The organism is Rhizobium sp. SU303 (assembly GCF_021052345.1).
Taxonomy (GTDB): domain Bacteria; phylum Pseudomonadota; class Alphaproteobacteria; order Rhizobiales; family Rhizobiaceae; genus Rhizobium; species Rhizobium laguerreae.
In genome coordinates this window covers 2,572,188-2,683,491 of record NZ_CP088095.1, presented here as the reverse complement: position 1 = coordinate 2,683,491, position 111,304 = coordinate 2,572,188, and the positions used below count along the sequence as shown (strand labels likewise).

Genomic DNA, 111,304 nt, shown 5'->3' with positions numbered 1-111,304 from the left:
CTCGACGAGGTCGCGGATGGCTGTGGGCTGGTCGCCGGCCGGCTCGTAATCCGACTGCATGCGGATGGCGATGCCGCCTTCGGATTTGTCCGGCCGGGCAGGGCGGTGCGGCGTCCAGATCTTGCCGTTCTTGTGCAGTGGATTGCCGCTCTCGATCAGCGCCGACAGCGCCTCGACCGTGGCGGTGACGGCGGTGCCGGCCTGCAGCGACGAGGCCTCCTCCAGCGTCGTATCCATGCCGGAGACGGGATTGAGGCCGGCGGCCGCACGCGTCTTTGGGTCGGTCGAACCGCCCATGGAGGTGCCGCGTGCCGATTTCGACGCGCTGACGTCGCCGTCGCTGGTTTTCGTCCTGGCGGCGATTTCCACCTTCTTGCGGTGCTTGCCGGCCTTGGAGGCGATCTGGCGCTGAGTCTCGACGCCCGAGGCTTCGGCATCGGCCTCCAGCTGCTTCACCCAGTCGGCAACCGAGCCTGAGAGGGGGGCTCCCTCAAAAGACGATTGAGGGGCTTCCTCGAAGCCATTCGGGGCGGGGGATTTCTTCGGAGATCTGGCCATGGCGGGAATATGGAGAGAGTCAGCGCGAAAGTGAAGAGGGAAAGAGTACAAAAGGGAAACGAATGAATCGTTCGGATTTTTGAATAGTTCCCAAGCGTATGGCGCTGCGAAGCCGGCGCACCCGCCCCGGTCCTTCGAGGCCCCTACGGGGCACCTCAGGGGTGAGGCTCTCTTGAGCGTTGGCGCGGTATTCTTCCAGCACCGGCTATTCGGCTACGGCATTCTCCAACGCCCCTCATGCTGAGGTGCGCAGCCCGCAGGACGAAGCCTCGAAGCACGCGCCGCAGCGTGGCTGCTGGCGCCATTGTTTCCTCGCATGGATTACCGGCGACCGTCGAATGCCGGGCAGCGATGGTCCGGCTCCGCACTGGAACCGAGATCGGCCTTCGGCAGTTAGTTTCCTGTCACTTCAGCTTCAGGTGCAACTGCCATTAGCGACCATTCCGCCTTCTGGAAAAAAACGATCTCGATCGACCTCGATACCGGCGAACGCCTGGTTCTCCGCTCACCGCAGGATGCGCTTTATGCACTCGTCTCGGACTGGCCGGTCAATGGCGGCGTCCATCAGCAAAGGGCGATCGATTTCTGCCGCGCCTGGCTTGCCGGACGAATGCCGGCCGAGACGGTGCGGCAGGCTTTCATCCTGGCCGCGCTGGAAGCCGGTGTGCCGCTCCATGATGATGGAGACGGGGCCGAAGCCGCTGTTGTGAATCCTCCAGTATAGGAGGAGCGACGCCGGCTACATTCAGGCTTCACGCGGCCCGGTATTCCCCAGCATCAACAATATTCCGTTGATGTATTGCAAATAAGAGGCGAGGCGCCTGGCGGCCTCGCGATCACTTTCCGGCGGCGGTCCTGCTCAAACCGTGAGAACCATTCCCACGCTCGCCAGCACACCATTTTCAAAAGACCGACGACCTGGAGTGATCCGCAGCCGGCGCTCTGCAATACCACACGATGACGGCAATCGTTCCAATGGGAAACAGAATCCCGAGAAGCTGGTGCCATCCGCTTCGGTTGAGGTCGTGAAAACGCCGAGCGGCCATGGCGATTGAGGGAAGAAACGTCGCCAGCGACCATATCCCGTTCAATGTTACTGTTCGATCAACAAGGTATAAGGCGATGCTGACGAGAACGACGAAGAGCGTCGAAAACCAGAATTCCGATCGGCTGGCTCTGCCGGTGAAATCCACATATCTCTTGAAGTAGCTGCTGATCGCTTGGCCGAAACCCATTGCCTGCGGCAGGCCGCCGAAGCGGTTCGGGCCGGCGGGTGGTTTTCTGAAAATGAAGAACAATGGCACTGTTAGCGGGATCAAGACGACCAGCCAGTGAAAGAGAGAAAAACTACCCATGAGATACCCCAACGATTTGAATGGCATAGAGATAAGCAATGTTCGTTGCCGGAAGATTAATTGGCTTGCAATCTGACGCGTTCGGCAATCACAGCGTGAGAAACGGCGGCTGCCACGTTGAGGACAGTATAGACGCTTGGAAGAGGTTTGCAGCGCAGCTGGCAGCTCAGGGCTTGGCCAGCACCCGCGCCTGCACCGGCTGCTCGATGCCCTTGAGCACAAGCATGCGGGTCTCGGCGCCTGCGGCGAGATCGGCAGCCTTCGCCGCCGTTTCGGAGGAGATCAGGATCTCGCCGGCGGCGGCCTGGGATTCGAGCCTTGCGGCCTGATTGACGACACCGCCGATCGCGGTGAAATCGCTGCGAAAGCTTGAGAATTCGCCGATCTGGACCTCACCGGAATGGATGCCGACGCCGACACCGAGGGTGCGGCCGGGCAATGCCTCGAGCGCCAGACCGTTCAGCGCGGCGGCGCATTTTCGCTGGATCTCCTGCGCGGCCAGGATCGCGGCGCCGGCGTGATCGTTCCTGACGATCGGAAAATTGAAGATCGCCATCAGGCCGTCGCCCATCTGCTTGTTGACGATGCCATCATGCGCCCAGATTGCCTGCGCGCAGCGATCCTGAAACAGGCTGACGATCTCGCTCAGCTGTACAGCCTCGATGCGCTCCGAAAGATCCGTGAAGCCCCTGATATCGGCAAACAGGATGGTGGCGTCGACGGTGATCTGGCGCTGTTTCTTGACATATTGGAAGGAGCGTTCGCAGATCGTGCAGATATCGGGATTCATCTTGCTGCGGGTGATGCCGAAGGCGCGGAAGGGCAAGGCGAGAGGGCCGCCGATCGGAATCGGCATATGCATCTGGTCCCAGCAGCCGCGACAGATTCGGGCGCTGCCGTGCCTGGCCGGCTCTGTGGAAGAGGCTGTCGTCATATCTCGCAATCCATCGCCTGATAGGAAAAAATGAGCTTCCGACACTCGCCTGCTTTTGGCAACTCTCCCGACCTTCGAGGGCGACGATGGCTCGAACTATTTCGTCCGGCCCCATTCTTCTGGGACACGTCGCCACTAAGTTGAATATCGCGCGGTCCGGCGATAGCATCGTGCTGGGACCTACTGTAGAATATTGTTAGTAATACATTCGCTCTCCAGGAAAGACCGGGGATGGAGCGCCGTCTTGCAGCAATCCTGATCGCTGATGTCGTCGGTTACAGTCGATTGAGCCAGATCGACGAAGAGGGCACCCGCGTGCGTTTTCAGGCGGATCAGAACGATGTCTTCGAGCCGGCGATCGAACGTCACCACGGGCGGCTGGTCAAAACCATGGGCGATGGGCTGCTGGTCGAATTCCAGAGTGTCGTCGATGCCTTGCGCTGCGCGGTGGAGGTTCAGCAACTGAAAGCCACGCAGAGTGCCGCGGCGCTGCCGGAGCATCGGCTCGAATTCCGGATCGGCATCAATCTCGGCGATATCATCGTCGAGGGCGAAGACATCCAGGGCGACGGCGTCAATATCGCCGATCGAATACAGGCGCTGGCCGAACCGGGCGGCATCGCCATATCGGGCACGACATACGACCAGGTGAAATCGAAAGTCCCGGTCGGTTTCGCTTCGCTCGGCGAACAGCGATTGAAGAGCATCACCGAACCGATCCGGGTCTATCGCGTCCTGCTTGACCCGACTGCCGCCGGCAAAACCCTCAAGACCCGCAGGCGCCTGCCGAGACGCCGCCTGGTTGCGGGCATAGCAGCGGCCGTTATTCTCGCTCTCGCGGGCGCAGCACTCTGGTGGCAGCCATGGATGCCGGCAAAACCACCGGGGCCTGGCGAACGTTTCGCCTATCCTCTGCCGGACAGGCCCTCTGTCGCGGTTCTGCCCTTCATCAATGTCAGCGGCGACACCGAGCACGACCATCTTGCAGCGGGGTTGACGGACGATCTGATCACCGAGTTGTCCAAAGTATCGGGTCTTTTCGTCATCGCCCGCCACTCGGTCTTTGCCATCCGGGACTCCGTCGGCAAGATCCAGGACGTGGCCGCCGAACTCGGCGTCAAATATGTGCTCGAAGGGACCCTGCAGCGGGCCGGGCCGCGGCTGCGGATCAATGTCAAACTGATCGATGCGGTCACCGGCCTGTCGCTCTGGGCCGAGCGCTACGACCGCCAGTATGCCGACCTCTTTGCGGTGCAGGACGATGTGATCGGCAAGATCATCTCGGCCCTGTCGGTCAAGCTCAGCGCGCGCGAGCGCGACCAACTGGCCCGAATCCCGACCGAAAACCTCGAAGCCTACGATTATTACATGCGGGCCGAGCAGGAGGGCTTCATCTTGAGGGATGTCGACACTTATCGTCGGACGCTGTCCTTCTACCAGAAAGCGATCGATCTCGATCCGGGCTTTGCCAATGCCCATGCGGGAATCGCGCGCGTGGCCGTCGATGTCTGGCGCAACGACTATAATTACCTCTGGTCGGCTGCCGTCGCCCGCAAGATCGCCTATGACGCCGCCGGACAGGCCCTCAAGCTCGATCCCAACAATGCCAGGGCGCACACGGTGCTTGCCCTGCTGCAATGGGTGGATGGACGGGAGACGGAGGCCAAAAATTCCGCCAACATGGCGGTTGCGATGGAGCCGAACGATGCGGAGGCCGCCGCCAACCTCGCTCTCATTCTGGTCCATACCGGAAGCAGCGGGCAGGCGATCACGGAGATGGAAAAGGCTTTGCGGCTTGATCCTTCGCCGGCGTCGAGCTTTCAACTGCTGGCGGGGATCGTCTTTTATACCGCGGGCGATGATCAGCGCGCGATCTCGCTGATAGAGCCAACGCTCGACAGCCTGCCGAAGGTCGAGCCGGCACGCGAATACCTGGCGGCCGCTTATGCCGACCAGGGCAATGAAACCAAGGCTGCAGCGGAGACGGCAAAGCTGCTGGAGCTCTTCCCCGAAAGCAATCTCACCTATTACGGCTATCTCTATGATTACTGGCGGGACGGCGATCTGCAACGCCATCTCGCCGCATTGCGAAAGGCCGGCATTCCCGAATGGCCCTTCGGTTTCACAGGCAGTCAAGCCGACAGGCTCGGCGAGGCAGACCTGCGCAATCTTGTCGATGGCAAGAGCTGGACCGGCAAGCACAAGAACGGCACGGATTTCACCCAATATTTCGACAAGGCTGGAAACACTGCCTATCGCAGCGCGAATACCAATATCACCGGTATCGTCGAGGTGCGAGGCGACAGTCTCTGCGAAAAATTCGACGGCTATTTCCTCGACCGGATGGTGTGCGGATATGTTTACCGCAACACGTCAGGTGAACAGCGCGACAGGCCATACGTCCATGTCACGCCGCGCGCCTTGACGTTCTTTTCACCCACATCCTGACGGGTCGGGCGTTGCGGCTTCATTTCGTATCCGGTTGCTGCCAGACGGTATGCATCTTCTCCGAAATCAGCGTCTGCTGAACTTCGGACCAATGCTTCTTCGAGTCGGTCACCTTGGTCGGATTTTTCTCCATGCCTTCGGCTGCCCCTGGATCATAGCTCAGGTACAGTTTGCCATCGATGATCCGCCAGGCTTTCGGATCGATATTGGTGGTCACCGTCCCGAAAGACACGCCATCGGCACAATAGCCGCCATATTGCGGTGCATATTTGGATGGATCGCCCTTGAAGAGATCGCGATTTTCGGCGCTGGCGAAATACCAGGTCGCGCCAAGCCAGTGGTGGGAATATGTCTCGGATCCTTCGACGGCCTGGTTTTCAGTGAAGTAGGCGACCGGGTCATAACCCTTGATCGCGACATCGCCGAAATAGCCGGTATTGACGAGTTCCTCGGCCGCCATAACCTGAATGAAGGGGGGCTGAAGGAAGGAAAGCAGCATGACCGCAGCGCCAACAGCCACGCCCATCCGCTTTCCGGATTTTCGCACATGATAAGACATAACAAGCTCCGTTCCCGGACGCGGTCCGTTACTCCAGCGAAATGCTATTGCCGTTTGGTGCATTCCTTGTAGAGCGGTTCGCCCACAAGCTCGGCTTTCTGGCAAACAGCACCGGCTTCCATGAGTAATTTGGCCGTATCCCAATGCGCCCGCCACCCGGCTTGAGTGAGAGGCGTGTACCCGTTTCTTTCCGTCGCTTCGACATCCGCGCTCTTCGTCAGCAGAAAAGCGACCACGTCGGTGCGGCCCTCTTCGGCGGCGCCGTGCAGCGGCGACATCTGATAGAAATTCTTCCTGTCGTTGACATCAGCTCCCTCGGCGACAAGCCGTTTCACCACCTCCAGATTTCCTCCATAGGCTGCTGCATGTAGTGCCGTCAGCCCACCCTTGTTGCGAATTTCGATGTCGGCGCCGCGATCTAGCAAAAGAACGACGACATCGGCATGGCCCGCCAATGACGCGATAATCAACGCCGGCTCGCCCGCCTCATCGAGCTCCGACAGATCGGAGCCCTGGTCCAGCAACTGTGTGACGCGGGCGATATCGCCGTCCTTGGCCGCCTGATGCAAAGGACCTGCCCATGCCGGGAGGACGCCAATGACAAGGGTAGCAACAGTCGCGATAAAGATATTCACGGGCACGATCTCGGTTTGATCAGGGTTCGTATGCGCCGTTTTGTTGCGTTTTAGCACGTGTGCAATTCGTAAACAAGATTACGCTAATGGACGCGCTCCCGGCCAACACCACTCGCGCGCCAAGGCCGCGACCGACGGTTCCAAGGAATGCGGTCACACTTGTTACTCCCCCTGTTCGATTTCCGATGCGAAACTATCTCAGACCAATGCGCGATGAACCGGGCGTCCAAGCCGGGAATTCGCCCCAACGAGGAGACTGAAAGCCATGACTGCTTCAGCCGAGAATGGAAAAAGCGGACAAGCCATGCACAAGCCACCGGTCGTGTCGCCGCAGGCCTGGGAGGCGGCCCGCGCGCAACTGCTCGTGAAGGAAAAGGCTGAGACCCGCGCCCGCGACGCGCTGGCCGCCGAGCGCCGGCGCATGCCGTGGATGGCGGTCGAGAAGGCCTATGCGTTTGAGGGGCCTCAGGGCAAAGTCAGCCTGCTCGACCTGTTCGAAGGCAGACACCAGCTCATCCTCTACCGCGCCTTCTACGAGCCCGGCGTGTTCGGATGGCCCGAGCATGCCTGCCGCGGCTGCTCGATGGTGGCCGATCAGGTTGCCCATGTCGCCCATCTCAACGCCCGCGACACGACGTTGGTCTTCGCCTCCCGCGCCCCGCAGGCCGACATTACGCGGCTGAAGGCGCGGATGGGCTGGACGATGCCGTGGGTCACGATCACCGACAGCTTCGACAAGGACTTCGGCGTCGACGAGTGGCACGGCACCAATGTGTTCTACCGCGACGGCGAGCGCATCTTCCGCACCTATTTCATCAACAATCGCGGCGACGAGCAGATGGGCGGCACTTGGAACTACCTCGACATCACGCCGCTCGGCCGCCAGGAAGTCTGGGAGGATTCGCCCGAGGGCTATCCGCAGACCCCGACCTACAAGTGGTGGAACTGGCACGACAGCTATGTGCCGGACGCCGAGCCCGACAAGAAATGGGTCGAGGTCTCCGACGCCGGCGAGGCGGCGTTCAGGGCCGAGAGTGCAAACGAGAAACCGTAGGGTCGGTCCGGCCGTATCCTCCGTCCCGGCAGGAGGGTACGGCGGTCGTCTGAAAGTCTGGCGAACCGCAAATCTCCTTTCATGACGACGCATCAACTGGGCAGGTCGGGGCGCCGCTGGCGCTTGCTCCGTACCGTCGCCTCCCTGCACCTTCTGCGCGCAAAATTTCACCGACATATCTCCTTACTGTCACGGAACCATGCTAGATTTCGCCCGATTTCCAGGGGAGGCGGGCATGGATACGGATTTTCGTGTGACCGGCAGGAATGCGGCAGCGCTTTTTGCGCTGACCATCCATCGCGGCGACGGCATGGTGCTGCTCGGCATGGACTGGAAGAATGGCCGGCCGCCGATCGATTTCGTCGGTTTCGCCATCCAGTATCGCGAGCCGGGTACTGACTTCTTCAAGAACGTGCGCAACCGTATCGGCTTTCCCGGCCAGCCGGTTCCAGACGACGGCATCCGCACGACAGAGGCGCCGATCCAGAAATTCCGCTGGGTGCATTTTCCCTTCAATGCCGATCTGCCCGGCAAGTTCACCTACCGCGTCACGCCAAAGTTCATGGATGCGGCGGGCGCGCTGACATCGGGTGAGGCGCAGGAGGCGGAGCTGGCGCTGATGCGCGAGACCATTCCCGGCAAGCTCAACGTCGCCTTCACCCGCGGCTTCGTCTCATCGCAGGCCTTCGTGCGCAATTTTGCCCCCGACGCGCCGACGATCATCACGCTGGTGCCGCCGGTTGGCGATGAGGGGCTGGACTTCGTGCCGACGCACGCCGATGCCGAGCGGGCGCTCGCCTGGATGGGCTTCGAGGCGCGGGCCGAAACGCTTGCGCTGCTCGATAAAGCGCGCGACGCCGGCGCCGAGGTGCGCGTCATCGCCTATGATCTCAACCTGCCCGAGGTGGTCACCCGGCTGGAGGCGCTGGGGCCGAAGCTGAAGATCATCATCGACGACAGCGACCGCACCAAGGGCCATGGCCGCCCGAATTCGCCGGAGACGAGGGCGGCGGAGCGGCTGATCGCCTCGGCGGGTGTTGCCAATGTCAAGCGCCAGCATATGGCCAACCTCCAGCACCAGAAGTCGATTGCGGTCCGCGGCGGCGGCATCTCGACCGTGCTTTATGGCTCGACCAATCTCAGCTGGCGCGGGCTCTATGTGCAGTCGAACAATAGCCTCGCCGTCCACAGCGAAAAGGCGATCGACGATTATTTCACCGCCTTCGAGAGTTATTTCACCGCCAAACGCGCCGAAGACTTCCGCGACTCGCCAAGTTCCGCCGGCTGGATCGATCTCGGCCTTGACGGCGTCGACGCCAAGGTCGCTTTCTCGCCGCACAGCGATGCCAATGGCCGGCTCGACGAGATCGGCGCCGATATCGATACGGCAGAGTCTAGCGTGCTCTTTTCGCTCGCCTTCCTCGGCCAGATGACCAGGGGGGCGATCGGCCCGGCGCTGGGCCGCGCGCTCGAACGCCCCGAGGTGCATGTCATGGGTATTGCCGATGCCGAGGTGCGCGCCGGCAATCTCGGCCTCAACGTGCTGACCCCGGACAATCGCCGCAGGGTGGTGCGGGCGGCGGCCCTGACGGGTAACGTGCCGCCGCCGTTTCTGACCGAGCCCTCGGGCCTTGCCGGCGTCGATGGCAACCAGCGCGGCACGCGCATGCACCATAAATTCGTCGTGCTCGATTTCGACAAGCCGACGGCGCGCGTTTATCTCGGCTCCTACAATTTCTCGAACCCCGCCGATGACGAGAACGGCGAAAACCTCGTCGTCGTGCGCGACCGGACGGTTGCGACCAGCTACATGATCGAGGCGCTGAGGATGTACGACCACTACATCTTCCGCGTCGCCTCCGGAGCGAGCGACGGCCCGGCCCGTCCGCTGGAGCTCAAACGCCCGCCTCAGCCTGGCGGCACGCCCTGGTTCGAACGCGACTGGACCGACCCCATCCGCGCCCGGGACCGGGCGTTGTTTGCCCGGGCGGAGTAATGTCGCTGGTGACGACGGGTGCGGCATAGGCCGGGGAGCGACCTCGCCATCGGCTGGTTCCTCCACAAGGACCGGTAGCGGGACGATAAGGCAGCGCTGCCCGTCCATCGCCAACACACTCTTCTCAAAGTGGAAACATTCCGGGGACGGTTGCGTTTTACCGCTACCGGCAGTGCGACCGACATCCCGTCTAGGAGGAGGCTTATTCATGAAGGTAATGATCGTCGAAGATGAGAATTTTATCGCTCTGGAGCTCGAACGCATTGCGCAAGAGGCAGGACACCAGACTATCGGGCCGGTATCGACGGTGGAGCAGGCTCTCGCCCACGCAAAAAGAAGCGATGTCGCGCTCGTCGATCTCAGTCTCTCCGATGGGCTGAGCGGCGCCCAGCTCGCGCGGCGGCTGATCGACCGCCATGGGGTTGACGTGATCTTCGTGACCGGCAGTCCCGAGAATGTCGGCCACGGTATCGAAGGCGCGCTCGATGTGATCTCCAAGCCCTTCACCGATGAGAGGATCGCCAGCGCGCTCTCGCGGGCGGAAGAGCGACGCAAAAACTTCGACAGCAGCAAGGCTGCGTTCTGAACAGCATCAAGGCTGCGTGTTAGAAGTCGACGTCGCTCAGGCCGCTGCGCCTGCCCGAGGAGAAGTCCGAATGAAATACGCGCTCATTGGCGTTCTCTTCGCTCTCTCGGCCTGCGCTAGCGCAGGGGATCCGCAGCCTCTTCCCGGCAGCCTCACCTATGGAGGAAAGGTTCTCCGTTCGCCTTACCGTCCGGGAACGGTGGTCAAGAATACCTTTCTTGGCGATTTCGGTTACCGTGTGTTCGAGACCTATGTCGTCCAGCCGGACGGGACGCTGAAGCTGACCTCACAGAGCACCGGGCCGGACTTCCTCTGGCAGTGAGGACTTCCGGTTCCTCGGCGTCCAAGCGAAGGGGTGAGCAGAGCGGCGTCCGGTGAGAGGATGACGGCTCGCGTTTTCGCTTTCGTCCTTGGCAATTGAATGTTGCGCTGCAGTAAAGATCTCGTCTATACCGCAGGCATTCACCACGGACCCGGTGAGATCCCGGGTGGCTCTTCTGGCCGCCGATCCGCCAGACAACGCAAAACCTGCATGCCATTACGCGACCGCTCGACAGAGTGGGTCCGGCCATGCTTTGCGAGAATCCATTCTATGCTGCTTTCCTCCATCCGTCGTGATTGGTCCGCCAATCCCATGCGCGAAATGCTTGCCGGAGCGGTGGCGACCTTCGCCCTGATCCCCGAGGTGATCGCCTTTTCCTTCGTGGCGGGGGTCGATCCCGAGGTTGGTCTGTTCGCCTCTTTCGTGATCAGCATCGTCATTGCTTTTACCGGCGGGCGCCCGGCGATGATTTCGGCGGCGGCCGGATCGGTGGCGCTCGTTGCGGCGCCGCTGGTGCATGCCCACGGCTTGCCCTATCTCTTCGCGGCCGGGCTGCTGGCGGGGATGATGCAGATCGTGTTCGGCCTGCTGCGGCTTGGCGTGCTGATGCGCTTCGTGTCGAAATCCGTCCGCACCGGCTTCGTCAATGCGCTTGCCATCCTGATCTTTGCCGCGCAGATGCCGCACATCATTGGCGCCGGCTGGATGGAATATGCCGTGCTGATCGCCGGGCTCGTCATCATTTACCTCACGCCGCTGATCACCACCGCGATCCCGTCGCCGCTGATCTGCATCCTGATCCTGACCGTCGCCTCGATAGCGCTCGGGCTTCCCGTTCTCACTGTCGCCGATCTCGGCAAGCTGCCGGATTCGCTACCGGTGTTCGGCTGGCCGGCAGTGCCGCTGACGCTGGAAACGCTTCGAATCATTGCAGCCCCCGCGCTTGCCATTGCCATGGTCGGGCTGCTGGAATCGATGATGACGGCGAGCGTCGTCGATGATCTCACGGATACGCCGAGTTCGAAGAACCGCGAATGCACCGGTCTCGGCCTCGCCAACGCCGCCGCCAGCCTGTTCGGCGGCATCGCCGGCTGCGGCATGATCGGCCAGACGGTGAGCAACGTGAAATATGGCGGCCGCGGCCGGCTCTCGACGCTGTTTGCCGGCGCGTTTCTGCTGATCCTGATGGTGCTCCTGAAGCCGTGGGTCTCCGAGGTTCCGGTCGCCGCACTGGTGGCGATCATGGTCATGGTATCGATCGACACGTTCGACTGGTCGTCGCTTCGAGCTGTCATCACTCATCCCAGGATGTCGAGCGCCGTCATGGTGGCAACCGTCCTCGTCACCGTCTTCACCGCCAATCTGGCGCTCGGGGTGACGGTCGGCGTGCTGCTCAGTGGTGTGTTCTTCACCTTCAAGGTTGCCCGCCTGCTGCGCGTCGACGTGGTGCCCGACCGAGCCGCCGGGCGGCTGACCTATCGCGTGTCCGGCCAGGTGTTCTTTGCCTCCGCCGACGTCTTCGTCGAAGCCTTCGACGTTCAGGACGCGGTCGGCAAGTCCGTGTTGATCGACGTGTCCGGAGCGCATTTCTGGGACATCACCGCCGTTGCCGCCCTCGACAAGGTCGTGCATCGGTTCGGAGCGCACGGCATTGCCGTGGAGGTCGCGGGCCTCAACCAGGCGAGCGCGACATTGATCGGAAGCCTCGACAGCAAGGTGGTGCTGAAAGAGGTGTGACGGCGCGAGCGCGGGCGGATTTTCTAGAGCATGATGCCGAAAAGTGTGAGCGGTTTTCGAACGACATCCTGTTCTAGCGCGAGACGATTGCGAAATCATCGCCCCCGCCGATTCCTGTGGCGTTCAGCCGTCTGACGGCCAGTTCAATGAATGCCTTGACCAAAGGCGGCAGGTGTCGGCTGCTGGGATAGACGACATGCAAGCCGCCGGCCGGGGTCGTATAGCCGTCGAGAACCCGGCGCAACCGCCCGTCCTTGATGCAGGCATCGGCGACGCCGTGCGGCAATTGCGCAATGCCGTAGCCGGCGATCGCGGCGGCCATCACCGCCTGCATCTCGTTAGCGGCGAAGCGCCCCGAAACCGCGATCATTTCCTGACCGTGCGGACCTTCCAGCAGCCATTGCGCCTGGGCGGATTGGCCGGCGATGACGCAGTCATGGCGGGCGAGATCTTCAGGCACATCAGGTGTGCTGCAACGGGCGAGATAATCCGGGCTTGCGCAGAGAAGGCGGTGCGTCGAGCCGAGCTTGCGGGCGATCAAGGTGGAATCCTCGAGGATGCCGGTGCGGAAGGCGAGATCTATACCGCTTTCAACGAGGTTCAGCCTGTCGTCGGTCAGGCGCAGCTCGACGCTCGTCTTCGGGTAAGTCGAAAGAAATTCGAAGATCGCATCCTGGAGGAAGTGGCCGCCGAAGCCGACCGGCGCCGATATGCGGATCGTGCCGGCAGGCTCAGCACGCGCTTCCGCAAGCCGCAGGTTGGCACCTTCGATGGTGCGCAGCGCCTGGCTGCTTTCTTCGTAGTAGAGACGCCCTGAAGCCGTCAGGTTGAGGCTGCGGGTCGTGCGCTGCAGCAGCCGCACGCCGAGTTCGCGCTCGAGCGCGGCGATACGGCGGCTGACCGTCGTCTTCGGCATTCCGAGCAAGCGTGCGGCGGCGGTGAAGCTGCCCGCTTCGGTGACGCGGGCGAAGATCATGATATCGTTGAGATCGATCATTGTATCCTGTGATGGTACGATGTTTCCCAACTATAGGCCATTATGGTTCAATACGACAGGCCTTACCTTTGCTGCATCAGTCACAACAAGGAGCAGACAGATGAGCAATACACGAAGCGTTCTGGTCACCGGCGCCACAGGCCAGCAAGGCGGCGCGGTCGTCCGGGCATTGATCGCGCGGGGACATCGGGTCAAGGCGATCTCACGCAAGCCTGATAGTGACGGCGCCAAGCGGCTGGCCGCGGCAGGGGTCGAAGTCGTCGCCGGCGATCTTAATGACGGCGCTTCCGTGGCGAAGGCCGCAAGCGGCGGCGACACGATGTTTCTGATGGGCAACAGCTATGAGGCCGGAATGGAAGCGGAGACCCGCCAGGGCATCATCGCCGCCGATGCGGCGAAGACCGCCGGCATCGGCCACCTGATCTATTCCTCCGTCGCCGACGCCGACAAGAACACCGGCATTCCGCATTTCGACAGCAAGTATCTGGTCGAGAAGCATATCGCAGGCCTCGGCATCCCCTATACGATCAGCGCACCCGTCGCCTTCATGGAGAACACCGTGGCGCCCTGGGCGATCGACGGCCTGCGCCAGGGCGTTTATGCCGCCGCACTGCCGCCCGCACGTGTGCTGCACCAGGTCACCATCGATGACATCGGCGCTTTCGTCGCGACATTGGCCGAGCGGCGTGAGCAGGTGTTCGGCAAGCGTTTCGACATCGCGGGCGACGAGTTGTCGGGTGAGCAGCAGGCGAAGATCCTGTCCGAGGTTCTCGGCCGCCCAATAACTTACCGGGTATTGCCGATCGCAGCGATACGGCAGCAGAGCGAGGATACGGCGCTGATGTTCGAATGGTTCGACCGAACCGGCTACGACGCCGATATCTCCGCCCTGCGCCGCGATTTTCCCGATGTCGGCTGGCACAGCTATGCCGACTGGGCGAAGGGGTTCGATTGGAGTGTGCTCGGCAAGGCGGCCGGATGAGTTCGCCATTGCCTCGGCGATGTGATTGACGTCTCCGGCTGGTGATATTTCGCGGAAGGGGACCGGCCGGCGCTCGCTCACTGCCACATCGGAAGAGAGGCAGCGATAGCCAACCTGTCGGGATCCTCGGCCGCGAGCCGAGGATCCACGCCATGGCGTCCCGCTTGCACAGTCGCCGGCGAACGCTAGTATTCAATCGAAGACCTGTGTCCTTGAGGGAGGAGGCTTCGATGCCGTCGAGTTTCAATGTCGAAAGTGCCGATGGTTATGAACGGCTGATGGGGCGCTGGAGCAGGAAGCTGGCGCCGATGCTCATCGATTTCGCCGGTCTCGCGGATGGCGACCGGGTGCTCGATGTCGGCTGCGGCACCGGTAGTCTGGCGTTCACGCTGGCGGAAACGCCGGGCCTGCAGGAGATCGTTGCCGTCGACTATTCGCCCGTCTTCGTCGAGGCGGCAACGCGGCGCAACACCGATCCTCGCGTATCGATCCGGCAGGCCGATGCCGGTGCGCTTCCCTTCGAGGATAACCGCTTCGACAGGGCGATGTCGCTGCTCGTGCTGCATTTCGTGCCGGAGGCGGGAAAGGCGGTATCCGAGATGCGCCGTGTGGTGCGCCCGGGCGGCGTGGTCGCGGCCGCCGTCTGGGACCATTATGGCGGCATGTCCGGCATGCGGATGATGTGGGATACGGTGGCAATGCTGGATGAAAATGCGCTGGCCCTGCGACGCAGATATTGTTTCCAGCCGATGATGCGGCCGGGGGAAATGAAGGAAAGCTTCATCGCGCAGGGGCTTGCCGACGTCGAGGAAACCTCGCTGCTGATCCGGATGGAATACCTCTCCTTCGAAGACTACTGGGACCCGATCGCCGCCGGCGAGGGACCGCTCGGCAAATATGTCGCGGGGCTGGATCTGGCGAAGCGAACGGCTGTGGATGCCGCCGTCAGGGCCGCTTACGAGGCTGGCGAGCCGAATGGGCCGCGATCGTTCGCATCGGTGGCGTGGGCGTGCCTGGGCAGGGTGCCCGGATAGATTAGCGGGAGCGCCACCTCCTCTAAAGGGAGAATCGTGCTGCTCCCTCTTCTCCCCAGCGGGGAGAAGGTGGCCCGAAGGGTCGGATGAGGGGGCGGCACGGTACACCTTTGCTTGCCTTCGCTTACGCTCAGTGCATTCGCGGCTTTGCCGCTCGCCCCCTCATCGCCTCGCTATTGCTCCGGCACTTCTCCCCGCTGGGGAGAAGAGGCAGGCAGCGGCCCGCATGCACCAACGTGAAAGCCAGGGTGCTGGAAGGAAGGGGCACGCCTTCAATATGGCGCTGAGGTGCCACCCGATCACGGCAATCGTGATGGAACACGGGCAGCATTGCTGACGTTATTGCCCGCTGTCTCCGACTGCAAACGCTGCCGCAACAGCATCACCCGCCCGGTTCGGGCACCCCTTCCGACGGCATCCGGAATTGCCCGCCTCGCCGCCGCTTTCGGACGGAGGAATATCAGATGTCCGCTTTGGAAAGCCTGCGCCGGCTGACGCCGCAGCAGCGCAACACCGTCATCGCCAGCTATCTCGGCTGGACGCTCGACGCTTTCGATTTCTTCATTCTCGTCTTCGTTCTCAAATATATAGCCGAGGAATTCCACACCGACGTTCCCGCCGTTTCGGCGGCGATCTTCCTGACGCTTGTCATGCGGGCGCTCGGCGCGCTGGTCTTCGGGCTGGCGGCCGACCGTTACGGGCGTCGCATCACGCTGATGGCTGACGTGCTGCTCTATTCGCTGTTCGAGTTCCTGACCGGCTTCTCCACCGGGCTCACCATGTTCCTTGTGCTCAGGGCGCTCTACGGTATCGCCATGGGTGGCGAATGGGGCGTCGGCGCCTCGCTGGTCATGGAGACGGTACCGGAGGAGAGCCGCGGCATCGTCTCGGGCATCCTGCAGGCCGGCTATCCCTCCGGCTATCTGATCGCCTCGATCGTGTTCTTCCTGCTCTTTCCTGTCATCGGCTGGCGCGGCATGTTCTTTGTCGGCGCGGTACCGGCGCTGCTGGTGCTCTACGTCAGGCGCAATGTCGAGGAGAGCCCGGCCTTCCTGAAGCGGCAGACCGAAGGGCGCCGGCCGTTCCTGACGGTGCTGCGCGAGAATATTCCGCTGTTCATCTGGGCGGTGCTTCTGATGACGGCGTTCAACTTCTTCAGCCACGGCACGCAGGATATCTATCCGACCTTCCTCGAGACGCAGCGCAACTATTCGAGCTATACGGTTGGCGCGATCGCCATCGTCTACAATATCGGAGCGATCTGCGGCGGGTTGTTCTTCGGAGCGCTGTCGCAGCGGATCGGCCGGAAGAAGGCCATCGTCACCGCCGCATTGATCGCGGTACCCGTCGCGCCGCTCTGGGTCTATGCGCCGGGGCCGTTGCTGCTCGCCATCGGCGCCTTCCTGATGCAGTTCTTCGTGCAGGGCGCCTGGGGCATCGTGCCGGTGCATCTGAACGAGCTGTCGCCGGACGAGGTGCGCGGCACCTTCCCGGGCTTCGCCTACCAGCTCGGCAACCTGCTGGCGTCAGGCAATGCGACGCTGCAGGCGGGGCTGGCTGCCGGTTGGGATGGCGACTATGCCTATGCGCTCCTGATCGTTGCGGCAGTCGTGGCGCTCGTCGTCGCGGCCCTTGCCGGCTTCGGCTACGAGAAGAAGGATGTCCGCTTCGGCGCGGAGGAGGCCGAGGAACCGCATGGCGCGATGCGAATCTAGCGCTGCCTGCGGTTATGAGGGCCGGCGGCGACAGCTGCCGGCCTTTCAGTTCTTGAGCACATTGCAACCGCAGATGCGATCGTCAAACGCCGGCCGCAGCAGGGTGATGCCGGAAGGCAAGCGCTGTGTGAGCTGCCGGCGACCCGCATCGGTGGCATGAGACGATTGGTCCGAGCCTTACAGGACTTGCCGTCGAATGGCGGCGTGCTAGGTAAGGCCCGCCGGCATCTCGCCGGATCCATCGTTCCCTCCAAAGCCCCCGAGTTACCCATGCTATTTTCTCCCGCCGCCGTCTGGCCCGTCGTCATGCTGTTTGCCTCCAACATTTTCATGACATTCGCCTGGTACGGGCATCTCAAGCACAAGAGCAGCGCGATCTTCCTCGCCATCATCGTCAGCTGGGGCATTGCCTTCTTCGAATATTGCCTGGCGGTGCCGGCCAACCGGATCGGTTCGGCGGTCTATACGACGGCGCAGCTGAAGACGATGCAAGAGGTGATCACGCTGATCGTCTTTGCCGGCTTCTCGATCTTCTGGCTCGGCGAGAACCTGACCTGGAACCATGCGATCGGCTTCGCCCTGATTGCAATCGGGGCATCCTTCATCTTCCGTGCATAAACTTTAGCTTTTTCAATAGATTACAAATTGTTCATGTCTGAATATCGCCGTATTTCCTACAGATTGCGGTCGCAATCAGCTGGCAGCCTGTCACCTTCTAGTGAATAGGAGGTGAGCGGTCATGAGCCTGTCTTTCCCGACGATGGCGGCGATCCGGTTCGGCTATGGTTTCCGGCCGGGCGAGGCGCCGCCGGATAGCAAAGACGATCTCATCGGCCAGCTGCGCATGGGGGTGGCGGCAACGCCGGATTTTCCCCTCGGCGGGCCTGACATGCGCCACCAGGCAATTCTCAGCCTGCAGGCGCAGTTGAAGCAGATCCGGCAGGACGCGAAGACGGTGACCGACGATACGACGCAGCGCGAGATGCGCAAAGGCGTGCAACAGCAAGTGCAGCAGCAGTTCCAGCACGATGCGAACCTGCGGCTGATGCAGGCGGTGCTATCGCCGTACGGCTTCTACGAGAGGCTTTCGACCTTCTGGACCGATCATTTCTCCACCAGCGCCAATAAGAGCCTGCCGATGCGTCTCATCGTGCCGCTCTACGAGGCCGAGGCTATCCGGCCGTTCATATCAGGCAGGTTCGGCGATCTGCTGCGCAATGCCACGGCCCATCCGGCCATGCTGATCTATCTCGACCAGGCGGATTCGCTCGGGCCGGATTCGGCCGGCGGCATGAAGCGCAACAAAGGGCTGAACGAAAATCTCGGCCGCGAACTGCTGGAGCTGCACACGCTCGGCGCCGGCAGCGGCTATAGCCAGGCGGATGTGACCGCGGCGGCCATGGTGCTGACGGGGCTCACCATCGACCGCAAGGAGATGGACATCGCATTCCGGCCGAATATTTCGGAGCCCGGGACACATGAGGTGCTCGGCGTCAGTTATGGCAGGCGCCGGCGCTCGCGCGACGATTATCTCGATATGCTCGACGATCTGGCGCTGCATCCGAAGACGGCGGCGCATATCAGCCGCAAGCTCGCGGTGCATTTCGTTTCCGACCAGCCTGACGAGGGGATGGTGTCCGATATGGCCGAAACGTGGAAGAAAACGGATGGCGATTTGACTGCCGTCTACACCACCATGCTCGACCATCCCGCCGCCTGGCGCGACGAGGGCGCCAAGGCGCGCCAGCCCTTCGACTATATCGTCACCGGCCTGAGGGCGCTGAATGCGGGGCCGGTCAACGGCGTCGTCGGCAGCTTCCTGGTGGCAAACCAGCAGGGCACGGACGAGGGTGACATGGCGGCGAATACGCCTGGCATGGCCGGATCGCCGGTGACGACCGATCCCGCCGGCGAGGCAAGGGAGAAGCGCCTCAAAGCCTTCCGGACGGCGCGGGCGCTGGGGCAGGGAGCGCTCAGGCGCATGGGGCAACCGACCTGGCTGCCGCCGAGCCCGGCCGGTTTCGAGGAAGGCTTCTCCGCCTGGATCACCGGCAGCCAGCTCGCCGAGCGGTTGGCCTGGGCAAGGCGGGCCGCAGCCCAGTTCGGCCGGGACGAGGATCCGCGCGAATTCCTGAAATCGACACTTGCCGATGCCGCCCGCGATGAGACGATCCGCGTGGTATCGCAGGCGCCGAACAAGATCAGCGGGCTGACGCTGGTGCTGGCATCGCCCGAATTCAATCGCCGCTAAACAGACTTTCGTTGGCAAGCCAACGCTTCGTCTGCTTAGCTCCTTTGTTTTGTCGCTGGTTCTGGCCGGAAAACCGTTGGACACTTTTCCGGAACCTGCCTAGGAGGCCCCGCCCATGACGCTGCCCATGAACCAGATTTCGCTGTCGCGCCGCGGTTTTCTGACCTCTGCCTGCTGTCTTGCCGCTGCCCCCGTCTTCACGCCGGTCACCTTCGCGGCGATGCCGGGTGACAACCGTTTCGTCACCATCGTGCTGCGCGGCGCGATGGACGGGCTGGATCTGGTGCAGCCCTATGGCGATGCCGGCTTTGCGGCGCTCAGGCCGACACTGGCGCTGACCCCCGATACCGGCCTTCTCGATCTCGACGGGCATTTCGGCCTCAATCCGGCGGCCGCCGAGCTGCTGCCGCTCTGGAAAAGCCGCGAGCTCGCCTTCGTGCATGCGGTCTCGACGCCCTATCGCGACCAGCGCAGTCATTTCGATGGACAGGACATGCTGGAATCCGGCGGCGAACGTGTCGCCGAGGAAAAGACCGGCTGGCTGAACCGGGCGCTCGCTGTCATTCCGCGCTCGGATGCGCGCAAGGCAATCGACATCAACACTTCGACGGAGCTGATCCTCTCCGGACCCAACAATGTCGATGTCTGGGCGTCGGATTCCAATCTGGCGCCGGCGCGCGACGAGATGCAGTTCCTGGCGCGGCTGTATGCCGGCGATCCGCCGTTCGCCGAGGCGCTTGCCGAGGCGACGCGGGCCAATAGCGCCTCGATGATGGTTGAGCCGGAGGGCCAGCGCGGCGCAAAGATCGCCGATGTGGCGGCGCTTGCGGCCAACATGCTGAAGGGCGATTACCGCATCGCCAGCTTCTCGATCAGCGGCTGGGACACGCATATCGGCCAGGCCGGCCAGTTCAAGCGGCCGGTGCAGGACCTTTCGCAGGCGATCAATACGCTGAAGACCACACTCGGGACCGAGATCTGGGCAAAGACGGTGGTGCTTGCCATGACCGAGTTCGGCCGCACCGTGCGCCAGAACGGCTCAGCCGGCACCGACCACGGCACCGGCGGCTGCGCGCTGCTATCAGGTGGCGCCATCAACGGCGGCCGCATCCTCGGCCGTTGGCCGGGCATCGGCGACGGCCAGCTGCTCGACGACCGCGACCTGATGCCGACCGCCGACGTGCGCGAGCTCGCCGCGGCGATGCTCTACCGGCAATTCGATGTGAGTGCGGATGATTTGACCGGGAAGATCTTTCCGGGACTGGGGTTTGATAAAGGGTCGCAGTTTCTTAGGGTGTGAGCGGCGGGGCCGCGAATGCACGGAGCGTAAGCGAAGGGCAAGAATAAGGTCCTTTCCTGGCTGACCAAGGAGCTTGCCGCTTCCCGGCCCCTCGCATGGCTCAGGGCGTTCGACGTTTGCAATCGATTCACCGGATCGATTGCTCCCGCTTCGCGGGACCACCTCTCACCCCAGCACATCATAAAGCCTGAAGATGAAGCTGACTTGGTAGATCAGATTGGAGATGATGAAGGCTGCGTGGAAGCGCCGATTGGGGGTCCAGGCAGCGATGGCGCAGAGGAGGATGTAGACGATGTTGCGGGCCGGGTATTCCCAGCCGAGCGAGAGGATGCGCTCATGGCCCTTGATCGCCGTGTCGAGGATATCGACCGCGTAGGTCAGGCCGAGGATGCCGAAGAACCATTTGCGCCGGGAAATGAAATATTCCTCGTAGCCGCCATATTCGTCGAGCGAGGCCGGGAAGAGCAGGGCGCAGAGCAGGAAGAACAGGCTGCAGAAGCAGATCAGGAAGAGATAGATGCCGAAGCCGATGGCCGGCACCGCCTGCAGGCGATATTCCCACCACCAGATATGGATGATGAAGAGGAACATCGACAGCGCCCAGCCGAGATGGATGGGATAGACCTTGGCCTTGGCGGGATGCTGGACGATGCCGGCAAGGCCGGTGAGCACTCTCGCGAGCGAAAGGCTGATGACCATGCCCATCACCACCTTGATGTGAAGGAAGACCTCCGGCGAGCTGACCGTTTCCATGCTTTCGATCCTTGGGCTGTCACTCCTCGGGGACTTGCTTCGGTTTGCCCTCTTCGTCGAGCGCCACCATGATGAAGGTGCCAGCTGTGACCTTTTCCATCTTGGCGTAACGTGCGCGGTGCGCCCAGGCTTCGACGCAGAGCGTGATCGAGGTGCGGCCGACACGATCGATATCGGTATAGACGGACAACGTGTCGCCGATCTTGACCGGCAGCTCGAAGGCCATCTCCTTGACGGCGGCGGTGACGACGCGGCCCTTGGCGCGCTCGGCCGCACGGATGCCGGAGGCAAGGTCCATCTGCGCCATAACCCAGCCGCCGAAGATATCGCCGGCCGGATTGGCGTCACCGGGCATGGCAAGCGTCCTCAGCGTCAATTCGCCTCTCGGCTTGGCGGCATCGGTCATCAAGTCTTCTCCATCTGGTGCGGCGTCGGGCCGGCGATTCACTGCGAAGCACCCTAGTGCAAAGGCCGAGGGCTGTAAAAGACGGCAAGGCCAAGCGCTACAGACGGCCGACGGGAAAATGTTGCTGTCGTTGTCGATTGAAATTTCGTTTTATTTCAAATGGTTGAATTTTGCAGTTCTCTCCTGACCTTACGTTATTTAATCTTCTTCTAATTAAGCTTTACGCTCCAGTAATTCCGGCAATTCAGAATGCGGTCGATCTCAAATACAAGAATCGCTGGGAACCTCATGCGCAACGTCAAGATTTCCACCCGACTTTACTGCCTCGTCGCATTCACGCTTGCCGTGCTCGCGGCGACGATGGTCTTCTTTCTGAACTATTCTTACTCCGAGCTGGAAGACGAGCGGAAGGCAGGGCTGGCGCAGTTGGATGCGACGGCGCTCGGCATCTTCGAAAAATATTACAAGATGGAGCAGGCGGGCACGATGACCCGCGAACAGGCGCAGGCGGCGGCCAAGGACGTGATCGGCGCGATGCGCTACGGCGCCGACGGCTATTTCTGGATCAACGACATGCATCCCAAAATGGTGATGCACCCGATCAAGCCGGCGCTTGATGGTACCGATATCTCGCAGATGAAGGACCCGACCGGCAAATTCCTGTTCGTCGAGTTCGTCAACAAGGTGAAGAAGGACGGCAAGGGTTTCGTCGACTATCTCTGGCCGAAGCCGGGCGCCGATGAGCCGGTGCTGAAATACTCCTATGTCGCCGGTTTCGAGCCCTGGGGCTGGATCGTCGGCACCGGCGTCTATGCCGACGACCTTGCCGCGCTTTATCGCCAGAATTTGCTCTGGGCCACGATGGCCTGCCTGATCGGCGCTGCGGCGACGATCGCGATCGCCTTTGCCATCGTGCGCAGCGTGACGGCGCCGATTGCCCGGCTGAGGAAAGCGATGAATGCGATTGCTGCCGAAGAAGCGTCGGTAGAGATCGCCGGCAGCGAGTATCGCGACGAGGTCGGCCAGATGGCCAAGGTGCTGCTGGTGCTGCGCGACTCCGTCGATGAGCGCAGCGCGCTGCGCGGCCGGGAAGACGAGAGGCAGCGGCAGATCGAAGAAGAGCGCCGTGGCAACGAGGCGAGCCTGCGCTCTGCCTCCGAACGGCAGACCCATGCGATGCAGGCGCTCGGCGTCGGCCTCGAAAAGCTTGCGAGCGGCGATCTGACGGTCGCGATCGGCGATATCGGCGACGATTACGCCAAGCTCAGGAACGACTTCAATGCGGCGGTCGACGCGCTGAACGGCGTCATCCACGCGATCGCCGAATCGAGCCGTGTGGTCAACGACAGCGCTTCCGACATCAGCGAGGCGACCGGCAATCTGTCGAAGCGCACGGAACAGCAGGCAGCCGCACTCGAAGAAACGGCGGCAGCGCTCGACGAGATCACCGCGACGGTCAAGACGGCATCCGAGCGGGCGAACGAGGCACGCGAGATGGTGGCCGAGACCAAGGCGAGTGCCGGAAAATCCGGCGAGATCGTCCGCAATGCGGTGACGGCGATGGGCCGGATTGAGGATTCGTCCAACCGCATCGGTCAGATCATCTCGGTCATCGACGAAATCGCCTTCCAGACGAACCTGCTCGCGCTGAATGCCGGCGTCGAGGCTGCGCGGGCGGGCGAGGCGGGCCGCGGCTTTGCCGTCGTCGCCCAGGAAGTGCGTGAACTTGCCCAGCGCTCCGCCAACGCGGCCAAGGAGATCAAGGAACTGATCAGCCGGTCAGCGACTGAGGTCCAGGGCGGGGTGGCGCTGGTGCGCTCGACGGGCGAGGCGTTGCTGGAAATCGAGGCACTGGTCAACCAGGTCAACGATCACGTCGCCTCGATCGCGACGGCGGCGCGCGAGCAGTCGACCGGGTTGAACGAGATCAACGGTTCCGTCAATCACATGGACCAGATGACGCAGCAGAATGCCGCGATGGTGGAGGAGACGACGGCGGCAAGCCGCACGCTCGCCGACGAGAGCACCCAGCTGAAGACGCTGCTTTCGAATTTCCGCCTGCGCGGGGCGGAGCAAAGAGCCGGGGCTAGATACACACGGGCAGCGTGAGTTAAGCCACTGAACAAAGGCCGGGAAACCGGCCTTTTTCATTTCCGTCGCGTGCAGATTGTGCCGGTAAGTTTTCATTCACCGTTTTTAATTAAAATTGGAGTGAGTTTTTTCGGTCACTGCCCGGCCAGCCTGCGGAAGCGATAAGAGTATGGCGTTTGTTTCCTTTCCTCGGCGATCCCTTTTGCCCTTGCTGCTTTCGGCGGCGCTGACGACCTGTTCGATCAGCGACGGGCTGGTGCCGCCGGCCAATGTCGACAACGGCACCAGGGTCAGCTCGATCTCGCCGTCGCGGGGGGCAGCGCGCATGGCCCCTGCCGTGCGCATGGCGCCGGTGGAGAGCCAGGCCTCCTATCCGGTTTCCAGTGCGCCCGTCAGCAATAGCCAGGGCTCCGTCGACTATCTCGATACGCCAAACCTTGCCGGCACCGGCCACGCGGCACCGGGGGCGCGAGGAGGTAAGCTGCCGATGATCGACAGCGACGAGGCGCTGGCGGCAGGCCAACCGAGCGGCAACTGGGGCGGCACGCAGGCGCTTGCGATCCCGTCGGGCGGCGTCAACATGGATGACGATCTCGGGGCGGAGCCGGTCGTCGGGCTGGCGCAGGAACAAAACCAGCAGATCGCCGAGGGCAACGCCACCGAGCCGGTTGTCGACGGCATCGGCACCGATAATCCAACGCAGCTCAACCAGTCCATGCGCCAGCCCCCGCAGCAGCCAATGCCGCAGCCGGCGGCCGAGGCACAAATGAGCCGGGCGCCCGCCTGGAACGACGGCAGCCCTGTGGTGGCTCCATCACGTGTTCCCGAAGAGGACGAGAGCGAAGAGGTCGCGATGCTGCGGCCGAACAATCCGATGATGAGCGAACCGGCAGCACCCGTCGATCCCAGCGTCATGCCGTCCTCCGAGCTTGCCTGCCGGCGCGAGCTGAAACGCATGGGCGTACTCTTCGACAACAAGCCGCCGATTTCGAACGGGCCGGCCTGCCAGGTGCCTTATCCGGTGTCGCTGAAGGGACTTTCCGGCAATATCGGCGTCCGCCCCGCCGTGACGCTGAACTGCCAGGTGACGCTTGCCTTCGCCAAATGGGTGAAGAACGAACTGGCGCCGTCTGCCCGCTACCGTTACTGGTCCGGCATCAAGACGATCCAGCCGCTCGGCGGCTATTCGTGCCGACGCATGAACAATAGCCGGCAGAAATACAATCCGATGTCGGAACACGCCCGCGGCAACGCTATCGACGTCGGCAAGTTCGTGCTGAAGAACGGCCACGAGATCGACGTCCGCAAGAAGGGCCTGTTCTCGCTGCGCGAGGGGCGGCTGCTGAAGGCGGTGCGCAGCGACAGCTGCCGTTATTTCAACACCGTGCTCGGCCCCGGCAGCAACCCGGAGCACTGGAACCACTTCCACTTCGATCTTCGCTCCCGCAAGAGCGGCAAGGCCTATTGCGACTGATGCCTGTCCTCCTACACCATGCGGCGGGTGCCGATGTTGCGGCCGCAATTGGGCCGGGCTGGCAGAAAACGGTTCATCCCCGCCGCAGGGCACGCTATAGATCGGCCAAGCGGATTGCCGTTTCGAGAGTTTGATCCATGAGCTATGATTTCCATGTCGGCCAGAAGGTCGTCTGCATCAACGACACCTTCAAGCATGTCAGCATCGACCAGCTGATCCGCAAGGGCGAGATCTATACGATCCGCTGGGTGGGTGAATATACCCATTATATCGACGGCACCTTCATCGGGGTGAAGCTCGCGGAGATCAACCGCGGCAATGACGACGGGCCGGAAGGTTATGGTGCGGCCGACATGCCCTATCGCGCCACGCGGTTCCGGCCGCTGGTGAAGGACAAGATCTCGTCACTGCGCAAGCTGTTGGCGCCGACGCCCGATGCACCGGTAGAACCGAAGGAAAAAACTAGAAAAAAAGAAAAGGTCTGAGTTCTGGCGCGCCGGGATCTCCTGGTGATCCGCCATTGCTGACCGATACATCCGTAGCAGCGGCTGCACGGCGGCTTCGGCACAACCCATCTTGGCCTGCGCGAGGACGTGTTGGAGCGTTTCAGCGATTGGCATCCCTCGCTCGTGGACCCCATCGCCAGAAGCGAGGCGCCGTTGATCGCTAGGCCGCTTTATGCCTTGCCAGTCGGCCACCGCTGGAAGCGCCTGCCAGGCCTCATGCTGATCGGCGATGCCGCGCATCTGATATCGCCCTTTGCCGGCGAAGGAGCCAATCTGGCGATGCTCGACGGCGCGGAACTGGCACAGGCGATCATCGCTGACGGGGACGATATCGAGGCAGCACTCGCCTCCTACGAAGCAGCGATGCTTCCCCGCAGCGAACGTGCCGCCTCGCAATCGGCTGCGGGCCTTGATATGTGCTTTAACGACCAGGCGCCGCGGCGGCTTGTCGACTTCTTCCAGAGCATGCGTTCGGGCGTGGAGGCATGAATGGATGGTGGCGTCTAGATTGTCTGCCGGCCGACTGGCACGCCGGGCTCGCCGAGATCCCAATAGAGGCCTGCCATCAATGCGAGGCCCTCGCGAGCGATGGAGAGGGGAAGATGCTCGTTCGGCGCATGCTGGGAGCATCCCGGATAAGAATGCGGGACCCAGATCGTCGGCAGGTCCAGGGTCTCGGAGAAGGTGTCGTTCGGCAGCGATGCGCCGAGGTTCGGCAGGATGGCCGGCGTCTTGCCGGTGGTGCGGCTGATCGAGGCGACCGCCCAACCGACCCAGGGATGCTTGGGATCGAGACGTGTCGCGTAGAAAATCTCGTCGCTTGCCTGGGCAATCTGCACCTGCGGAAAACCATGGCTGTCGAAGTGCCGTCGTAGCGCCGGCAGTATATCCTTCACATCGACTCCGACGACGAAGCGTAGCTGGCAACGCGCCCAGGCGCGCGGCGGGATCGCGCCGACGGGTGTCTTGGGGTTGCCGGCTTCGAAAGCCAGGATCGCGAAGGAGCTCCAGGCAAACAGTTTTTCGGCTGGCGTCAGCCCAGGTTCGCCCCAGTTCGGATCGATTTTCGCATCGCCGTTGCCATCCTCTGGGACGCAGTCGGCAAGCACATGCCGGACATTGTCGGGGATCTCTTTCGGACACCATTCCGGGATGCGAATTTCGCCCGACGGGCCGGTGATGCTGGCAAGCGCATGGGCGAGTTGGATTGCAGGATCGGAGAGTAGGCCGCCCCAGTTCCCGGAGTGGTGCCCGCCCTTGCGCGCGTCGATCAATATATCGAAGCTGACGGCGCCGCGGGAACCCAAGAAGATAGTCGGCCGTTCGGCAGTGAGCCGCGGGCCGTCTGAGGCGATCAGCACGTCGGCGCGAAACAATTCCCTGTGCGTGACGGCGAGTTCACGCAGGCCGGGCGATATCCGCTCCTCACCCATCTCGATCAGATATTTGGCGTTGAACCCGAGCTTGCCGCGCGTTTCCAGCACGGCCTGGATGGCGCCGATATTGACGGTGTGCTGCCCCTTGTTGTCGGCGACGCCGCGGCCGTACCATCTGCCGTCACGTTCGGTCATCCGCCAGGGCGACAGGCCGTCGTCCCAGTCATCGTCAAGTCCGCGGATCACGTCGCCATGGCCATAACCAAGGACGGTCGGTCGTTCGTGATCCTCGATGCGCTCGGCAAAGAGAAAGGGCCAACCGGTCTCCGTCAATGTGCGGCAGGTGAAACCGAGAGCCTCGAAGGTCGGCCTGATTTCGGTTTCGATATAGTCGAGCAACACCTGCCTGCGATCGGGGTTCTGGCTCTCCGTCGGCATGCCGACACGGCGCGTAAGATCGGTTCGGAACGATCCGGAATCGAAATAGGCCTCTGCTCTTGCTATGGCCGCGTCACGTGTCATGAACCGGAGCATAACATCAGGACAGGCGCATCGAAATGCCCAATCGAATTTCGCCGCTGCCGCTGAGGGTTGCCCGGATAAGGCGCGTTTCCGTATTTTGAAATAAATCGCATCCGATTAAATCGGAATGGTGTTGACATCGGTTTTGGCTGGGCGTATTAGAGCGCATCCGATTTAATCGGATACGAATAAAACCTAAACCGAAGGGATATAACCATGACCGAGAAGCTTCTCTTTACCGGCAAAACCCACATCTCCGGCGGCCGCGACGGCTCTGCACGCAGCAGCGACGGCACGATCGACATCAAGCTGCCGCAGCCGCATCCGGCCGCTGAAAACCTGTTCGGCATCGCCTGGTCGGCCTGCTACATCGGCGCCATCGAACTTGCTGCTGCCCAGAGAAAGATCACGCTGCCTGATGGTCCCGAGGTCGACGCGGAGATTACTCTCAACGCCGACAACGGCTCCTTCTTCCTGAGGGCGCGCCTCAATGTCAGCCTGTCCGGCATCGATCGCGACATCGCGCAGGAGCTGATCGAGGCAGCCCATGACATTTGCCCTTATTCCAAGGCGACACACGGCAATATCGACGTCGAGACCAAGCTTGTCTGAGCGGGCGAGGGCAGACCTCATCGTCGGAGGACTTGATGCGGAGGGCCTGCCGGTCGGCCGGCAGACCTCTTTCTGAGCTAGCAGGCACGGGAAACCTTGCCGATCTGGAGAGCAACCGATGATCAATAGCCACGGCCAGTCGCACCAGGCCTTTGACGAGTTTTCACATGTGCTCGACCCTGATGTCTATGAGCCGTTGCCCGATGACTGGCTGATCGGCATCACTGATGTCGTCAACTCGACCACGGCGATCCGGTCGGGGCGCTATGAAGACGTCAACTATGCTGGCGCATCTGTTATCGCCGCCCTCGGCAATGCCTGGGGATCGTTCGATTTCGCATTCGTGTTTCGCGGAGACGGGGCAGCATTCGCCTTGCCGCCACAGGGCATGATGGCGGCGACATCGGCATTGCGGCAGGTGGCGAGCTTTGCAAGAGCCGATCTCGATCTTACCCTTCGTATCGGGCTGCTGACCGTACGCGAAATCCGCACCAGTGGGCGCGACGTTAGAATTGCCCGCTATGCCGCCTCCGAGAACGCCACCTATGCGATGTTTACAGGGGGCGGGCTCAAATGGGCGGAGCAGCAGATCAAGAACGGCCGGTATCTGGTCAAGCCGGGCCGCTACGCGACGAAGCCAGACCTGACCGGCCTCAGCTGTGACTGGACCCCGTTCCCAAGCCAGCGGGGCGAGATCCTGTCGCTGTTGGTCGAGCCTCGCGATCATATCAGTCCCGAGGTCTTTGCCGCGCTGGCGAAACGCGTCCTTGCGGTTTTCGATGCCGGACCGCGCCAATCTCACCCGCTTCCCGGCGATATTCCTATTCCCGGAGACCGCGGCAGGCAGGTCGATGCGAAAGGCTGGTCGGCGGTCGCTTCCAATTCGGATTTCCGCAAGTTCGATGATGGTTTGCGTTTGACGCTGGACTGCACGCATGAACAGATCGACAAGGTCGAAGCGATCCTCGTTCCGGCGAGGGCGCGCGGTGAGATCAACTTCGGAATGCACCGCCAGTCGCATGCCCTGATGACCTGTCTCGTGCCATCGGACAGGCCGGATTCGCACCTGCATTTCCTCGATGGAATGGGCGGCGGCTATGCCAGGGCCGCCGAGAAGATGGAGGAAGGCGCGCTTGGCGATGTCGTCCGGCATCATGCGCCGTAGCTCAAGACCCAGCCGGCGCGGGATCATGGCCGCCAAGAGATCTAAGCGGGCTTCCCCGTTTCCCGGCTGACCAGGTTTGCGAGCATTTCGCCGAGCTGAGGCGGCGCCAGCTCGGCTTCACCTTCTATCGCGGCGAGGTTAAACCATCTAAGCTCGGTGTGTTCGTCATCGACCAGCCGCGGATACCCGTGCCACTGATCGATGCGATAGACATGGAAGGTGACGGATGCCTCAGGCGGGCCTTCCGATACGAGCTTTCCGGCAAACTGCCAGCGCTGCGGGGTCACGCCTATTTCTTCCATCAATTCCCGGCGCATTGCCGTCTCGGCGTCTTCGCCGTCTTCGATATGGCCGCCCGGCAGGCTCCAGCGATCCGGGTTCGCCTTGCGCATGGAATTGCGTCTGGCCAGAAGAACGGTTCCGTTCTGGCTCAGGGCGCCCATCGCGATCTCGGGCATGTCGTCTTCTCCGTTATGTCAGCAACTGCCGACTGATGCCGCGATCACGATTTCCCCGGTTCGCCCTGCGTTGACCGCAGGAGGTTGTCGCGCAGCGTCGTCACCGATTTCTGCACGACGGGAAAGTCGTCGCCGAGGCCGGTGGCGCCAAGCAGCGCGTCGCCGGGATCAGTTTCAACGAGTTGGCGCCCTGCCGGCGTCAGGCTGACCCGCACCTGCCGCTCGTCGGCGGGATCGCGGTGACGGGTGATATAACCATTCGACTCCAGCTTCTTAAGGATGGGCGTCAGCGTGTTGGATTCGAGAAACATCTTTTCCCCCAACACCCCGACGGTCTGGTCGTCCTCTTCGGAGAGGGCCACCATGGCGATATATTGCGTATAGGTCAGGCCAAGTTCGTCCAGGATCGGCTTATAGGCGCGGCCGAAGGCGAGATTGGCCGAATAGACCGCGAAGCAGAGGAAATTGGAAAGCTTGCGACCGCCCTTGCCCGCCTGCGGAGAGGTGGGTGCAAGTGTGTCAGGCTGTCTGGTTTTAGATGCGGGCATGATTTCATCCTATCCAAGCTCTGAATGCTAGGACTTATATATCGTATCCGATTAAATCGCAACCGCATCGGCGGTTGTTTTCGAATAACCTCTCCCGGCCGTCGCCCCCAGCTTCAGGAGCGCCGGCCCGCTGGCGCCTTGCCGCCTAACCGAACTTCTCTGTCGTATCGGCCTTGCCGAACACCCAGTAGCCGGATGCCTTGATCCAGCTGAGCGGGCAACCTCGTTCCAGCAGATAGGCGCGGATTTCGCGTGTCACCGAGGCTTCCGCCGCGACCCAGATGAATGTTTCCGGCTGGATATCGACCGTACTCAACAGTTTCAGCAGTGCAGTGGCATCGGTTGCCTGAGAGAGAGGCCGGTGCACCCAGTGGAGGTGCAGCTCGGCTGATGTCTCGAAGACTTGCTCTTCCAACGGGCCGGTGACGGCTGCGATTGTGGTGATGACGGTTCCGGCGCTGCTCTCCTGGATCCGGCGGCCGATCGCCGGCAGTGCCGTTTCGTCGCCGATCAGCAGCCATCGTTTTACGGTCTCCGAGACTACGGCGGAGCCCCTTGGACCGCCGATCTCGAGCCTGTCGCCGGGTTGTGCATTGATCGCCCATTGGGTTACCGGGCCTGCCTCATGCAAGGCGAAGTCGATGGTCAGTTTTCGTTCGGCATTGTCGTAGCGGCGCGGCGTGTAGTCACGGCGTTCTTCGCCGCCATCGGCGGCCGGTACGAAAATCTTGATGTGGTCGTCGGGCGCAAGGCTGATGAAATCGCCAAGATCGCCGCCGGACAATGTGATGCGGCGCATGCCGGGGGTGATGTCGACAATGCTTTCGACCGCCAGGGTGCGCCGTCGCGTGTCGTGACGGACCCGTTCGATGCCGGGGGGCGGTGAAATCTGATCTGTGAGTTGATTGTTATCCATGTGTCCTTCCGGGGCTTCTGAAGCTCGATCCGCAGGACACAGTCGCGCAGATCGAAGCCGCAAAGCCGTTCGATCATACGCGTTGAGTGACGTTAACGCTTACGTGGCCGGGTGACCCGGTCATTGATGGCATGATGTAGCCGACGGCGGCCGCATGTGCAACGGCAAGGGAGCCAGCAATGGGGATGATTGCCAAAGTTTAACTTTTCGGCGCCGTTCCGATTGGGCAATGATCGGCCGATCAGCGGTTACAGAGAGGACGATGGACCGCAGAATCCAGGACGTGCTCAACATCTATCACGCGATGAGCCTTCCCAGGGCATCGACTCCGTGCTGTTGGATCTCTGGAAGGATCTCTACCTCCCCTGCCTCGAAGCCTTCTACCCTAAGCTCAATCCGGGCGCGATCATTGTCGCCGACAACATGCTGCGCCCGGGAGGCGATGATCTCAAACGCTACGGCGAAGCTGTCCGCGCCAGGCCCGGGATATCAACCGTGCTGCTGCCGGTCGGCAGCGGGCTTGAGGTCAGTCGGTTCGATTGAGGCTGAGGTGAGATCAGCGGCCATTTTGTTTTTAGTTGCAGAAAAAAAGATGACACGTTTGAAGCTAATTTCCGACACTTTCCCGATCGAAGCTCCGCCATCGCGAGCTTTGGAGATGTGATGTCGGGCATTCTTATCGCCACCCTATTGGCAACGGTTTCAGCAAAGATTCCCGCCGTATTTTCACCGAAGTCGTTCCTGCGCCGAAAGCAATGGTGAAGTCGGCGTATTTTGCCAACTCTGTTGGGGTAAACGTCTGTGTGCCAGTTGGAACGACCGCGGAAGCAATCGGCAATACGTTGGGTACATTCCTGGAAGAAAATCCCGGCATCGCGAGGCCACCGGCGACGAGCTGATGACGACGTTGATCGCCGATAAATACCGCTGCCCCGTGCCGTAAGAACGTCAGGCTCCCCCCGGCTTGTTGGTTTCGATGAAGCGGCTGAGCGAGGTGGCGGCGTTCAGCATGTGGGCGCGCATGCGCCGGGATGCCATCTCACCGTCGCCTTCAGCGATCGCCTGCATGATTGCCTCGTGTTCGTCCCGGGATCGGCGGAGCCGTTCGCCCTGACGCAACTGCGTGCGCCGGAAGGCATTCAGGCGGTTGCGCACGGCGATCGCCTGTTCGGCAAGGAAGCTATTGTGGGTGGCGTGATAGATGGCTTCATGGAATTGGCGGTTGAAGCTGTCATAGGCATCGAAATTTCCGGCTTCGACAGTCGGCTCTGAGAGATCGTGCAGTTCGATCAGATGGCTGCGCTCCAGCGGTGTCATACGGTAGGTGGCGAGCCTGACGCATACGGCCTCGATTTCGGCCACCGTTTCGAACATCTCCATGATGCGCTCCGGCGTCATGCGGGCGACGACACCGCCGCGTCGGGCGCGAAGCTCGACGAGACCGCCCGCCGCCAGCTGACGCAAAGCTTCCCGAACCGGCGTGCGGGAGGCGCCGAAACGATCGGCAAGCTGCTGTTCGTCCAATGCTGCGCCGGCCGCTAGCGTGCCGGTGGCGATCTCGTCCGTCAGGGCGTTGCGGATGCGGTCGGAGAGCAACCCGCGATCATCGCCGTCATCCTCGGTTTCGAAACCACTCGCCATTCCGTTATCTCCGATCTGTTTCAACATCGACGGCTCGATCGATTGTGTATACAAATGCGCTTGACCTGCCCGCTCAGCGTATACACTTATGGCATCACGAAGGTGTTACGTATTCAATAATTGACTTTATATCGGATGGGAATACATAAATCTCCAGCAAGCAGGCTTCTGCATACACCAAGCCGCTTCAAATACCGAATTTGAATAGGACGGGAGCCGCAACGCGGCGAAGGCCAACGCCTCGCGCCGGGCAAAGCAAACCGTGCCGACATGGCATCACAGACCAACCGATTTTGACTTGGCTTCGGTTCTTCGGTCCCGATCCAGCATGCTTTCGATCCTTCAATTCCTGGACGCACAAGGAACCAGATCATGATGATGAACAGACGGACTTTCTCGGCTGCCCTTGTTGCCGGCGCCGCCGCTTCTCTGCTTGCTACCCGCGGTATGGCCGCGACATCCGCTCCCGTTAAGGCGCGCAACGTCGTGCTGGCGCACGGGCTGTTTGCCGACGGCTCGTGCTGGACCGAGGTGATCGCGCGCCTGCAGGAGGCCGGGCTCAATGCCACAGCGGTGCAAAACCCGCTGACGACGCTGCCCGAGGCCGTCGCTGCCGTGAAGCGGGTGCTCGACCGGCAGGATGGCCCGACGGTTCTGGTCGGGCATTCGTTTTCCGGCATGATGGTCACCGAGGCCGGCGTGCACCCTGATGTTTCGGCGCTCGTCTACGTCGCGGCGCGGGCGCCGGATGCAGGTGAGGATTATACCGCTCTCGCCAAAACCTTCCCGACGCCGCCGGCGTCCGCCGGCATCGTCTTCGACGGCGACGAGGGACGCCTCAGCGAGGAAGCCTTCCTGCGTGATTTCGCCGGTGACCTGCCGGAGGCGAAGGCGAAAGTGCTCTATGCCGTGCAGCAACCGTTCCAGAAGGTGCTGCTGACCGGCAAGACGACGCAGGCGGCGTGGCGCTCGAAGCCAAGCTGGTATGCCGTTTCCACCGAGGACAGGACGATCAACCCGGATCTCGAACGCTTCATGGCCAAGCGCATGGGGGCCAAGACGATAGAGGTGAAGGCCAGCCATCTGTCGCTGATCTCCCACCCTGACGAGATTGCCCGGCTGATCATCGAGGCGGCGGGGCAGAACACGAACTGATCTCAGCGGCCGGCAAAGCGGCGATGCCGTTTGCCGGCTTGCTTTGGCGATGCCATGATGCCGCGAGGGGTCGTGTCTCGACCCGTTTCCGTCATTCGGGTTTCAGCAGGTCGACGCTTCTTCGTCTCGCTACAGCCACCGCCTGATGCGGGCCTTGTAGGCGAGATAAGCGTCACCGAATTTCCGCTCGAGATAGGCCTCCTCGCGGGCGACCACGCCGTAGCGGATGACGAGGTAGAACGGCGCCAACAGGATGATGAGCCACAGGCTGTCGAAGGCGACGGCGAGGCCGATGAGGCCGAGGAACATACCGATGTAGATTGGGTTGCGCGTGAAGCGATAGGGGCCTTCGTCGACGATCGTCGTCGTCGGCCGGCTGAGCTGGACCTGTGTCCCCGCCCGGCGGAAGGTTGCTGCCGCCCAGATCAGCAGCGCCAGGCCGGCGAGGAACACGATGCTACCGAGCCCACCGGCAGGCATGGCCGCCGGCAGGAACGGCAGCGCATAAAGCCAGTCGAGCGCAAGCCCTGCGACGACCGTCAGCGCCCAGGCGATCGGCGGCCGCACCGCCGCGCCCGAACTGTCGCGCAAATTACCGTTCGCCTCGTTGATGCCGCCACCCATCCGGTCTCCCCGGTCCCTGGGATTCCAGCGTATGGGGCGCGTGTTTCGTGCCATTTGTCGCGGCTCCTCCACCGGTGAGTCTACCTCGTTTCGAAAGAGATTTGAAGGCGGAGAGGCGCGGTCGAAGTTCGGAACAAGAGGCGGCCGCGGGTGTTAACCGGCAAAGCTTCCATCGAGCTTGCAGCTCCTCGTTTGCGAGACGCCACCATGCCCATCCACTTCAATCATACCATCCTGTCGGCTCGCGACAGCAAGGCCTCGGCAGATTTTCTGGCCGACATGTTGGGGCTACCGGCGCCGCGGCGCTGGGGGCCGTTCTACATGGTCACGACCGACAACGACGCCAATCTCGATTATATGGATACGGAAGGCGAAATCGTCCGCCAACACTACGCCTTCCTGGTCGGAGACGCTGAATTCGAGGCGATATTCAATCGAATTCGTGAGCGGAACCTGCGCTACTGGGCTGACCCCGGCCAGCGGAAGCCGGGCGAGACCAACGACCACGACAGCGGGCGCGGGGTCTATTTCGAAGATCCGAACGGCCATCTGATTGAAATCATCACGCGCCGCTATGGCAGCGGCGGCTGGAATCCGTGAGCTTGGCGCCAAGGGAGGCGATCCCGGTGCCGATCATGGACAATCATACCAGGCGGCAGCATCCCTGAGCGGCGAGGGGCCGCCGCTCCTCTCATATCGGTCGGCGCAGCGGCCTGAACGCTGCTCGAAGCTCGGCGGAGAAGAGCTCCGGCTGCTCCCAGGCAGCGAAATGGCCGCCCTTGTCGACCTTGTGGAAATAGATAAGGTTGCGATAGGCGCGACGGGCCCATGTCTCCGGGGCCTGATAGCTCTCCCCAGGAAAGACGGTGATGGCGACCGGAAGCGCGATCTTGGAGGTCTTCTCCCCGGCCGCAAGGACGGGACTGCGCCCGCCGCCATATTCCCAGTAAATCCGGGCCGAGGAAGCGGCGCTGTTGGTCAACCAGTAAAGCGTGATGTCGTCGAGCACCTCGTCGGGAGACTTTTCGGGATCGCTGCTGTCGTAGGTCCAGTGCGTGAAGCCCGGATGACCGAGCGTCCATGCCGCAAGGCCGGCCGGGGAATCCGATATGGCGTAGCCGATCGTCTGCGGCCTCGTACCCATCATCGTGGCATAGGACCTGTTCCCCATCTTGGCTGCGGCGCTGAGGGCATCGAACGCCGCGCGTTCCTCGGTGGAGAGTCGCTGCGGCGCCGGCCCGCCCGCGGCGAGCACCGCGGCAACTTCGGGCGGCACGACAGCCGGCAGGTTGATGTGGATGCCGAGCAGACCTTGTGGCGCGAGCCGTGCCATCGCGCCGGAGACCGGCGAGCCCCAGTCGCCGCCCTGGGCGACGTAGCTGCTGTAAGCGAGGCGCTTCATCAGTTCCGCCCAGGCCCCCGCGATGCGGTCCGGTCCCCAGCCGGTGCCGGTCGGCTTGCCGGAGAAGCCGTAGCCCGGCATCGACGGAATGACCACGTCGAACGCATCTTCGGCGCGTCCGCCATGAGCGGTCGGATCGGTGAGCGGGCCGATGATCTTGAGGTTCTCGAATACCGATCCCGGCCATCCATGGGTGATGATGACGGGCAGGGCATTCGGATGTTTCGAGTGGACGTGAATGAAGTGGATGTCTAGGCCGTCGATCTCGGTGATGAATTGCGGCAGCGCGTTCAGCTTCGCTTCCGCCTTTCGCCAATCGTAGCCGGTGCCCCAATAATCGACGAGCGGCTTGATCTTTTCGAGCTGTATGCCCTGCGACTGGTCGTCGACCGTCTCGCGTTCGGGCCAGCGTGTTGCCAGCACGCGCCGGCGAAGGTCGAGGAGGTCCGCCTCGGGAGTGTCGACGCGAAACGGGCGGATCGCATCTCCCGTGGCAGCCGATGTCGGATAGGACGGAAACAGGCTGGTCGCGCTCGCGGCGGCGATCCCGATCGCCGCGGTGGTCAGGAACCTGCGCCGGTCGCGGTTCAGGGATTCCGAGCCGGCACTTGTGAGCATTTTGAAGAGCATGGTCATGGCATTGTCTCCTTTGAAGCAGACGCCTTGGGCAAGACTTCGATGAGTTCGGCCGTCGTCAGAATAGCATGGGCGTAGGTCGGGCCGTTCAGCTTGTGCGCAGCATGCATCATTAGGTGCGAGAAGGCGGCCGTCGCGTCGCTCACCAGGGTCGCCGCCGGATCATCTCGATGCGAGGCCGGCCGTATTGCGCAGGTGATCGGGATGCGTGCCGCCGCCCATACTTCTCGCCACCATCGCGACGATGGTTTCGAAGAGTTCGTTCTTTGCCTCGACGGCGGTGATGTCGCCCGACGCGGCGGCATAGGAGAGGGCTTCGGCGGCGCCGAGCATGGCCCAGAGGCCGGCTGCGGCGATCGTGCCGGCACCGGCAAAGGGCGAAAGCGCGATGCGGCATTTCTCGATGAAGGCCGCTTCGTATTCGCGCTTGATCCTTTCGAGTTCCGGCGAGCCGGCAAGTGCTGCGATCACACCGGGGATTTCGCGACCCTGAAGAAGCACGCAGTCGACATAGGAGGTGGCGATGACTGTGGCCCGGTCGGCGAGCGACGGCTGGCTTGCCGCAAGGGCTGCGTCCATCACAGCCGTCTGGCGGGCGTCGAATTCACGGTAGAGCGCTGCGAGCAGGCCGGGGCGGGTTTCGAAATGATCATAGACCACGGGTTTCGTTACGCCCGCCAGCTCGGAAAGCCGGCCGAGGGTCAGCGCTTCCGTTCCCTCGTCACGGGCGATCTGCCAAGCGACGTCGAGCAACTGGCGATGCCGATCCTGTCGCGACAGGCGGCGGCGCGGTTGCGGATCGGTCGGCTGACCCGTCGTTTCGGCGCTTGACATCACTATATACCAAAAGTAACTTACTGAAAGTAGCTTACCAAAGGTATACAGCCCGCGACTTCCGTCCGCAATCATTCAACAGGAGTTTTCTGCATGCACGCGCTCATCGTCGTCGCGCATCCCGATCCCCAGTCGCTCACCCACGGCGTCGCCGCCCATCTTGCCGAAGGTGTCACACTGTCCGATGCCGGTCATTCCGTCGAGTTTGCCGATGTCGCGGCCGAGGGCTTCGATCCCCGGTTCACCGCGGCCGATATCGCTCTGCATCTGAGGAAAGGGGTGCTGCCCGCCGACGTTGCCGCCGAGCAGGCAAGGATCAACCGCGCCGATGCGCTGGTGCTCGTCTATCCCGTCTACTGGTGGTCGATGCCGGGGCTGCTCAAGGGATGGATCGACCGGGTGTTCACGAATGGCTGGGCTTACGACGATCGCGCGGATGCCGGGCTGGTGAAGCTGCTTGGCCGCCTGCCGGTGCATCTGGTCGGCCTCGGCGGCGCCGATGCGGGGACCTATACGCGGCACGGCTATTTCGGCGCGATGAAGACGCAGATCGATCACGGGATCTTCGACTATTGCGGCGCCCGCGTCGTGACATCCGAGTTCATGCTCGAAACCGGACCGGACCATGCGAACGCCCATCTGGAGACTGCGCACGCCGTTGGCCGCAGGCTCTTCGTCACATCCGGGCGATACGAGGCGACTGACGCCGCGTAAAGGTGTCCGGTATTCAAGCAGGGTTTATCGGCTGGCGCGGGCGAAGCCTTGCGCCGCCGGCTTTTTCACGAGACAAGCCTTGGATGAGCTTTCCCAAGACACATCCCTTCGCCTTCGATCCGACCTACGGCATGAAGCTCGACGAGCTTCTCGCGATCGAGCCGCCGGATGAGCCCGAGGGTTTCGACGATTTCTGGCAGGCGCGTTATCTCAAGGCGCTGACGGTCGATCCGCAGCCGGTGCTTTCCCGCAGCCGGATCACTCATCCCGACTGGCATGTGCTCGACCTCGTCTATCTCTCGACCGGCGAGTTCCGAATCGGCGGCTGGCTGCTCCTGCCGCGTGCGGGGCAGGTGCGGCGCGGCCTCGTCGTCGGGCACGGTTATGGCGGACGGGATCGTCCTGATTTCGACCTACCGGTCGAGGAAACGGCGCTCATCTTTCCCTGCTGCCGCGGGCTGTCGCTCAGTGCCCATCCGCCGATCTCCGAGAACCCATCCTGGCACGTGCTGCACGACATCGACAGACCGGAGGCCTATATCATTGGCGGCTGCGTCGAGGATATCTGGCTCGCCGTTTCGACGCTTACGGCACTTTATCCCTGGCTTTCAGGGCATGTCGGCTATAGCGGCATCAGCTTCGGCGGCGGCATCGGGGCGATGGCGATCGCCTATGACGAGCGCATCGATCGTGGCCATCTGGCGCTGCCGAGCTTCGGGCATCAACCGCTGCGGCTGATGCTGCCGAGCGTCGGCAGCGCACAATCGGTGCAGGAATATCATAAGAAACACCCGGATGTGCTTGGGACGCTTCGCCTTTACGATGCGGCTAACGCTGCTTCCCGGATCAAGGTGCCGATGCTGACGGCGGTTGCGCTGTTCGATCCTGCGGTGGCACCGCCCTGCCAGTTTGCTGTCGCGAATGCGATACCAAAATTTAATGAAATCTTCATCCTGGATGCGGGGCATTTCGACTATCCTGGCAGCGCTGAGCAAGAGGCGGTTCTCTGCGACAAGGTGGGACAGTTTTTCAGGGTGCCATGAACCGCGAATATCTGCGCTGGTACAGTCAGCGGCTGCATCGAGACATGCAGATGCTGGTGTTCGGCCATGCCGGCGCCAAGGTGTTGGTCTTTCCGACGCGCGACGGGCGCTTCTTCGAATATGAGCAGCTCGGCCTGGTCGGAAGCCTTGCCGACAAGCTGCAAGCCGGACAACTTCAGTTCTATTGCATCGAGGGACTGGCGGCCGAGACCTTCTATGCCTTCCACCACCACCCGGCCGAGCGCATCCGCCGGCATGGCGCCTTCGAGGATTATATCCTGCACGAAGTGCTGCCGCTGATGGCGGCGAAGAACCCGCATGTCTGCACCATCGTGCACGGCTGCAGCCTCGGCGCCTTCCAGGCGGCAAGCCTGTTCTTTCGTCATCCGCATCTCTTCCACAAGCTCGTCGCCTTTTCCGGCCGCTATGATCTGACGATGAAGGTGGTATCCTTCGGCGACCTGTTCGACGGCTATTACGATGACAGCGTCTATTTCCACACGCCGGCGCATTTTCTTCCAGGGCTCGGCAGCGACTGGCGGCTCGACAGGCTGCGTGAGCGCGATATCGTTCTCACCATTGGCGACGCCGACCCTTTCCTTGACAACAACCGCTATCTCAGCCGGCTGCTCGCGGACAAGAATGTCGGCCATCAGCTGCATGTCTGGGATGGACGCGCCCACCGCGCCGGCGCCTGGAGGAAGATGGCAGCGCTTTACATCTGACGGACGTGGTCATGGCCAACGCAAAGCCGCCGTTGCCACCGGCGCGTCCCAGAGGGCGATCTCCTCGTCGGTCAGCAAAGCAAGGGTGACGGACAGCCCCTGCATGTCGAGCGAGGTGACGTAGGTTCCCACAAGCGAGCGCTCGATCGGGATACCTCTCTCCTCGATGAAGCGGCGGGCGCCGTTATAGGCGAGGTAGAGTTCGGCTGGCGGCGTGCCGCCGAGGCCGTTGACGAAGAGCAACGCCTTGGTATCAGACGCTGCCGCGACGTCGCTGGCGATGGTCTGGCAGAGATGGCCGATGATGGCGTCGGAGGCGGCGAAGGGCTGCCTGGCATGGCCGGGCTCGCCATGGATGCCGACGCCCACTTCCATTTCGTCAGGCCCCAGCGAAAACGTCGTACGCTCGGTCTGTGGCACCGTCACGCCGTTCAGCGCCACGCCCATCGAGCGGATGCGTGTGTTCAATCCCTCGCCGAGCTGCTTCAACTCGGCCAGCGACATGCCGCGTTCAGCCGCAGCACCGAGGAGCTTTTCGACGATGAGCGTTCCGGCGACGCCGCGCCGGCCGCGGCCTTCGGCTGTTCTCGACGTTTCGATATCGTCGCTGACGACGACCGTGTCGAGGCTGTGGCGGTCGCCGACCATCTCGATCGCCATTTCGAAATTCATCAGATCGCCGTCGTAATTCTTGACCACCAGCAGGCAGCCGGCGCCGGTATCGGCCTCCTCGATGGCGGCAATGATCTGGCTCGGCGTCGGCGAGGTGAAGATGTGGCCGACGCAGGCGGCATCCAGCATACCGTGGCCGACGAAGCCGATATGCATCGGCTCATGGCCGGCGCCGCCGCCTGATATAAGCGCCACCTTTTCAGGCGTGAGATGGCGACGGCGGATGAACCTGCGCTCGGGGCCGAACACTACCAAGGCCTCATGGGCGCGCACGAAGCCTTCGACGCTTTCGGCGACCATGGTTTCCGCAGTGTTCATGAACTTCTTCATCAAGCCCCTCCCAAGGCCAAAAGCATTACGTTACGTCAATCAGCTCACTCGTCATTCCGCACCCGATATCGCGACGATCTTCTGCACCAGATCGGAGATCGCCTCTTCCAGCAGCCGGTTTTTCCTGTCGTCGCCGAAGTCGGGCACCATCAGCGACAGGTGCCGCAATTTCTCGGAATGGCCGAGGTCCGGCAGCTTGCCGGGATGGGCGGCTTGATAGGCTTCGAGAAAGCGCTCCTGTTCGGCGGCGCTGAAATGGCAGACGCGGACGATCGTCGCGAGATGGCGCGCCGGCAGCGGCGTTGCATAGGTCGGGCTGGTGATCTGCGTGACGAAGCTGCGATGTTTTCCAAGCGCCGTCGCCAGGCGCTGGCGCGTGCCCGATGGCCTGTTGTCGATGATCTGCGCCAGAATGGACTTGTAGGCGATAATGGCGTCTTCGGTGTCTTCGCGCGCCATTCTACTCTCCGGCTGCCCTTGTGCCATCGGCGTTGAGGCCGATGATCGCCGATCTTATCGCGGGACGCCGGGCCGGCGCCACGGAAAAATGCCGGAGGCCGGCGGCGAGCAGCCCGGGCAGATCGTGCGGATTGCCGGCCATGTCGCCGCAGATGCTAACCGGCTTACCGGCGGTCAGCTTCACCGCCTGGGCAAGCAGCCGGAGCACGGCGGGTGCAGCCTTGCCGGCATCGGCGTCGATATCGTCGCGGGCAGAGGCGGCAAGATATTGGGTGAGGTCGTTGGTTCCGAAGGAGAAGAAGGCCGCTGTCCCGAAGGTGTCGAGCATCAATGCGGCTGATGGTACTTCCACCATCATGCCGATCGGCGGCATCCGGTGGGGCAGGGCACGGCGGCCGAGCTTTTCGGCTTCCTCGCGGAACAGCTCGCGCATCCTGTCGATTTCGTCGGGAAAGGTCACCATCGGCAGCATCACCGACAGCCTGCCGAAGACGGCGGCGCGCAGCAGGGCGCGGGCCTGGACGCGGGCGATTTCCGGCCGGGCAAGCAGCAGCCGGATGCCGCGCAGGCCAGAAGTGGAGAGAGCCGGCAGGTCTTGGAGGCCGGCGAGCGGCTTGTCGCCGCCGATATCGAGCATTCTTATGATCACTGGCCTGTCGCCCGCCTGTTCCAGCACCCGGCGATAGATCGCCAACTGCCGTTCCTCGTTGGCGGCATCGGCGACCGAAGCGACTGAAAATTCCGAGCGCATCAGGCCGACGCCTGCCGTTGCCGGATCGAGCGCATCGATCTCGGCGGGATCGTTGATGTTGATCGAGAGCAGGATCGGCACGCCGTCCGCAGTGCGCAGCTCGCCGCCGGTAGTTTGCGTGTCGCCGGCGGGTTCTTGTGCAGGCACCAGGGGCGGGATCAGCATGCTGCCCGCCTGCAGGATGACCGCACCGGCGTTGCCATCCACGCTGACAGGATCTCCGTCTGCGACTGAAAAGCGGCCTGTGCCGACCACCATCGGCACCGATTTCGCCCGGGCGAGCAGGGCGACATGACCGGCAGTGCTGCCTGCGAACAGTGCGATACCGCCGCCTTTTGACCAGTCATGGGCGAGAAAGCGGCTCGGCTCCATATCCTTGCCGACGAAGACCGAACCGGGCGGGAAATCGGCGATCGGGGTGCCGGCGAGCGCGCCGAGCACACGGTTCTTGATGTCGAGAATATCGACGGCGCGTGCCCGCATCTGCTCTTCATCGGCCGCTTCGAGTTCGCCGATATAGGCATCGAGGGTAGCGACCCAGGCAAAGACGACGTTCTCGTCGGCTTCGATGCGCGCGCCGGTCGCTTCCGCGATCGACGGATCGCGCAGCACCTCGATCTGGAAATCGATGATATCCCGGCTTTCGGCATCGGCTCCCTCGGCAAGGTGCTCGAGTTCACCGATCGAGATGTCGATCGCCTTCTCCAGCGCGCCGTATCCACCAACGGCTCGGGACGCAGGGGCAGCGTCCTGCCACTCGGCAGCGGAAGGAGCCTTCGGCTCCTCCGCGAGAAAGGCCGGGCCGGATGCGATGCCCGGGGATGCGCTCTTTGCTTTCAGTCTAAGCGGTTCGGCCATGTTTCTTTTCCTCATCGAAGTTGCGCTCGATGAGTTCCTTCAGCGCGCGGATCGCCTCTTCGGCGAGGATGCCGTCGGCGCGGATCCGGAGGATCGACCCTTTTCGGATTTTCGCGCCCATGATCTTGATGATGCTCTTGCCGTTCAGCCAGACGTCGCTGCCGTTGACGGCGATCTCGATCGAACAGGGGAAGGACTTGGCAAGCCGCGTGAAGGTGACGGAGGGGCGGGCATGCAGCCCGACGCCGTGCTTGACTTCCACCTCCGTCTGGCAATTCACGTGCAATGGATGGGGCTCCTGTTTTTCACTACGCAATCCGCTCGTCATCAGGGGGACAGTTCCTCGGCCGTGGCGACGACCTTGGCCAGCGACGCGCCCCCCGACGCCTCGGCGGCGGCGATGACGGCGCCTTCGACGAGCGGCGCATTGCAGATGGAGACGAGCGCCGACCGGGGAAGCCCCAACATTTCGATCGCCATTTCGCTGTTGGTTTCGGCGCCGCCGAGATCGACGAAGACGGCGACGCCGGCATCGGACCAAGCGGCCTCGATTGCCCTCAGGATGCCGCCGGCATTGGTGCCGAGTTCGCCATGGGCATTGCCGCCCGACCAGGCGAGCGGCACACAGTCGCCCACCATCTGCCTGATCATGTCGGCGATCCCCCTTGCCACCAGCGGCGAGTGGGAGACGATCACGATACCCACATTTGCGGTCTTTCCAATCATTGCGGACGGTGCTCCCCGAGATAGCGGCAGATCGCCGTGGTCAGCAGCGCGCAGCTCGACGCGCCGGGATCGACATGACCGATGGAGCGGTCGCCGAGATAGGCGGCGCGCCCGCGCATCGCCTTCATGTCAGCGGTGCGGTTGGCAGAACGCTCGGCCCTGCGGGCGATTGCGCCGAGCGGAGAGCGGCTGGCGAGTGCTGCATGCACGGGATAGAGCACGTCAAGCAGGGTTTTGTCGCCGGCATGCGCCCGACCGCGTCTCGCGACGGCATCGATCGCCTGTTTCAGCACCTGCGAAAAATCGGGCTTTTCGTTGCTCTTGCGAAGCTCGCGGCCGATCTCCATCAGCAGCGTGCCGTAGAGCGGCCCGGCCGCACCGCCGACATTCATCACCAGCGTCAGGCCGATCTTTTCCATGGCGTCGGGGAAGGGCAGGCTGGACAGGCTCTCGCCTTCGGCGCTCACCGCCTCGCAGCCGCGCCGCATATTGGTTCCGTGATCGCCATCGCCGATGGCGCGATCGAGCGCACAGAGGTGATCGCTGTTTTCCGCGATCGTCGCGCGGCACACCTCGATCAATCCTGCCACAAGCACCGGTTCCGCCTGCACTGCCATCCTCCCTGTCGCCGCGCCTCCCGCGGGCTTTTGAATTTCACGCCAGTCAGGCGAGGCTTGCCACCACGCCGAACGCGCCGGCAACCGCGACGGCGCCGGGATCGGCAACGCCCGCCAGATCCCTTTCGCCGACATAGGAGGCGCGTCCGGCTCTCGCCTTCATCATCGTCTTCGTCGACTCGGCACCCGCTGCCGCTGCCTTTGCCGCAGCGACGACATCGCCGGATGCGAGCGCCTGCAGGGCAGGCGACAGCGCATCGACCATCGTCCGATCGCCGACTGCGGCTCCACCATAGAACGTCATCCTGTCGAGCCCGGCAAGAAGGGCTGCTGATATATCGACTTTGTCAGCCATCGCCTTTGCTGCGGCGGTGAAGAAGATCGACAGCAGCACGCCGCTCGATCCGCCCATGCTGGTGCCGAGGATATCGCCGAGCGAGGCAAGCGTTGCCGCCGGCCGGTCGAGCGGCAGTGTGTCGAGGCGGGCCAGCACGCTGCGGGCGCCTGAGGCCACCGTCGAGCCGGTATCACCATCGCCGACGCGGCCGTCCAGGCGGTTGAGTTCGCTTTCCTGCGAGATCAGATGCTCACAGAGCGCTGTGATCAGGCGCCGGTTATGGTCATTCTCCCCGGCCGTGCCATTGGCGCCGTTCAAGCCGGCTGATGTTCTCGGTGCGGCGATGACCTCGATCTCGTGGCGTTCGACGGCCGGCATCCAGGCATGTGGCTCGACCGCTGCCGTCAGCGCTGCCTCACGCACGGCGTCGAGCCGGATCAGCGACAGCGAGAAGCCGTTCATGTTGAGCGCCGTCATCATCGGCGCCGGGCCGATGATCAGCCGGACGCGGCGGCCAAGCGGCGAGGATAGCACGACGTTGGCGATGACGGTCATTTCGAGCGGCGGCACGGCGCCGAGATTGTTGATGAGGAGGCAGTGGCTTGCCCCTTCGCGCAGCGCAGGCGATAGGCGCGCCACCATGGTGGAGACGATATCGGCGACCGGCTGCAGCGCGATGCGCTCGACGCCGGGCTCGCCATGGATGCCGAGGCCGAGTTCGCCTTCGTTCTCGCCGAGACGGTCCTCATGGGCTTGGCCGGGCACACTGCAGGTGGAAAGCGACATGCCGAGCGAGACGATATCGCCGGCCGCAGCCGCGGCATGGGCTGCGACCGTCTTCAGGTCCTCGCCCCTTTCGGCGTGATAGCCAGCGATCTTGTGGACGAACAGCGTGCCGGCGACGCCGCGCGGCTGGTTGATGCCGGGGATGGCGATATCGTCGGCGACGATGACCATTTCGACGTCGAAGCCCTCGGCGCGCGCCTTCTCGGCGGCGAGGCCGAAATTCAGCCGGTCGCCGGTATAGTTCTTGACGATCAGCAGGGCGCCCTTTTCGCCGGCGACGGCGCGGATCGCCGTCAGCACGGCATCGACGGTCGGCGAGGCGAAAATCTCGCCGGATACGGCAGCCGTCAGCATGCCCTTACCGACGAAGCCGGCATGGGAGGGCTCATGACCGGCGCCGCCGCCGGAGATGATCGCCACCTTCGACTTGTCCCAGTCCGCGCGCAGGATCACCTTGATGTCGGGAAAGCTGTCGAGGCGGGCAAGACGACCCTTGCTGCTCGTCAGAAGCAGACCGTCCAAGGCTTCGGTGACGATGTTTTCCCTGCGGTTGAAGAAGTGTTTCATCGATTGAGACCCGTCTGTTTGTTTTTCATGCCATCATCACGCTGTTTGCCGGTCAGGACAGGCGCTGTCCAGCCGCATCGAAATAAAGCGGATCGCGCAGCGTCAGGCTGATCCGGTCGCCCGGCGCGATCGCCAGATATGGATCTGCAAGTGTGACGAGCTTGTGATTGCCAGCCTTGATGTGCAGATGGTTCTGGTCGCCCAGATGCTCGATCCAGTCGATCTCGGCATTGGCTTCCTTGCCGACAATGATGTCGAGATGTTCGGTGCGCGCGCCAACGGTTTTCGTGCCAGCCGGCGGCTGACCGCCGGGAAGCAGGTCGGCCGGCAACAGGTTGATATGCGGCTGGCCGAGGCGGGCGGCGACATGCAGGTTGGCGGGATTGCCGTAGATCTCGCGCGGCGTTCCCACTTGCATCAGCCGTCCCTCGGCAACAATGCCGATACGGTCGGCCATGGTCATAGCTTCCACCTGGTCATGAGTGACATAGAGCAGCGTCGAGCCGAGTTCCTTCTGGATACGCTTCAGCTCCAGACGCAGTTCTGCGCGCAGCTTGGCGTCGAGCGAGGACAAAGGTTCATCCATCAGATAGATCGCCGGCCGGCGCACCAATGCCCGGCCGATCGCGACACGCTGCATCTCGCCGCCGGAAAGCCTGGTCGAGCGGTTCTCCAGCTTGTGGTCGATCCTGACCATGCGCGCGACCTCGCGGACGCGGCGGTCGATTTCTTCGGCGCTCGGTTTGCGGACCGGCGCCTTCAGCGGGAAGGCGAGATTCTCGTAAACCGTCATATGCGGATAGAGCGAATATTGCTGGAAGACGAAGGCGACGTCGCGTTCGGCGGGGGCTTCGGCGGCGACATTGCGGCCGCCGATTTCGATGCGGCCGCTATCGGGCTTTTCGAGACCGGCGATCAGCCGCAGCGTCGTGGTCTTGCCGGCGCCGGTGGGACCGAGCAGCACGACGAACTCGCCGTCGCGGATCGAAAGATCGAGGTTGGACAGAGCCTCGGTGTCGCCGAAGCGCTTGGTGAGGTTCCTGAGGGTGACATCAGCCATGCCGGGTCTCCTGATAGAGCGAGGATGGCACCGCGCGGCCGGACGTGCAGTCGAAGAGCGCGAGTTTCGCCGGATTGAATTCCAGGCCGACCCTCTCGCCGATCTGGAAGCTGCGATTGGCGGGAACGCGGGCCTTGATCAGTCCACCAGGGGTTTCCACAGCAACGACCTGGTTGGTGCCGAGATATTCGCTGCCATAGACGGCGCCGCGGAGTGCCGAGGCGTCACTGAAGCGGATATGCTCCGGCCGCACGCCGAGCGCCAGCTCGCTTTCGGGCATGTCCTGGTGGATCTCGGGAACGGCGACGTCGACGCCGTCGAGCAGGATGGAGCGGTCGCCGCTCTTCAGGCCCGAGGTGAAGCGCATGAAGTTCATCGGCGGCGAACCGATGAAATCGGCGACATACATGGTCGCCGGCTTGGCATAGATTTCCTGCGGCGTGCCGAACTGCTCGATGACGCCATGGTTCATGACGGCGATCTTGTCGGCCATCGCCATCGCCTCGTGCTGGTCATGGGTGACGTAGACGGTGGTCGCGTGGATGCGGTTGTGCAGTTCGCGCAATTCGTGGACCATGATCTCGCGGAACTCGGCGTCGAGTGTGCCGAGTGGCTCGTCCATCAGAAAGCATTTCGGACGCCGGACGATGGCGCGGCCGAGCGCCACGCGCTGCCGGTCGCCGCCGGCAAGGCCCGAGACCGAGCGGTTTAGAATATGGTCGATCTGCAGAAGGCGGGCGGTCTCTTCGACGCGCTGGCGAATTTCGGCCTTGGGCATTCCCTGCGACAGCAAGGGAAAGCCGATATTCTTGCGCACGTTCATATGCGGGTAGAGAGCGAAGAGCTGAAAGACGAAGGCGATGTCGCGGGCGCTGGCGCGGTTGAAAGTGACGTCTTCGCCGTCGAGATAGATCTTGCCGCTGCTCGGCAGCTCGAGGCCGGCGATCATGCGCAGCGTCGTCGTCTTGCCGCAGCCGGAGGGGCCTAGAAGCGCCAGGAACTCGCCGTCATGGACGGTGAAGCTCGAATCCTGAACGGCGACGAAGCTGCCGAATTCCTTGCGGAGATTTTCAATCCGGATGTCCGCCATGGTTCACTCCGGGAATTTCGAGACGATGATGAACATGACGGTGCCCATGAGCAGGGTGACCAGCGAATAGGTGTAGAGCACCAGCAGGAAGGGCTGGAACAGCATCAGGAAGCCGAGCCCGATCAGCACGGTGGCGATGGTCTCCATCGGGCCGCGGCGCAGGAAGAACGGCCGTTTCGGACGATGAGGGGCTGATGTTTCGATCAGATGGCTCATTTGCGGACGGCTCCGAAGGTGATGCCGCGCAGCAGCTGCTTGCGCAGGAGAATGGTGAAGACGAGGATCGGGATCAGGAAGATCGTCGTGCCGGCGGCGACGGCCGGCCAATCCTGTCCGCCTTCACCGATGATCGTCGGGATGAAGGGCGGCGCGGTCTGGGCCTCGCCCGAGGTCAGAAGCGCGGCGAAGGCATATTCGTTCCAGGCAAAGATCAGGCAGAAGATCGCGGTCGCGGCAATGCCGGTCGTTGCCTGCGGCAGCACGACCTTGCGGAAGGCCTGCAGTCTCGTATAGCCGTCGATCATCGCCGCTTCCTCGTATTCGCGCGGGATTTCGTCGATGAAGCCCTTGAGCAGCCAGACGGCGAGCGAGACGTTGACGGCGGTGTAGAGCAGGATCATCCCCAAGGCCGTGTCCGACAGCCCGAGCTCGCGATACATCAGGTAGATCGGGATGGCGACGGCGATCGGCGGCATCATGCGCGTCGACAGGATGAAGAACATCAGGTCGTCGGCGAGCGGTATCTTGAAGCGGGAAAAACCATAGGCGGCGAGCGTGCCGAGGAAGACCGCGAGGAAGGTGGAGCCGAAGGCGATTACCAGCGAATTGACGAAGCGCGGCAGGAAATTCGACGGGCCGGCGATCACCATGTTGCGCTTGCGCGTCACCTCATCGCAGGTGCCGACCGGCGCCGGCAGCGAGGCGATATAATCAGGCGTCTGCCGCGTGCGTGTCGTGAACAGATTGCAATAGCCCTCGAGCGACGGCGTGAAGACGATCTTCGGGGGGTAGCTGATCGAATCCGGCGGCGACTTGATGCTGGTCAGGAAGATCCAGACGAGCGGGATGAGGGTGATCAGCGCATAGAGAACGACGATGGTGCCGGCGATGCGTTTGCTGGACAAGCTCGGTTCGACGACCGAATGGGCGGAGTTGGCGGCGCTCATCGTTGTTTCACCTTGTTCAATGCCTTGACGTAGATGTTGGCGAGGCCGAACACCGCGACGAACAGGATGATGGCGAAGGCTGAGGCCCGGCCGGTCGCCCAGCTTTCGAAGGCAGCGCGTTTCAGCGTGATCGAAGCGACCTCGGTGACCGAGCCCGGCCCGCCGCCGGTGAGCAGCGTCACCATGTCGAACATCTTGAAATTCTCGATGCCGCGGAAGAGCACCGCGAGCATGATGAAGGGCAGGGCCATCGGCACGGTGATCCACCAGAACTGACGCCACGGGGAAGCGCGGTCGACCTCGGCCGCCTCATAGATATAGTCGGGGATCGAGCGCAGGCCGGCCAGGCAGATCAGCATCACATAGGGCGTCCACATCCAGGTATCGACGATGATGATCGCCCAGGGCGCCAGTGTCACGTTGCCGAGCATCTGGATATCCGATGTCGGAATGCCTGTGACCAGCGACACGGCATAGGCGAAGAGGCCGATCTGCGGCTCGTAGAGAAAGCGCCAGAAATTGCCGACGACGGCCGGCGACAGCATCATCGGGATGAGGATGATCGTCGTCCAGAAGGCATGGCCGCGAAACTTGCGGTCGATCAGATAGGCAAGCGTAAAGCCGATCACTGTCTGCAGCACGATTGTCCAGAAAACGAAATGCGCGGTGGTCTGCATCGCCTGCCAGATATCGGGATCGTTGAGGACGCGCTGGTAATTTCCGAAGCCGACACCCAGGACCGGCGCATTCGGCCGGTTGGCGCGGTAATTGGTAAAGGAGAGATAGACCGCCCAAAGCAGCGGGAAGATGTTGATCGCTAACAACAGAGTGATGGCAGGTGCAATGAACAGCCAGGCGATCGCCCTGTCGGAGAGGCCGCGGACGCGCCGGGCGACCGAGACCGGCGTTGCCCTTGCAGTCGCGTCGGCGGCCTTCTCGACGATGGAAGAATGAGACATAGTCAAGTTTCACCCGGTCTTTTGGGATATGGGGATCTGGCGGCCCGGCTCGTCTGCCGATCCGGGCCGCCATCCAGAGAAGGATGGCGCGTGTCAGAGTGCCACGTGTCTGCCTTCGCACTGGGTCTGGCCGGACATTAGATCTTTCCATCGTCCTTGAAGACGTCACCCCAGTCTTTTACCAACCCGTCGAGCGCTTCCTTGGCGGTGCCATTGCCGGCGACCACGTAGTTGTGGACGCGCTTCTGCATGGCCTGCAGCAGCGAGGCGTAGCTCGGCTCGGCCCAGAAGTCCTTGACGATCGCCATCGAGTCCAGGAAGGCCTGGGCATAGGGCTGGCTCTTGGCAAAGCTTGGCGCGTTGACGACGGAATTCAGGCAGGAAAAACCGCCGAGTTCCCACCACTTGGCCTGCACATCGGGCTGTGCGAACCACTTGATGTATTGCAGGGCGGCGTCGCGCTTGTCGGAATAGGAGACGACCGAGATGCCCTGGCCGCCGAGTTGGGCGAAATGGGCCTTTTCAGCCGGATTGGGGAAGAAGCCGATCCTCTCGCCGCCGACCTTCTCGTCCTTGTAGAGGCCGGGCCAGGTGAAGGCGAAGTTCATCTGCATGGCGACCTGGCCGGATTTGAAGGCGTCGGCGGATTCGACCATGTAGACGTTGGAGCTGCCGGGCGGGGTGCAGCAATCATAGAGGGATTTGTAGAATTCGAGGCCCTTGACCGCATCGGCCGAGTTGACGAAGCCCTCCATGTCATAGGGCTTCTTCGGGTTCTCGTACTGGAATCCCCAGTCGTAGAGCACGTTGGTCACGCCCATGGTGATGCCTTCGGAGCCGCGCTCGGTATAGATCGAGGCGCCATAGACGGTCTTGCCATCAATCTCGCGTTTCTGGAAGAACTCGGCGATCTGCTTCAGCTCGTCGTAGGTCTTCGGCGCGGCGAGGTCCCGTCCGTATTTCTCCTTGAATTCCTTCTGCAGTTCCGGTTTCTCGAACCAGTCCTTGCGGTAGGTCCAGCCGACGACGTCGCCCATGGCGGGCAGCGCCCAGTAGTTCGGGGTGTTCTTCGGCCATTCCGAGTAGCCGACGACCGTCGCCGGCACGAAGTCATCCATCTTGATGCCTTCCTTGTCGAAGAAGTCGTTGAGCTTGACGTAGTGGCCATTCTCGGCCGAGCCGCCGATCCACTGGCTGTCGCCGATGATGAGATCGCAGAGCTTGCCGTGCGAATTCAGCTCGTTGAGGAAGCGGTCGGCATAACTCGTCCAGGGAACGAATTCGAACTTCATCTGCGTGCCGGTCTTGGCGGTGAAATCCTTCGACAGCTCGACCAGCGCATTGGCGGGGTCCCATGCGGCCCAGCACAGCGTCAGTTCATCGGCTTTGGCGAGATTGGGCAATGCCGACGACATGACGAATGCCGTGGCCAGCCCGAAAAGGGCTTTCGATGTTTTCTGCATAAGTTCCTCCCAGAACCAAGGGCCGGCTCCCCGCCGGCGTCGCATGTTCACCCACTTCAGAGAATGCTCACATGAACTCCTCAATCATCATGTTTAGCAATATGTTTAGTGATATCTGTTTTTATAAACATTGCAAGCGCCAATCGTTGCTGCAACGCGACAGGTGTCGCGTCCCATAGGCGGATACTTCGAGAGCCGATATTTTCGCAGATCGCGAAAAATTCTTGGCGAGCGTACCGATGCAGCGACATCTGGCCTCGCTGCGACATCGATCGCACGGTATGGACTGCACGCCGCTCCTGTTTTTCCCCGGAGCGGTTCAAGCTTGGCCTCGCTTCGGTGGGGCCTTTTTCTTGAATCCTTTCTTGGGTCGATGCCGCGACGTATCGGGCCGCATCGGGAATATTCCCGCGCAGTGCGAGATTTAGCCTTTCCGGCCGGCTGCAACGGGCGTATTCAGCCAGTGTGCGGCTTCCATATCCGCGCTCCTCCGCGCGGCAGATCTCCGATCGGCTTCCTTCCCGTTTGCCTGCCGCGTCATCCGGAATTTTTATTGGCAGATCGATGACGACGGCAGAGACGAGCGAGAATGGGCAAGAGGCCGCGAGCGGCCGCCAGGCGAAGATCGTGGCGCTGGTCGTTGCCGTTTCCTTCTTCATGCAGATCCTCGACGGCACGATCGTCACCACCTCGCTGCCGCAGATGGCGGCGAGCTTCGGCGTGCAGCCGGTGTCGATGAGCATCGGCATCACCGTTTACATGCTGACGATGGCCGCCTTCATTCCGCTGTCGGGCTGGCTCGGCGATCGGTTCGGCGCGCGCCGCATCTTCCTAATGTCGATCGCCGTCTTCACCGGCGCCTCCTTGTTCTGCGGGCTGTCCGGCAGTCTTGCGGAATTCGTGCTGTGGCGCGCCGTCCAAGGGGCGGGCAGTGCACTGATGACGCCGGTCGGGCGCATCATCGTGCTGAAGAACGCCCGCAAGTCGGAACTCGTCCAGGCGATCGCGCTCATCACCTGGCCGGCGCTGACGGCGCCGGTGATCGGCCCGGTGCTCGGCGGCTTCATTACCACCTATGCCAGCTGGCACTGGAACTTCCTCATCAATATCCCGATCGGCATTCTCGGCATCGCGCTGGTGCTGCGTTTCGTGCCGGAGCAGCGCGAGACCAATCCCGGCCGGCTGGATCTCGTGGGCTTTGTGCTGAGCGCCGCCGGGCTGACCTTCCTGCTCGCCGCCCTCGAACTTTCGGTCAAATGGGACGGCGGGCTTTTACCCATCATATCAATGCTGGCGGCGGGCATCGTGCTGTCAGTCATGGCGACGCGGCATTTCCTCGCCGTCGACAATCCGCTGCTCGATCTTTCGGCCTTCCGCATCCAGACCTTCTCGATGTCGACTCTGTCGGCGGGCACGGCCTGCCGGATGGCGATCAATGCGACGCCGTTCCTGCTGCCTCTGCTGTTCCAGCTCGGCTTCGGCCTGAGCTCGATTGCCGCCGGCACCTATCTGCTCGTCTATTTCCTTGGCAATTTCAGCATGAAGGCGGTGACGACGCCGCTGCTGCGCTTCTTCGGCTTTCGCACAGTGCTTGGGGTCAACGGGCTGATCGCCGCTCTTTCGATTGTCGGCTGCGGTTTCCTCTCGCCGGAGACGCCGCCCTTTTTCATCCACGCGCTGCTTTTCCTCGCCGGCCTGTCGCGGTCGATGGAATTCACCGCTTTGAACACGCTCGCCTTCGCCGATATCGGCCCGGCGCAGCGAAGCTCGGCCTCAACGCTGTCGAGCATGCTGCAGCAGGTATCGATGCTGCTTGGCGTGGCAGTGGCGGCGGCCGTGCTCAACATCGCCTCGGCTTTCAGGGGCGCCGACAATCCCGTCCTTGCCGATTTCCGCTGGGCTTTCGTCGTGGTCGGCGTGATCGGCGTCGTCTCGTCGCTGCGCTTTCTGCAATTGCCGGCGGAGGCAGGGGCCGAAGTATCCGGCCATCGGAAATTCCAGAAAAATTAGCTTATCCGCGGAACCAATCGGGCCGCTCGGCGTTCATGCATCTCATTTCAGGTTTTTCGTTTCCCATCTCCTTCAACGCCTTCCACAAGGATCCTCCCCAGCCCAGGGTCATGTTCTGAAAATGCCGGCTTCCCGACATCCTCCTTCCGCGCCGCCTGCGACAAGAGCGAGGGATAACCGCTGTTTACCCCAGGCGGCCGATGCAATACGACATTGCCATGCGGACGACTCGGACGCTTGCGGGCGGTCGTCGCTGCAAGAGAACGCCGGGAGACCGAATGAGCAATGCTAGCGGCGATGCGGATGCCCTGATCCACATCCTCTATATCGACGACGACGAGGGGCTCGCCCTCCTGATGCAGAAAAACCTGCGCCGGCGCGGCTTTTCGGTCGAGTGGGCCGAGAGCGGTACTGCCGGCCTTGCGAGACTGGGCGAAGGCGGTATCGACGCCATCGTGCTCGATCATCTCGTGGCTGACGAGACCGGCCTCGACATTTTGCCCAGCATCACGGCGATGCCGGATCACCCACCGGTCATCTATGCGACAGGTTCGGACGATACCAGCATCGCGGTCGCGGCGCTGAAGGCCGGCGCCGACGATTACATGCTGAAGGGGATTTCAGCCGATTATTTCGACCTGCTCGCCGCCGCCCTTGAACAGGCGCTGGAACGGGCGCGTTTTCGCCGCGAGACGGCGCATGCGCAGGAGGTGATCCGCCAGCAGCGCGACCTTGCCGAAATGCTGCTCACCGAAGTCAATCACCGCATCGCCAACAGCCTCGGCCTCGTCGGCGCGCTGATCCGCATGCAATCCTCGATGACCACGGATCAGGTTGCGATCGACGCGCTGCACGAAACGCAGATGCGGATTAACGCCATCGCCAGCGTGCACCGCCGGCTCTATACCAACCGGCAGGTCGGCTCGGTACAGGTCGATGAATATCTGAACAGCCTGCTCACCGAACTCGAAACCTCAATGCGTGACGACAAGCGGCCGCACCGGATCGTCCTCACCGCGCAGCCGGTCAATCTGGCGACCGACAAGGTGATCACGCTTGGGCTGATCATCAGCGAACTCGTCACCAATGCCTTCAAATATGCCTATCCGGACAACGTGCCGGGCGAGATCCGCGTCATCGTCGACCAGACGGATGGCGCATTGCGTGTCATCGTCGAGGATGACGGCGCCGGTTTCGACCCGTCGAGCCCCGCCAGGGGAACCGGCCTTGGCACACGCATTCTGACGGCCATGGCCGCCAGCCTGAAATCGGATTTCGCCTATGACCCCGGCCACGACGGAACCAAGGCAACGCTGGTGTTTTCGTTGCATGAGGGGAAGTAGGAAGTGCAGCGTAGGGTGTGCCGTGTGCCCCCCTCATCCGCCCTACGGGCACCGATCGGGGTCGAGCCACTGGTCTCGACCCGTCCTTCGGACCCCCGAGGGGAGAAGGGGGAATCGAGACGTTGCCGCGAATCTCTTCTCCCCAGCGGGGAGAAGGTGGCGGCAGCCGGATGAGGGGGCTACCGGCACGGTGTTATCCCTTTTCCTACAATAATTTACCGAAGCTGCATCATCAAACCTAACGCTAGGGAAGGGGAAACATGGCGACGATCCGCACACCACGCGAAGTCTATGATTTCTGGTTCGTGAGATGCGGCCGGGAGCTGTGGTTCCGCTCAACGCCGGAACTCGACGCGGAGATCAGCGAAGGCTTCCGCGGTACCCATCTGGCTCTTGCGGCGGGTGTTGGCGCCGAATGGCGGACGGATGCGGAGAGCCGGCTGGCGGCTGTGATCGTGCTCGACCAGTTTCCTCGCAACATCTATCGCGGCACGGCGCTTGCCGTTGCGACCGATGGGCTGGCGCTTCGGGAAGCCAAGCTCGCGTTGGCATCGGGCGCTGATCGGGCGGTCGAGGCGGCATGCCGTACCTTTTTCTACATGCCCTTCGAACATGCCGAGGACCTTGGGGAGCAGGAGCGATCGGTGGAACTGTTCGGCGCGCTCGGCGATGCGGAATATCTCGATTATGCGATCCGCCACCGCGACGTGATCGCCGCCTACGGCCGATTTCCGCACCGCAATGCCATGCTGGGACGCGAGTCGACGGCTGAGGAATGCGACTATCTCTCCCGGCCCGATGCCGGTTTCTAAGGGTTTCCAGGGAGCTTCCGCCTTTCTGTCGCCTTTCTTTACTAAGACAAGCTGGCATTCTATTCCGACGACAACCTTTCCCGGAGGCGCTTTTGCGGCTGAGACCGATCCTGCTTCGCACCATTCTTCTGCTGACGCTGGCGGTCGCCGGCGCGCATTTCAAGGGTGCTGCCGCCTTCGCACAGGAGCCGCAGGCATCGGCGGCGGCGCAGGCGCCGCTTGCCGATATGCCGTTCGACCAGGCGACAAAGGAGATCGACAAGGCGAAGGTCCAGGTGACAGCGCTTCAGGACGGCGTCAAGCAAAATGCCGACAATGACGATGCCCTGGTCGGGCTTGCGACCAAGGCCGACGAGCTTAGCCGCGCCGTCATCACCATATCGGTCAATCTCAGGCCGCGTTTCGACCAGATCAAGAACCGGCTTGCCGAGATCGGCGATCCGCCGAAGGACGGGCAGCCGCCTGAAGCCGAGATCGTCACCCAGGAGCGCAACGCGCTCGCCGCCGAACGCGCGCAGATCAACGCGCTGACGGGCGATGCCGAAAACCTCTCGATCACGGTGACGAAGCTCGTCAACGAGATCACCGAGATGCGGCGGCGGCTGTTTGCCGATACGCTGCTCAGGCGCACCGAGATTTCGGTCTCGGTGCTCGACGATGCCGGTAGCGCCTTCGTGCACGAGGTCAGCGAATTCTCGCACGCTCTGTCGAGCTGGGCCACCTTCGTCTGGAAATTCAAGCGTTTCCCAATGTTTGCCGCGATCTTCCTGTCGCTCGCCTCGGCGCTGATCCTACTCTCCGGCAGTTACCGGCTGTTCGGCTCCTACCTGCGCCGCGACGAGGCTGTCGAGAATCCGTCCTATATCGGCCGGCTGTCGATCGCCTTCTGGTCGACGTTGATCCGCACGCTGGCGCTCTCGGTGCTGCTCGTCACCTCGTTCTTTTTCCTTAACGGGTTCAATGTGCTGAGGCCCGATATCGCGCCTGTCATTGGCGCCCTGTTCGGGGCGATCGGGCTTGTCTATTTCGTCGGCCGCTTCGTCAACGCCATCTTCGCGCCGCGCGAACCGCGCTGGCGGCTCGTGCGGCTTTCCAATCTCGGCGCGCGCTCGATCGGCTACTGCCTGCTGGCGATGGCGATCGTCAACGCGCTCGATTATCTGTTCGGCACGATCGGCGAGGCGATGGGCTCGCCGCTGGTCCTGACCGTGGTCAGAAGCCTGATTGCTGCGCTGATCATCGGCCTGATCCTGATCGCGGTCTCCTTCGGCAGGCCGATGCTGGCGAAGAACGGCGATCCCGATGCGCCGGGAAGACATTGGCCTCGCGGCATGGCGATCATCCTGCGGGTCGTCGGCGCCGGCCTCATCCTCACAGCACTCACGGGTTATGTCGGGCTCGCGCGCTTCGTCGCCACGCAGCTCATCATCACCGGCGCGCTGGTCGCCACCATGTATGTCGGCCTGCTCTCCGGCAAGGCGATATCAAGGCAGGAAAGCTTCGGCGATACCTTCTTCGCAAGCTTCCTGATGCGCCGCTTCAAGCTCGGGCCGGTGGCGATCGATCAGGCTGGCCTGCTCGTCGGCCTTGCCATCTATGCGGTGGCGCTTCTCGTCGGCATCCCGCTGATCCTGCTGCTCTGGGGCTTCCATGTGCAGGATCTGCAGATTCTTGCCTATCGGCTGTTCACCGAGGTCAGGCTCGGCGGTATCAGCATCTCGCTGCTCGGCATCTGCACCGGCATTCTCTTGTTTGCCGGCGTCTACCTGCTGACGCGCTGGGTGCAGCGCTGGCTCGATGGCAATGTGATGGCCAGAAGCCATGTCGATCTTGGCGTGCGCAATTCGGTCAAGACGGGCATCGGCTATCTCGGCGTCGGCATTGCGGCGATCATCGGCGTTTCGGCGGCCGGCATCGACCTGTCGAGCTTCGCGCTCGTCGCTTCCGCACTTTCGGTCGGTATCGGTTTCGGTCTCCAGAACATCGTCTCCAACTTCGTCTCCGGCCTGATCCTGCTCGTCGAACGGCCGTTCAAGGTCGGCGACCATGTCGTTTCCGGCACCGCCGAAGGTATCGTCAAACGCATTTCGGTGCGCGCCACCGAGATCGAGACCTTCCGCAAGCAGTCGATCATCGTGCCGAATTCTGATTTGATCAACGGCCTCGTCGGCAACTGGACGCACCGCAACAAGATCGGCCGCTCGGAAATCCCGGTTTCCGTCGCCTACAACGCCGATCCGCAGCAGGTGATGGACATCCTACTGGAACTGACGGCCAAGATACCGCTCGTCATGCGCAATCCGGAGCCGCATGTCGAATTCCTGCGCTTCGGGCCCTATTCGCTGGATTTCGAGCTGCGTTTCTTCCTCGCCGACATGGGTGACGGCATGGCGGTGCGCAACAATCTCAGGATCGAGATCCTTAAGCGCTTCAAGGCCGAGGGCATCGAGATCCCGCTGCCACAGACCGATCTTACCATCCATCGGGAGGCTCGTCCCGCGCTTGCCGATGCGGGCAGGGATCAACCCAACGAGCAGGAAAACTCGGCAGACACGCCCATGGAGGAGGAAGAGCAGCCGGTGCGGCAATTGCGCAGCAAGACGGCAGACGGCAATCGGAAAGGCTGAACGGGTCATTCAGCCATCATTCACAGCTATATGTGCATGATCTCCACTATCGGGATCGCTGCCGGGGGCAGCACCGATCGTTCGAGGGGAGGGCGCGCCAGCGCCGCCGCACATGATGGCAAGATTTGCCGCCGCTCTGCTTGTCCCGCTGCTTGCCGCACCCGCGGCTGAAGCGGCATCCATCACCAACACCGACCCAGCCGCCGTCGTGCTCGTCATCACCGAGAGCGGCCAGCGCATCGAGGTCGTCGTCGATGCCGGCGCTTCGGAAAACCTCTGTGCTTCCGGCTGCTTCATGACGACGCCCGACGGCGACCGCATCGGGCTCGACGGCGGCGAGACGATCGACATCGTCAAGGGCTCGGCCGTCGTCAAGTAGCGCCTGTCCTGATTAACGCGCTCAAGCTTGTCGGGGATTGGGAACAGTTTCCGGCCGGGCTACCGGGCGCGTCAGCCGCATGATGGCGAAGAATGCGGCAACGGCGACGGTGCTGAGCAATGCAGCGATCGACAGCGACCATGATACGCCGAGATTACCCATCAGGAAGGCAAGCGCGAAGGGCGCCATCGAGGAGACGACGAGACGGACCGACATGATTTGTCCTTGCCGCCGGCCGTAGCCATCGCTTCCGAAAAGCGCGAGCGGCAAGGTTCCGTAGACGATGCTATTAAGGCCCGAGCCGAGGCCGAAGACGACGGCGAAGACCAGCGCGCCCGGCACCGAGGGTGCCGTGGCGATGAGGATGACAAGGGCTGTCGGCAGCAGGATGGCGCAGATGATCGCCAGCATCACTTGCGACAAGCTCTCGCCAAAGACCATGGTGATGAGGCGGCTCAGCACCTGGGACGGACCGAAGAGTGTTCCGACCACCACCGCCGTGGCACCGAGGCCGAGTGCCGACATCACAGGCACCATGTGAACCAGAAGCGCCGAGTTCACGAAGCTTTCCAAAGCAAAGCCCGTCACCATCAGGATAAAGGCCGGCCTGCGCACCGACGGCGGAAGGCTCGGCTCGACGCGTTTTGCGGCCTCCTCGCCGGTCCGTCTCCTGGTTTGCCTGACGCCACGGGAGAGCCAGGCATGTAGGGGAAGGCAGATCAAGAGATTGAGTGCGGCGAAGATCAGATAGACGTTCTGCCATGAGAGATGTGCGTGCAGCGCCGTGGTGATCGGCCAGAAGATGGTCGAGGCGAAGCCGGCGATCAGGGTCAGATACGTGATGCTGCGTTGGGCGACCTGCGGCCTGATCTGCACGAGCAGGGCGAAGGCTGCGCCATATTGCACCAGGTTCGAGGCGATCTCGATGCCGATCAATGCCGCGACGAAAGCGATCTTTCCCGGCGCGAAGGCGCAGGCGACGAGAGCAGCGGCGGCAATCGCCGAACCCCATGTCATGATCCTGCCTGCCCCGAAGCGATCGATCCACGTGCCCATGAGAGGTGCGGCCAGACCGCCGATCAGAAGGGCCGCGGAGAGCGCGCCGAAGATCCATTCCGATGACCAGCCCAGATCAAGGGCCATGTCGGGGGCGAGGATGCTGAAGCTGTAATAGAGCGATCCATATCCGATGATCTGCGTCAGCCCGAGCGCGGCGATGGCCGCTATCGGCGGTCGTTCGGTGCTGGCGATGGTCATAGGGATCTGAGGCTCACGCGCTGTTCGAGCTTTTCGACTTCTTCCTTCCGCTCGCTGTAGCGGTCGGTCAGATAGTTCGAGGCATCACGGGTCAGCAGCGTGAACTTCACCAGTTCCTCGCAGACGTCGACGACGCGGTCGTAATAGGACGAGGGTTTCATACGGCCGTCCGCGTCGAATTCTTGGAAAGCTTTGGCAACCGAGGACTGATTGGGAATTGCGATCATCCGCATCCATCGTCCAAGGATGCGGAGCTGGCTTACCGCATTGAAGGACTGGGAGCCGCCGGAGACCTGCATCACCGCCAGCGTCTTGCCTTGCGTCGGCCGGACGGATCCCACCGACAATGGAATCCAGTCGATTTGCGCTTTCATGATGCCGGTCATCGCGCCATGACGTTCGGGGCTGACCCACACCTGGCCTTCAGACCATGCCGACCATTCGCGCAGTTCCTCAACTTTGGGGTGGCTCGCCGGCGCCGCATCAGGCAGCGGCAGACCTTCCGGATTGAAGATGCGAACTTCGCAACCGAAATATTCGAGCAGCCGCGCGGCCTCCTGTGCGAGGAAGCGGCTGTAGGACACTGCCCGCAACGAGCCATAAAGGATCAGGATGCGCGGTTTGTGCGTCGAGAACGCCGGCCTGAGCGCGTCCATATCCGGTTGACGCAGATGCATCGGCGATACGGCAGGCAGATCAGCCAATGCGCTTGCCTCCGGCATCGAGCACCTTCTCGCCGTCTTCCTTGGTGAAGGCGCCCTGATGCGTTTCCGGCAGGATTTCGAGGACAAGTTCCGACGGTCGCGACAGGCGCGTACCGAGAGGGGTGACGACGAAAGGCCGGTTGATCAGGATCGGATCTTTCAGCATCGCGTCAAGAAGCTGATCGTCGCTCAGATCGGGATTGTCGAGGCCGAGTTCGGCGTAGGGTGTATCCTTCTGGCGAATGGCATCGCGCACGGTGAGGCCGGCATCGGCGATCATCCTGACCAGCTCCCCACGTGACGGCGGGGTTTCCAGATAGTCGATGATATCAGGTTCGATGCCGGCGTTGCGGATCATCGCAAGGGTGTTGCGGGAGGTGCCGCATGCCGGGTTGTGGTAGATGGTGACGTTCATAGTTTTGCCTCTGACGACAGGGGTGAAGACGCGCCCGGCTGCAGCAGCCAGGTGAACAGGAAAAGGGCTGTGACCGCGCCTGTGATTTCGGCGATCCAGAAGCCTGGAAGATCGACCGGGCGAATGCCGGAGAAGGTGTCGGTCAGCGAGCGGGCCAAAGCGACGGCCGGATTGGCGAACGAGGTCGAGGCGGTAAACCAGTAGGCGGCGGTGATATAGAGCCCGACCAGCCACGGCACCGCCTTCTGCTCGAACTTGATGCCGGCAAGAATGACCGCCACCAGGCCGAAGGTCGCAACGCCTTCGGAAAACCATTGCGCGCCACCGGTGCGAACCTTGCTCGACAGCTCGATCAGCGGCAGGTCGAACATCAGATGGGCGGTGATCGTCCCAATCACGCCGCCGGCAATCTGCGCCAGGATATATCCGCCGACGTCGCGCTTCGGCAGTACGCGCGACATCGCGAAGATCAGCGAGACTGCCGGATTGAAGTGGGCGCCGGAGATCGGCCCGAGAACGGTGATCAGCACCACCAGCATGGCGCCGGTCGCCAGCGTATTGCCGAGCAGGGCAAGTCCCACATCCTCAGTCAGCGATGTTGCCATAATGCCGGACCCGACGACGGTCGCGACCAGCATGGCGGTGCCGAGGGCCTCAGCGACCAGACGGCGCGGCAAATCGAACGGCCCCATCAGTCGGCCGTCGCCGGTTTTGTGGACATGCCTTCCATGGCGCCGATCTGGCGCAGGTGCGTTTCCAGGGCGAGCTTGTCGATCGAGGAAAGAGGCAGGCTCAAAAAGGCGCTGATCCGGTTCTTGAGGAAGCGGGCGGCCTGCGCGAAAGCGCGGCCCTTGTCGACTTCGCTGCCCTCGACGGCAGCGGGATCCTCGACACCCCAATGGGCGGTCATCGGATGGCCGATCCAGACCGGGCAGGCCTCTCCGGCGGCGCTGTCGCAGACTGTGAAGATGAAGTCCATCTCCGGAGCGCCCGGTTCGGCGAACTCGTCCCAACTCTTCGAGCGGAAACCGGTCGTGGGATAGCCCTGCGCCGCAAGCTCCTTCAGCGCATAGGGATTGACCTCACCCTTCGGCTGGCTGCCGGCCGAATAGGCCTTGAACCGGCCCTTGCCTTCGGTTTCCAGGATGGATTCCGCCAGGATCGAGCGGGATGAATTGGCAGTGCAGAGAAAAAGCACGTTGTAAACGCGGTCTGTGGTCATTGCAGTTCCTCCTTGGTTGCAGGTGCACAGCATGCGGCAACGGCAGCAGCCGGCGCGCAGATCTCGGGGTTTCCACCGCAGCAATCCTCCATCAGGAAACGGATCAGGCCGCCCAGCGCCTCGTAATTGGCGGTGTAGATGATCGAGCGGGATTCGCGCTGCTGCGCAATCAGGCCCGAGCGTTCGAGCTCCTTCAGGTGGAAGGAGATGTTCGATGGCGAAACCTCCGCCTTTTCCGCGATGGCGCCTGCCGCCATGCCATCGGGGCCGGAGACCACCAGCATGCGGATGATATGCAGGCGCGTCTCCTGCGAAAGCGCGCCGAATGCGATCAGGGCTTGACGTTGATCCATATTTCAATAATCCTTGAATCGTTGAAACGAGGATTAGCGCAAATGAACGTTATCGACAACAGCAAAATTCAGGCAGATGACATCAACCTTGGCCTGCTGCTGAACATACTCGCCGGTGAGAGAGACTCGCCGCTGGTTTTCTATTACGACGGCCGACCGGTGAAGCCCGGGTATCATATCACCGAGGTCAAGGCGGGCAAATTCTCAGGCCTCGATTGCGGCGCCAATCCCGAAGCTTGGAACGAGATCTTCATCCAGCTCTGGGACATCGAGGAGGACGACCGCACGCATATGCCAGCCGGCAAATTCTATTCCATTATCCGCAAAGTGACGGACCATGTGCAGCTGGATGGTTCGGCGAAGCTCACCTTCGAAGTCAGTGATGGCGCCCGGCCGATGCAGCTCTACTGCGCGGCGATGCCGGTTCTCCGGGCCGGCGCCGTGCATGTCTCGCTTTCTCCGCGGCCTGCAAGCTGCAAACCGCGCGATCGGTGGCTGGCGGAGGAAAACAGGAAGGCAGCGGCCTGCTGCGGGCCGACAGCGGCAACGACCGGCTGCTGTGCATAAGGACATATAAGATCGGGCGCTGGCGAGAATGCCTGGTCGGTCGGTGATCCCGGCTTTACGGCGGTGTTTCTGTTCAACGCCTTGCACGGGGTGGTCAATCAGCCCGGCATCGGTGAGACGCCCGCTGCCCGTGCCGAATTGCTGCGGGCGATCGAGGTGCATTTCCTGCGCACGCTGGGTTTGCCGTCAGGCATTGATTGAGGGCTGGGCATCCCACCATCTGAGCACCCGCATCGCCCGGAGCGTCAGCCACCGCGAGGGCTTGCCTTGCCCGTCATCAACCTCGAACCACACCCGACCTGCAGGGCTCTCGTCGAGCGGCCAACTGCCGTCCTGCAAGCGCCGGGAACGAAGGTGGTCGATTGCTTCGCCGAGGCGTGGATCGGGGCCGGCGCCGGTCAGGATCGCGCTGGCGCGGAAATAATCGAGCGCGCGCAAAATATCGTAGCGCCAGCGGTTCGGATGCAGGAGGCGCAGGAAGCGCTCGTCGGCTGGCTCGCCGGTGCCGAGGCGGCGGAACAGGTTGCGGGCCAGCAGAAACCCCTCGCCCGTCCTGCGCGCCTCTCGAGACCGATGTGTGCCGCCGGTCGATCTTTCGTATTCCAGCAAACCTTCCAGCACGTTGATGGTGCTGGCGAAGGAGGAGCGGACAGAGCCGCGAGCCCGCTCGCAGTTCCAGCCACCGTCGTCGAGACGCTCGCCGGCCAGCCTGTCGACGATGGGCGAGACGTCGATCCCGAAATAGGCGCCATCGGCAACGGTGCGGCCGTTGATGCACTCCTCGACTTCGCCTTCCCAGTAGGGCTGGCCGCCTTCTTCCCAACGGGCGTTGGCGCCTATCAATTTGACGGTGCGCCTGGCGCAATCGCAGGCGGGATCCAGACCGAACTCGCGCAATTGCGACAGCGAGAAGGTCGTGGCCGTCCACGGCTGGCCACGCTCCTTCCACTCGTGCGGGTCGAAACCGGCGGGCAGGAAGGCGCCGCCTGCCCATTGCCCGTCCTCATCCTGGCAGGAGAGCAGCCTGGCGCCCCAGCCCTCGGTCTCGACTTTGGCCCGCTCAGTCATCCATTCCCGCTCCGGGGCGTCGAGCAGGTCGCGCATCACCTGCCATCGGATCGACGGGTCGGAGTCGAGAAGCCATTCGATCACCGGGTCGGATTGGATCATGAGGCGAACCTGTCGGCGGAGTCGGGGTCTATGGCTCGTTTATATTCGCTTCGGCCGAGCGGTGCCAGCCGGATGGGCTCGTCGGCCGCGTCACCAACGGCGCCTTCGGTTTCCGCATCAACCGCTCGCCGGCGCCTGCCATGCTACGCCGGATTGTGCCCAGGAGGGCACGAAGCTGAGAACCTCGGTTCGACTTATAATGCGACGGTTATCGGCGAAAGCCCGTTCGATGCCGAGAATGCGGCGTTTCGCGTCTGACTTCTTAATCATATCTGCAAAGAAATCGGAAGTGGCACCATCGGGCCGCCTCTTCATTTGTATCCAGGCGCGCCGATTAATAATTATTCAAATCAATCGATGTATCGGTTTGATCCGGGGACAGATTTTACATCAAAGGTTTGCTATGGCGTTTCTAGGTATTTCGGGGATGCAATATTCCGGGGAAATGTTTGCCGGCGCGCGTATTCTTGTCGCGGAAGATTCCAACGTGTTCACCTCGATGATCAGCAAACGCCTCAAAGAGCTGTTCGATATCGATGTCGAGATCTGCCGCAGCTTCGAAGATCTGCAGGTTTCCTACGACAAATCTTCCGATCCGATCACGCTGGCGATCTCGAACATCAACCTGCCCGGCGCCGAAAACGGCGAAGCGCTCGAATATCTGGTCGATCTCTCCATACCCACAATCGTCTTCACCGGCACCTTCCATGAAAACATGCGCGACAAGCTGATGGCCAAGGATATTGTCGACTATATCCTCAAGGACAACATCTTCGCCGTCGACCTGCTGGCGGAATCGATCTGCCGCTTCCTCACCAATCATCGCCACCACGTGCTGATCGTCGACGATAGTGCGACTGCGCGCGCCCTGCTGTCGAGCCGGTTGAAGCGCTACAATTTCCGGGTCAGCGTCGCCGAGAGCGGCGGCAAGGCGCTGGAGATCCTGAAGGCCAACCGCGATATTGGCCTTGTCATCACCGACTACAATATGCCCGACATCGACGGCTTCGAGCTGACGCGGCGCATCCGCGCCAATATTGGCTCGCACGAGCTGCGCATCATCGGTGTTTCCTCTTCGTCGAACCGGCTGCTTTCGGCACGTTTCCTGAAGGCCGGCGGCAATGATTTCATGCTGCGTCCCTTCATCGACGAAGAGTTCTACTGCCGCGTCAACCAGAACCTCGATACGCTGCTGCAAATTCAATCGATGCGTAAGGAGCGGGCGGTTGCCTGACAGCCCTTCCAGCATCGGTATCGCCAGGGGAGCAGAAATGACGGCCGGGGACAGTCTTCGAATTTTTGCAATTTCAGGTAATGTCGCCGTTGTTTGTCCCCTTCACGCGCAAAGGCCTCTCGGTTATCGTCCCCGCCGGGGAGAGGGCCGACTCGCGCCCGTCAGACGCATGGGGGAGTAGCGGCTGTGGCTTTTCAACCAGATTTTCAGCGGGATGGCATCGGGTTACGCTCGGGCGGACTCAAAATACTTCTGGTTGAAGATTCCCGGATGTTTTCCGCCGTGCTCTGCCACCGGTTTCAGACGGAGCTCGGCCTTGCCGTCAAATCCTGCCCGTCGCTGAAGGCTCTTCGCAAGGAACTTGCCGACGACGCTCACGGCTACACCATGGCCGTCGTCGATCTCAACCTGCCGGATTCGCCCTATGGCGAAGCGCTCGACTGCACGATCGAGCATGATATCCCGGCGATCGTCTTCACCGCGACATTCGATCTCAACACGCGCAACAAGATCATGGAGCGCAATGTCATCGATTACGTACTGAAAGACAATGAATTCGCGCTCGACAATCTGGTAGCTACCGTCCGGCGGGCGATCTCCAACCGCAAGACGCGGGTGCTCGTTGTCGACGATGTCGTCTCGGCGCGCCAAGTGCTTGTCGACCTCCTGAAGGCACAACAATATCTCGTCGTCGAGGCAAATTCGGGGCTCGAGGCGCTGGCAGCGCTCGAGGCCTACAGCGATATCGAACTCGTCGTCACCGATCACCACATGCCCGATATGAGCGGCTACGAGCTGACGCGGCGCATCCGCCATCGGTTCGGTTCGGACCGGCTACGCGTCATCGGCGTTTCCTCCTCCAACGACCGCATGCTTTCGGCAAGTTTTTTGAAGGCCGGCGCCAGCGATTTCGTCTACCGACCCTTCGTTGCCGAGGAACTGCAATGCCGCATCGCCAACAATGCCGAAACGCTGGCGCAGATGCGGCAACTCCGGGCAGCGGCGGCCTGCGACTACCTGACAGGCCTCTATAATCGCCGCTATTTCTACGACAACGGCCCGAAGCTGGTGAACGAGTGCCTGCGGCTGAAGGTGCCGAGCTCCGTCGCCATTCTCGATATCGATCATTTCAAGCGACTGAACGACACCTATGGCCACGAGATTGGCGACAAGGTGCTGAAGGCTGTCGCAAACAGGCTCTTTACGATCTTCGAGGGCAGCGACAATCTCCTATCGCGCCTCGGGGGCGAGGAATTCGCCATCCTCTTCCCGCAGATGGATTCGGCAGCCGCGACCAAGCTCTGTGACGAGATCCGCTCGGACATTTCGCGGCTGAAGGTCACGGCCGACGACGAGGAACTCGGCGTCACGATTTCGATCGGCATCGCCGAAATCGCCGGTTACGAAACCTTCGAGAACTACCTCAACGCCGCCGACCAGTTTCTCTACATGGCCAAGCACAGGGGCCGCAACCAGGTCTATTCCGACGCCAGGATGACGGAAGAGGCGGCGCAATAGCGGGCGCCTCATCTCAGTTAGCTTCTCTCGAAAACGCGAGCTGAAATTCGCCTGCGTCGGCGGTGCCGGTGGCGTTCCGTTGGGCCTTGTTTCCGAAAACCTGTTGACGATGGCGATGGCAGTATGGGGATCGGTCAGGTCCCTGTTGTGAACCAGACGTTCCAGTCAGATTCCAGCGCGTCGCCGTGGAACAAATGCCTGAGCCGCAGGTTCAGTAGATTCAACCGAAAAACGGAGGAGCGCTAGAGGCTGAAGCTGTACGCTCTTCGAGCCCAGCCAACACGGCGCCGTCAGCATTTTCGCTATCCCATGAGCGTAGTGCCGGTGCCCTTTGGCTGCGAGACGGCTAGAAATGAACGAGCGACAGGCGGAACTTCCGTGCATTCTCGTGGGGTTTGGATGCGCTTGCGGCGAGACTGTGAAAGGAAAAGTCAATGCGAATCCAAGCTGCATTGATCTTTGCGATGGTCGCATTTTCGAGTTCAAACGCTGTTGGACAGGCAACAGAACAACCGGCTACCGACTCGGAACGTTGCACTGCATCGCCTGCAGATCAGAACAATCAGTCGGCAACCGGAGACGCCGGGAAGGCGGCCAAGGGCGGTTCGCTGTCGCAAAAGATGGACGATTGCCACGGTGTGCTGAAGCCGCCCCCGACCGGGGACAGCGAATTCAGCCAGCCCGCGCCTGAGGAAGGTAAGACACCGGTCATTCGGCCTGACAATCTACCCGGGCAGCAACAACCGAAGTGACGATTTTTGCTGCCGCTGGACCGTTACTTGGTCAAACTGGCCGCGGCTGCGACGGCCTTTCTCAATGTCTCAGGCTGCGACCGCCTGCCTTGCCGTCGCCATGGTCATCTTGCGCTCGGCGCGCTCCTGCTGCGGCGAGCGATGGTAGAGTTCGCGATAACACTTGGAGAAATGCGAGGCCGAGACGAAGCCGCAGGCGACGGCAACCTCGACGACGGGCATCGAGGACTGCACCAGAAGGTGGCGCGCACGGTCGAGGCGGATTTCCAGATAGTAGCGGGCTGGCGAGCGGCCCATCTCCTGGCGGAACAGCCGCTCGATCTGGCGGCGTGAGAGGCCGGCGCCGTCGGCGATCTCGATCAGCGACAGCGGTTCGGCGAGATTGCCTTCCATCAGCTCGATAATCGACAGCACCTTGGCGTTCTGCACGCCGAGGCGGGCGCGCAGCGGCAGACGCTGGCGGTCGTGCGGGTTGCGCACGCGGTCGGTCAGGTGCTGCTCGCAGATACGGTTGACAAGGCTTTCGCCGAAATCCTCGCCGACGAGGTTCAGCATCATGTCGAGCGAGGCGGTGCCGCCGGCGCAGGTATAGAGATTGCCGTCGATCTCGTAGAGATCGGCATAGACCTCCGCCTGCGGGAAGGCTTCCGAAAAGCCCGGCAGGTTTTCCCAGTGGATGGCGCAGCGCTTGCCGTTCAGGAGGCCGGCCTGGGCAAGCACATGCGCGCCCGTACAGAGGCTGCCGACGGCGACACCGCGATTGTAGCATTCACGCAGCCAGGCATTGACCGACTTGTTGTTGAACTGCTCGACATCGATGCCGGAACAGACGAGCACCATGCCCGGCCGGTTTTCGCCGCCGAGATGACGGCGCTCCTCGGCAAGCGAGGAATTTGCCTCGACGCCGATGCCGCAGGAAGAATAGACTTTTTCCCCATCGACGGAGGTCAGCCGCCAGGTATAGGCCTGATAGCCGAGCATGCGATTGGCGATGCGCAAGGTGTCCACGGCTGCCGAAAAGGGCAGCATGGTGAATTGCGGTACCATAAAGAAGACTACCGAACGCTTCTTGATCTGCATCCTGTTCATAGCGAAATCCATGCTCGAGGGGCGATGACACATTCGTTGCGCGGAATGCGTCGCGCCGATGTCCTGAAAGCGACAGTGGCATGGAAAAATGCGGCCGGGAAGAGCAAATATGCGACATCGGCGGCGATTTGGCCGATCAAACCGCCGGAATGGCTGTGAGCATGGCAGAAGACAGGCTGATAGGCGACTGAAATTCAATGTTGAAAATGGCTAAGGAACGGATGGTCAGGCCACGAAAAAGGCGGCGTTGCACGAGGCAGGCGCCGCCCTTATCTTGGGAGGAATGTCGCATTCATTACATGGTCCGGTGTTTGTTGTCGTCCGTGCTCGGCCAGCCGATGTCCTTGCGAATGTCGAAGGGCATGGCTTCGATTTCGCGGGCCGTCTGCCAGCGCGTCCAGGCGAGCACAAGCTTGCGGGCATAATGTGCCAGATCGAAGCGGCTTTCACTGGAGGTGAGGGACTTACCACCACCGCGATAGGTGAGCGTGGTCATTTTCCGGTTCCTTTCTAGGGTCAGGGGCATGGTCATCATTGGGAGGTTCGTCCATGTCCATGATCACAATATGGGCCCTAGGAACTCATCATTCAAACGAATAGAACTTATGGATAACATCAGAGATATTGAATGATGGCGGTGAGCCGACTGACCGGCCTGTGAGGGGATGTGCGGGGCTGCGACGGTCTTGATCCCCAGGCTTTTGGCGCAAGGGAATCACAAATCTGCACCCCTGGGAGAAGCCAGCTTAGAGGGTGAAATCCCTTTTTGAATGATTAGGCGATCATTGTCGTTGCGTTGCTGAGCGAATGCCGGTCGTGCAGGGGCGGCAAAGCACTTCGACATCGGCGCCATGGTCGACCGGCTGCACTGGGGTCCAGAGTCTCATGCCGCTGCACGTCGAGGCCGCGAAGGCCAGATCGACGCAGTAGCATCATTGTATCAACGGACCTGAAATCACCCCGTCCTAGTGTGCAGCGGCCGGGGTGATGATCCCGAGATTGCCAAGCCCGACGACGATCAGCTGGACTGCGACTGCGGTCAGCAGAATGCCGAAAACGACCTCCGAGACGATCATGGTGACGGGCTTCATACGCTTGGCGAGCTTGTCGATGTTGGTGAACACCAGATAGTCGAATGCGCCGACGATCAGGATCAGGCCGATCACGAGTATCGCGCTGGCGATCGAGACGACTTCGCCGGAGGCGATGATGATGACCGTAATGCCGACAGGATTGAGCAGGTAAGGGACCGCAAGCGGAAATACGGCCAGCTTATCTGGATCGACGGGCGCCGCAATGTCGTCATGCGGCTTCTCCGTTGGTCCTGATGCCATCTTGATGGCGATCAGCGCGAGGATGATGCCGCCGGCGACGGCGACCGCGCCACCCGTGATGTGGAGAAGCCGCATCAGCAGAGCGCCGGTGGCGAAAAGGATCAGCGCCGTGACGACGGCGATGAGAACCATCTTGCGGCCGATGCGCACTTTGGTTTCGGTATCGAAGGCGTGGGTCTTTTCCAGAAACGGCACCAGAGCGATCTTCGGCCCGAGGCCGATCAGAAGCAGCAGCAGAAGTTTTCCGACGAGTGCGGCATCGATAACTGTGAAATCCATGGAACGTACCCTCTAGAATTTGTGACGCGAAAATCGAGGCCTCCCCACTTTGGGGAGGGTGGTGAAGAAGAGAACCGAACGGACTCGCCAGTCTTTCTGCGAGCCGCTCAGCGCGGGCATACGTCCCAGAAACCCGTCGTCTTGGCGGGCGAGGTGTAGTACCAGCATTGACCAGACTGCGGCGGCGTACCTGCCAATGAAACGGCAGCAGCTCCGGCGACGAAGCCGATGGCAGCACCCGCGGCGATGGCGGTGCCCGGACGCCAGTAGCGGCGAGGGGCGACGACCACGACGCCGCGCCGGACGGGCGGGCGAACGGCAGGGCGGTATGCCGGACGGGCGCGTCCGACTGCAGCGCATCCGCGCGGCCCGCAGGCCGCAGCACCGCAGCCTCTCGGGCCGCAGGCCGCCACGCCGCGGCGTGCGGCTTCGGCCGTCGCCGGAACGAGAAGGGGTGCGCAGACCATCATCAGCACGGCAAGTGTCGAAAGCATGTGCGATAGGATGACCAGGATCTTCATTTCATTTGCTCCCATTGCTCGTGTCTTGTTTATGGCCTGAAGGGTTTCGGCCCTCAGGCCGGGTTTGCGGCGGCGGCTGCGTTCTGTGCTGCGAGCGTCTGCTGCGCAGCGGCTGCAACAGCGTCGTCCTTGCCGCCCGAGACCTGAACGGTCGGCACGGCGAGCTTGATGCCGTTTTCGTTGAACGCCTGATGGATCATCCGCAGAGCCCGACGCTTCAGCGTGAACTGCTGGCCGGGAAGGGTCATGACCTTCATCCGCAGGAGCAGGCCGGAGTCGCCCAGGCTGTCGATCCCCTGCATCTTCAGCGGCTCGATCGTCGTCGGCTTGAACTCCGGATCCTCGAACAGCTCCAGGCCGATCTTCTTGATGATCTTGCGAGCCTTCTCGATGTCGGAATCATAGGTGATGGTGATCGTCATCTTCTCGATGACCCAGTCGCGGCTCATGTTCTGCACGGCACCGAGCTCGCTGAAGGGGACGATATAGACCGCGCCGCGGTGGTGCCTGAGCTTGATCGATCGCAGGCTGAAGGATTCGACGGTGCCCTTGTAGCTGCCGCTCTGGATATATTCGCCCACCCGGAAAGCGTCGTCGAGCAGGTAGAACATCCCGCTGATCACGTCCTTGACCACAGTCTGTGCGCCGAAACCGATCGCAACGCCGACAACGCCGGCGCCGGCGATCAATGGGCCGATCTCTACGCCGAGCGACGACAGTGCCATCATGATCGCGACGGCGACGAAGAGGATCATGAGGAAATTGCGAAGGATCGGCAGCAGGGTTCTGAGACGTGTGCGCCGCCGCTCCCGCTCGCTGCCGACTTCGAGGACGGTTTCGGTGTCGCCGAGCTTGCGATCGATCAGCACTTTCACAACGCTCCAGGCGAGGTCGACGACGAGCAGAATGATGCCGGCGCTGAGGAGGCCGCGCACGAGGCGCAGAAGCGGCGAATCCTGCATCGTCATCTGCGTCAGCCTGATATCCAGGGCGTTCGCCAGCAGGATGATGGCGCCGACGATCAGTGCCGCCCTGATGCCGCGCTCGACGATCACCGAAACGACGGTGCCTTTCTTATGGCCGTCCTCTTCGTCCTCGGAAGAGCGCAGGATATTGTCGACCGACGCCTTGGTAAGGGCGATAGCGCCGGGCAGTGCCGCACAGACCACCGCGATCCAGAACAGCCTCATCGCTCCCACCACCCACAGCAGCCAGACGGCAACGAAGTAGACTGTCCAGAGCCAGTTCCGCGCCCGCAGGCCGATGCGGCTCGCCTGGCCGGCCGTCAATCCGGACGGACGTCTCCAGACGGCTTCGATGCCGATGACGAGCAGCACGAGGCCGAGGGCATAGGCCACGAGTTGCCGGGCCGGGACGGAAAAACCGAGTGTGCCGAGCAGGCGGATGGTCACCCAGCCAAAGGCATACCAGCCGACGAGATAGCCGAGGCGTTTCGCCCAGTGGCCGGCGGCATCCCTCGTAATCGGTACGACACGAAACCGGCCTTCTTCCTCTGCTCGCGGCGCCAGAAGCACGTCGAAAAGCGCGCTCGCCAGACGGAAGACCACGATCGCAAAGAGGTAACCGACGACGATTTCCCGAACGACCGGCGGCCATTGGAACAAGAGGAAGAAGCCGATGCTGCCGAGGCCGAACGACAGAACGAAACATGCCGCCCACAGAAGCCTCGCAGCCAGTGCGATCACCCTCTGGCGAACCGTCGCGAAGGGCGCGCGTGTCATCCAGGAGCGCCAGCCGGCGCTGATCCACCAAAACAGCCATTGCGCAGCCAGCCCGACGGCGACGAAGGCAGCGACCAGGAAGATCGGCCGCGTCCCGCCGCTCGCCTGGATGTCCTGGTCGAGTATGGCCGCACCACGCATCGTCTCCGACGGAAAGGACTGGATAGCCCCCAGAAGGCCGGAAGCGTGGACACGGAACCGCATCGCAAATTCCGAAAATGAAGGGTCGCCGTTCGGCGTTGCGACAGGCGGTTCGGTCACGGCCTTGGCTGCTTCCGATTGCTGCTGCAGGAAGCGCTGGACATCCGGATCCGAGAACATGCCGATAAAGCGCTGGACACTTTCAGACTGCGGGCTCGCAGGCGTCGTGCTCTGCGCCACGGCAATGGAGGCACAAAGGAGAATGGATACCAGGGTGGCCCCGATGAGAAGCGGCCTGACCATGCGGATCTTGGAAAGTAAAGGCATCGTCTATCCTGATCTCGATGAAGCTGTTGCGTCTGCCGGTTGCTGAAGCGCTATTGCCTGCATGTCTCCTTCGATCGGCCCGCGGCAGTGCACTCGGACGCCTTCGGTCGCGTACCCACGGGACCCGTGAGGCCGCTGACCTGGCCGGCGTAATTATCTCTGGTGTCGGCATCGACGACGGCGACCGGGGCGGCAAGGATCAGGCCGGCGGCACTACCCGCCGCCGCCGCTGTGCTCGTTGTCGCGGCGAGGATCTTGTCCCCGAGCCCGACCTTGCTGTCGGTCAGCGTCTGGCCGTCGGAAATCCGCGCGCCGATAAGCTGAACGACCTCGGGCGATTCCGCGAATTTTCCGTGGTTCAGCCTGTCGCCCGCCTTGACCTTGGTGAGGTCGATGACCGTGATCTGGTTGTCGGCCAGTTCCTTCTTGTAGGGGGCCTGCTCGGGATCGATGGCGCCGAGTCTGGCGACGTCGCCCCATACCCTGCGCGATACCGCGAGCGCGCGATCGTCTCGCGAAACGAACAAGGTGAAATTCGGATGCTGCTTGCCCATGTCGACGATCTGCTGGCGGAAAACATCGACATCCACGTCGGGCGAGGCCAGCATGACATTCTTGAACTTGGCAGGGAGGCGGCCGTTGCGGATCGCCATCTGGCGAAGCGCTTCCAACGCCAGCCAGTTGCCCATGGAATGCGCGAGGATGGAGACTTCCTTCACCTCTGGATCCCTCGCGAGATACTGGAAGAGCGTCTCCAATGCGTTGCGCGTATAGTTGGTGCTCTCCCTGTCATAGCCATAGGCGAGCAGACTGCCGCGCGACGGCCATGTTACCAGCACGGGCGCGCTGTGGACGCCGGAATCCTTGACGATCTGGGCGAAGCGATAGACCGAGTCTTCGAAGCGGTTGTTGAAGCCGTGGATGAATACCAGCACGCTGCGGTCGCGGCTCTTCCTGACTGAGGCGCTCAGCCATTTCTTTGCGTCGTCGCGCGTGATCTCCTCGGCTTTCAAGGTTGCGAAGTCGGTGGCCGGATTGGATGGAAGTCTTCTCGGCCAGGCGACTTCGCCGATCTTGCGGACGTTTGCAGGCGGGATGGATACGGTGATGTCGGCAAAGGCTGGGGCGAGTGCGCGCTCGCCTGTGAACATTTCGCCTTGGATGGTGGAGCGGCTGCGCGTCGTGGTCACGAGCATGTCGACCTTGGTGGCGTTCGGCGCGCTATCGGCAACCGGGATGAGGACGTTCTTCGGGTGGCCTCCGCATCCGGCCAATGCGCAGACGAGCAGCAGAGCCGAGATCCATTTCAAACCCAGAGCATTTCCTGGTTTCTCCGAGCCACGGAAATGCTCTGTCTTTTTGTTTTCACGCAATTCCGGACGCAAAACCGCTGCGCACTTTTGCTGGAATTGCGCTAGGGAAAGGCTTGGTTGAATTCGGCCGTCACGACATTTTACTGTGCTCACTGGCGTTCCTCATAGCCGTGTCAAGTTCGTACAGGCCTCGACGCCGCACGCCGCGGCGGTCGAAGTCGGCACTGAGGTCAGACTATGCGAAGACGAGATGGCGTGCCCGTATGATCGGGTATGTTACGGTCGGGAAGATAGTATCAGCGGGGTTGCAGGTCCGAGGTGGCGGCGGTCGACGCGATTGCATCGGGATCAGGCACCGTCATCCCCGCCTTGCGTAGTCCTTCGATCAGACGATCGCGATCTTCGGGCTGCATGTTGCGCATTGCGAGTTCCGTTACAATGTTCGGCAGGAAGTCAGGTCGCATGCTGACGAACACCTGTCCTTCCCGGCGGGCGTCGTCCATCATGCCAGCCTCCGCGTAGATGATGGCGGCGACAACATGGAAGAGAGGGAACTTCTGCATGTTCGCCTGCCTGATCTCCAGCACGGCGGTGTGGTTGTCGCGGAGCATATAGGCGGCCAGGGCTCGCGTTCCGTGGTAGAAGCCGCCGCTGCCCGGATTGAGCGCGATGGCCTGGTCCAGCAGGGTTGCTCCGCGCTGCCACTGGCCAGCGATCGCAAGTCGGGTTCCGAACTCGCCCATCAGTTCGGTGTCGTTGGGGTTCGTGGCGAGCGCCTGCTCGCCCACACGCAGTGATTCAGCGAGCTGCCTGTCGAAGAATAGCGCCGTCATCAGTGCTTGAAGCCCGCGCGTATTGTTCGGATCGATCTGCGTTGCGCGCCTGGCGGCATCGAGCGCCCGCTGTATGGCTGTATCCTGGCCTGGTGTCGGATTGAACTTGTACCGGTCCTCATCGAGATAGACGATCGACAGCATTGCCCAGGCGGTCGCATAGCTCGGAAACCGCGCAACCGCAGCCTCGAGACAATCCCGGACGCGCGCATGCGCTTCGGCGCTCAGTTCCGAACGATAGGCATAGAAGCGCAACGTGCACTCATACGCACCGAGATCATCAGGCGGTGGACCGGCGGAGTCGATCTGTGCCATGACCCCATAGGGCTGGGCGATGGCGGTCGCGACCTTTCTGGCGACATCCGTCTGGATCGCAAACAGGTCTCCCGATGCGAGATCATTGTCATAGTTCTCCGACCAGAGGATTTCGCCGTCCGACGTATCGAGCAATCTGGCCGTCACACGAAGGCGCTTGCCCGACATGCGTACCCCGCCGGCAAGGAGATAATGTGCGCCGAATTCGGCCCGGATCTCCGATGCGCCCACATCCACTGGGAGGGACTTGGACGTTTCGCGGCCGAAGACCTTGATCTCCTTGAACCGTGGCAGGATGGTCATCAGCTCTTCAGTCAAGCCGGCCGTGTACAGCTGCGCCTCCGGCCCTTCGCCGAGATTGGCAAACGGGGCCACGACGAGGGCCGGCCGATCGGGCGACAGGCTTGCAACGCGTTCGAGCGACGGAGCGGGAGACCGCGCCCCGATCCAATAGAGCGAAATAGCTGCAGCGAGCGCAGCAGCACCCGGCAACAAGACCCGCTTTGCGCGCCACCAGCGTCCGGGGCGAACCTCGGAGGGTGATGTTTCGCCAGCGTCTTCGTCTCCAATGTCGACTGATGCCGGACAGGACCAGGCGAAGGTTGGAACATACCCGCCTTTGGGAATGTCGATCCTGACCGGGTCATGCTGCCCGGCGACGAGATAATAGCGCTCGAGCGAGCGCCGCAGCCGTCCGGCCTCGATCCTGACCACCGGGTCGTCCTGGGTGAAGCCGGGATCCCGGCCAAACACCTCGATCGCGATCGAATAGGCTTTGATCCGGTTGCCCCGACCCTCGAGGGTTTCCGAGACGACATAGCGGAGAAACGCTGCCGCGCGACCGACGCCTGGAAATTCAGGGCTGGAGACGACACGTTCCAGTTGCTCGCTGATATCGTCGGCTTGAGGCGCCGGCCTTGAAGAAATGGATGCAGCAGACCCCTCTGCTGGTATCGATGTCTGCATGTCTGTCCCCAATCCCCCGTGGAGTCACATCACTGCCAGACCGTATGTTACGGTAACATACTCCACGAACCGATCGTCGTCCATGAAGATCGGGATCTGGCACACGTTGCAGTGGCGACGTCTCGAATGCCGGTAAGGAGTGGACCATGGACGAAGGCGTGACCGCAGTCCGTCGGCAGTTTCCAGCCAGGATCAAGGCGATCGACGATCTCTCTGCCCGCAGTGAGGACTTTCGGGAAATCTGCAGGGACTTTGCCGACGCCCAATCGGCGCTGCAGAAATGGAACGTCTCGACCGATCCGAAACGCGACGAGCGCGTCGTCGAATACCAGGAGCTGATCGCAGAACTCGCCAAGGAGATAGAGGGCGCGCTTGACGCCTCGGTACCGCCAACGGCTCGCTGATGCGTGCGACCAGGCCGGCGACAAGCCATCGCAAGGCGTATGTTACGGTTACCTACTTGCGTTCCATCGCCCGGTAACGACCATCGCGACACACATCCAGCGCTGAACTTTGCGCGCTGAAACTTTGCGCTTCCACGAAACGAAACGCCTCCGAAGGATATTGCCGTGGTTTCCGAAAATTTGGACGAGCCTGCCATTTCCCCAACGCCTCGGAATCCACTCCGCAGGATAGCACTCATCATCGTCCTGCTGGCGCTCGTCCTGTTCGTTCTCTCCATCTTCATGGAGCGGCGCACGCCGTCGACCTCGCAGGCTCAGGTCCAAGCCTATATCGTCGGCATCGCGCCCGAAGTCACCGGCCGGGTTGTGGAAGTGGGAGTCGTCGACAACTCGAGGGTCGATACCGGTCAGGTTCTCTTCCGTATCGATCCCGAGCGCTACGAGCTCGCGGTCAATGAGGCCGAGGCGAGCCTTGCAAGTGTCGGCCAGTCAATGGGCGCGTCAACGGCTGCTGTCGATGCGGCGCAGGCAAAGCTCGTAACGGCCCAAGTCGATCGGGACAATCTTCGCGAACAATCTGCGCGCGCCGAAGAGCTGCAAAAGAGGGGCGTGTATTCCAAAGCGCGGGCTGATTCAACCAAATCGGCTTTCGGTCAGTCAGAGGCGGCCGTCACTGGTGCTGAGGCTGAGCTGGCCAAGGCCAAAGAGCAGCTCGGGCCGAGCGGAAATGACAATCCGCAGCTCCGGGCGGCTTTGGCGGCGCTCGAAAAGGCACGACTCGATCTGGTGCGGACCACCGTTCAGGCACCTTCGGCCGGGGTCGTGACCAACCTCCAACTTACAACCGGTAAGGTCGTGTCGGCTGGACAGTCAGCCATGACCTTTATCGATGTCGGAACAATCTGGATCACCGCCGCCTTCAAGGAGAACAGCCTCGAGAAGGTCGCAGTCGGCAACCAGGCGGAAGTCCTTTTCGACGCGCTTCCCGGTCGAGTGTTTCCGGCCCAAGTCGAGAGCGTTGGTTTCGGCGTATCGCAAGGCAGCACGGATCCGAACACCGGATTGCCGACGATCCGGAGCGATAGCGGCTGGGTCCAGGAGCCGCAGCGGTTTCCGGTCCGGCTCATCATCGAGGAGGCGCAGAGGCCGAAGGGCGGCGTGCGCTACGGATCGCAGGCGACCGTCGTCATCTACACGGGCGACAATCCGGTCACCAATGCCTGGGGGTCGCTCTGGATCCGCATCATGTCGGTGCTGACCTATGTCCGCTGAGAGGAGCCCCGCGGTCGAGGAGCAGAAACGCAAGGGACTGCGGGTCGCATTCGCAGTCTCCATCGGCTTCACGTTCGCGGTCTATGCCGGGGCCATCGTGCCTTTCCTCGGCCCGCTCTTTGCCGCCCAGTTTCTGCTCGGAAGTTCGCGGCCCATGCCGCTCGGCAAGACTATCGGCGCAGCGATGATCATCCTGATCGCCGGGATGGCGATGATGGTTCTGACCAACGTGCTCGGCGCCCGTCCGGCACCCTTTCTGCTGATCCTGGGGCTGATCTATTTCGCATGCTTCGCCGCACAGTCGACGGGAAAGGGAGGACCGGCCGTCTTTCTCGTGCTCGTCGTTTCGATCATCGTGCCTCTGCTCGGCATCCTGAACAAGGAGCTCGCCAATTCCATCCTGTCCATCCTGGTCGCCGGGGTGTTGTCCGGCACGGCTCTGATGTGGTTCGCCCATGCGGTACTTCCCGAGCCGTTCTCCCGTGAGGTCGAGGCGGCGCCGATCGAGGAGCGGCCGCCGGCCTTGCTTCGGGCGCTAGCAAACACGGTCATCCTTCTGGGCTCCGTCGTGATCTGCCTGACGAGCGACAACCTGACCGCTGCGGCGGTCATTCCGATCACCGTGGCGTCGTTGCTCGGGCAGCTCGACGTTGCCGCGAGCGCGCGGACGGCGATCGGGCTCGTGCTCGTCAACCTCTTCGGCGGCGTGCTCGCCTCCGTTGCCTATGCCGCGCTCTCGCTGCGCCCCAATCTTTTCTCGATCTTCCTCATCGTTCTCGTCGTCGTCCTCCTCGTCGGTGGGCGCGCGGCTGCTCGCTCGAAGGACGCGCCGGTTTTTGCCGGCGCCCTGACGACCTTCCTGATCCTCTTTGGCCTCGGGGTCTCGCCTCTGCCGGGCAGTGCTGCAGAATCCTTCGCCACCCGCATCGTTTATGTCGCAGCAGCCTTGATCTACGCGCTGCTGTTTGCCGTCATCCTGTGGCCGCGGACTGCGGAAGCGAAGAGGATATCGCCATGACTCAGGCGTTCTCTGAGAGCACCTTATCTTGAAGAAGTCGGCTGCCTTGAGTCGCGCGATGTTCTTTGGGTTAGCCGCTTCGGCGGCTTCAGTTGACGCCACCCGGAGAACAGAAGATTTCATCAATGTCCGCAAGCACTGCGAACCCGCCCATCTGTGGAAGGATCCACTCGACCCCAAGGGCTTCAGCGAATGCATAAAACAAAGGCGCTATCGCCTCCATTTCTCGCCGACCTGTCAGACCGGGAGCCGCAGGGGCGCAGTACTACCACCTGCAGCGCTAACTGCCGATGCGTTGGCATCGGGTCTTTGCTTTCAATCCGGCACGGAGGAGCTGCCGCCCGTTACCAAGACACTCATTGTTCCCTTCTCTGGGAGGGCTACCCATCAGGTTGCAGCCGGCTGCGGTAATCGTTGCGTTGCACGAGCATTGCGAGCGTACGATTGGAAAATGCGGCATTTCCGGTCACTTCCGGGCCGAGCCACGGCGGGCAGGGCGGTTGGTCGCTTTCGTCGGCAAGCTCGATTTCTGCGACAACGAGTCCGTCGTGAGCGCCACTGTAGACGTCCACCTCCCAAAGGCAGCCATGATGGTTCACCTCATAGCGGATCTTATCCACCACACTCGTTGCAAAGGCGATCATTTCCAGAGCATCGGCATAGGGAATCTCATATTCGAACTCCTCGCGCCTCAGGCGCCCCGGTCCGGAGTTTAACCGTCAGGACGGCGCGTGCCTTATCTATGATCCTGATCCGCACGAACCGGTTTTTCCCAGCCAGCAGGTAGCCTTGGCAAAATGCGGCTCCTTTGGATGCGCCGCCCCGCCAACTATCGTTTACGACGAGGAATTTTCGCTCAATCTCCGCGGTCATCCTTGCCTCCTTTGTCGTTCCGAACCACCGCGAACCTGGATGACGGTGCTTGACGAACTTCCCGACAGGCCCGCTGTCCGAACATTAAAATTGAGTATGCAGGGTGAGTTTCCTTCCTGCTGACATGCCGGATCCAGGACATCCGGAAGGGAATATTGCTACAGCGCCGCGTGTCCTTTTCAGGCGCGCAAAGGACGCTGTAACACTTTCAATCCTCGCATCGGCCGATGCGCTAGGGCTTCAGATCGCGGGCTTGTCCCGACGCCCTGAGCTCTTTAAGTGTTTTGTCCAAACAACTTCCGCCGATTGGTTCACCCAATGCTTTAGCGGTCCCGCCGATCGATATCGTTCCCGCAAGCTTGCTCGGGTTGATGTAGGTTGCCATGCCGTCCGCATCCAATCTCGTGAAGTAGAAGGCTTGGTGCAGGCCCTTATATTCGCAGGTTATGACCATCGGAAATTGTTCGAACGGCTCGGCTGCCTGCGCTTGCGAAACGGATATGCCGGCCAATGGAAGAATGCAGGCAATGGCGACGGACAGCACACGGATCGATGGATAGATCATCACACACTCCTGTTGTTTGATAACATCACCGCCGGACAGCCGGCATTGTCCCGGCTCCGTTGCTCCTGAAATGGCGGTGTCGTCCCACGCGGGCTGATCATCGCATGTCCGCGGCGATCACATTCGGCACAACATGCCGGACGCTGTTGTCTTCGACGTAGCCGCCGGGCCGCTTCTGACGTTTCCCGAGGTCCGGTGCGTCGAACTTCACCTTTTCGTACGGAATCGACTTCAGGATGTGCGAGATGCAGTTGATGCGCGCGCGCTTCTTGTCGTCTGACGGCACGATCCACCATGGGGCGTGCTGGCGGTCCGTCGCCCGGATCATCTCGTCGTAGGCAACCGAGTAGTCCCACCACCGTTGGTACGACTCGACATCCATCGGGCTGAGTTTCCACTGCCGCAGTGGATCCTCGATGCGCCGCCTGAAGCGACGATCCTGTTCTTCCTCGCCGACCGTCAGGAAGTACTTCAGCAGGGTGATACCGCTTTCGACGATCGAGGCCTCGAAACCGGGAGCCAGCTCGAGAAAGCGCCGGGCCTTTTTCTCGGAGCAGAATCCCATCACCCGGTCTACGCCGGGGCGATTGTACCAACTGCGATCGAATATGACGATTTCGCCCGCGGCGGGCATATGCGCGATATAGCGTTGCATATACATTTGCGTCTTTTCGCGATCAGTCGGAGCCGGCAGAGCGATCACGCGAAAGACCCGCGGACTCACGCGCTCGGTAATTCGCTTGATCATCCCGCCCTTGCCGGCAGCATCCCGGCCCTCGAAGATGATCACGATGCGAGCACCCGATTTCTTCACCCAGGCCTGCACGTGCGCGAGCTCGATCTGTAGTTTTACGATCTCCTTGTCGTAGTTCCAGGATTTCTTGCGTTTCTTTTCGTCTACGTCGGTGTCGTCATCCTGCCGTTTGTTCATCACTTCCTCCTTGTCCTGCTAAGGTGCCTTCGCGCCATGACCTCACTTGTGACCACCGGCCAAAGGCCGATCGCTTCCTTCCCCAAGGCGCGCGGCGCGCAGCGCGTCTTCCGTGTCGTCAAAGAAATTTTCTGCTCCGATGCCGGCAACGACGCCTGCGCGTTCCAGCAGCTCCGTGGCCTCGGCGTTCAGGTGAGCGACGCCGAAGGCGATGCCCCGCCCGGAGAGGTTTGCTTGCACGGCATCGAGTGCTGCGGCGCCGGTGCTGTCGATATGCGCAATGGCGCTGGCGTCCAGGATGAGCCTGCGTGTTTCGGCTGGCAGGCCGTCAGCGATGGCGCGCAACCGGATGCGGACATAATCGGCATTGTAAAACAGCAGATTGCCGTGGACGAGACAGATGGCGATGCCTGGAACGCCCCGGGCGTCCGGAAAGCGCTGCATATTGTAGAAGCCATCGCGTCCGGCAATGCGGCCGAGAAGCGCGTCTTTCGGAAACATTGTCTTGCGCAGGAGATAGACCAGGGTGGCAGCGATCGCGACGATGACGCCGTTCAGGACGCCGAAGCTGATGGCTCCGAACATGGCGATCAGGGCGAAGACGAACTCCGCGCGGCTGATGTGCCATATCTTTCTCAACTCGCTGACGTCGATCAGGCTGATTGCGGCTGCCGCCAGGATTGCCGCCAGGGCAGGGATCGGCAGGATGCGCAGGGCGTCATTCAAGAACAGCAGCGCCGCCATCAGGGTCACGGCGGAAACGAGACCGGCTGCCTGCGATCTGCCGCCGACTGCAAGATTGATCGCTGTACGCGAGTCGGATACGGCGATGGGAAATGAACCAAACAGGCCGGGGGCGATGTTCGCCGCGCCCAGCCCGATCAGTTCCTGGTTGGCGTCGACCTCCTCGCCGGAGCGCGAGCCGAAGCTCCGCGCGGCGACGATACTCGAGCCAAAACTGATCAGAAAGACGGCTGCCGACCCAAGCACGATCCTGTCCATGGGCATTTGCGAGAGTGCATGAAGGGAGAATGACGGCAGCCCGGTGGGCAGATCACCAACGACGCGGATGCCTGCGGCTTCAAAGTTGAAGATTGCGGAGAGAATGACGGAAACGACGACGACGACGACGGGTCCCGGTACAGGCAGCCGTGTGGCTTTCACGATCCACAACAATGCGAACATGGCGAGGCCGAACAGCAATGTCGGCCAATGGATCAAGGCATTCTTGCGAATGATCTCGGCAATCGGCGGCAGGAGACCGTCGGACTCGATACGCACCCCGGTAAAGCGGCCGATCTGCCCGACAAGGATGGAGATGGATACGCCGGCAAAGAAACCGACCAGAATCGGGCGGGATAGAAAGCTTGCGAGGACGCCCAGCCGCAGCAGCCGTGCTGCAAAATAGAAGGCTCCGACGCCGAGCGCCAGGGCAGACGCGATCGCAACCGGATCGGCTGAAGTGCCGGCGGGTTGCGCGGCGATGACAGTTCCCATGACCGCCGCGAGAACCGCCATGGTCCCGGCGTCCGGCCCGACCACCAATAGCCGCGACGGCCCGAACAGAGCGTAGGCAACGGGCGCGACGATACTTGCATATATCCCTGTTTCCGGGGGGAGGCCGGCGATGGCGGGATAAGCGATCGCACTCGGCAGGCCGACAGCTGCAATCGACAGCCCCGCAGGAATATCGCTTCGCAGCCAGTCCGCGCGAAATCCCTCCAGGCCCCTGAATATCGGCATATGAAAACTCTGAAGCATGCCACTCCCCCCGGAAATTCATTCATCTGCTGAAGCGAACTCAGGCTACCAGTGGGGTAGCCTCCGATCGCTCCAGACTGGGCGCAGATTGGGCATTGACGAAGATGGTCTTGCCAAGCAGCATCAGCCGAAGGGTCGACCGCGGGCGCTGATGCACCGGCCGAACCCATGGCTGACGAACCGCATAGTCGCGCAGCGACCTAGCCGACTGGTGCCTCCCAATTCAGGAAGAAGCCGATGTCGCCCGGCATGCCGCCCGGAAAACTGATGACCATCGCTTTCAGCTTGTAGCCGTGAGGCCGGGCGACTTCGACGAAAAGATCATATATTTCCTTGGCTTTTCCTTGAAGCGTGGTCGGCCACTCTGGCCGGGCACTGTTGATCGCGCGGCCGCTATCCGTGCAGAAGCTCGACGGAAAGCTATAGACCATGGCCTCGCATTTGCCGTCGGCGGCTGCCTTCATGACGACGCGCCTGATAATGTCACGTTCCTTGTCGCCGACGTGTTTGCGGAAGAAGTCATCGACGAACTCCGCGTGTTTTTTTGCTTCACGCGCTTTGACTTTGTCATCACGCTGCATTTCTATCAGCTGCAGTTCGAGAGCTTTCTGCCTCAATTCGTCCGCGCTAAGCATCTGAGGATTTGACTTTTCACTTTCAGCCATGACGTTCCCTCCCAGTGGTCCAAGGCCAAGACCAAAAATTACACCATCGATAAGTCAGACTAGACAGTACAATACTGTAGGTTCTGGTAACCTACGGCCTTGCCGATATTTTAGCCGTCAACCCTCCCAGTGGGATGAATATGCGGCATGAGCGAAATGCATGAAGCAGGAGTGTTATCGGCTCCATCTCTCGTTGACGTGCCAAACGGGGGCGGCAGGGCACTGGGCCACGACGTGGAACGTTAGGCACCGGTTTCGAAACCGGGATACAGCGTCATTCCGCCGTCGACATAGATCGTCGCTGCGACGATGTAGTCGGTGAAATCAGACGCAAGCCGCACTGCCATCCGGCCTCCCTCTCACTGATGCGCTTGTACGAATAAGCCCCATCAGTTCGGCGTAGGCTTCCGAGGTTTGCCACGCGCTGGTATTGAGCGGCGTGCGAATGGCTCCTAGGTCGATGCCGTTGGCGCGGATACGGTTTTCGGCGTGCCCATGACTTCGTGATCAAGCGGCCCGCGGTCGATTTTAGCCTGCGCGCTGAACTCCGCTTTTGCAAGTGTGTTACTGTAACATACGTCCCAGATCAGTCCCGCGACTACGCCTGGAGCTGTCTTTGCTGTAAATATGGGGCAAAAGACGGCTTGGCCGATGTTTAGCTATCAATCCTCCTCCGCTCGGAGGAGTATGCGGCACGAGCGAAGATACAATAGTCGACAGCCTACACACCATGTCTGACCGCAGGGAGGATTTGAGATGGCTAGACCTCACGCATTGTTACTCGCCACGGGCTTGTTCCTGCCTTTTGCAGGTTTCCCGTTTTCGCCACATGTGACTCCGCCTGCCGCCGCTCAGGAGCCGGCCGCTTCCAATCCCGTCGTGGCGGAAGACGACGCGCCAGCGCCGCTGAGCGAGGACGAACTCGAAATCCTGGTGGCGCGGATCGCGCTTTATCCGGACGAACTGGTTGCGCTCGTCACGTCGGCGTCGCTCTACCCACTCCAGGTCGTGGAAGCAGCCCGGTTTCTCGAAACCTTGAAGAAGCAGCCCGAGCTCAAACCGAAGACGACGTGGGATGGCAGCATCGTATCGCTGCTGAATTATCCTCAGATCGTGACGATGATGAGCGAGGATCTGGACTGGACGCAGTCTCTCGGAGAGGCGCTTTCCTACCAGCAGAAAGACGTTCTGATCGCCATACAGCAACTGCGCGACAAAGCGGTCGCCGACGGCATCATCAAGACGGACGACAAGATCAAGGTCAGCCAGGAGAACGACAACGTCGTGATCGTCTCCGCCAGTCCCGACAAGATCTACGTTCCGCAGTATGCGCCGGAGATGCTGTATGAACCGAATTATGTGGCCGCGCCGATCGGCTACTATTCCGAGCCGTATCCGAACTACTACTATCCGACCGCCACCTTTTTTGCCGGCGTGGTGACGGGAGCAGTGTGGGCGGCTGCCGTCGACTGGAACCGTTGGGGTGTATGGGGCGGGCGCTGGAACGGCAACGTCGATATCGACTGCAACAACTGCTTCAACAACATAAACGGCAAAGTGAATATCAACGACGTCGACTGGAAGAAGGTCGACCGCAGCAAGATCGGTTTCGACAGCGCGCAGTTCAACAAGATCGACCGCAGCTCCTTCCGGACCAGTATCGAGGCGAACGGCAACAACAGGGTCGGAGCAAGAGGCAACGACCGTGCGAACACGATCCGCGATCAGCCAGGCAAAATCAGTGTCAACGATGTCCGCAAGAGCAAGATCGATGCGGACAGGGTCAATGCTGCTCGCAACAAGGCAGGCAATGCAGGAGCGGCTCCTGGGGGCGGGAAGGGCGCGCAGGCTGCGCAGAACCGCAGACCCGAGGCAAGGACGCCGAATAGGGCTGCCGAAAACGCAAGGCCCGGGGTCAACGCCAAACGCCCGGTCGCAAAGCCGAAGCCCGCGGCCCGGGTCGACAGCCGGCCGAGAAAGCCATCGGCCCTTGGTCAGGTCGACAGCGGCAGGCGCGCTGAGATGCAGTCCAACCGCGGCAGACAGGCCATGGCCGGGAGCAATCGTGGCGGCGGTAGAGCAATGCACGGCGGCGGCCGCGGCGGCGGTGGCCGCGGCGGCGGTCGTCGGTGACCGAAAGAAGGAGGAAAGTCATGACAAAGTCAGTCAGAAACATGCTTCTGGGTTCTGTGTTCGCTCTTGCGGCTCTCGCCACCAATGCGGTCCCGACATCTGCAGCAGAGCCATCCGATGCGACCGTCATCTCGGGCTTCGCTTCGCAGAGCGATCCGCCCGTGTTCGAGACGGCGGAACAGGTCGTCGACGCTTTCAAGGCGGCCCTGGCGGCCGACGACTTCGACAAGTTTACGGCGCTGCTGGGTATTGATGCAGCGAAAGCGAAGGCAGGCGAAGGCGTGATGGACACCTACGCACAGATCCGGGACGGCACGAAGAAGAAGATCGTCGTGAAGGACGTCGATGGCCGCAAGATCATCGAGATCGGCGACAAAATGTGGCCTCTACCATTTCCGATCGTGAAGGGCGACGATGGCAAATGGGGTTTCGATACCTATGCCGGGTTCGAGGAGATCATCAATCGTCGCGTCGGCGAGAACGAATTGCAGACCATCGACACGATGAAGGCCTATGTCGACGCCCAAAAGGAATATTCTTCCGCCGACCACGATGACGACGGCGTTCTGGAATATGCCCAGAGACTGATCAGCAGCGACGGCAAAACCGATGGTCTCTATTGGTCGCCTGATCTCGGCGAGGGGGATAGCCCGGCGGGCAATGCCCTCGAAGACAATGCGGCGCTTGATAAGGCGAAAGCCGGCGAGGGCTATTACGGTTATCGCTACAGGATCATCGACGGCCAGGGGCCGAACATCGCGGGTGGAGAGTTCGATTATGTGATCAACGGCAATATGATCGCAGGATTTGCCGTTATCGCCTGGCCGATCCGATATGGCGAAACCGGCGTGCACACATTCGCAGTCAACGCGAACGGTACGGTCTACCAGGCCGATCTCGGCCGGGAGACTGAAAAAATAGCTGCTGGCGTCAGGACCTTCAACCCGGGTGACAATTGGGACGTGACTGCTGATTGAACACGGTCGCGGATGTTTGGAACCAAGTCCGCTCCACCTCGTTGCCGCTTCGTATCTGGCAATGATGCAAAGGAGGAAACGATGATTTCCGCAGATCAGATTCGTGAACATATGGAAGTTCGGGCTGCCGACGGCACCCATGTCGGGACGGTCGATCACCTCGACGGCACCACCCGCATCAAACTGACGAAGACCGACTCGGGGGATGGAAAGCACCACTTGATCCCGCTCGATTGGGTCGATCACGTGGATGCCCACGTCCATCTGTCGAAGAACGCCAGAGATGTCCGAAGCCAATGGGCTACCATCAACTGACAGCCTGTCGGCTGCGGCTTGCGGGCCGCAGCCTCCTTCGAACGGCATAACCATGGCATGATGCCGAAAACCGCTCACCCCTTTCGGCATCAAAGGCCACAGCGTGAAGGTATCGAGGGCCGAGCCGCAATATATCGTCGAGAGCGACAAATCGGGAAAGTGCGCTGCACACAACCTGACGAACTCAAGAAGCTTTGACGCCGGCGGCCGTTCTGTCCAAGCAAAAGGAGATCGATATGCCAGCCAAATCCAAGGCCCAGCAGAAGGCGGCAGGCGCCGCACTTTCGGCCAAGCGTGGCGAGACGCCGAAGAGCGAACTCAAAGGCGCCTCGAAACAGATGGTGGAATCCATGAGCGAGAAACAGCTTGAGGAATTTGCCTCAACCAAGAGGAAAGGCAAACCTCAGCACGTCGCGAAATGAGAGATGTCGAACCGCCGGCGTGTAACTGCGAAGCTTATGTCGTCATCGACTTCATGGAGAAATCCGCGACCTCATGCGTGTTCGAAAGCGCGTTCAGGATCGCGCGCGCCGACATGTCAGGATCCTTGGCGAGCCATCGCAGCTCGAACGTCACCTCGGCGCTATCGGTCGTTCGGTGGAGCGACAGGAAGCCTGCATGGCATCCGAGCGGGTTCAGCACTTCCGATAGGTCCGGGGTATTGCCGTTCGAGGCGCGGACGACAAGCGTTGCCTTCTGTTCGCAACGCAGCCATGTGTCCAGACGCTTCAACGGCGACAGGACGATAAAGCCAATCACTGTCGCCGCGATGCCGGTCAGGATCTGGCCGCCGCCGAAGCAAAGGCCGACCACCGTCATGAACCACAACGTCGCCGCCGTCGTGACCCCGGTCAGCATGTCGCCGCGTTTGAGGATCGCTCCGCCGCCGATGAAGCCCACGCCCGTCAGGACGCCGAGCGGAAAGCGCAGCACGTCCATCTGCGTGAACGAGCCGGGCGTCTTTCCGTATATAGACAGAAGAAGGTTTGCCTGGATCATCGCCAGGCAGGCGGCAAGCGCCACCAGGATCGTGGTCCTGAAGCCTGCTGCGTGGCCGCCGCGCTCGCGATCGAGTCCGATGAGGCCGCCGGCAATCAATGTCAGTATAATCCGCGCGCCGATATCCCACCAGCTTGGCGTCAGCGGCATGGCATCCGTCAGGAACGAAGACATGTTTCTTTCCCGATCGTATGGTGGCCCTCTCGCTGCTCACCGGACATTCGCTTCTTTCCCACCACGTTGCACCAGGGATCGATCCGGATGCGCCACGGCGCACCGTGGGGTGTAAACGCCACGCCGCGCAGGACGTTCCCAACGCTCCGAGGCTACGGGGTAACCGAAGCAACCGTCGATGAGCCAGATTGGCGGTTCGCCTGCAGTCGGTGTATGATTCCTTCAAAGGGTTGGGGCGTTGCCCCTCAGCTGCCAGACCGCATCGCGCTAAAACGGAGTTCGAGATTGGCCGTCGCTTTCACCAAGGAAGAGAGTTTCGAAACCGCTTCGGAAACCCTGCTGCCCGATCGTCCGATTTCGCCGCATCCGAATATGGTCACGGAAGCGGGATTGAAGGCTCTGGAATTGCAGTTCCAGCAGGCTCGCGAGGCCTATGATGCTGCGAGCCCCATCGAAGACGTGAACGAACGGCGGCGGCAGACGGCCAATCCCTTGCGTGATCTTCGCTACTTAGCCGCAAGACTTCGCACCGCTCAGCTCATGCCTGCCCCTACGTCAATCGATACCGTCGCCTTCGGCAGCACGGTGACTTTCCGTCGTGACGATGGGCGTGTGCAGACCTATCGCATTGTCGGAGAGGACGAGGCCGATCCGAAGGCCGGGTCCATTTCCTATGTCTCCCCGGTGGCGCGGCTCCTGATGGGCAAGGCTGTTGGGGATATGGTGGAGACAGGAGGCCAGGAACTGGAGATCATCGCCATAGCATAGGAGCGGGGCAGCCCGGTCGGAAACGCAGGACGAGTAAGAGAAGGCTACGTCGAAAAATCCATCGCGACGCTGGAAGCGAAGATTGCCAAGATCAAAGCGAGCGAGAGCAGCCAAACTCAGGCGTCTGCTGCATCGAAGCCTGCCGGTGGCGCTCCGAAAGAACTTCCGGCGAAAGCGAGCGTATCGGCACGACGAATTTTGACGAGACCAGCGAGTTCGGCAGCCGCACGGCTTACGTCTGATAAAAGCGACCCGTTCACCGGGATGATGCTGCATTTTTGAGTGATGCATCAAAGGCGGCGCTTGGCCACGGTGACGACTTCGCGTGTCAGATCCGCCAGGCGGTCGGCGGCGAGGCGATTTATCTGCCAGTAAAGCGGGACATCGAGTGGCGTGTCGGGCACCAGCTCGATCAGCCGTCCGGATGCGAGGTGCTCGCGGGTCAGCTGGGTCGGGTTCATTCCCCATCCCATGCCTGAAAGGCTCGCCTCGACGAAGCTCTGCGGCGACGGCAGCCAGTGGGTGGGATAATCGAGATCGCGTCCGAATGTTCGTCGTACCCAGCTGCTTTGCAGCCTGTCCTTCTGATTGAAGGTCAGCGCCGGGGCGTTACGGATCGCCTCTGATGTCACGCCCTGTGGAAAATGGCTTGTGACGAAGTCAGGGGTTGCCGTTGCATGGTAACGCAGAACGCCGAGAGCAAAACGCCGGCATCCGCGGACCGGTTTTTCCAGGCTGGTGACGGCGGCGATCACCCGTCCGCGCTGCAGCCATTCGGCGGTATGGTCCTGGTCGTCGACGGCGACATTCAGCAGATAGGAAGAGCTTTTGGCAAAATTCGACATGGCCTCGACGAACCATGTTCCGAGGCTGTCGGCGTTCGTCGCGATTTGAAGCGTGACCCTTTGGCCTGGTTCGTTGGGATCGACGAGGGCCGGCAGTTGCCCGAAGAGTTCTGCTTCGAGCATGCCGACATTCTCCATATGGCGGCAGAGCCATTCTCCCTTTTCGGTCGCCGTGCACGGCGTGCCTCTGACGATGAGGACGACGCCGAGACGCTCTTCGAGCTGCTTCACGCGCTGCGAAATGGCCGAAGGGGTCACGTTCAAGGCGGTCGCAGCTCTTTCGAAGCTGCCTGTCTGGACAATGGTCGCGACGGCGCGAAGAGCGGGATAGTCGAGCATGGATTAGTTTCACTTAATCTGGATAAGTTGGATTAATTAGCCTAATTCTCGAAATAGCGATAGCGCAACCTCACCGAAATGAGGGGCGTTGGCCGAAGAGATGAATTTTTCGATCTATGGAACCGGCCTGATGATGGGCCTCAGCCTGATCGTCGCCATCGGCGCGCAGAACGCCTTCATTCTCCGTCAGGGCTTGCGCAACGAACATATCTTCGCCGTCTGCCTCGCATGCGCGGTATCAGATGCCGCGCTGATCGTGCTTGGCGTGACCAGCCTCCATCAAATCGCCAGGTTCATGCCCTGGCTCGATCCCGTCATGCGCTACGGGGGAGCTATGTTTCTGGTCTGGTACGGGGCAAGAAGCCTCTATTCCGCCTTGCGGTCGTCCGCCGCTCTCACGGCCGCGGAAGCCAAGCCATCGAGCTTTCGGCAGACGCTGGCAACCTGCCTCGCACTCACCTGGCTCAATCCACATGTTTATCTCGACACCGTAGTGCTGCTCGGCACGATATCGACACGATATCCGGGAGAGCAGGCTTCTTTTGCGGCAGGGGCGGTGACGGGGTCCTTCCTGTTCTTCTTTTCGCTCGGATATGGCGCGAAGCGGTTGCGGCCGATCTTCTCGAAACCCTCATCCTGGCGCATGCTGGAAACGCTCGTCGCTTTCACGATGTGGATCATAGCGTTCAAGCTGCTGGGCGGGTTGTGACCGCCGTTCGACTGTCGGTCGGCCGCTGCGGCGCAGGGTCGAGCGGACGTTGCAAGTGGACCGGCATCGATCTGTCCAGATCCTGAGCGGATTCAAAACGATGAAGCGTCTCTACCGCGTCCCATCGCACGCGCGGCGCTCCGGGACGGTCAACTCCATCTCGCGCTGACAATCTGCCAGCAGATGTGGCGGAAAGCGCCTTAGCTCCCGGAGCGCATGCTCATGGTTGGCATCCCTGCGCCTCTGCGACTTGAATGCGGAAAGGGCCTGTACGATATTCCAGATGCTTGTTTGAGACATGTCGGGCCTCCTTTGCTGCATTTAGCTGCCGACACTCGAAATATGAGGGTCAATTGACATTCAATCAAACAAAATGATATGGGGTTATAAATCAGAAAAATTGAAAGATGCGACGATGAGCATTCCCTTTCGCCGTCCCATTCCGCTGCTTGACAACGAAGTGCTGCGTACCTTCGTGGCGATCGCCGAAACAGGCAATTTTTCGACCGCCGCAGAGGCTGTCTTCCGCACGCCGTCGGCGGTATCGATGCAGATCAAGAAGCTTGAAGAACAGCTTGGGGCGACGCTTTTTCTGCGCGACGCCCGCTCGGTGTCGTTGACGCGCCACGGCGAGATGCTGCTGTCATATGCCCGCAACATCCTGGCGCTATCGAACGAGGCAGTGTCGCGCTTCATCATGCCGGAACTCAGCGGCGTCGTGCGGCTCGGCGCGCCGGAGGATATCGGCGAACGGCTGCTGCCGAGCATCTTGAAGAGTTTTGCCGAAAGCTATCCCGGCATCATGGTCGACGTGACCATCGACATGAGCATCGGGCTGAAGAAGCGCATGGAGGAGCAGCGGCTCGACCTGGCGTTGATCAACTGTGCGACACGGCCGTTCCCGACGGGCGGTGAGGTGGTGTTCCGCGAGCGGCTGGTCTGGGCCGGCGCCAAGTGCGGTTCGGCGCATCGCCGCGATCCGCTGCCGATCTCGATCTGGGAAGACGGCTGCATCTGGCGCCAGGAGGCACTCTCCCAGCTCGAACGCAACAAGCGGCATTATCGCGTCGCCTATCTCAGCGGTCACACGATGGCGCAGCGTGCCGCCGTGCTTTCCGATCTAGCCATCGCGCCGTTGCCGCTATCCTATGTCAACGAGGACATGGCGATCCTCGGGCCTCAGGAAGGGCTGCCGGAGCTCGGCGCCTTCGATATCCGCCTGCTGACCGCCTCGCAGGTATCGGGGCCGATCGAGACGGTGGCCGACAGCATTCGCGGCGCCTTTGCCGAGAGAGCGAAGGCGGTCGCCGCCTAAAGCATGATGCCGAAAAGTGTGAGCGGTTTTCGGACGACATCATGCTCTAACTCTATAATGTAGAACAGGATTCAGATTTTAGGCCGACCCGACCTAAAATCATCCTGTTCTAGCCGCACGGACAGGACTATGCGCCGATCGAAAGTGACAGCGTGTCCTTAGACGCGCGGCGGTAGCGGGCATCTTATAGCCAGTGAACCTTTTGGTTTGTCGTGCGTTATCGGCGCGGACGGCAATTGTCGCCGTTCGGGGTTGATTTCAAACAAGGATATCCGAGATGACGACAACGGCCAAAATTGCCGCAGCCTTGATGGTTCTTCTTGCCCTTTCTTCCTGTGGCAACACGATCCGCGGCATAGGAAAAGATACGGCAAATACCGTGAACGCCACGCAGGATGCCGGCCGCTCAGTCGACCGCGCCGCGAAGAAGTGATGACGGTTCAGATTCCTTCTGGGGATTGCCTGATCAGATACTGACCGAGGGATCAGAAGACCCGATTCTGATCATCCTAACGGATGATCAGGGGATAGGCTTTTTCGAGGCCACCGGATCGGCTGAGGCCGGTCCGGAAGGCTTGGAAGGCGGGATGCTGGCCAGAGCGGGCGGTTTCCATCAGCCGGATCTGCAGCCGATCCGGCGCTTGGGCCCCGAGCCACATTCCCAGATTTTCAAGCTTCACCGAGTTCAGGAAACGCGATCCGGCGGCAAGATCGAGATGGCGGCGCAGGCCGTCGAGCAGGTTGTCGTCCTGGGCGGCGTTTTCCATGAGCAGCGCCAGGTAGGACTTGTCGGTCTCCGACAGTGCGGCGAGCTTTTCCGCAACGGTATCGCGGTCTGGAAACGGAACATTGCCTGTCATCGAATCGTCCATGCTTGATCGTGTTTTGGCCGTTATAAGCTCGCCTTGACCTTCTCGGCTACATCGACAGGCACCCATTTCGTCCACAGACTCTCGTAATTGCGAAGGAAATAGATCGCGGCATCCTCGTTGCTTTCGCGGTTTTCGTCCTGCCAGGCGAGCACCTGGTTGATCGTCGCATTGTCCCATTTGCGGGTCTTGAGATAGGTCGTGACAGGTCCGGCGCGGCTGGCGAAGGACCTGGTCATCAGTGTGAAGGCGCGCGAGACCGGGTAGGAGTTGAGCTCGGGCCTGACGCAGCCGGCAACCGCGGTACAGCGGTCCCATTCATTCTTGTTGTGGCCGACGCCGAAGCTCAGGCGCGTCATGTCGTATTTGCCGAGGATGGCGGTCGGCGCCCAGTAATAACCGAGCCAGCCGATCTTGTTGTCGAAGGCGCGGGCAATCGACGCATCGAGCCGTTCGGGACTGCCGGTCTCGACGAGCTCGAAGCCCTTCTTGTCGGCGGCAAGCGCCTTGAACAGGTTGGTGGTCGATATCTGGCAGCTCCAGTCGGCAGGGCAGTTGTAAACTGCGCCTTTCGACGGGTCGTCCTCGGCGGGGAAGAGTTCGGGATGTTTCAGCGCGTCCTCGACCGAGCGGATATCGGGGTGGGCGTCGGCGATAAATTTCGGAATCCACCAACCCTCGACGGCGCCGTCGGCCAGGATTTCGGCACCCTGTACCAGCCGGCCGCTGTTGACAGCCTGATCGAGCAGGGACCTGACGGAATTGATCCAATATTCCGAGGCGATGTCCGGGATGCCTTTCTCATTCATCGAGGCGAAGGTCGGCAGGGTGTCGCCATCGACGATGGTGACCGAGCAGCCGTAGCCCTTTTCCAGGATGATCTTGTCGAAACTCGCCGCAATGCCTGCCGAGGCCCATTTCATTTCGGCGATCGAAACGCTGCCGCATTCGGCGGCTTCGGCCGGCGTGACGGTAGAAAGAGCCGCGGCAAAGACGGCCGGAATCAGAAACGTCTTCATCGTCATTCCCCGAATTCTTCTTAGGCGGACGTGCAGCAGGCTCTGAAATTCACCGACAAATCTCTCCGGCACCCGAATGGAAAATGCCTGCCGGGCGATACCGCAACAGGCTTTCCGGTTCATGGGCAAGCCGTGTTCAACAATGGCGTGTTATGACGGAGCCTACGCGTTCGCTCGCAGAAATCAACCATCTTCTGCTCATGGTTGCGTGACTAAATTATTGAATTCGAAGAATTTATGTCAGCATTCCGAAATTGGCGCTCTCGGGCGAAAAGCACCCTCTTCGCGACCGACGGCGGATCTTCGGCAGAAATTTTGGCCAGAATGTCAAAAAAGATCAAAATTAACATTTGCGTAAGCCTTCAATAACTCTCCGGTAAGAATGTGCCGTTATCAGTTGGGTCGTGGCAGCAATGACCGCCGCTTCTCCGGTTCAGGTAGTGCGTACCGGAGAAAGCGAGCTTCGCCGTGTAAGGGCGAAGACGCCTGAGTTTTTCGGCAAACCGCGCAGAGCCAAGGCCATGCGCGGTTTTCGCGTTTTGGAAACCTGCCCCGAACCAAGTCTTGCCCCGGGCCAAGTCTTGACCTGGGATTACCGCCCATTGTAGGCCTCGCCTGAACGAGAGGCGAATGCGGGCCACCATGGCAAGAGCGATCATGCTGCAGGGAACCGGCTCCGATGTCGGCAAGACGGTGCTGGTCGCAGGGCTCTGCCGGCTGGCGGCCAATCGTGGCCTGACGGTCCGACCGTTCAAGCCGCAGAACATGTCGAACAATGCGGCGGTCGCCGATGACGGCGGCGAGATCGGCCGGGCGCAGTGGCTGCAGTCGCTGGCTGCGCGCACGCCATCCTCGGTGCACATGAATCCGGTGCTGCTTAAGCCGCAATCGGAAAATGGCAGCCAGATCATCGTGCAGGGCAGGGTGTTCGGACAGGCGAAGGGGCGGGATTATCAGCGACTGAAGCCGCAGCTGCTCGGCGCCGTGCTCGAAAGTTTCGAAAAAGTGGCTGCGGGTGCCGACCTCGTTATTGTCGAGGGCGCCGGATCGCCGGCCGAGATCAATCTCAGGGCCGGCGATATCGCCAATATGGGTTTTGCGACGCGTGCCGGCGTGCCGGTCGTGCTCGTCGGCGATATCGACCGCGGCGGTGTCATCGCCTCGCTGGTCGGCACGCATGCGATCCTCGATGATGGCGACCGGGCGATGATTGCGGGCTATATCATCAACAAGTTCCGCGGCGACGTCTCGCTGTTTGACGACGGCGTCCGCGCCATCGAAGGTTTTACCGGCTGGCCGTGTTTCGGCATCGTGCCGTGGCTGCGGGGTGCCGCGCGCCTGCCGGCCGAAGATTCGGTCGTGCTCGAACGATTGGCGAGGCGCGGGGCGGGGGCGCTGAAGATCGCCGTGCCGGTGCTGCCTCGTATCGCCAATTTCGACGATCTCGACCCGCTGCGGGCCGAGCCGGATGTCGAGCTGGTCTTCGTGCGATCAGGCGAGCGGATCCCTGGCGACGCGAGCCTCGTCGTGCTTCCCGGCTCGAAATCGACGATATCGGATCTCGCCGACTTCAGGGCTGAGGGTTGGGACCGCGATCTCCAGGCGCATGTCAGGCGCGGCGGCCGGGTGATCGGCATCTGTGGCGGTTACCAGATGCTCGGCGGCATGGTGCGCGACCCGCTCGGCATCGAGGGCAGGGTCCTCGAGACGCCGGGGCTTGGGCTGCTCGACATCGAGACCGAGATGGCGCCGGAAAAGACCGTGCGCAATAGCCAGGCTCGCTCCACCGAATATGACGCGCCGCTTGCCGGCTACCAGATCCATCTCGGCGTGACCCGCGGCCCGGATTGCGATCGGCCTTTGGCAATCATCGACGGCGCGCCCGACGGGGCGCTTTCGGCCGACGGCCGGATCATGGGCACCTATCTGCACGGGCTCTTCGGCAGTGACGCCTACCGCACCCGGCTGCTTCAAAGCTTCGGCCTATCAGGCGAGCGGCGGAATTACCGCGAGAGCGTCGAGCAGGCGCTCGACGAGATCGCCGAGGAATTGGAACGTCATCTCGATCCGCGCTGGCTGGCCGGGCTGCTCGGTTAAGCCACACCTCGCACCATCATTGGCCGTCGTTCGGCTATTGCCAAATTAGTTGACTGAGTCCATTAATTGTCGCGACGGCGGACCCGGTTGAGAGCGACGAAAACTATGAGCATATTGGATAGATTTTCACTGGCAGGTCAGGTGGCGCTGGTGACCGGCGGCGGCCGTGGTCTGGGCTTTGAGATGGCACGCGCCCTTGCCGAGGCCGGCGCGCATGTCATCATCAACGGACGCACGGCGGCGACGCTGGAAGATGCCGTCAGGATCATACGCGCCGCGGGCGGCACGGCGGAGCCGGCTGCATTCGATATCGCCGACCGCGAGGCTCAACGTGCTGCGATGGCCGATATCGACAAGATCCATGGCCGTCTCGATATTCTGATCAACAATGTCGGCGCCCGCGACAGGCGGCCGCTGGCCGAATTCGACGATGATGCGATCATCGAGCTGCTGCGCACCGACTTGGCGGCGGCGATGACGCTTTCGCGTGACGCTGCCGTGCTGATGAAGCGACGCAATTACGGCCGGCTGATCGCAGTGACCTCGATCAGCGGCCATGTCGTAATGCCCGGCGACTGCGTCTATCCGGCAGCCAAGCAGGGACTGACCGGACTGATGCGCGGCATGGCGGTCGAATTCGGCCCGCACGGCATCACCAGCAACGCGATTGCGCCCGGCTGGTTTGCCACCGAGACGAACGCGGCGATGGCCGCGAACGAGGATTTGATGCCGTTCGTGCGCCAACGCATCCCGGTCCAGCGCTGGGGACGCCCGGACGAGATCGCCGGCGCGGCGCTGTTTCTTGCAAGCGACGCCGCTTCCTTCGTCAACGGCCACGTACTGACGGTGGACGGCGGCATGACGGTCAGGATGTGAGATATCCGTAGGCGCTGCGGCACGTCTTTCACTTCTGCGGCGCTCTCACAGCTCCTCGTCGGCAGGCGAATGACTGGTTGTCGTTGCCGCAGGCTACGGCTAGAAATATCTGCCTGACTCGACTATTGGTTGATGTGGCAACGCCCCGGTTGGTCATCGCCGTCCATTTGCCCGATTTCCGACCATAAACTGCGTCGGTCATTTGGAGGTTCGGAAATTAACAATCATATTCAGTGGCTTATAGAACATGGAATTACAGCTGAGCATATTGGCGAGCTGATAGCCGGATTGTGCGATCGGCTGATCGCGGATGGCTTTCCGATCTGGCGGGGAAGTATTGCGATGCCGTCTATTCATCCCATGTATGGCGGCGTCTCGGCCAATTTCGTGCGCGGCGGTGCGACCACGATCGAGAATGCCGAGTATGGCAGTGCGGCAGTGCTGAGTTTCGAGAAGACCCCGATCTATTTTCTTTTGGGCCGTGGTGAAACGTCAGGTCGATGGAATATCGCCAAGGGTGAGGGTGTCGATGACTACCCGCAGCTTGCGGAATTCGCGCATAGCGGCGGCACGGATCACTTGGTCAGCCTGCTGGAGTTCCCGAAGGAGGCCGCGCTGCGGGGGGTCAGTCTGTCTCTCACAAGCGATAGGCCGGGCGGATTTTCTGACGACCAATTGGCGATCGTCGCGAAGCTCTTCCCGGCGCTGGGGTTGGCTTGCTACCGCATCGCGGCATCGAAAACCGCTGCGGATATCCTCGCCGTCTATACGGGCGCCAAAACAAGCGCACGCATCCTTGCGGGCGAGATCCAGAGGGGAAAGGGTGGCTCCATCAATGCTGCGATCCTGCTTGCGGATCTCAGGAATTTCACGGCGTTGACCGAAGTCTATCAGCCAGGCGAAATCGCCGGGTTTCTGGACGAGCATTTCGAGCTGATCGGCCGGCATGTCGAGGAGAATTCCGGCGAGATCCTCAAGTTCATGGGCGACAGCGTGCTGGCGATCTTTCCGACCGATGCCGAAGATCAGCAAAAGGCGTGCATGGCCGCACTGGCTTCGGCAAGGAATATTCTGGAAGCCAACAAGGTGCTGAACGGTCAGCGGAGGAATGATGGAGGTCCTGACATCGGCGTCGATGTCGTGCTGCATCTCGGCGAGGTCTTCTATGGAAATATCGGCGCGCGCGGCAGGCTTGATTTCACGGTGATCGGCAGCGCCGTCAACGAGGCCTCGCGGCTTGAAAAGCTCTGCGGCACGCTTGAGCAAGACCTGCTGATGTCGGAGAGCTTCGCGACCACCTGCGCCGTGGCCTGCGAGTATCTGGGTTCGTTTGAATTGCGTGGCGTTTCGAAGCGGGCCGACGTGTTCAAACTCGCCGACGCCGTATTCTGAAGCGTCGATCCGGTCGGCGCGGCGACGCTCAGATCTCGCCTGAGACCTCGCGGCGGCGGCGGTCGAGTTCTTCGCTGTAGCGGCGTAGCGTATAGCTTTCGCTGAGCTGGCCGATCACCTTGCGTTCGATCAGGTTGTTGACGACGGCGAGCGCTTCGCTTTCGCTCTTGTCGAAGATCGCCGCCGCCTGCCTGGCATTCATCTGCGGCTGCAGGAAATCGTTGCGGTAGTGGATGAAGTCGGCAAGCGTCTTGCCCTCGTCCTGCGCATCGGTCGGATTGGCGTAGATCTCCGGCACCAGCACCAGGCCCGCATATTTGTCGCTCTCCTCGACGAGGACGACGCGCTGGGTCGAGCCGATCGGGAAGGCCTGCTTGAATTCCTCCAGAGAAATGCCCGCCCTTGCCGTCTTGACGTCAGCGCGCATCAGCTTGTCGACCGTCAGATTGCGGATCCAGCCGACATCATGGGCGCTGCGGATGCTTTCTCCGCGCAGATGGAACCGCCATGTGGCGAAGGAGTAGCCGAAGGTCGAGCGCACGACGAGCGAGGAGGTGATGACGGCGGCGAGCACCAGCGCCGTGATCGGAAAATCGCCGGTGATTTCGAGCGCCAGGAACGTCATGGTCAGCGGCCCGCCGATGACGGCGACGGCAAGCGAACTCATGCCGACCACGGCATAGATGACGGGCGTCAGCGTCGCATCGGCGAAATAGGGGCCGCAGTAAGCAAAGAGTTTGCCGAGCAGGGCGCCCATGAACAGCGAGGCGAAGAACAGCCCGCCCCTGAAGCCGGAGCCGATCGAGATCGCCGAGGCGAAGGATTTCAAGAGGAAGAGGCCGATCAGCGTCGGGATCGCCACGTCACGGGAAAGGTTGAGATGCAGCGCGCCGTGGCCGGCCGAGAGCACCTGCGGCGAGATCATCGCCAAGAGGCCGACGATGATGCCGCCGAGAGCCGGGCGGAAGGGTGGGGCGATCGAGCTCTTGCGCGCCAGTTCCTCAATGAAGGCGACGCCCTGCATGATCAGGATGCCGACACCGGCGCAGAACGCACCGAGCAGCAGCGCCGGGACATAATCGGCCGGCACGACCGAGCCGAAGCTGCCGATATCGATGGTGAAATCGCTGCCGGCGAGCAGCCTTGCGACCAAGGTGGAGACAAGGGCGGAGACGACGACAGGCGTCAGCGAGACGATCGTATAGGTGCCGATGATCAGCTCGAAAGCATAGAAGGCCCCGGTCAACGGCGCGTTGAAGGCGGCGGCGATGGCGCCCGCCGCGCCGCAGCCAACGAGGGTGCGCAGGTCCGAGCGGCGAAGCTGCAGCTTCAGCCCGAATTTTGAGGCGAGGCCGGCGGCAAGCTGGGTATAGCCGGCCTCCAGGCCGACGGAGGCCCCGAAACCGTTGGAGATCAGGTTCTGCACGGCAACGATGATGCTGTCGGTCAGGGACAGGCGGCCGCCATGCAGCGCATTGGCCTCGATAGGGTCGACCATTGGCTTCTTGCGCCGTTTCGCCAGAACCAGAAGCAACAGGCCGAGCAAGGCGCCGCCGATGACGGGGGCGGTGAGCAGCAGCATCTTGCTCTCGATCTCGGACGAGCTCAACCTTTCGCTGTCTGATATGCCGAAGACCAGCTGATGCAGCTCGTTGGAGACGTAGCTCATGCCGGTGACGGCGAGACCCGAGATGATGCCGACGACGGCGCCCGCCAGCGACAGGCCGACCTCGCTGCGCCGGGTCAGCGCCCGCAGGCGTCCCGGATCGAAGAAAACACGCAGCGCGCGGAAACGGCGCCGATCCAATTTCATAAGCATGGCTAGACAACTAGGCAGGGAGAGGCCCGGTCAAGGGCGAAGGTGCAGTCCGCTTGCAACGCAATTGCGGCGAAAAGCCGGCGCGCATGGCAGATTTTCATGGCGTAAGTCCCTGATAAATGACGATATTCCAAGTGGGGTAAGTCGTGTTGGCGGGGTCGCGCTGCTTGACTTGCCATTGCCCTGTCTCCAAGGCCGGTTGACTTCACCCCTGCGCTTGCCTAACCATCCAGATAACGGATGGTCGACTGACCATCCTGACATAACGGATGGTTCCGGATCGGTGTTGCGCCCTTCCGGATGAAAAGGGAATGTGACGAGGCGGACCCAAGCCGGGCGCCTTCATCACAGCCGACCCCGCGACTGTAGAGCGGTCAGGGTCTTCCATCCGGCATCAGGCCCTTCCGGCTGACGGCTTGCAATAATGCAAGCAGGCGGGATGGACGACATGCCGGAAAAGCCACTGGATATGCATGGTGATCAACCGGGGTCGGACGCCTCTCAAGTCTACGAATCGTCCACCTTTTCACTGATGCAGCCGGGAAGGCGAGGATGATCCGCTGGCACGATCAGGGCGACCGGTTTCCGGTCTGCCCCGATCGCGGCCGATAACCGCGAGCCAGGAGACCTGCCATCCCGTGCCGGGCGAGAAGCCCAACCCTGGGCACTATGCCCGTTGCCAGCACGGAGGTTGTCTTGGCTGAACGATTGAATTCGGCGCGGCCTGGTGCGGCGCACGCCACGCCTCCAAGCAGCGCTGCAGGAGGAGTGTTTTCGGCCGCTTATGTCGAATGTGCGGTACCCCCCTCTGTCCTGCCGGACATCTCCCCCACAAGGAGGGAGATCGGCAAGCAGCACGACCGTCGTCCTACATCAATTGTTTGGAGAAAAGCTCTCGGCGATTCAATCTCCCCCCTTGTGGGGGAGATGTCCGGCAGGACAGAGGGGGGTGTCACACCCTCAGTAACCGAGACAGATGCACTCGGAGCAAGCCACGGCTACGCACCCTCCCTGAGGGGCGTTTGAATATGACCGCCACCTTCATCCTGGGCGGCGCACGTTCCGGCAAATCCCGATTCGCCGAAGCCCTCGTCAGCGCGACCGGCCTCGATCGCCACTACGTCGCCACCGGCCGCGCCTGGGACGAGGAGATGCGGGCGCGCATCGCCCAACACAAGGCCGATCGCGGCCCGTCCTGGACGACGCATGAAGAGCCGCTCGACCTCGTCGGTAAACTCGCCGCCATCGACGGCGAGGGGCGCATCGTGCTGATCGATTGCCTAACGCTCTGGGCCACAAATCTGATGATGGAGGAGCGCGACATGGTGGTCGAATTTGCGACGCTTGCCGATTTCCTTCCCGCCGCGAAAGCGCGGCTCGTTTTCGTTTCCAACGAGGTGGGTCTCGGCATCGTGCCCGACAATCGCATGGCGCGGGATTTTCGCGATCATGCCGGCCGCTTGCACCAATCGATCGCGGCGAAGGCCGCCGAAGTCTATTTCATCGCGGCAGGCCTGCCGCTGAAAATGAAGGGTTAAGTCCATGAACCAGCAAAAGATTCCCGCAACCGTCATCACCGGCTTTCTTGGCGCCGGCAAGACGACGATGATCCGCAACCTGCTCACCAATGCCGGCGGCAAGAAGATCGCGCTGATCATCAACGAATTCGGCGATCTCGGCGTCGACGGCGACGTGCTGAAGGGCTGCGGTGCGGAGAATTGCACCGAGGACGACATTATCGAGCTGACCAACGGCTGCATTTGCTGCACCGTTGCGGACGATTTCATACCGACGATGACGAAACTGCTCGAGCGCGAACAGCGGCCCGACCATATAGTCATCGAAACCTCGGGCCTTGCTTTGCCGCAGCCGCTGGTCGCCGCCTTCAACTGGCCCGACATTCGCACCCAGGTGACCGTCGACGGCGTCATCACGGTGGTCGACAGCGCCGCTGTTGCCGCCGGCCGTTTTGCCGACGACCACGATGCCGTCGATGCGCGCCGCGCCGAGGATGAATCGCTCGATCACGAGAGCCCGATCGAGGAGTTGTTCGAGGATCAGCTGACCTGCGCCGATCTCATCGTGCTCAACAAGACCGACCTGATCGACGCTGCCGGCCTCATCAGGGTGCGCGACGAGGTCGCCTCCCGCACGGTGCGCAAGCCCGTGATGATCGAGGCGCGGAACGGCGAGGTGTCGGCCGGCATCCTGCTCGGCCTCGGCATCGGTACGGAGGACGATGTCGCCAATCGCAAGTCGCATCACGAGCTGGAGCATGAGGATGGTGCGCCGCACGACCATGACGAATTCGACAGCTTCGTCGCCGAACTCGGCCCGGTCGCCGATCCCGCCGGCTTCATCGAGTCGCTGAAGACTGTTATTTCAGCCCATGACGTGCTGCGCCTCAAGGGTTTCGTCGATGTCTCCGACAAGCCGATGCGGCTGCAGCTCCAGGCCGTCGGGAGCCGCATCGACCATTATTTCGACCGCGCCTGGACGCCTGGCGAAAAGCGCGCCACCCGCCTTGTCGTCATCGGCCTGCACGAAATGGATCAGGACGCGGTGAGGGCGGCGATCGAAGCGCTGGCGTAACCCGATGCATCTGCTTCTGGCTCAACAGGGAACGATCAGCGACGGCGAGGAGGCAATCGACCTCGGGCAGACGCCGGGCGATATCCTGTTCCTGTCGGCGGCCGACAGCGAGCTTGCCGCGATCGCAGCCGCCCATCGCGAGTGCAGGGGCGCACCTTCGCTCCGGCTTGCCAGCCTGATGAGCCTCAAGCATCCGATGTCGGTTGATACCTATGTCGAGCGCACGGCGCGGCATGCGAAGCTGATCATCGTGCGTGCGCTGGGCGGCGCCAGCTATTTCCACTATGCGCTGGAAGCGCTGCATGCGGCAGCCGCGCGCGCCGGTGCGCTGATTGCGGTGCTGCCGGGTGATGCCAGGCCGGATGCCGGGCTGGTTCCTTTCTCGAATATCGGGCTCGAAGACCTCAACGCGCTCTGGGCCTATCTGATCGAGGGCGGCGATGCCAACGCGCGGGCCTTTCTCGATTATGCCGAGGTGATGCTCTCAGGCGCCGAGAAGCCGGCGCCGGCGGTGCCTTTGATGAAGGCTGGTATTTGGTGGCCGGGGCGGGGGTTGATCGGGGTCGAGGAGTGGCGGCGGATTACCGATTCCCTCTTCTCCCCAGCGGGGAGAAGATGCCCGGCAGGGCAGATGAGGGGGGCGAGCGACGGAGGGAGCGAGCAGCAGGAGTGGGACGCCGGAGTTTGTCGAGCCCCCCCCTCATCCGACCCTTCGGGCCACCTTCTCCCCGCTGGGGAGAAGAGGGAGCAAGCCGAGAAGCCGACAGTCGCCATCAGCTTCTACCGCGCCCTCGTCCAAAGTGGCGAGACCGGGCCGATCGAAGCTCTGATCGAAGCGCTGATGACACTCGGCCTCCGGCCGCTGCCGGTCTTCGCCTATAGCCTCAAGGATCCGGTTTCCACAGGCATTCTCGAAAGCGTGTTTTCGGCGCTGAAACCCGATGTCGTCATCAACACGACCGGCTTTGCCGTCTCCGCGCCAGGTGCGGACCGGCAGCAGACGGTGTTGGAGGCGGATGAGGCGATCGTGCTGCAGGCGATTCTGTCGGCTTCGTCGAGGGAGACATGGGCTGCGTCCTCCCAAGGCCTGTCGGCGCGCGATCTCGGCATGAACGTGGCGCTGCCTGAAGTCGATGGCCGGGTGCTGGCGCGGGCGATCTCCTTCAAGACGGCGGCGCGCTACGATGCTGCCGTCGAGACGAATATTGTCGCCAGCGAACCGGATGCTGGCCGGGTACGTTATACGGCGGAGCTTGCTGGCAATTGGGCACGGCTGCGCAAGACTTCCGCGGGCGACCGGCGCATCGCGCTCGTCATGGCGAACTATCCGAACCGGGACGGCCGGCTTGGCAACGGGGTCGGCTTGGATACGCCTGAAGGCACCATCGAGGTGCTGAAGGCTATGCGGGCGGCGGGTTATCCGGTCGCTGAGATTCCCGTCGACGGCGACGCGCTGATCCGCCACCTGATGGAAGGGCCGACCAATTCCGGTTCCGACGGAAAGATCATTCGCGAGACGCTTTCCCTGAGTCGGTACAACAGCTTCCTGGAATCTCTTCCCAATAAGATTCAGGATGAGGTGAGAGCCCGCTGGGGCAATCCGCAAGACGATCCGTATTTTCGCGAGGGCGTCTTCGCCCCGCCTTTTGCGCGCTTCGGCGAGGTGCTCGTCGGCATCCAGCCGGCGCGTGGCTATAATATCGATCCGAAAGAGAGTTATCATTCGCCGGATCTCGTACCGCCGCACGGTTATCTCGCCTTCTACGCTTTCCTGCGCCTTGAGTTCGGTGCCCATGCTGTCATCCATATGGGCAAGCACGGCAATCTCGAATGGCTGCCGGGCAAGGCGCTGGCGCTGTCGGCGACATGTTATCCGGAAGCGATTCTCGGGCCGTTGCCGCACCTCTATCCCTTCATCGTCAACGATCCGGGTGAGGGCACGCAGGCCAAGCGCCGAAGTGCGGCCGTCATCATCGACCACCTCACGCCGCCTTTGACGCGGGCCGAAAGCTATGGGCCGCTAAAGGATCTGGAGGCGCTGGTCGACGAATATTATGAAGCGTCCGGCGGCGATCCCCGCCGCATTCGTCTGCTCAGCCGCCAGATCCTCGATCTCGTCACCGATATCGGCCTCGACCGTGATGCCGGCATCGCCAAGGGCGAAAGCGAGGGCGAGGCGCTGAAGAAACTCGACGCCTATCTCTGCGACCTCAAGGAAATGCAGATCCGCGATGGACTGCATGTGTTCGGTGTGTCGCCAGAGGGGCGGCTACTGACGGACCTGACCGTGGCATTGGCACGGGTGCCGCGCGGGCTGGGTGACGGTGGGGATGCGAGCTTGCAGCGGGCGATTGCCGGGGATGCGTTGAAAAACCCTTCTCAGCTAAAAGACCCCGCCCCAACCCCTCCCCACAAGGGGGAGGGGCTTGCTGGGCGCACCGTCTCACTATCAGCTTTGGTCGCAGAGGTTGCCGCAGGCGTAGCGGTAAGTCCCTCCCCCTTGTGGGGAGGGGCTGGGGCGGGGTCTTCCTTCGACCCCCTCGACACCGACATGGCCGCCGTTTGGACCGGCCCACGGCCTGATATCCTCGCAGATATTCTCGACGACCCCTGGCGAACCAACGGCGACACCGTCGAGCGCATCGAACTACTCTCGGCGAAGTTCGTTTCCGGCGAGATGGAATGCCCGACCCTCTGGTCCCAAAGCAGATCGGTACTCTCCGAGATCGAAACCCGTCTCAAGCCCTCCATCCTCGCCTGCGGCCCGGCCGAGATCGAAGGCCTGCTCAAAGGGCTCGACGGCCGCTTTGTCGCGCCTGGACCCTCCGGCGCGCCGACGCGCGGGCGTCCTGACGTACTGCCGACCGGACGGAATTTCTACTCGGTCGACAGCCGCGCCGTGCCGACGCCGGCGGCCTACGAGCTTGGCAAGAAATCGGCGGAGCTGCTGGTGCGCCGCTATGTGCAGGATCACGGCGAATGGCCGGTTTCCTTCGGGCTGACGGCCTGGGGCACGTCGAACATGCGCACCGGCGGCGACGATATCGCCCAGGCACTGGCGCTGATCGGCGTCAAGCCGCTCTGGGACATGAGCTCGCGCCGCGTCACCGGCTACGAGATCATTGCGCCGGCGATGCTCGGGCGGCCGCGCGTCGACGTGACGCTCAGGATCTCCGGCTTCTTCCGCGATGCCTTTCCTGAGCAGATCGCGCTGTTCGACAAGGCGATCCGCGCCGTCGGCGCGCTGGAGGAGGATGTCGGCGACAATCCCATCGCTGAGCGGATGCGCGGCGAGACGGCTAGGCTTGCGGCCGCCGGCCTCGACGAGGTGTCGGCAAAACGCCGGGCAGGCTATCGTGTGTTCGGCTCGAAACCCGGCGCCTATGGCGCCGGGCTGCAGGCGCTGATCGACGAAAAAGGCTGGGAGCGGCGCGCCGATCTCGCCGAGGCCTATCTCGTCTGGGGCAGCTATGCCTATGGCGCCGGCGAGGAGGGCAAGGCCGAACGCGGCCTGTTCGAGGAGCGGCTGCGCTCGGTGCAGGCCGTCATTCAGAACCAGGACAATCGCGAGCACGACCTGCTCGACAGCGATGATTATTACCAGTTCGAGGGCGGCATGGCGGCGGCGGCCGAACAGCTCGCCGGCGCGCGTCCCTCGATCTATCACAACGACCATTCCAGGCCGGAAAAGCCGGTGATCCGCTCGCTGGAGGAGGAGATCGGCCGCGTCGTGCGCGGGCGCGTCGTCAATCCGAAATGGATATCGGGTGTCATGCGCCACGGCTACAAGGGCGCTGCCGAGATCGCTGCTACGGTCGATTATCTCTTTGCCTTTTCGGCGACGACGGGTGCGGTCGGTGAACATCACTTCGAGGCCGTTTACCGGGCCTTCGTCGCCGATCCCGCCGTGCGCGATTTCATGATCGAAAAGAACCCTGCGGCCTTCGACGAGATGAAGGAGCGGCTGATGGAGGCGATCGATCGCAGCCTGTGGACGCCGCGTAGCAATTCGGCCCGGTTCGACCTGGCCGTCAGACAATAGAACGAGGTGAAGCTATGAGCGATGAGACCCCAGAGAACGAGATCGCAGAAGCCGGGGCTGGCAAGGACGATGCGCGTCACGCCGAGAAGATGGCGAAGAAGAAAGCCGCGCGCGACAAGATCATGGCGACCAAGACCGATGGCAAGGGGCTGATCATCGTTCATACCGGCAAGGGCAAGGGCAAGTCCTCGGCCGGCTTCGGCATGATCTTCCGCCATATCGCCCACGGCAAGCCTTCGGCCGTCGTGCAGTTCATCAAGGGTGCGATGTGGACCGGCGAGCGTGACCTGATCGAGAAGCATTTCTCCGATCTCTGCCAGTTCCACACGATGGGCGAAGGTTTCACCTGGGAAACGCAGGACCGCGCCCGCGATGTTGCCGCCGCCTCGGCCGCCTGGGAAAAGGCCAAGGAGCTGATCCGCGACGAAAGCAATTCCATGGTACTGCTCGACGAGATCAACATTGCGCTGCGCTACGACTATCTCGACATCAACGATGTCGTCGCCTTCCTGAAGAGCGAGAAGCCCGCCATGACACATGTCGTGCTGACGGGGCGCAACGCCAAGGAAGAACTGATCGAAATCGCCGATCTGGTGACCGAGATGGAACTCGTCAAACATCCCTTCCGCTCCGGCATCAAAGGGCAGCCGGGTGTGGAGTTCTAAACATCAGGATCGGCTCCTGTCGGGAGAGCGCGCGGGCAACGTTGTGGGTTCACGCGCTGCGCTAAACATTCACGTGCAAGAGTCTCCGTTGGAATCTTGGTGGGTTGTTCGTTATGGATGAGGTCCGATTTGACACGGTTCGGCGGCTCGTCCTCGGGCTCGGCTGCGAGCGCGGCACGCCGGTGCAGGAGGTGCTGGCGCTCGCCGAGCAGGCGCTTCGCGAGGCCGCGGTCAGCGGGGAGGCCCTTGCCGCTGTCGCCTCAATCGATAGCCGTAAGAGCGAGGCGGCGGTGCTTGCAGTCGCCGCCCATTTCACCGTGCCGGCGGTGTTTTTTGCCGCCGGGCGGCTGGAGGAGGAGACGCCGCGGCTCGCGAATCCGTCGGAAATCGTCTTTGCCCGCGTCGGCTGCCATGGCGTCGCCGAGGGTGCGGCGCTGGCTGCGGCGGGCGCCTCGGCCGAGCTTGTCGTCGCCAAGATCAAATCTTCGCGCGCGACGGCGGCGGTGGCCCGCAGCGGGCTGCAGAAAGCATGACTCGATACGGATGCAGATTTGGGCCTATCAGTCTAAAATCCGAATCCGTATGTAGATCAATTAAATAGAGCATGATTTCGTCTGAAAACCGCTCTTTTCAGCATCATGCTCTGGCGTTATGGTGGCGCCAATTCGCGGCGCCGTTCGGCAGCTTCACGGTTCACATTTAGAGGATATCTCATGCACAAGGTCATTTATGACACCGACCCTGGCGTCGACGACGCCATGGCGCTTCTCTTCCTGCATCGTCATCCCGAAATCGAGCTTCTCGGCATCACCACGGTCTTCGGCAACGCCTCGGTCGAGACGACGACGCGCAATGCGCTCTTCCTCAAGCGCGAATGGAATATTCCGGCACCCGTTTCCAAAGGCGCCAGCGTCACCATCGATTCCTCGCGCGCGGAGCGGCCATGGCCGGCCATGGTGCATGGCGATAACGGCCTCGGCGATATCGACGTACCGGAGACGATCGACCTGCCGCTCGATCCGCGCCCGGCGCATCGCTTTATCATCGACACGGTGCGCGCCCATCCGGGCGAAGTGCGACTCGTCGCCGTTGGCCGAATGACCAATCTGGCGCTGGCGCTGAAGGAAGCCCCCGAGATTGCGACGCTGGCGAAGGACGTCGTCATCATGGGCGGCAATTTCTATGTGCCGGGCAACGTTTCGCCGGTCGCCGAGGCCAATATCCACGGTGATCCCGAGGCTGCTGATATCGTCATGACCGCGCCGTGGAAGGTGGCCGTCATCGGCCTCGATGTCACCGCAATCACCACGATGAGCCGCAGCTATCTCGGTGAAATGGCAGCTAGGGGTGACAAGGCGGTCAAGCAGCTCGACGCACTCTCGCAGTCCTACATCAACTTCTACAAGCATGCGGTCGAAGACGGCATGATGGTGCATGACAGCTGCGCCTGCGTCTATGCCGTGGCGCCGGAGCTGTTCTCGTCGATATCGGGTGCGGTGCGTGTCGTCTGCGGCGGCATCGCCGATGGCCAGACGATCGTCAGGCGAGACGGGCGGCATTTTCCGCCTGATGGCGCCTGGGATGGCTTGCCGAGCCAGGTGGTCTGCACCGGCATCGAGTCGGAGAGGGTCCTCGACCTCATTCGCAATACACTGCTTGCAGCCTGACAAGCTCGAAGGCCGGCCGCGATGCTGCCGGCCTTCGGGAGATATTGTAATATATTCATTGCGTTGTGCGGGTTCTCCGAGGATTTGAATCCGACGCTTCATAAAGTGAGTCACGATCATCTCAGCAACTTCAAGTGAGGTGATGGGCGCGGCGTTGACCTTACCCCTTACGGGGCCTAGATCAGCGGGATGATCGATGCCGCATTCTCCCATCTTCCGGTGCTTGAGCCGGGCAGCGTCTGGCTCGTCGGCGCCGGTCCCGGCGATCCCGGGCTTTTGACGCTGCTCGCCGCCAAGGGGCTTTCCGAGGCCGACGTTATCGTCCACGACGCGTTGGTCAACGAGGAATGCCTGGCGCTGGCGCGGCCGGAAACGCTGGTGGAATATGCCGGCAAGCGCGGCGGCAAGCCTTCGGCGAAACAGCGCGACATTTCGTTGCGGCTGGTGGAGCTTGCGCGCGCCGGCAAGCGGGTGCTGCGGCTGAAGGGCGGTGATCCCTTCGTGTTCGGGCGCGGCGGTGAGGAGGCGTTGACGCTAGTCGAACACAATATCCCCTTCCGCATCGTGCCCGGCATCACCGCCGGTATCGGTGGGCTCGCCTATGCCGGCATTCCGGTGACGCATCGCGACATCAACCATGCCGTGACCTTCCTCACCGGCCATGATTCCTCGGGCATCGTGCCCGACAGAATCAACTGGGAGGCGATCGGCCGAGGCTCGCCCGTCATCGTCATGTACATGGCGGTGAAGCATATCGCCGAGATCAGCGCCCGCCTGATCGCCGCAGGCCGGCTGCCGTCCGAGCCCGTCGCCTTCGTCTGCAATGCCGCCACCGGCCGGCAGCAGGTGCTGGAGACGACGCTTGGAGAGGCGATCGAGGCCGTTGCTGCCTCCGGTCTGGAGCCGCCGGCGGTGGTCGTCGTTGGCGAGGTGGTGCGGCTCAGGGCCTCGCTCGATTGGCTCGGCGCCCTCGGCGGACGGCGGCTGCAACCCGATCCATTCCGCCGTTCCGGCAAGGTGACGGCATGAGCGGCCTCCTGATCGCAGCACCTTCCTCCGGCGCCGGCAAGACGAC

109 protein-coding genes, 7 pseudogenes, 1 riboswitch and 1 other annotated feature (2 of these 118 only partly in view) are annotated in these 111,304 nt (G+C 62.0%); of the genes and pseudogenes, 61 read left to right on the top strand and 55 right to left on the bottom strand.

What is annotated here, in order from left to right:
* Positions 1-558 carry the start of an excinuclease ABC subunit UvrB gene (uvrB, locus tag RlegSU303_RS13420; RefSeq protein WP_131720164.1) on the bottom strand. Its footprint begins 2,514 nt before the window's first position, so 558 of the gene's 3,072 nt are visible here — the first part of the coding sequence; it begins with the start codon at positions 556-558; its stop codon lies off the left edge, out of view.
* Between the two features lie 430 nt (positions 559-988).
* Here uvrB and RlegSU303_RS13415 point away from each other — a divergent pair, with 430 nt between their 5' ends.
* Entirely contained in the window at positions 989-1,282 is a 294-nt protein-coding gene (locus tag RlegSU303_RS13415) for a DUF982 domain-containing protein (protein ID WP_312861302.1), read from the top strand.
* Between the two features lie 178 nt (positions 1,283-1,460).
* Here RlegSU303_RS13415 and RlegSU303_RS13410 read toward each other — a convergent pair whose 3' ends face one another.
* Complete coding sequence (locus tag RlegSU303_RS13410) at positions 1,461-1,913, bottom strand: DUF805 domain-containing protein (RefSeq protein WP_231283187.1); 453 nt, start codon at positions 1,911-1,913, stop codon at positions 1,461-1,463.
* A gap of 166 nt (positions 1,914-2,079) precedes the next feature.
* Positions 2,080-2,847, bottom strand: coding sequence for an adenylate/guanylate cyclase domain-containing protein (locus RlegSU303_RS13405; protein WP_131645381.1), 768 nt, complete (start codon positions 2,845-2,847; stop codon positions 2,080-2,082).
* 231 nt (positions 2,848-3,078) lie between these two features.
* On the opposite strand from RlegSU303_RS13405, the gene RlegSU303_RS13400 reads away from it, so the two are divergent.
* A complete protein-coding gene (locus tag RlegSU303_RS13400; RefSeq protein WP_131645380.1) occupies positions 3,079-5,295 on the top strand; it encodes an adenylate/guanylate cyclase domain-containing protein in 2,217 nt (738 codons plus the stop codon).
* Positions 5,296-5,314: 19 nt separating this feature from the next.
* Here the strand turns inward: RlegSU303_RS13400 and RlegSU303_RS13395 are convergent, their stop codons facing one another.
* Positions 5,315-5,821 carry a YHS domain-containing (seleno)protein gene (locus tag RlegSU303_RS13395; RefSeq protein ID WP_131645379.1) on the bottom strand — a complete coding sequence of 169 codons (507 nt, stop codon included), beginning with the start codon at positions 5,819-5,821 and terminating at the stop codon, positions 5,315-5,317.
* Positions 5,822-5,898: 77 nt separating this feature from the next.
* Positions 5,899-6,546: an ankyrin repeat domain-containing protein gene (locus RlegSU303_RS13390; RefSeq protein WP_131645378.1), complete on the bottom strand. Its 648-nt coding sequence runs from the start codon at positions 6,544-6,546 to the stop codon at positions 5,899-5,901.
* A 208-nt stretch (positions 6,547-6,754) separates the two neighbouring features.
* Here RlegSU303_RS13390 and RlegSU303_RS13385 point away from each other — a divergent pair, with 208 nt between their 5' ends.
* The 5 genes from RlegSU303_RS13385 to RlegSU303_RS13365 all read left to right on the top strand — a co-directional run bounded on the left by RlegSU303_RS13385 (position 6,755) and on the right by RlegSU303_RS13365 (position 12,184).
* Complete coding sequence (locus RlegSU303_RS13385) at positions 6,755-7,543, top strand: DUF899 domain-containing protein (RefSeq protein WP_131645377.1); 789 nt, start codon at positions 6,755-6,757, stop codon at positions 7,541-7,543.
* Between the two features lie 235 nt (positions 7,544-7,778).
* Complete coding sequence (locus RlegSU303_RS13380; protein WP_131720163.1) at positions 7,779-9,539, top strand: phospholipase D-like domain-containing protein; 1,761 nt, start codon at positions 7,779-7,781, stop codon at positions 9,537-9,539.
* Positions 9,540-9,747: 208 nt separating this feature from the next.
* Positions 9,748-10,125 carry a response regulator gene (locus RlegSU303_RS13375; RefSeq protein ID WP_017960936.1) on the top strand — a complete coding sequence of 126 codons (378 nt, stop codon included), beginning with the start codon at positions 9,748-9,750 and terminating at the stop codon, positions 10,123-10,125.
* Positions 10,126-10,195: 70 nt separating this feature from the next.
* Positions 10,196-10,447 (top strand): hypothetical protein, encoded by a 252-nt coding sequence (locus RlegSU303_RS13370; protein ID WP_017960935.1) that lies wholly within the window; start codon positions 10,196-10,198, stop codon positions 10,445-10,447.
* A 144-nt stretch (positions 10,448-10,591) separates the two neighbouring features.
* Positions 10,592-10,647: a sequence feature (sul1 is cis-regulatory element that is thought to sense ions involved in sulfur or methionine metabolism; They are found in Alphaproteobacteria), on the top strand.
* 70 nt (positions 10,648-10,717) lie between these two features.
* A complete protein-coding gene (locus RlegSU303_RS13365; RefSeq protein WP_131720162.1) occupies positions 10,718-12,184 on the top strand; it encodes a SulP family inorganic anion transporter in 1,467 nt (488 codons plus the stop codon).
* A 73-nt stretch (positions 12,185-12,257) separates the two neighbouring features.
* Here the strand turns inward: RlegSU303_RS13365 and RlegSU303_RS13360 are convergent, their stop codons facing one another.
* Entirely contained in the window at positions 12,258-13,181 is a 924-nt protein-coding gene (locus tag RlegSU303_RS13360) for a LysR family transcriptional regulator (RefSeq protein WP_131720161.1), read from the bottom strand.
* A 100-nt stretch (positions 13,182-13,281) separates the two neighbouring features.
* On the opposite strand from RlegSU303_RS13360, the gene RlegSU303_RS13355 reads away from it, so the two are divergent.
* The 6 genes from RlegSU303_RS13355 (at position 13,282) to RlegSU303_RS13330 (ending at position 20,463) form a co-directional block, all read left to right on the top strand.
* Complete coding sequence (locus tag RlegSU303_RS13355; protein WP_131720160.1) at positions 13,282-14,163, top strand: NmrA/HSCARG family protein; 882 nt, start codon at positions 13,282-13,284, stop codon at positions 14,161-14,163.
* A gap of 230 nt (positions 14,164-14,393) precedes the next feature.
* Complete coding sequence (locus RlegSU303_RS13350) at positions 14,394-15,197, top strand: class I SAM-dependent methyltransferase (protein ID WP_131720159.1); 804 nt, start codon at positions 14,394-14,396, stop codon at positions 15,195-15,197.
* Positions 15,198-15,661: 464 nt separating this feature from the next.
* A complete protein-coding gene (locus RlegSU303_RS13345) occupies positions 15,662-16,912 on the top strand; it encodes an MFS transporter (RefSeq protein WP_131720158.1) in 1,251 nt (416 codons plus the stop codon).
* A gap of 270 nt (positions 16,913-17,182) precedes the next feature.
* The gene (locus RlegSU303_RS13340) at positions 17,183-17,530 is read left to right on the top strand and encodes a DMT family protein (protein ID WP_131629093.1); all 348 of its coding nucleotides are present in this window, start codon (positions 17,183-17,185) and stop codon (positions 17,528-17,530) included.
* Positions 17,531-17,651: 121 nt separating this feature from the next.
* A complete protein-coding gene (locus tag RlegSU303_RS13335) occupies positions 17,652-19,163 on the top strand; it encodes a DUF1800 domain-containing protein (RefSeq protein ID WP_131720157.1) in 1,512 nt (503 codons plus the stop codon).
* Between the two features lie 115 nt (positions 19,164-19,278).
* Positions 19,279-20,463, top strand: coding sequence for a DUF1501 domain-containing protein (locus tag RlegSU303_RS13330; RefSeq protein ID WP_131720156.1), 1,185 nt, complete (start codon positions 19,279-19,281; stop codon positions 20,461-20,463).
* A gap of 165 nt (positions 20,464-20,628) precedes the next feature.
* Here the strand turns inward: RlegSU303_RS13330 and RlegSU303_RS13325 are convergent, their stop codons facing one another.
* Both RlegSU303_RS13325 and RlegSU303_RS13320 read right to left on the bottom strand, forming a co-directional pair.
* The gene (locus RlegSU303_RS13325; protein WP_131720155.1) at positions 20,629-21,216 is read right to left on the bottom strand and encodes a hypothetical protein; all 588 of its coding nucleotides are present in this window, start codon (positions 21,214-21,216) and stop codon (positions 20,629-20,631) included.
* Between the two features lie 19 nt (positions 21,217-21,235).
* Entirely contained in the window at positions 21,236-21,622 is a 387-nt protein-coding gene (locus RlegSU303_RS13320) for an acyl-CoA thioesterase (RefSeq protein WP_003540707.1), read from the bottom strand.
* Between the two features lie 288 nt (positions 21,623-21,910).
* Between RlegSU303_RS13320 and RlegSU303_RS13315 the strand changes: the two genes are divergently transcribed.
* The 4 genes from RlegSU303_RS13315 (at position 21,911) to RlegSU303_RS13300 (ending at position 26,182) form a co-directional block, all read left to right on the top strand.
* On the top strand, positions 21,911-23,731 hold the full coding sequence (locus RlegSU303_RS13315; protein WP_131645370.1) for a methyl-accepting chemotaxis protein: 1,821 nt from the start codon (positions 21,911-21,913) through the stop codon (positions 23,729-23,731).
* Positions 23,732-23,882: 151 nt separating this feature from the next.
* Positions 23,883-25,187 (top strand): extensin-like domain-containing protein, encoded by a 1,305-nt coding sequence (locus tag RlegSU303_RS13310; protein ID WP_131645369.1) that lies wholly within the window; start codon positions 23,883-23,885, stop codon positions 25,185-25,187.
* A gap of 137 nt (positions 25,188-25,324) precedes the next feature.
* Positions 25,325-25,672, top strand: a complete 348-nt coding sequence (locus RlegSU303_RS13305; RefSeq protein ID WP_003540699.1) for a hypothetical protein — start codon at positions 25,325-25,327, stop codon at positions 25,670-25,672.
* 111 nt (positions 25,673-25,783) lie between these two features.
* Positions 25,784-26,182, top strand: a complete 399-nt coding sequence (locus RlegSU303_RS13300) for an FAD-dependent oxidoreductase (protein WP_231283186.1) — start codon at positions 25,784-25,786, stop codon at positions 26,180-26,182.
* A 14-nt stretch (positions 26,183-26,196) separates the two neighbouring features.
* Here the strand turns inward: RlegSU303_RS13300 and RlegSU303_RS13295 are convergent, their stop codons facing one another.
* A complete protein-coding gene (locus tag RlegSU303_RS13295) occupies positions 26,197-27,591 on the bottom strand; it encodes a M20 family metallopeptidase (protein WP_231283184.1) in 1,395 nt (464 codons plus the stop codon).
* A gap of 216 nt (positions 27,592-27,807) precedes the next feature.
* Between RlegSU303_RS13295 and RlegSU303_RS13290 the strand changes: the two genes are divergently transcribed.
* Both RlegSU303_RS13290 and RlegSU303_RS13285 read left to right on the top strand, forming a co-directional pair.
* Positions 27,808-28,203 carry an Ohr family peroxiredoxin gene (locus RlegSU303_RS13290; RefSeq protein WP_131619704.1) on the top strand — a complete coding sequence of 132 codons (396 nt, stop codon included), beginning with the start codon at positions 27,808-27,810 and terminating at the stop codon, positions 28,201-28,203.
* A 118-nt stretch (positions 28,204-28,321) separates the two neighbouring features.
* Positions 28,322-29,368: a DUF3095 family protein gene (locus RlegSU303_RS13285; RefSeq protein ID WP_017960919.1), complete on the top strand. Its 1,047-nt coding sequence runs from the start codon at positions 28,322-28,324 to the stop codon at positions 29,366-29,368.
* A 41-nt stretch (positions 29,369-29,409) separates the two neighbouring features.
* Here RlegSU303_RS13285 and RlegSU303_RS13280 read toward each other — a convergent pair whose 3' ends face one another.
* From RlegSU303_RS13280 to RlegSU303_RS13270, 3 genes are all read right to left on the bottom strand, one after another.
* Positions 29,410-29,826, bottom strand: coding sequence for an NUDIX hydrolase (locus RlegSU303_RS13280; RefSeq protein WP_017960918.1), 417 nt, complete (start codon positions 29,824-29,826; stop codon positions 29,410-29,412).
* A 44-nt stretch (positions 29,827-29,870) separates the two neighbouring features.
* Complete coding sequence (locus RlegSU303_RS13275; RefSeq protein WP_017960917.1) at positions 29,871-30,374, bottom strand: MarR family winged helix-turn-helix transcriptional regulator; 504 nt, start codon at positions 30,372-30,374, stop codon at positions 29,871-29,873.
* Between the two features lie 145 nt (positions 30,375-30,519).
* Positions 30,520-31,290: a siderophore-interacting protein gene (locus tag RlegSU303_RS13270; protein ID WP_131720154.1), complete on the bottom strand. Its 771-nt coding sequence runs from the start codon at positions 31,288-31,290 to the stop codon at positions 30,520-30,522.
* Positions 31,291-31,602: 312 nt separating this feature from the next.
* Here RlegSU303_RS13270 and RlegSU303_RS13265 point away from each other — a divergent pair.
* Together RlegSU303_RS13265 and RlegSU303_RS34365 are read left to right on the top strand one after the other, a co-directional pair.
* Positions 31,603-31,833: pseudogene (locus RlegSU303_RS13265) on the top strand (O-methyltransferase); the annotation flags it as partial.
* Positions 31,834-31,953: 120 nt separating this feature from the next.
* A pseudogene (locus tag RlegSU303_RS34365) lies at positions 31,954-32,233 on the top strand (hypothetical protein).
* 5 nt (positions 32,234-32,238) lie between these two features.
* Here RlegSU303_RS34365 and RlegSU303_RS13260 read toward each other — a convergent pair.
* Positions 32,239-32,931 (bottom strand): GntR family transcriptional regulator, encoded by a 693-nt coding sequence (locus RlegSU303_RS13260; protein WP_017960914.1) that lies wholly within the window; start codon positions 32,929-32,931, stop codon positions 32,239-32,241.
* Positions 32,932-33,303: 372 nt separating this feature from the next.
* Between RlegSU303_RS13260 and RlegSU303_RS13255 the strand changes: the two genes are divergently transcribed.
* The gene (locus RlegSU303_RS13255) at positions 33,304-34,086 is read left to right on the top strand and encodes an alpha/beta fold hydrolase (RefSeq protein ID WP_017960913.1); all 783 of its coding nucleotides are present in this window, start codon (positions 33,304-33,306) and stop codon (positions 34,084-34,086) included.
* Positions 34,087-34,215: 129 nt separating this feature from the next.
* Here the strand turns inward: RlegSU303_RS13255 and RlegSU303_RS13250 are convergent, their stop codons facing one another.
* The gene (locus RlegSU303_RS13250; protein WP_231283182.1) at positions 34,216-34,764 is read right to left on the bottom strand and encodes a methyltransferase family protein; all 549 of its coding nucleotides are present in this window, start codon (positions 34,762-34,764) and stop codon (positions 34,216-34,218) included.
* 153 nt (positions 34,765-34,917) lie between these two features.
* Between RlegSU303_RS13250 and RlegSU303_RS13245 the strand changes: the two genes are divergently transcribed.
* Positions 34,918-35,310: a VOC family protein gene (locus RlegSU303_RS13245; RefSeq protein ID WP_017960911.1), complete on the top strand. Its 393-nt coding sequence runs from the start codon at positions 34,918-34,920 to the stop codon at positions 35,308-35,310.
* Between the two features lie 91 nt (positions 35,311-35,401).
* Here the strand turns inward: RlegSU303_RS13245 and RlegSU303_RS13240 are convergent, their stop codons facing one another.
* Together RlegSU303_RS13240 and RlegSU303_RS13235 are read right to left on the bottom strand one after the other, a co-directional pair.
* Complete coding sequence (locus tag RlegSU303_RS13240) at positions 35,402-36,748, bottom strand: epoxide hydrolase family protein (protein ID WP_131720153.1); 1,347 nt, start codon at positions 36,746-36,748, stop codon at positions 35,402-35,404.
* 162 nt (positions 36,749-36,910) lie between these two features.
* On the bottom strand, positions 36,911-37,582 hold the full coding sequence (locus RlegSU303_RS13235; protein WP_017960908.1) for a TetR/AcrR family transcriptional regulator: 672 nt from the start codon (positions 37,580-37,582) through the stop codon (positions 36,911-36,913).
* A gap of 93 nt (positions 37,583-37,675) precedes the next feature.
* On the opposite strand from RlegSU303_RS13235, the gene RlegSU303_RS13230 reads away from it, so the two are divergent.
* From RlegSU303_RS13230 to RlegSU303_RS13220, 3 genes are all read left to right on the top strand, one after another.
* Positions 37,676-38,296 carry an NAD(P)H-dependent oxidoreductase gene (locus RlegSU303_RS13230; RefSeq protein ID WP_131720152.1) on the top strand — a complete coding sequence of 207 codons (621 nt, stop codon included), beginning with the start codon at positions 37,676-37,678 and terminating at the stop codon, positions 38,294-38,296.
* Positions 38,297-38,379: 83 nt separating this feature from the next.
* Positions 38,380-39,339 carry an acetylxylan esterase gene (locus tag RlegSU303_RS13225; protein ID WP_231283180.1) on the top strand — a complete coding sequence of 320 codons (960 nt, stop codon included), beginning with the start codon at positions 38,380-38,382 and terminating at the stop codon, positions 39,337-39,339.
* A complete protein-coding gene (locus RlegSU303_RS13220; protein WP_131720150.1) occupies positions 39,336-40,064 on the top strand; it encodes an esterase family protein in 729 nt (242 codons plus the stop codon). Before RlegSU303_RS13225 ends, RlegSU303_RS13220 begins: the two co-directional genes overlap by 4 nt.
* A 9-nt stretch (positions 40,065-40,073) precedes the next feature.
* Here the strand turns inward: RlegSU303_RS13220 and RlegSU303_RS13215 are convergent, their stop codons facing one another.
* From RlegSU303_RS13215 to RlegSU303_RS13150, 14 genes are all read right to left on the bottom strand, one after another.
* Positions 40,074-41,066, bottom strand: coding sequence for a dihydroxyacetone kinase subunit DhaK (locus RlegSU303_RS13215; protein ID WP_131619711.1), 993 nt, complete (start codon positions 41,064-41,066; stop codon positions 40,074-40,076).
* Between the two features lie 51 nt (positions 41,067-41,117).
* Positions 41,118-41,525, bottom strand: coding sequence for a hypothetical protein (locus RlegSU303_RS13210; protein WP_003540656.1), 408 nt, complete (start codon positions 41,523-41,525; stop codon positions 41,118-41,120).
* A 1-nt stretch (position 41,526) separates the two neighbouring features.
* The gene (locus tag RlegSU303_RS13205) at positions 41,527-43,134 is read right to left on the bottom strand and encodes a putative PEP-binding protein (protein ID WP_094085693.1); all 1,608 of its coding nucleotides are present in this window, start codon (positions 43,132-43,134) and stop codon (positions 41,527-41,529) included.
* On the bottom strand, positions 43,118-43,462 hold the full coding sequence (locus RlegSU303_RS13200; protein WP_018480882.1) for an HPr family phosphocarrier protein: 345 nt from the start codon (positions 43,460-43,462) through the stop codon (positions 43,118-43,120). Before RlegSU303_RS13200 ends, RlegSU303_RS13205 begins: the two co-directional genes overlap by 17 nt.
* Complete coding sequence (gene dhaM / locus RlegSU303_RS13195) at positions 43,462-43,860, bottom strand: dihydroxyacetone kinase phosphoryl donor subunit DhaM (RefSeq protein WP_094085695.1); 399 nt, start codon at positions 43,858-43,860, stop codon at positions 43,462-43,464. The genes RlegSU303_RS13200 and dhaM overlap by 1 nt, the downstream gene beginning before the upstream one ends.
* On the bottom strand, positions 43,857-44,477 hold the full coding sequence (dhaL, locus tag RlegSU303_RS13190; protein WP_094085696.1) for a dihydroxyacetone kinase subunit DhaL: 621 nt from the start codon (positions 44,475-44,477) through the stop codon (positions 43,857-43,859). The genes dhaM and dhaL overlap by 4 nt, the downstream gene beginning before the upstream one ends.
* Before the next feature lie 46 nt (positions 44,478-44,523).
* Positions 44,524-46,167 carry a dihydroxyacetone kinase subunit DhaK gene (locus tag RlegSU303_RS13185; protein WP_131720149.1) on the bottom strand — a complete coding sequence of 548 codons (1,644 nt, stop codon included), beginning with the start codon at positions 46,165-46,167 and terminating at the stop codon, positions 44,524-44,526.
* A gap of 52 nt (positions 46,168-46,219) precedes the next feature.
* Positions 46,220-47,227: an ABC transporter ATP-binding protein gene (locus RlegSU303_RS13180; protein WP_131720148.1), complete on the bottom strand. Its 1,008-nt coding sequence runs from the start codon at positions 47,225-47,227 to the stop codon at positions 46,220-46,222.
* Positions 47,220-48,317 (bottom strand): ABC transporter ATP-binding protein, encoded by a 1,098-nt coding sequence (locus RlegSU303_RS13175; protein WP_017960897.1) that lies wholly within the window; start codon positions 48,315-48,317, stop codon positions 47,220-47,222. The genes RlegSU303_RS13180 and RlegSU303_RS13175 overlap by 8 nt, the downstream gene beginning before the upstream one ends.
* Before the next feature lie 3 nt (positions 48,318-48,320).
* Positions 48,321-48,533 (bottom strand): hypothetical protein, encoded by a 213-nt coding sequence (locus RlegSU303_RS13170; RefSeq protein WP_094085699.1) that lies wholly within the window; start codon positions 48,531-48,533, stop codon positions 48,321-48,323.
* Entirely contained in the window at positions 48,530-49,483 is a 954-nt protein-coding gene (locus RlegSU303_RS13165) for a carbohydrate ABC transporter permease (protein ID WP_017960896.1), read from the bottom strand. Before RlegSU303_RS13165 ends, RlegSU303_RS13170 begins: the two co-directional genes overlap by 4 nt.
* On the bottom strand, positions 49,480-50,448 hold the full coding sequence (locus RlegSU303_RS13160) for a carbohydrate ABC transporter permease (RefSeq protein ID WP_165507541.1): 969 nt from the start codon (positions 50,446-50,448) through the stop codon (positions 49,480-49,482). Before RlegSU303_RS13160 ends, RlegSU303_RS13165 begins: the two co-directional genes overlap by 4 nt.
* Before the next feature lie 131 nt (positions 50,449-50,579).
* The gene (locus RlegSU303_RS13155; RefSeq protein ID WP_131642540.1) at positions 50,580-51,905 is read right to left on the bottom strand and encodes an ABC transporter substrate-binding protein; all 1,326 of its coding nucleotides are present in this window, start codon (positions 51,903-51,905) and stop codon (positions 50,580-50,582) included.
* Positions 51,906-51,985: 80 nt separating this feature from the next.
* Entirely contained in the window at positions 51,986-52,564 is a 579-nt protein-coding gene (locus RlegSU303_RS13150) for a hypothetical protein (protein WP_165507540.1), read from the bottom strand.
* Between RlegSU303_RS13150 and RlegSU303_RS13145 the strand changes: the two genes are divergently transcribed.
* From RlegSU303_RS13145 to RlegSU303_RS13125, 5 genes are all read left to right on the top strand, one after another.
* Positions 52,470-53,915, top strand: coding sequence for an MFS transporter (locus RlegSU303_RS13145; RefSeq protein ID WP_131720147.1), 1,446 nt, complete (start codon positions 52,470-52,472; stop codon positions 53,913-53,915). The two genes, RlegSU303_RS13150 and RlegSU303_RS13145, sit on opposite strands and share 95 nt — an antisense overlap.
* Positions 53,916-54,193: 278 nt before the next feature.
* On the top strand, positions 54,194-55,258 hold the full coding sequence (locus RlegSU303_RS13140) for a sensor histidine kinase (protein ID WP_094085703.1): 1,065 nt from the start codon (positions 54,194-54,196) through the stop codon (positions 55,256-55,258).
* A 260-nt stretch (positions 55,259-55,518) separates the two neighbouring features.
* Entirely contained in the window at positions 55,519-56,070 is a 552-nt protein-coding gene (locus RlegSU303_RS13135; protein ID WP_131619723.1) for a DUF924 family protein, read from the top strand.
* A 92-nt stretch (positions 56,071-56,162) separates the two neighbouring features.
* The gene (locus tag RlegSU303_RS13130) at positions 56,163-58,697 is read left to right on the top strand and encodes a mechanosensitive ion channel family protein (RefSeq protein ID WP_094085705.1); all 2,535 of its coding nucleotides are present in this window, start codon (positions 56,163-56,165) and stop codon (positions 58,695-58,697) included.
* Between the two features lie 112 nt (positions 58,698-58,809).
* Positions 58,810-59,076: a hypothetical protein gene (locus RlegSU303_RS13125; protein ID WP_094085706.1), complete on the top strand. Its 267-nt coding sequence runs from the start codon at positions 58,810-58,812 to the stop codon at positions 59,074-59,076.
* Between the two features lie 21 nt (positions 59,077-59,097).
* On the opposite strand, the gene arsK is transcribed toward RlegSU303_RS13125, so the two are convergent.
* From arsK to RlegSU303_RS13095, 6 genes are read right to left on the bottom strand one after another with little or no spacing between them, the layout of a single operon-like run.
* Entirely contained in the window at positions 59,098-60,333 is a 1,236-nt protein-coding gene (gene arsK, locus RlegSU303_RS13120; protein WP_094085707.1) for an arsenite efflux MFS transporter ArsK, read from the bottom strand.
* Positions 60,330-61,055, bottom strand: a complete 726-nt coding sequence (gene arsH / locus RlegSU303_RS13115) for an arsenical resistance protein ArsH (RefSeq protein WP_165504122.1) — start codon at positions 61,053-61,055, stop codon at positions 60,330-60,332. Before arsH ends, arsK begins: the two co-directional genes overlap by 4 nt.
* On the bottom strand, positions 61,030-61,452 hold the full coding sequence (gene arsC, locus RlegSU303_RS13110) for an arsenate reductase (glutaredoxin) (protein ID WP_094085708.1): 423 nt from the start codon (positions 61,450-61,452) through the stop codon (positions 61,030-61,032). The genes arsH and arsC overlap by 26 nt, the downstream gene beginning before the upstream one ends.
* Positions 61,449-62,144, bottom strand: a complete 696-nt coding sequence (locus tag RlegSU303_RS13105; RefSeq protein ID WP_094085709.1) for an MIP/aquaporin family protein — start codon at positions 62,142-62,144, stop codon at positions 61,449-61,451. The genes arsC and RlegSU303_RS13105 overlap by 4 nt, the downstream gene beginning before the upstream one ends.
* Complete coding sequence (locus RlegSU303_RS13100) at positions 62,144-62,674, bottom strand: arsenate reductase ArsC (RefSeq protein WP_027668368.1); 531 nt, start codon at positions 62,672-62,674, stop codon at positions 62,144-62,146. Before RlegSU303_RS13100 ends, RlegSU303_RS13105 begins: the two co-directional genes overlap by 1 nt.
* Positions 62,671-63,027: an ArsR/SmtB family transcription factor gene (locus RlegSU303_RS13095; RefSeq protein WP_131619726.1), complete on the bottom strand. Its 357-nt coding sequence runs from the start codon at positions 63,025-63,027 to the stop codon at positions 62,671-62,673. Before RlegSU303_RS13095 ends, RlegSU303_RS13100 begins: the two co-directional genes overlap by 4 nt.
* Before the next feature lie 42 nt (positions 63,028-63,069).
* Here RlegSU303_RS13095 and RlegSU303_RS13090 point away from each other — a divergent pair, with 42 nt between their 5' ends.
* Positions 63,070-63,594 carry a DUF6428 family protein gene (locus RlegSU303_RS13090; protein ID WP_131619727.1) on the top strand — a complete coding sequence of 175 codons (525 nt, stop codon included), beginning with the start codon at positions 63,070-63,072 and terminating at the stop codon, positions 63,592-63,594.
* Positions 63,595-63,600: 6 nt separating this feature from the next.
* A pseudogene (locus tag RlegSU303_RS13085) lies at positions 63,601-63,795 on the top strand (TetR/AcrR family transcriptional regulator); the annotation flags it as partial.
* Here the strand turns inward: RlegSU303_RS13085 and RlegSU303_RS13080 are convergent.
* Positions 63,781-64,764, bottom strand: coding sequence for a squalene cyclase (locus RlegSU303_RS13080; protein ID WP_131619728.1), 984 nt, complete (start codon positions 64,762-64,764; stop codon positions 63,781-63,783). The pseudogene RlegSU303_RS13085 and the gene RlegSU303_RS13080 overlap by 15 nt on opposite strands.
* A 403-nt stretch (positions 64,765-65,167) precedes the next feature.
* Here RlegSU303_RS13080 and RlegSU303_RS13075 point away from each other — a divergent pair, with 403 nt between their 5' ends.
* The 4 genes and pseudogenes from RlegSU303_RS13075 to RlegSU303_RS13060 all read left to right on the top strand — a co-directional run bounded on the left by RlegSU303_RS13075 (position 65,168) and on the right by RlegSU303_RS13060 (position 68,268).
* Positions 65,168-65,998, top strand: coding sequence for a response regulator (locus RlegSU303_RS13075; RefSeq protein WP_032991940.1), 831 nt, complete (start codon positions 65,168-65,170; stop codon positions 65,996-65,998).
* 186 nt (positions 65,999-66,184) lie between these two features.
* The gene (locus tag RlegSU303_RS13070; protein WP_131720146.1) at positions 66,185-67,516 is read left to right on the top strand and encodes a diguanylate cyclase; all 1,332 of its coding nucleotides are present in this window, start codon (positions 66,185-66,187) and stop codon (positions 67,514-67,516) included.
* A gap of 31 nt (positions 67,517-67,547) precedes the next feature.
* Positions 67,548-67,667, top strand: a pseudogene (locus RlegSU303_RS13065) (glutaredoxin); the annotation flags it as partial.
* 283 nt (positions 67,668-67,950) lie between these two features.
* Positions 67,951-68,268, top strand: coding sequence for a hypothetical protein (locus tag RlegSU303_RS13060; RefSeq protein ID WP_131629074.1), 318 nt, complete (start codon positions 67,951-67,953; stop codon positions 68,266-68,268).
* Between the two features lie 69 nt (positions 68,269-68,337).
* Here the strand turns inward: RlegSU303_RS13060 and RlegSU303_RS13055 are convergent, their stop codons facing one another.
* From RlegSU303_RS13055 to RlegSU303_RS13025, 7 genes are all read right to left on the bottom strand, one after another.
* Entirely contained in the window at positions 68,338-69,357 is a 1,020-nt protein-coding gene (locus tag RlegSU303_RS13055) for a GlxA family transcriptional regulator (RefSeq protein ID WP_003540607.1), read from the bottom strand.
* A 295-nt stretch (positions 69,358-69,652) separates the two neighbouring features.
* Entirely contained in the window at positions 69,653-69,853 is a 201-nt protein-coding gene (locus tag RlegSU303_RS13050; RefSeq protein ID WP_026157393.1) for a hypothetical protein, read from the bottom strand.
* A gap of 469 nt (positions 69,854-70,322) precedes the next feature.
* Positions 70,323-70,970, bottom strand: a complete 648-nt coding sequence (locus RlegSU303_RS13045; protein ID WP_131720145.1) for a MarC family protein — start codon at positions 70,968-70,970, stop codon at positions 70,323-70,325.
* A gap of 107 nt (positions 70,971-71,077) precedes the next feature.
* On the bottom strand, positions 71,078-71,491 hold the full coding sequence (locus RlegSU303_RS13040) for a hypothetical protein (protein ID WP_077978454.1): 414 nt from the start codon (positions 71,489-71,491) through the stop codon (positions 71,078-71,080).
* Between the two features lie 53 nt (positions 71,492-71,544).
* A complete protein-coding gene (locus tag RlegSU303_RS13035; protein WP_131720144.1) occupies positions 71,545-73,701 on the bottom strand; it encodes a mechanosensitive ion channel family protein in 2,157 nt (718 codons plus the stop codon).
* Positions 73,702-73,751: 50 nt separating this feature from the next.
* The gene (locus tag RlegSU303_RS13030; protein ID WP_205928088.1) at positions 73,752-75,011 is read right to left on the bottom strand and encodes an alpha/beta hydrolase; all 1,260 of its coding nucleotides are present in this window, start codon (positions 75,009-75,011) and stop codon (positions 73,752-73,754) included.
* Positions 75,012-75,310: 299 nt separating this feature from the next.
* A complete protein-coding gene (locus tag RlegSU303_RS13025) occupies positions 75,311-77,128 on the bottom strand; it encodes an adenylate cyclase (protein ID WP_131645347.1) in 1,818 nt (605 codons plus the stop codon).
* 146 nt (positions 77,129-77,274) lie between these two features.
* Between RlegSU303_RS13025 and RlegSU303_RS13020 the strand changes: the two genes are divergently transcribed.
* From RlegSU303_RS13020 to RlegSU303_RS13010, 3 genes are all read left to right on the top strand, one after another.
* Positions 77,275-77,532, top strand: coding sequence for a hypothetical protein (locus RlegSU303_RS13020; protein WP_131720142.1), 258 nt, complete (start codon positions 77,275-77,277; stop codon positions 77,530-77,532).
* Between the two features lie 165 nt (positions 77,533-77,697).
* Positions 77,698-78,804, top strand: coding sequence for an HlyD family secretion protein (locus tag RlegSU303_RS13015; protein WP_017960867.1), 1,107 nt, complete (start codon positions 77,698-77,700; stop codon positions 78,802-78,804).
* The gene (locus RlegSU303_RS13010; RefSeq protein ID WP_131720141.1) at positions 78,794-79,822 is read left to right on the top strand and encodes a DUF2955 domain-containing protein; all 1,029 of its coding nucleotides are present in this window, start codon (positions 78,794-78,796) and stop codon (positions 79,820-79,822) included. The genes RlegSU303_RS13015 and RlegSU303_RS13010 overlap by 11 nt, the downstream gene beginning before the upstream one ends.
* Before the next feature lie 380 nt (positions 79,823-80,202).
* Here RlegSU303_RS13010 and RlegSU303_RS13005 read toward each other — a convergent pair.
* The 5 genes and pseudogenes from RlegSU303_RS13005 to RlegSU303_RS12985 all read right to left on the bottom strand — a co-directional run bounded on the left by RlegSU303_RS13005 (position 80,203) and on the right by RlegSU303_RS12985 (position 84,617).
* Positions 80,203-80,695: pseudogene (locus tag RlegSU303_RS13005) on the bottom strand (CYTH domain-containing protein).
* Positions 80,696-80,927: 232 nt separating this feature from the next.
* On the bottom strand, positions 80,928-81,260 hold the full coding sequence (locus tag RlegSU303_RS13000) for a hypothetical protein (RefSeq protein ID WP_131645346.1): 333 nt from the start codon (positions 81,258-81,260) through the stop codon (positions 80,928-80,930).
* Between the two features lie 97 nt (positions 81,261-81,357).
* The gene (gene ppk2 / locus RlegSU303_RS12995; protein WP_017960862.1) at positions 81,358-82,191 is read right to left on the bottom strand and encodes a polyphosphate kinase 2; all 834 of its coding nucleotides are present in this window, start codon (positions 82,189-82,191) and stop codon (positions 81,358-81,360) included.
* A gap of 42 nt (positions 82,192-82,233) precedes the next feature.
* A complete protein-coding gene (locus tag RlegSU303_RS12990) occupies positions 82,234-83,952 on the bottom strand; it encodes a SulP family inorganic anion transporter (protein ID WP_131645345.1) in 1,719 nt (572 codons plus the stop codon).
* A gap of 200 nt (positions 83,953-84,152) precedes the next feature.
* Entirely contained in the window at positions 84,153-84,617 is a 465-nt protein-coding gene (locus RlegSU303_RS12985) for a hypothetical protein (protein WP_017960860.1), read from the bottom strand.
* A 756-nt stretch (positions 84,618-85,373) separates the two neighbouring features.
* Here RlegSU303_RS12985 and RlegSU303_RS12980 point away from each other — a divergent pair.
* From RlegSU303_RS12980 to RlegSU303_RS12960, 5 genes and pseudogenes are all read left to right on the top strand, one after another.
* On the top strand, positions 85,374-86,750 hold the full coding sequence (locus RlegSU303_RS12980; RefSeq protein WP_131645344.1) for a DUF3300 domain-containing protein: 1,377 nt from the start codon (positions 85,374-85,376) through the stop codon (positions 86,748-86,750).
* A 20-nt stretch (positions 86,751-86,770) separates the two neighbouring features.
* The gene (locus RlegSU303_RS12975; protein ID WP_017960857.1) at positions 86,771-87,727 is read left to right on the top strand and encodes a DUF2950 domain-containing protein; all 957 of its coding nucleotides are present in this window, start codon (positions 86,771-86,773) and stop codon (positions 87,725-87,727) included.
* Positions 87,728-87,808: 81 nt separating this feature from the next.
* Positions 87,809-88,042, top strand: a complete 234-nt coding sequence (locus RlegSU303_RS12970) for a DUF2171 domain-containing protein (RefSeq protein WP_017960856.1) — start codon at positions 87,809-87,811, stop codon at positions 88,040-88,042.
* Between the two features lie 79 nt (positions 88,043-88,121).
* Positions 88,122-88,240, top strand: a pseudogene (locus RlegSU303_RS12965) (hypervirulence associated TUDOR domain-containing protein); the annotation flags it as partial.
* 38 nt (positions 88,241-88,278) lie between these two features.
* Entirely contained in the window at positions 88,279-88,464 is a 186-nt protein-coding gene (locus RlegSU303_RS12960) for a DUF3008 family protein (protein ID WP_026158721.1), read from the top strand.
* Positions 88,465-88,498: 34 nt separating this feature from the next.
* On the opposite strand, the gene RlegSU303_RS12955 is transcribed toward RlegSU303_RS12960, so the two are convergent.
* A complete protein-coding gene (locus RlegSU303_RS12955; protein WP_131720139.1) occupies positions 88,499-89,215 on the bottom strand; it encodes an MgtC/SapB family protein in 717 nt (238 codons plus the stop codon).
* A gap of 285 nt (positions 89,216-89,500) precedes the next feature.
* Between RlegSU303_RS12955 and greA the strand changes: the two genes are divergently transcribed.
* Positions 89,501-89,983: a transcription elongation factor GreA gene (gene greA / locus RlegSU303_RS12950; RefSeq protein ID WP_017960852.1), complete on the top strand. Its 483-nt coding sequence runs from the start codon at positions 89,501-89,503 to the stop codon at positions 89,981-89,983.
* A 7-nt stretch (positions 89,984-89,990) separates the two neighbouring features.
* A pseudogene (locus RlegSU303_RS34360) lies at positions 89,991-90,225 on the top strand (hypothetical protein); the annotation flags it as partial.
* Between the two features lie 48 nt (positions 90,226-90,273).
* Here RlegSU303_RS34360 and RlegSU303_RS12945 read toward each other — a convergent pair.
* Positions 90,274-91,167 (bottom strand): LysR family transcriptional regulator ArgP, encoded by an 894-nt coding sequence (locus RlegSU303_RS12945; RefSeq protein ID WP_131619740.1) that lies wholly within the window; start codon positions 91,165-91,167, stop codon positions 90,274-90,276.
* A gap of 100 nt (positions 91,168-91,267) precedes the next feature.
* Here RlegSU303_RS12945 and RlegSU303_RS12940 point away from each other — a divergent pair, with 100 nt between their 5' ends.
* On the top strand, positions 91,268-91,876 hold the full coding sequence (locus RlegSU303_RS12940) for a LysE/ArgO family amino acid transporter (RefSeq protein ID WP_043294723.1): 609 nt from the start codon (positions 91,268-91,270) through the stop codon (positions 91,874-91,876).
* A 111-nt stretch (positions 91,877-91,987) separates the two neighbouring features.
* Here RlegSU303_RS12940 and RlegSU303_RS34355 read toward each other — a convergent pair whose 3' ends face one another.
* The gene (locus RlegSU303_RS34355; protein WP_017960849.1) at positions 91,988-92,176 is read right to left on the bottom strand and encodes a hypothetical protein; all 189 of its coding nucleotides are present in this window, start codon (positions 92,174-92,176) and stop codon (positions 91,988-91,990) included.
* 73 nt (positions 92,177-92,249) lie between these two features.
* Between RlegSU303_RS34355 and RlegSU303_RS12935 the strand changes: the two genes are divergently transcribed.
* Together RlegSU303_RS12935 and RlegSU303_RS12930 are read left to right on the top strand one after the other, a co-directional pair.
* Positions 92,250-93,191: a LysR family transcriptional regulator gene (locus tag RlegSU303_RS12935; RefSeq protein WP_017960848.1), complete on the top strand. Its 942-nt coding sequence runs from the start codon at positions 92,250-92,252 to the stop codon at positions 93,189-93,191.
* 277 nt (positions 93,192-93,468) lie between these two features.
* On the top strand, positions 93,469-93,624 hold the full coding sequence (locus tag RlegSU303_RS12930) for an entericidin domain-containing protein (protein WP_003540537.1): 156 nt from the start codon (positions 93,469-93,471) through the stop codon (positions 93,622-93,624).
* A 76-nt stretch (positions 93,625-93,700) separates the two neighbouring features.
* Here RlegSU303_RS12930 and RlegSU303_RS12925 read toward each other — a convergent pair whose 3' ends face one another.
* Both RlegSU303_RS12925 and RlegSU303_RS12920 read right to left on the bottom strand, forming a co-directional pair.
* Positions 93,701-94,063, bottom strand: a complete 363-nt coding sequence (locus RlegSU303_RS12925; protein ID WP_205928087.1) for a hypothetical protein — start codon at positions 94,061-94,063, stop codon at positions 93,701-93,703.
* A gap of 20 nt (positions 94,064-94,083) precedes the next feature.
* Complete coding sequence (locus tag RlegSU303_RS12920; RefSeq protein ID WP_205928086.1) at positions 94,084-95,085, bottom strand: glycine betaine ABC transporter substrate-binding protein; 1,002 nt, start codon at positions 95,083-95,085, stop codon at positions 94,084-94,086.
* 636 nt (positions 95,086-95,721) lie between these two features.
* Here RlegSU303_RS12920 and RlegSU303_RS12915 point away from each other — a divergent pair.
* The 3 genes from RlegSU303_RS12915 (at position 95,722) to RlegSU303_RS12905 (ending at position 99,444) form a co-directional block, all read left to right on the top strand.
* Positions 95,722-97,176, top strand: a complete 1,455-nt coding sequence (locus RlegSU303_RS12915; protein WP_131720177.1) for a cobyric acid synthase — start codon at positions 95,722-95,724, stop codon at positions 97,174-97,176.
* 105 nt (positions 97,177-97,281) lie between these two features.
* Complete coding sequence (locus RlegSU303_RS12910) at positions 97,282-98,052, top strand: SDR family oxidoreductase (protein WP_131720136.1); 771 nt, start codon at positions 97,282-97,284, stop codon at positions 98,050-98,052.
* 132 nt (positions 98,053-98,184) lie between these two features.
* The gene (locus RlegSU303_RS12905) at positions 98,185-99,444 is read left to right on the top strand and encodes an adenylate/guanylate cyclase domain-containing protein (RefSeq protein ID WP_131720135.1); all 1,260 of its coding nucleotides are present in this window, start codon (positions 98,185-98,187) and stop codon (positions 99,442-99,444) included.
* Between the two features lie 28 nt (positions 99,445-99,472).
* On the opposite strand, the gene RlegSU303_RS12900 is transcribed toward RlegSU303_RS12905, so the two are convergent.
* Positions 99,473-101,263 carry a chloride channel protein gene (locus RlegSU303_RS12900; RefSeq protein ID WP_131720134.1) on the bottom strand — a complete coding sequence of 597 codons (1,791 nt, stop codon included), beginning with the start codon at positions 101,261-101,263 and terminating at the stop codon, positions 99,473-99,475.
* Positions 101,264-101,516: 253 nt separating this feature from the next.
* Positions 101,517-101,913, top strand: a riboswitch (cobalamin riboswitch).
* A gap of 378 nt (positions 101,914-102,291) precedes the next feature.
* Between RlegSU303_RS12900 and cobU the strand changes: the two genes are divergently transcribed.
* From cobU to RlegSU303_RS12860, 8 genes are all read left to right on the top strand, one after another.
* Positions 102,292-102,801 carry a bifunctional adenosylcobinamide kinase/adenosylcobinamide-phosphate guanylyltransferase gene (cobU, locus tag RlegSU303_RS12895; RefSeq protein ID WP_131720133.1) on the top strand — a complete coding sequence of 170 codons (510 nt, stop codon included), beginning with the start codon at positions 102,292-102,294 and terminating at the stop codon, positions 102,799-102,801.
* 4 nt (positions 102,802-102,805) lie between these two features.
* A complete protein-coding gene (cobW, locus tag RlegSU303_RS12890; protein ID WP_094085729.1) occupies positions 102,806-103,855 on the top strand; it encodes a cobalamin biosynthesis protein CobW in 1,050 nt (349 codons plus the stop codon).
* Between the two features lie 4 nt (positions 103,856-103,859).
* On the top strand, positions 103,860-107,897 hold the full coding sequence (cobN, locus tag RlegSU303_RS12885; protein WP_231283179.1) for a cobaltochelatase subunit CobN: 4,038 nt from the start codon (positions 103,860-103,862) through the stop codon (positions 107,895-107,897).
* A 14-nt stretch (positions 107,898-107,911) separates the two neighbouring features.
* On the top strand, positions 107,912-108,562 hold the full coding sequence (cobO, locus tag RlegSU303_RS12880) for a cob(I)yrinic acid a,c-diamide adenosyltransferase (protein ID WP_131644282.1): 651 nt from the start codon (positions 107,912-107,914) through the stop codon (positions 108,560-108,562).
* Positions 108,563-108,675: 113 nt separating this feature from the next.
* A complete protein-coding gene (locus tag RlegSU303_RS12875; RefSeq protein ID WP_017960836.1) occupies positions 108,676-109,095 on the top strand; it encodes a cobalamin biosynthesis protein in 420 nt (139 codons plus the stop codon).
* Positions 109,096-109,275: 180 nt separating this feature from the next.
* Positions 109,276-110,229, top strand: coding sequence for a nucleoside hydrolase (locus RlegSU303_RS12870; RefSeq protein ID WP_131709263.1), 954 nt, complete (start codon positions 109,276-109,278; stop codon positions 110,227-110,229).
* Positions 110,230-110,418: 189 nt separating this feature from the next.
* On the top strand, positions 110,419-111,258 hold the full coding sequence (gene cobA, locus RlegSU303_RS12865) for a uroporphyrinogen-III C-methyltransferase (protein ID WP_131628996.1): 840 nt from the start codon (positions 110,419-110,421) through the stop codon (positions 111,256-111,258).
* On the top strand, positions 111,255-111,304 hold the 5' end (the start) of the coding sequence (locus RlegSU303_RS12860; protein WP_131628995.1) for a cobyrinate a,c-diamide synthase. The gene runs 1,261 nt beyond the window's last position; the window shows 50 of its 1,311 coding nt (coding positions 1-50); it begins with the start codon at positions 111,255-111,257; the stop codon falls past the right edge of the window. The genes cobA and RlegSU303_RS12860 overlap by 4 nt, the downstream gene beginning before the upstream one ends.

Coding starts and splice junctions, on each gene's coding strand:
- RlegSU303_RS13410 (WP_231283187.1), bottom strand. CDS start 1,913: ATGGGTAGTTTTTCTCTCTTTCACTGGCTGGTCGTCTTGATCCCGCTA.
- RlegSU303_RS13405 (WP_131645381.1), bottom strand. CDS start 2,847: ATGACGACAGCCTCTTCCACAGAGCCGGCCAGGCACGGCAGCGCCCGA.
- RlegSU303_RS13400 (WP_131645380.1), top strand. CDS start 3,079: ATGGAGCGCCGTCTTGCAGCAATCCTGATCGCTGATGTCGTCGGTTAC.
- RlegSU303_RS13395 (WP_131645379.1), bottom strand. CDS start 5,821: ATGGGCGTGGCTGTTGGCGCTGCGGTCATGCTGCTTTCCTTCCTTCAG.
- RlegSU303_RS13385 (WP_131645377.1), top strand. CDS start 6,755: ATGACTGCTTCAGCCGAGAATGGAAAAAGCGGACAAGCCATGCACAAG.
- RlegSU303_RS13380 (WP_131720163.1), top strand. CDS start 7,779: ATGGATACGGATTTTCGTGTGACCGGCAGGAATGCGGCAGCGCTTTTT.
- RlegSU303_RS13375 (WP_017960936.1), top strand. CDS start 9,748: ATGAAGGTAATGATCGTCGAAGATGAGAATTTTATCGCTCTGGAGCTC.
- RlegSU303_RS13370 (WP_017960935.1), top strand. CDS start 10,196: ATGAAATACGCGCTCATTGGCGTTCTCTTCGCTCTCTCGGCCTGCGCT.
- RlegSU303_RS13365 (WP_131720162.1), top strand. CDS start 10,718: ATGCTGCTTTCCTCCATCCGTCGTGATTGGTCCGCCAATCCCATGCGC.
- RlegSU303_RS13360 (WP_131720161.1), bottom strand. CDS start 13,181: ATGATCGATCTCAACGATATCATGATCTTCGCCCGCGTCACCGAAGCG.
- RlegSU303_RS13355 (WP_131720160.1), top strand. CDS start 13,282: ATGAGCAATACACGAAGCGTTCTGGTCACCGGCGCCACAGGCCAGCAA.
- RlegSU303_RS13350 (WP_131720159.1), top strand. CDS start 14,394: ATGCCGTCGAGTTTCAATGTCGAAAGTGCCGATGGTTATGAACGGCTG.
- RlegSU303_RS13345 (WP_131720158.1), top strand. CDS start 15,662: ATGTCCGCTTTGGAAAGCCTGCGCCGGCTGACGCCGCAGCAGCGCAAC.
- RlegSU303_RS13340 (WP_131629093.1), top strand. CDS start 17,183: ATGCTATTTTCTCCCGCCGCCGTCTGGCCCGTCGTCATGCTGTTTGCC.
- RlegSU303_RS13335 (WP_131720157.1), top strand. CDS start 17,652: ATGAGCCTGTCTTTCCCGACGATGGCGGCGATCCGGTTCGGCTATGGT.
- RlegSU303_RS13330 (WP_131720156.1), top strand. CDS start 19,279: ATGACGCTGCCCATGAACCAGATTTCGCTGTCGCGCCGCGGTTTTCTG.
- RlegSU303_RS13325 (WP_131720155.1), bottom strand. CDS start 21,216: ATGGAAACGGTCAGCTCGCCGGAGGTCTTCCTTCACATCAAGGTGGTG.
- RlegSU303_RS13320 (WP_003540707.1), bottom strand. CDS start 21,622: ATGACCGATGCCGCCAAGCCGAGAGGCGAATTGACGCTGAGGACGCTT.
- RlegSU303_RS13315 (WP_131645370.1), top strand. CDS start 21,911: ATGCGCAACGTCAAGATTTCCACCCGACTTTACTGCCTCGTCGCATTC.
- RlegSU303_RS13310 (WP_131645369.1), top strand. CDS start 23,883: ATGGCGTTTGTTTCCTTTCCTCGGCGATCCCTTTTGCCCTTGCTGCTT.
- RlegSU303_RS13305 (WP_003540699.1), top strand. CDS start 25,325: ATGAGCTATGATTTCCATGTCGGCCAGAAGGTCGTCTGCATCAACGAC.
- RlegSU303_RS13295 (WP_231283184.1), bottom strand. CDS start 27,591: ATGACACGTGACGCGGCCATAGCAAGAGCAGAGGCCTATTTCGATTCC.
- RlegSU303_RS13290 (WP_131619704.1), top strand. CDS start 27,808: ATGACCGAGAAGCTTCTCTTTACCGGCAAAACCCACATCTCCGGCGGC.
- RlegSU303_RS13285 (WP_017960919.1), top strand. CDS start 28,322: ATGATCAATAGCCACGGCCAGTCGCACCAGGCCTTTGACGAGTTTTCA.
- RlegSU303_RS13280 (WP_017960918.1), bottom strand. CDS start 29,826: ATGCCCGAGATCGCGATGGGCGCCCTGAGCCAGAACGGAACCGTTCTT.
- RlegSU303_RS13275 (WP_017960917.1), bottom strand. CDS start 30,374: ATGCCCGCATCTAAAACCAGACAGCCTGACACACTTGCACCCACCTCT.
- RlegSU303_RS13270 (WP_131720154.1), bottom strand. CDS start 31,290: ATGGATAACAATCAACTCACAGATCAGATTTCACCGCCCCCCGGCATC.
- RlegSU303_RS13260 (WP_017960914.1), bottom strand. CDS start 32,931: ATGGCGAGTGGTTTCGAAACCGAGGATGACGGCGATGATCGCGGGTTG.
- RlegSU303_RS13255 (WP_017960913.1), top strand. CDS start 33,304: ATGATGATGAACAGACGGACTTTCTCGGCTGCCCTTGTTGCCGGCGCC.
- RlegSU303_RS13250 (WP_231283182.1), bottom strand. CDS start 34,764: ATGGCACGAAACACGCGCCCCATACGCTGGAATCCCAGGGACCGGGGA.
- RlegSU303_RS13245 (WP_017960911.1), top strand. CDS start 34,918: ATGCCCATCCACTTCAATCATACCATCCTGTCGGCTCGCGACAGCAAG.
- RlegSU303_RS13240 (WP_131720153.1), bottom strand. CDS start 36,748: ATGACCATGCTCTTCAAAATGCTCACAAGTGCCGGCTCGGAATCCCTG.
- RlegSU303_RS13235 (WP_017960908.1), bottom strand. CDS start 37,582: ATGTCAAGCGCCGAAACGACGGGTCAGCCGACCGATCCGCAACCGCGC.
- RlegSU303_RS13230 (WP_131720152.1), top strand. CDS start 37,676: ATGCACGCGCTCATCGTCGTCGCGCATCCCGATCCCCAGTCGCTCACC.
- RlegSU303_RS13225 (WP_231283180.1), top strand. CDS start 38,380: ATGAGCTTTCCCAAGACACATCCCTTCGCCTTCGATCCGACCTACGGC.
- RlegSU303_RS13220 (WP_131720150.1), top strand. CDS start 39,336: ATGAACCGCGAATATCTGCGCTGGTACAGTCAGCGGCTGCATCGAGAC.
- RlegSU303_RS13215 (WP_131619711.1), bottom strand. CDS start 41,066: ATGAAGAAGTTCATGAACACTGCGGAAACCATGGTCGCCGAAAGCGTC.
- RlegSU303_RS13210 (WP_003540656.1), bottom strand. CDS start 41,525: ATGGCGCGCGAAGACACCGAAGACGCCATTATCGCCTACAAGTCCATT.
- RlegSU303_RS13205 (WP_094085693.1), bottom strand. CDS start 43,134: ATGGCCGAACCGCTTAGACTGAAAGCAAAGAGCGCATCCCCGGGCATC.
- RlegSU303_RS13200 (WP_018480882.1), bottom strand. CDS start 43,462: ATGACGAGCGGATTGCGTAGTGAAAAACAGGAGCCCCATCCATTGCAC.
- dhaM (WP_094085695.1), bottom strand. CDS start 43,860: ATGATTGGAAAGACCGCAAATGTGGGTATCGTGATCGTCTCCCACTCG.
- dhaL (WP_094085696.1), bottom strand. CDS start 44,477: ATGGCAGTGCAGGCGGAACCGGTGCTTGTGGCAGGATTGATCGAGGTG.
- RlegSU303_RS13185 (WP_131720149.1), bottom strand. CDS start 46,167: ATGAAACACTTCTTCAACCGCAGGGAAAACATCGTCACCGAAGCCTTG.
- RlegSU303_RS13180 (WP_131720148.1), bottom strand. CDS start 47,227: ATGGCTGATGTCACCCTCAGGAACCTCACCAAGCGCTTCGGCGACACC.
- RlegSU303_RS13175 (WP_017960897.1), bottom strand. CDS start 48,317: ATGGCGGACATCCGGATTGAAAATCTCCGCAAGGAATTCGGCAGCTTC.
- RlegSU303_RS13170 (WP_094085699.1), bottom strand. CDS start 48,533: ATGAGCCATCTGATCGAAACATCAGCCCCTCATCGTCCGAAACGGCCG.
- RlegSU303_RS13165 (WP_017960896.1), bottom strand. CDS start 49,483: ATGAGCGCCGCCAACTCCGCCCATTCGGTCGTCGAACCGAGCTTGTCC.
- RlegSU303_RS13155 (WP_131642540.1), bottom strand. CDS start 51,905: ATGCAGAAAACATCGAAAGCCCTTTTCGGGCTGGCCACGGCATTCGTC.
- RlegSU303_RS13145 (WP_131720147.1), top strand. CDS start 52,470: ATGACGACGGCAGAGACGAGCGAGAATGGGCAAGAGGCCGCGAGCGGC.
- RlegSU303_RS13150 (WP_165507540.1), bottom strand. CDS start 52,564: ATGAAGAAGGAAACGGCAACGACCAGCGCCACGATCTTCGCCTGGCGG.
- RlegSU303_RS13140 (WP_094085703.1), top strand. CDS start 54,194: ATGAGCAATGCTAGCGGCGATGCGGATGCCCTGATCCACATCCTCTAT.
- RlegSU303_RS13135 (WP_131619723.1), top strand. CDS start 55,519: ATGGCGACGATCCGCACACCACGCGAAGTCTATGATTTCTGGTTCGTG.
- RlegSU303_RS13125 (WP_094085706.1), top strand. CDS start 58,810: ATGATGGCAAGATTTGCCGCCGCTCTGCTTGTCCCGCTGCTTGCCGCA.
- arsK (WP_094085707.1), bottom strand. CDS start 60,333: ATGACCATCGCCAGCACCGAACGACCGCCGATAGCGGCCATCGCCGCG.
- arsH (WP_165504122.1), bottom strand. CDS start 61,055: ATGCCGGAGGCAAGCGCATTGGCTGATCTGCCTGCCGTATCGCCGATG.
- arsC (WP_094085708.1), bottom strand. CDS start 61,452: ATGAACGTCACCATCTACCACAACCCGGCATGCGGCACCTCCCGCAAC.
- RlegSU303_RS13105 (WP_094085709.1), bottom strand. CDS start 62,144: ATGGGGCCGTTCGATTTGCCGCGCCGTCTGGTCGCTGAGGCCCTCGGC.
- RlegSU303_RS13100 (WP_027668368.1), bottom strand. CDS start 62,674: ATGACCACAGACCGCGTTTACAACGTGCTTTTTCTCTGCACTGCCAAT.
- RlegSU303_RS13095 (WP_131619726.1), bottom strand. CDS start 63,027: ATGGATCAACGTCAAGCCCTGATCGCATTCGGCGCGCTTTCGCAGGAG.
- RlegSU303_RS13090 (WP_131619727.1), top strand. CDS start 63,070: ATGAACGTTATCGACAACAGCAAAATTCAGGCAGATGACATCAACCTT.
- RlegSU303_RS13080 (WP_131619728.1), bottom strand. CDS start 64,764: ATGATCCAATCCGACCCGGTGATCGAATGGCTTCTCGACTCCGACCCG.
- RlegSU303_RS13075 (WP_032991940.1), top strand. CDS start 65,168: ATGGCGTTTCTAGGTATTTCGGGGATGCAATATTCCGGGGAAATGTTT.
- RlegSU303_RS13060 (WP_131629074.1), top strand. CDS start 67,951: ATGCGAATCCAAGCTGCATTGATCTTTGCGATGGTCGCATTTTCGAGT.
- RlegSU303_RS13055 (WP_003540607.1), bottom strand. CDS start 69,357: ATGAACAGGATGCAGATCAAGAAGCGTTCGGTAGTCTTCTTTATGGTA.
- RlegSU303_RS13050 (WP_026157393.1), bottom strand. CDS start 69,853: ATGACCACGCTCACCTATCGCGGTGGTGGTAAGTCCCTCACCTCCAGT.
- RlegSU303_RS13045 (WP_131720145.1), bottom strand. CDS start 70,970: ATGGATTTCACAGTTATCGATGCCGCACTCGTCGGAAAACTTCTGCTG.
- RlegSU303_RS13040 (WP_077978454.1), bottom strand. CDS start 71,491: ATGAAGATCCTGGTCATCCTATCGCACATGCTTTCGACACTTGCCGTG.
- RlegSU303_RS13035 (WP_131720144.1), bottom strand. CDS start 73,701: ATGCCTTTACTTTCCAAGATCCGCATGGTCAGGCCGCTTCTCATCGGG.
- RlegSU303_RS13025 (WP_131645347.1), bottom strand. CDS start 77,128: ATGCAGACATCGATACCAGCAGAGGGGTCTGCTGCATCCATTTCTTCA.
- RlegSU303_RS13020 (WP_131720142.1), top strand. CDS start 77,275: ATGGACGAAGGCGTGACCGCAGTCCGTCGGCAGTTTCCAGCCAGGATC.
- RlegSU303_RS13010 (WP_131720141.1), top strand. CDS start 78,794: ATGTCCGCTGAGAGGAGCCCCGCGGTCGAGGAGCAGAAACGCAAGGGA.
- RlegSU303_RS13000 (WP_131645346.1), bottom strand. CDS start 81,260: ATGATCTATCCATCGATCCGTGTGCTGTCCGTCGCCATTGCCTGCATT.
- ppk2 (WP_017960862.1), bottom strand. CDS start 82,191: ATGAACAAACGGCAGGATGACGACACCGACGTAGACGAAAAGAAACGC.
- RlegSU303_RS12990 (WP_131645345.1), bottom strand. CDS start 83,952: ATGCTTCAGAGTTTTCATATGCCGATATTCAGGGGCCTGGAGGGATTT.
- RlegSU303_RS12985 (WP_017960860.1), bottom strand. CDS start 84,617: ATGGCTGAAAGTGAAAAGTCAAATCCTCAGATGCTTAGCGCGGACGAA.
- RlegSU303_RS12980 (WP_131645344.1), top strand. CDS start 85,374: ATGGCTAGACCTCACGCATTGTTACTCGCCACGGGCTTGTTCCTGCCT.
- RlegSU303_RS12975 (WP_017960857.1), top strand. CDS start 86,771: ATGACAAAGTCAGTCAGAAACATGCTTCTGGGTTCTGTGTTCGCTCTT.
- RlegSU303_RS12970 (WP_017960856.1), top strand. CDS start 87,809: ATGATTTCCGCAGATCAGATTCGTGAACATATGGAAGTTCGGGCTGCC.
- RlegSU303_RS12960 (WP_026158721.1), top strand. CDS start 88,279: ATGCCAGCCAAATCCAAGGCCCAGCAGAAGGCGGCAGGCGCCGCACTT.
- RlegSU303_RS12955 (WP_131720139.1), bottom strand. CDS start 89,215: ATGTCTTCGTTCCTGACGGATGCCATGCCGCTGACGCCAAGCTGGTGG.
- RlegSU303_RS12945 (WP_131619740.1), bottom strand. CDS start 91,167: ATGCTCGACTATCCCGCTCTTCGCGCCGTCGCGACCATTGTCCAGACA.
- RlegSU303_RS12940 (WP_043294723.1), top strand. CDS start 91,268: ATGAATTTTTCGATCTATGGAACCGGCCTGATGATGGGCCTCAGCCTG.
- RlegSU303_RS34355 (WP_017960849.1), bottom strand. CDS start 92,176: ATGTCTCAAACAAGCATCTGGAATATCGTACAGGCCCTTTCCGCATTC.
- RlegSU303_RS12935 (WP_017960848.1), top strand. CDS start 92,250: ATGATATGGGGTTATAAATCAGAAAAATTGAAAGATGCGACGATGAGC.
- RlegSU303_RS12930 (WP_003540537.1), top strand. CDS start 93,469: ATGACGACAACGGCCAAAATTGCCGCAGCCTTGATGGTTCTTCTTGCC.
- RlegSU303_RS12925 (WP_205928087.1), bottom strand. CDS start 94,063: ATGGACGATTCGATGACAGGCAATGTTCCGTTTCCAGACCGCGATACC.
- RlegSU303_RS12920 (WP_205928086.1), bottom strand. CDS start 95,085: ATGACGATGAAGACGTTTCTGATTCCGGCCGTCTTTGCCGCGGCTCTT.
- RlegSU303_RS12915 (WP_131720177.1), top strand. CDS start 95,722: ATGGCAAGAGCGATCATGCTGCAGGGAACCGGCTCCGATGTCGGCAAG.
- RlegSU303_RS12910 (WP_131720136.1), top strand. CDS start 97,282: ATGAGCATATTGGATAGATTTTCACTGGCAGGTCAGGTGGCGCTGGTG.
- RlegSU303_RS12905 (WP_131720135.1), top strand. CDS start 98,185: ATGTGGCAACGCCCCGGTTGGTCATCGCCGTCCATTTGCCCGATTTCC.
- RlegSU303_RS12900 (WP_131720134.1), bottom strand. CDS start 101,263: ATGCTTATGAAATTGGATCGGCGCCGTTTCCGCGCGCTGCGTGTTTTC.
- cobU (WP_131720133.1), top strand. CDS start 102,292: ATGACCGCCACCTTCATCCTGGGCGGCGCACGTTCCGGCAAATCCCGA.
- cobW (WP_094085729.1), top strand. CDS start 102,806: ATGAACCAGCAAAAGATTCCCGCAACCGTCATCACCGGCTTTCTTGGC.
- cobN (WP_231283179.1), top strand. CDS start 103,860: ATGCATCTGCTTCTGGCTCAACAGGGAACGATCAGCGACGGCGAGGAG.
- cobO (WP_131644282.1), top strand. CDS start 107,912: ATGAGCGATGAGACCCCAGAGAACGAGATCGCAGAAGCCGGGGCTGGC.
- RlegSU303_RS12875 (WP_017960836.1), top strand. CDS start 108,676: ATGGATGAGGTCCGATTTGACACGGTTCGGCGGCTCGTCCTCGGGCTC.
- RlegSU303_RS12870 (WP_131709263.1), top strand. CDS start 109,276: ATGCACAAGGTCATTTATGACACCGACCCTGGCGTCGACGACGCCATG.
- cobA (WP_131628996.1), top strand. CDS start 110,419: ATGATCGATGCCGCATTCTCCCATCTTCCGGTGCTTGAGCCGGGCAGC.